General features: G+C 66.5%; 102 protein-coding genes and 1 tRNA gene (1 of these 103 running past the window's edge). 43 read left to right on the forward strand and 60 right to left on the reverse strand.

Translation table 11 applies throughout. The features are described 5' to 3' along the window. Window positions 1–454: 454 nt before the first annotated feature. From D3226_RS08840 to D3226_RS08850, 3 genes are all read right to left on the reverse strand, one after another. Entirely contained in the window at window positions 455–1447 is a 993-nt protein-coding gene (locus D3226_RS08840; RefSeq protein ID WP_202382190.1) for a C-terminal binding protein, read from the reverse strand. After that, complete coding sequence (locus D3226_RS08845) at window positions 1444–3147, reverse strand: thiamine pyrophosphate-binding protein (RefSeq protein ID WP_202382191.1); 1704 nt, start codon at window positions 3145–3147, stop codon at window positions 1444–1446. Before D3226_RS08845 ends, D3226_RS08840 begins: the two co-directional genes overlap by 4 nt. A 123-nt stretch (window positions 3148–3270) precedes the next feature. After that, window positions 3271–4776: a sodium:solute symporter family transporter gene (locus D3226_RS08850; RefSeq protein ID WP_202382192.1), complete on the reverse strand. Its 1506-nt coding sequence runs from the start codon at window positions 4774–4776 to the stop codon at window positions 3271–3273. Window positions 4777–4980: 204 nt separating this feature from the next. Here D3226_RS08850 and D3226_RS08855 point away from each other — a divergent pair, with 204 nt between their 5' ends. Beyond that, entirely contained in the window at window positions 4981–6684 is a 1704-nt protein-coding gene (locus D3226_RS08855) for a PucR family transcriptional regulator (protein ID WP_202382193.1), read from the forward strand. A 5-nt stretch (window positions 6685–6689) separates the two neighbouring features. Here D3226_RS08855 and D3226_RS08860 read toward each other — a convergent pair whose 3' ends face one another. Continuing rightward, a complete protein-coding gene (locus D3226_RS08860; protein ID WP_337248949.1) occupies window positions 6690–7319 on the reverse strand; it encodes a cyclase family protein in 630 nt (209 codons plus the stop codon). Window positions 7320–7367: 48 nt separating this feature from the next. Between D3226_RS08860 and D3226_RS08865 the strand changes: the two genes are divergently transcribed. Next, window positions 7368–8348 (forward strand): hypothetical protein, encoded by a 981-nt coding sequence (locus tag D3226_RS08865; RefSeq protein ID WP_202382194.1) that lies wholly within the window; start codon window positions 7368–7370, stop codon window positions 8346–8348. An 81-nt stretch (window positions 8349–8429) separates the two neighbouring features. Here D3226_RS08865 and speB read toward each other — a convergent pair whose 3' ends face one another. Continuing rightward, window positions 8430–9377: an agmatinase gene (speB, locus tag D3226_RS08870; protein ID WP_202382195.1), complete on the reverse strand. Its 948-nt coding sequence runs from the start codon at window positions 9375–9377 to the stop codon at window positions 8430–8432. Window positions 9378–9513: 136 nt separating this feature from the next. Here speB and D3226_RS08875 point away from each other — a divergent pair, with 136 nt between their 5' ends. Then, window positions 9514–10095: a helix-turn-helix domain-containing protein gene (locus D3226_RS08875; protein ID WP_202382196.1), complete on the forward strand. Its 582-nt coding sequence runs from the start codon at window positions 9514–9516 to the stop codon at window positions 10093–10095. A 6-nt stretch (window positions 10096–10101) separates the two neighbouring features. On the opposite strand, the gene D3226_RS08880 is transcribed toward D3226_RS08875, so the two are convergent. The 3 genes from D3226_RS08880 to D3226_RS08890 are packed head-to-tail and all read right to left on the reverse strand — an operon-like array spanning window position 10102 to window position 12878. Continuing rightward, window positions 10102–11217, reverse strand: a complete 1116-nt coding sequence (locus tag D3226_RS08880) for an alcohol dehydrogenase catalytic domain-containing protein (protein WP_202382197.1) — start codon at window positions 11215–11217, stop codon at window positions 10102–10104. Window positions 11218–11220: 3 nt separating this feature from the next. Further along, window positions 11221–12699 (reverse strand): cytosine permease, encoded by a 1479-nt coding sequence (locus D3226_RS08885; RefSeq protein WP_202382198.1) that lies wholly within the window; start codon window positions 12697–12699, stop codon window positions 11221–11223. Then, entirely contained in the window at window positions 12696–12878 is a 183-nt protein-coding gene (locus tag D3226_RS08890) for a hypothetical protein (RefSeq protein ID WP_202382199.1), read from the reverse strand. The genes D3226_RS08885 and D3226_RS08890 overlap by 4 nt, the downstream gene beginning before the upstream one ends. A gap of 215 nt (window positions 12879–13093) precedes the next feature. Here D3226_RS08890 and D3226_RS08895 point away from each other — a divergent pair, with 215 nt between their 5' ends. Continuing rightward, window positions 13094–14038, forward strand: coding sequence for an AsnC family transcriptional regulator (locus D3226_RS08895; protein ID WP_202382200.1), 945 nt, complete (start codon window positions 13094–13096; stop codon window positions 14036–14038). Here the strand turns inward: D3226_RS08895 and D3226_RS08900 are convergent. The 3 genes from D3226_RS08900 to tyrS form a co-directional block, all read right to left on the reverse strand. Next, entirely contained in the window at window positions 13998–14801 is an 804-nt protein-coding gene (locus D3226_RS08900; RefSeq protein ID WP_202382201.1) for a nitrilase-related carbon-nitrogen hydrolase, read from the reverse strand. The genes D3226_RS08895 and D3226_RS08900 overlap by 41 nt on opposite strands. Window positions 14802–14910: 109 nt before the next feature. Beyond that, window positions 14911–16104 carry a dipeptidase gene (locus tag D3226_RS08905; protein WP_202382202.1) on the reverse strand — a complete coding sequence of 398 codons (1194 nt, stop codon included), beginning with the start codon at window positions 16102–16104 and terminating at the stop codon, window positions 14911–14913. A 171-nt stretch (window positions 16105–16275) separates the two neighbouring features. After that, window positions 16276–17583 (reverse strand): tyrosine--tRNA ligase, encoded by a 1308-nt coding sequence (gene tyrS / locus D3226_RS08910; protein WP_202382583.1) that lies wholly within the window; start codon window positions 17581–17583, stop codon window positions 16276–16278. Window positions 17584–17695: 112 nt separating this feature from the next. On the opposite strand from tyrS, the gene D3226_RS08915 reads away from it, so the two are divergent. Next, window positions 17696–18397, forward strand: coding sequence for an ABC transporter ATP-binding protein (locus D3226_RS08915; protein ID WP_202382203.1), 702 nt, complete (start codon window positions 17696–17698; stop codon window positions 18395–18397). After that, window positions 18394–19740, forward strand: a complete 1347-nt coding sequence (locus D3226_RS08920) for an FtsX-like permease family protein (RefSeq protein WP_202382204.1) — start codon at window positions 18394–18396, stop codon at window positions 19738–19740. Before D3226_RS08915 ends, D3226_RS08920 begins: the two co-directional genes overlap by 4 nt. 78 nt (window positions 19741–19818) lie before the next feature. Here the strand turns inward: D3226_RS08920 and argH are convergent, their stop codons facing one another. Together argH and argF are read right to left on the reverse strand one after the other, a co-directional pair. After that, entirely contained in the window at window positions 19819–21264 is a 1446-nt protein-coding gene (argH, locus tag D3226_RS08925; RefSeq protein WP_202382205.1) for an argininosuccinate lyase, read from the reverse strand. Between the two features lie 8 nt (window positions 21265–21272). Further along, window positions 21273–22211: an ornithine carbamoyltransferase gene (gene argF / locus D3226_RS08930; protein ID WP_202382206.1), complete on the reverse strand. Its 939-nt coding sequence runs from the start codon at window positions 22209–22211 to the stop codon at window positions 21273–21275. A 55-nt stretch (window positions 22212–22266) separates the two neighbouring features. On the opposite strand from argF, the gene D3226_RS08935 reads away from it, so the two are divergent. After that, the gene (locus D3226_RS08935; protein ID WP_202382207.1) at window positions 22267–23031 is read left to right on the forward strand and encodes an HAD-IIB family hydrolase; all 765 of its coding nucleotides are present in this window, start codon (window positions 22267–22269) and stop codon (window positions 23029–23031) included. 217 nt (window positions 23032–23248) lie between these two features. Here the strand turns inward: D3226_RS08935 and mqo are convergent, their stop codons facing one another. Together mqo and radA are read right to left on the reverse strand one after the other, a co-directional pair. Beyond that, window positions 23249–24766: a malate dehydrogenase (quinone) gene (gene mqo, locus D3226_RS08940; RefSeq protein ID WP_337248950.1), complete on the reverse strand. Its 1518-nt coding sequence runs from the start codon at window positions 24764–24766 to the stop codon at window positions 23249–23251. Window positions 24767–24797: 31 nt separating this feature from the next. Continuing rightward, window positions 24798–26120 carry a DNA repair protein RadA gene (radA, locus tag D3226_RS08945; protein ID WP_202382209.1) on the reverse strand — a complete coding sequence of 441 codons (1323 nt, stop codon included), beginning with the start codon at window positions 26118–26120 and terminating at the stop codon, window positions 24798–24800. A gap of 163 nt (window positions 26121–26283) precedes the next feature. On the opposite strand from radA, the gene D3226_RS08950 reads away from it, so the two are divergent. The 4 genes from D3226_RS08950 to D3226_RS08965 all read left to right on the forward strand — a co-directional run bounded on the left by D3226_RS08950 (window position 26284) and on the right by D3226_RS08965 (window position 27682). Then, a tRNA-Ser gene (locus D3226_RS08950) sits at window positions 26284–26374 on the forward strand. Window positions 26375–26626: 252 nt separating this feature from the next. Continuing rightward, a complete protein-coding gene (locus D3226_RS08955; protein WP_237462671.1) occupies window positions 26627–26989 on the forward strand; it encodes a hypothetical protein in 363 nt (120 codons plus the stop codon). Next, a complete protein-coding gene (locus tag D3226_RS15160) occupies window positions 26905–27159 on the forward strand; it encodes a GNAT family N-acetyltransferase (protein ID WP_202382585.1) in 255 nt (84 codons plus the stop codon). The genes D3226_RS08955 and D3226_RS15160 overlap by 85 nt, the downstream gene beginning before the upstream one ends. A 115-nt stretch (window positions 27160–27274) precedes the next feature. Next, window positions 27275–27682 carry a RidA family protein gene (locus D3226_RS08965; protein ID WP_202382211.1) on the forward strand — a complete coding sequence of 136 codons (408 nt, stop codon included), beginning with the start codon at window positions 27275–27277 and terminating at the stop codon, window positions 27680–27682. A gap of 86 nt (window positions 27683–27768) precedes the next feature. Here the strand turns inward: D3226_RS08965 and D3226_RS08970 are convergent, their stop codons facing one another. Then, on the reverse strand, window positions 27769–29067 hold the full coding sequence (locus D3226_RS08970; RefSeq protein WP_202382212.1) for a hypothetical protein: 1299 nt from the start codon (window positions 29065–29067) through the stop codon (window positions 27769–27771). Window positions 29068–29294: 227 nt separating this feature from the next. Next, the gene (locus tag D3226_RS08975; protein ID WP_202382213.1) at window positions 29295–29852 is read right to left on the reverse strand and encodes a phosphorylase family protein; all 558 of its coding nucleotides are present in this window, start codon (window positions 29850–29852) and stop codon (window positions 29295–29297) included. Between the two features lie 336 nt (window positions 29853–30188). Between D3226_RS08975 and D3226_RS08980 the strand changes: the two genes are divergently transcribed. The 3 genes from D3226_RS08980 (at window position 30189) to D3226_RS08990 (ending at window position 31410) form a co-directional block, all read left to right on the forward strand. Further along, entirely contained in the window at window positions 30189–30506 is a 318-nt protein-coding gene (locus tag D3226_RS08980) for a hypothetical protein (protein ID WP_202382214.1), read from the forward strand. Between the two features lie 114 nt (window positions 30507–30620). Next, on the forward strand, window positions 30621–31112 hold the full coding sequence (locus D3226_RS08985) for an S-ribosylhomocysteine lyase (RefSeq protein ID WP_202382215.1): 492 nt from the start codon (window positions 30621–30623) through the stop codon (window positions 31110–31112). Between the two features lies 1 nt (window position 31113). Then, window positions 31114–31410 carry a DUF1905 domain-containing protein gene (locus D3226_RS08990; RefSeq protein WP_202382216.1) on the forward strand — a complete coding sequence of 99 codons (297 nt, stop codon included), beginning with the start codon at window positions 31114–31116 and terminating at the stop codon, window positions 31408–31410. Window positions 31411–31505: 95 nt separating this feature from the next. Here the strand turns inward: D3226_RS08990 and D3226_RS08995 are convergent, their stop codons facing one another. The 4 genes from D3226_RS08995 to D3226_RS09010 form a co-directional block, all read right to left on the reverse strand. Beyond that, window positions 31506–32261, reverse strand: a complete 756-nt coding sequence (locus tag D3226_RS08995; RefSeq protein WP_202382217.1) for a nucleoside phosphorylase — start codon at window positions 32259–32261, stop codon at window positions 31506–31508. A 54-nt stretch (window positions 32262–32315) separates the two neighbouring features. Beyond that, on the reverse strand, window positions 32316–33692 hold the full coding sequence (locus D3226_RS09000) for an amidohydrolase (protein ID WP_202382218.1): 1377 nt from the start codon (window positions 33690–33692) through the stop codon (window positions 32316–32318). Window positions 33693–33771: 79 nt separating this feature from the next. Beyond that, the gene (locus D3226_RS09005; RefSeq protein WP_202382219.1) at window positions 33772–34602 is read right to left on the reverse strand and encodes an SDR family NAD(P)-dependent oxidoreductase; all 831 of its coding nucleotides are present in this window, start codon (window positions 34600–34602) and stop codon (window positions 33772–33774) included. Window positions 34603–34604: 2 nt separating this feature from the next. After that, window positions 34605–35390 (reverse strand): isoprenyl transferase, encoded by a 786-nt coding sequence (locus tag D3226_RS09010; protein ID WP_337248951.1) that lies wholly within the window; start codon window positions 35388–35390, stop codon window positions 34605–34607. A 112-nt stretch (window positions 35391–35502) separates the two neighbouring features. Between D3226_RS09010 and trhA the strand changes: the two genes are divergently transcribed. Continuing rightward, window positions 35503–36357, forward strand: coding sequence for a PAQR family membrane homeostasis protein TrhA (trhA, locus tag D3226_RS09015; protein WP_237462672.1), 855 nt, complete (start codon window positions 35503–35505; stop codon window positions 36355–36357). A gap of 86 nt (window positions 36358–36443) precedes the next feature. On the opposite strand, the gene recQ is transcribed toward trhA, so the two are convergent. The 3 genes from recQ to mca are packed head-to-tail and all read right to left on the reverse strand — an operon-like array spanning window position 36444 to window position 39684. Continuing rightward, complete coding sequence (recQ, locus tag D3226_RS09020; RefSeq protein WP_202382221.1) at window positions 36444–38576, reverse strand: DNA helicase RecQ; 2133 nt, start codon at window positions 38574–38576, stop codon at window positions 36444–36446. Window positions 38577–38581: 5 nt separating this feature from the next. Next, window positions 38582–38818, reverse strand: a complete 237-nt coding sequence (locus tag D3226_RS09025) for a hypothetical protein (RefSeq protein WP_202382222.1) — start codon at window positions 38816–38818, stop codon at window positions 38582–38584. Continuing rightward, window positions 38815–39684: a mycothiol conjugate amidase Mca gene (mca, locus tag D3226_RS09030; protein WP_202382223.1), complete on the reverse strand. Its 870-nt coding sequence runs from the start codon at window positions 39682–39684 to the stop codon at window positions 38815–38817. The genes D3226_RS09025 and mca overlap by 4 nt, the downstream gene beginning before the upstream one ends. Before the next feature lie 85 nt (window positions 39685–39769). Between mca and D3226_RS09035 the strand changes: the two genes are divergently transcribed. From D3226_RS09035 to D3226_RS09055, 5 genes are all read left to right on the forward strand, one after another. Further along, window positions 39770–40222 (forward strand): DUF4307 domain-containing protein, encoded by a 453-nt coding sequence (locus D3226_RS09035; RefSeq protein WP_202382224.1) that lies wholly within the window; start codon window positions 39770–39772, stop codon window positions 40220–40222. A gap of 145 nt (window positions 40223–40367) precedes the next feature. Continuing rightward, window positions 40368–40853, forward strand: coding sequence for a transcription elongation factor GreA (gene greA, locus D3226_RS09040; protein WP_202382225.1), 486 nt, complete (start codon window positions 40368–40370; stop codon window positions 40851–40853). Between the two features lie 144 nt (window positions 40854–40997). Continuing rightward, window positions 40998–41597 (forward strand): TetR/AcrR family transcriptional regulator, encoded by a 600-nt coding sequence (locus tag D3226_RS09045; RefSeq protein WP_202382226.1) that lies wholly within the window; start codon window positions 40998–41000, stop codon window positions 41595–41597. Beyond that, window positions 41594–43405, forward strand: coding sequence for an alpha/beta fold hydrolase (locus tag D3226_RS09050; protein WP_202382227.1), 1812 nt, complete (start codon window positions 41594–41596; stop codon window positions 43403–43405). The genes D3226_RS09045 and D3226_RS09050 overlap by 4 nt, the downstream gene beginning before the upstream one ends. Window positions 43406–43511: 106 nt before the next feature. Further along, entirely contained in the window at window positions 43512–44126 is a 615-nt protein-coding gene (locus D3226_RS09055; RefSeq protein ID WP_202382228.1) for a GNAT family N-acetyltransferase, read from the forward strand. A gap of 13 nt (window positions 44127–44139) precedes the next feature. Here D3226_RS09055 and D3226_RS09060 read toward each other — a convergent pair whose 3' ends face one another. The 10 genes from D3226_RS09060 to D3226_RS09105 all read right to left on the reverse strand — a co-directional run bounded on the left by D3226_RS09060 (window position 44140) and on the right by D3226_RS09105 (window position 54865). After that, complete coding sequence (locus D3226_RS09060; protein WP_337248952.1) at window positions 44140–44937, reverse strand: TSUP family transporter; 798 nt, start codon at window positions 44935–44937, stop codon at window positions 44140–44142. A gap of 47 nt (window positions 44938–44984) precedes the next feature. Then, the gene (locus tag D3226_RS09065; protein ID WP_202382229.1) at window positions 44985–45908 is read right to left on the reverse strand and encodes an amino acid ABC transporter permease; all 924 of its coding nucleotides are present in this window, start codon (window positions 45906–45908) and stop codon (window positions 44985–44987) included. Next, window positions 45905–46561 carry an amino acid ABC transporter permease gene (locus D3226_RS09070; protein ID WP_202382230.1) on the reverse strand — a complete coding sequence of 219 codons (657 nt, stop codon included), beginning with the start codon at window positions 46559–46561 and terminating at the stop codon, window positions 45905–45907. The genes D3226_RS09065 and D3226_RS09070 overlap by 4 nt, the downstream gene beginning before the upstream one ends. A gap of 66 nt (window positions 46562–46627) precedes the next feature. Further along, window positions 46628–47527 (reverse strand): glutamate ABC transporter substrate-binding protein, encoded by a 900-nt coding sequence (locus D3226_RS09075; protein WP_202382231.1) that lies wholly within the window; start codon window positions 47525–47527, stop codon window positions 46628–46630. Between the two features lie 89 nt (window positions 47528–47616). Then, on the reverse strand, window positions 47617–48363 hold the full coding sequence (locus D3226_RS09080) for an amino acid ABC transporter ATP-binding protein (RefSeq protein WP_272928914.1): 747 nt from the start codon (window positions 48361–48363) through the stop codon (window positions 47617–47619). A gap of 224 nt (window positions 48364–48587) precedes the next feature. Next, window positions 48588–49562 (reverse strand): TAXI family TRAP transporter solute-binding subunit, encoded by a 975-nt coding sequence (locus tag D3226_RS09085; RefSeq protein ID WP_202382232.1) that lies wholly within the window; start codon window positions 49560–49562, stop codon window positions 48588–48590. Continuing rightward, on the reverse strand, window positions 49562–50935 hold the full coding sequence (locus D3226_RS09090) for an ATP-binding protein (RefSeq protein WP_202382233.1): 1374 nt from the start codon (window positions 50933–50935) through the stop codon (window positions 49562–49564). The genes D3226_RS09085 and D3226_RS09090 overlap by 1 nt, the downstream gene beginning before the upstream one ends. 3 nt (window positions 50936–50938) lie before the next feature. Continuing rightward, the gene (locus tag D3226_RS09095) at window positions 50939–51610 is read right to left on the reverse strand and encodes a response regulator transcription factor (RefSeq protein WP_202382234.1); all 672 of its coding nucleotides are present in this window, start codon (window positions 51608–51610) and stop codon (window positions 50939–50941) included. Window positions 51611–51692: 82 nt separating this feature from the next. Continuing rightward, on the reverse strand, window positions 51693–53132 hold the full coding sequence (locus tag D3226_RS09100) for an APC family permease (protein ID WP_202382235.1): 1440 nt from the start codon (window positions 53130–53132) through the stop codon (window positions 51693–51695). A 14-nt stretch (window positions 53133–53146) separates the two neighbouring features. Then, entirely contained in the window at window positions 53147–54865 is a 1719-nt protein-coding gene (locus tag D3226_RS09105; RefSeq protein ID WP_202382236.1) for an amidohydrolase, read from the reverse strand. A 139-nt stretch (window positions 54866–55004) separates the two neighbouring features. Between D3226_RS09105 and D3226_RS09110 the strand changes: the two genes are divergently transcribed. Further along, the gene (locus D3226_RS09110) at window positions 55005–55601 is read left to right on the forward strand and encodes a TetR family transcriptional regulator (protein ID WP_202382237.1); all 597 of its coding nucleotides are present in this window, start codon (window positions 55005–55007) and stop codon (window positions 55599–55601) included. Window positions 55602–55625: 24 nt separating this feature from the next. Here the strand turns inward: D3226_RS09110 and ilvA are convergent, their stop codons facing one another. From ilvA to D3226_RS09140, 6 genes are read right to left on the reverse strand one after another with little or no spacing between them, the layout of a single operon-like run. Continuing rightward, window positions 55626–56870, reverse strand: coding sequence for a threonine ammonia-lyase (gene ilvA, locus D3226_RS09115; RefSeq protein ID WP_202382238.1), 1245 nt, complete (start codon window positions 56868–56870; stop codon window positions 55626–55628). Next, window positions 56867–58066, reverse strand: coding sequence for an AI-2E family transporter (locus D3226_RS09120; protein WP_202382239.1), 1200 nt, complete (start codon window positions 58064–58066; stop codon window positions 56867–56869). The genes ilvA and D3226_RS09120 overlap by 4 nt, the downstream gene beginning before the upstream one ends. Window positions 58067–58124: 58 nt before the next feature. Next, entirely contained in the window at window positions 58125–59528 is a 1404-nt protein-coding gene (locus tag D3226_RS09125) for an aldehyde dehydrogenase family protein (protein ID WP_202382240.1), read from the reverse strand. 9 nt (window positions 59529–59537) lie between these two features. Then, complete coding sequence (locus D3226_RS09130; RefSeq protein ID WP_202382241.1) at window positions 59538–59966, reverse strand: hypothetical protein; 429 nt, start codon at window positions 59964–59966, stop codon at window positions 59538–59540. A gap of 35 nt (window positions 59967–60001) precedes the next feature. Further along, window positions 60002–60295, reverse strand: a complete 294-nt coding sequence (locus tag D3226_RS09135; RefSeq protein ID WP_202382242.1) for a hypothetical protein — start codon at window positions 60293–60295, stop codon at window positions 60002–60004. Next, window positions 60295–61653 (reverse strand): inorganic phosphate transporter, encoded by a 1359-nt coding sequence (locus D3226_RS09140; protein ID WP_202382243.1) that lies wholly within the window; start codon window positions 61651–61653, stop codon window positions 60295–60297. Before D3226_RS09140 ends, D3226_RS09135 begins: the two co-directional genes overlap by 1 nt. Before the next feature lie 280 nt (window positions 61654–61933). Here D3226_RS09140 and D3226_RS09145 point away from each other — a divergent pair, with 280 nt between their 5' ends. Continuing rightward, window positions 61934–62158, forward strand: coding sequence for a glutaredoxin domain-containing protein (locus tag D3226_RS09145; RefSeq protein WP_202382589.1), 225 nt, complete (start codon window positions 61934–61936; stop codon window positions 62156–62158). Here D3226_RS09145 and D3226_RS09150 read toward each other — a convergent pair. The 5 genes from D3226_RS09150 to manA form a co-directional block, all read right to left on the reverse strand. Beyond that, window positions 62155–63192 carry a 6-phosphofructokinase gene (locus tag D3226_RS09150; RefSeq protein ID WP_202382244.1) on the reverse strand — a complete coding sequence of 346 codons (1038 nt, stop codon included), beginning with the start codon at window positions 63190–63192 and terminating at the stop codon, window positions 62155–62157. The two genes, D3226_RS09145 and D3226_RS09150, sit on opposite strands and share 4 nt — an antisense overlap. Before the next feature lie 167 nt (window positions 63193–63359). Further along, window positions 63360–65519, reverse strand: coding sequence for a DEAD/DEAH box helicase (locus D3226_RS09155; protein ID WP_202382245.1), 2160 nt, complete (start codon window positions 65517–65519; stop codon window positions 63360–63362). Window positions 65520–65674: 155 nt separating this feature from the next. Then, a complete protein-coding gene (locus D3226_RS09160; RefSeq protein ID WP_202382246.1) occupies window positions 65675–66625 on the reverse strand; it encodes a bifunctional riboflavin kinase/FAD synthetase in 951 nt (316 codons plus the stop codon). Next, window positions 66625–67038 (reverse strand): hypothetical protein, encoded by a 414-nt coding sequence (locus D3226_RS09165; protein WP_237462707.1) that lies wholly within the window; start codon window positions 67036–67038, stop codon window positions 66625–66627. Before D3226_RS09165 ends, D3226_RS09160 begins: the two co-directional genes overlap by 1 nt. Before the next feature lie 135 nt (window positions 67039–67173). Further along, complete coding sequence (manA, locus tag D3226_RS09170; RefSeq protein WP_202382247.1) at window positions 67174–68436, reverse strand: mannose-6-phosphate isomerase, class I; 1263 nt, start codon at window positions 68434–68436, stop codon at window positions 67174–67176. A 136-nt stretch (window positions 68437–68572) separates the two neighbouring features. Here manA and D3226_RS09175 point away from each other — a divergent pair, with 136 nt between their 5' ends. The 3 genes from D3226_RS09175 (at window position 68573) to D3226_RS09185 (ending at window position 72312) form a co-directional block, all read left to right on the forward strand. After that, window positions 68573–69964 (forward strand): O-antigen ligase family protein, encoded by a 1392-nt coding sequence (locus tag D3226_RS09175; protein ID WP_202382248.1) that lies wholly within the window; start codon window positions 68573–68575, stop codon window positions 69962–69964. Between the two features lie 4 nt (window positions 69965–69968). Continuing rightward, window positions 69969–70328, forward strand: a complete 360-nt coding sequence (locus tag D3226_RS09180; protein WP_202382249.1) for a hypothetical protein — start codon at window positions 69969–69971, stop codon at window positions 70326–70328. Window positions 70329–70407: 79 nt separating this feature from the next. Further along, window positions 70408–72312 carry a glycosyltransferase gene (locus D3226_RS09185; RefSeq protein WP_202382250.1) on the forward strand — a complete coding sequence of 635 codons (1905 nt, stop codon included), beginning with the start codon at window positions 70408–70410 and terminating at the stop codon, window positions 72310–72312. 13 nt (window positions 72313–72325) lie between these two features. Here the strand turns inward: D3226_RS09185 and D3226_RS09190 are convergent, their stop codons facing one another. Next, entirely contained in the window at window positions 72326–74581 is a 2256-nt protein-coding gene (locus D3226_RS09190; protein ID WP_202382251.1) for an S-layer homology domain-containing protein, read from the reverse strand. A 401-nt stretch (window positions 74582–74982) separates the two neighbouring features. On the opposite strand from D3226_RS09190, the gene D3226_RS09195 reads away from it, so the two are divergent. Both D3226_RS09195 and D3226_RS09200 read left to right on the forward strand, forming a co-directional pair. Further along, entirely contained in the window at window positions 74983–76548 is a 1566-nt protein-coding gene (locus tag D3226_RS09195) for an amino acid carrier protein (RefSeq protein ID WP_202382252.1), read from the forward strand. A 154-nt stretch (window positions 76549–76702) separates the two neighbouring features. After that, window positions 76703–78931 carry an SGNH hydrolase domain-containing protein gene (locus tag D3226_RS09200; RefSeq protein ID WP_202382253.1) on the forward strand — a complete coding sequence of 743 codons (2229 nt, stop codon included), beginning with the start codon at window positions 76703–76705 and terminating at the stop codon, window positions 78929–78931. Window positions 78932–78989: 58 nt separating this feature from the next. Here D3226_RS09200 and glf read toward each other — a convergent pair whose 3' ends face one another. Continuing rightward, the gene (gene glf, locus D3226_RS09205; RefSeq protein ID WP_202382254.1) at window positions 78990–80129 is read right to left on the reverse strand and encodes a UDP-galactopyranose mutase; all 1140 of its coding nucleotides are present in this window, start codon (window positions 80127–80129) and stop codon (window positions 78990–78992) included. Between the two features lie 142 nt (window positions 80130–80271). On the opposite strand from glf, the gene D3226_RS09210 reads away from it, so the two are divergent. From D3226_RS09210 to D3226_RS15165, 4 genes are all read left to right on the forward strand, one after another. Then, the gene (locus D3226_RS09210; RefSeq protein WP_202382255.1) at window positions 80272–82047 is read left to right on the forward strand and encodes a methyltransferase domain-containing protein; all 1776 of its coding nucleotides are present in this window, start codon (window positions 80272–80274) and stop codon (window positions 82045–82047) included. A gap of 19 nt (window positions 82048–82066) precedes the next feature. Further along, window positions 82067–83017: a glycosyltransferase family 2 protein gene (locus tag D3226_RS09215; protein WP_202382256.1), complete on the forward strand. Its 951-nt coding sequence runs from the start codon at window positions 82067–82069 to the stop codon at window positions 83015–83017. Between the two features lie 118 nt (window positions 83018–83135). Beyond that, window positions 83136–83762: an acyltransferase family protein gene (locus D3226_RS09220; protein WP_202382257.1), complete on the forward strand. Its 627-nt coding sequence runs from the start codon at window positions 83136–83138 to the stop codon at window positions 83760–83762. After that, window positions 83719–84564, forward strand: a complete 846-nt coding sequence (locus D3226_RS15165; RefSeq protein WP_420029090.1) for an SGNH hydrolase domain-containing protein — start codon at window positions 83719–83721, stop codon at window positions 84562–84564. Before D3226_RS09220 ends, D3226_RS15165 begins: the two co-directional genes overlap by 44 nt. 57 nt (window positions 84565–84621) lie before the next feature. Here D3226_RS15165 and D3226_RS09225 read toward each other — a convergent pair whose 3' ends face one another. After that, window positions 84622–85917 carry a nucleotide sugar dehydrogenase gene (locus D3226_RS09225; protein ID WP_202382258.1) on the reverse strand — a complete coding sequence of 432 codons (1296 nt, stop codon included), beginning with the start codon at window positions 85915–85917 and terminating at the stop codon, window positions 84622–84624. Window positions 85918–86021: 104 nt separating this feature from the next. Here D3226_RS09225 and wecB point away from each other — a divergent pair, with 104 nt between their 5' ends. After that, window positions 86022–87089 carry a non-hydrolyzing UDP-N-acetylglucosamine 2-epimerase gene (gene wecB, locus D3226_RS09230; RefSeq protein ID WP_202382259.1) on the forward strand — a complete coding sequence of 356 codons (1068 nt, stop codon included), beginning with the start codon at window positions 86022–86024 and terminating at the stop codon, window positions 87087–87089. A gap of 12 nt (window positions 87090–87101) precedes the next feature. Here wecB and D3226_RS15060 read toward each other — a convergent pair whose 3' ends face one another. Continuing rightward, a complete protein-coding gene (locus tag D3226_RS15060; RefSeq protein WP_202382260.1) occupies window positions 87102–88445 on the reverse strand; it encodes a glycosyltransferase in 1344 nt (447 codons plus the stop codon). Window positions 88446–88584: 139 nt separating this feature from the next. On the opposite strand from D3226_RS15060, the gene D3226_RS09240 reads away from it, so the two are divergent. After that, the gene (locus D3226_RS09240; RefSeq protein ID WP_202382261.1) at window positions 88585–90354 is read left to right on the forward strand and encodes an ABC transporter ATP-binding protein; all 1770 of its coding nucleotides are present in this window, start codon (window positions 88585–88587) and stop codon (window positions 90352–90354) included. Window positions 90355–90432: 78 nt separating this feature from the next. Then, complete coding sequence (locus D3226_RS09245; protein ID WP_202382262.1) at window positions 90433–91671, forward strand: glycosyltransferase; 1239 nt, start codon at window positions 90433–90435, stop codon at window positions 91669–91671. On the opposite strand, the gene D3226_RS09250 is transcribed toward D3226_RS09245, so the two are convergent. Genes D3226_RS09250 through D3226_RS09260 form a run of 3 tightly spaced genes read right to left on the reverse strand, consistent with a single transcriptional unit; the run spans window position 91661 to window position 96500 of the window. After that, on the reverse strand, window positions 91661–92833 hold the full coding sequence (locus D3226_RS09250) for a glycosyltransferase (protein WP_202382263.1): 1173 nt from the start codon (window positions 92831–92833) through the stop codon (window positions 91661–91663). The two genes, D3226_RS09245 and D3226_RS09250, sit on opposite strands and share 11 nt — an antisense overlap. 14 nt (window positions 92834–92847) lie before the next feature. After that, entirely contained in the window at window positions 92848–93960 is a 1113-nt protein-coding gene (locus tag D3226_RS09255) for a DegT/DnrJ/EryC1/StrS family aminotransferase (protein WP_202382264.1), read from the reverse strand. Between the two features lie 11 nt (window positions 93961–93971). Beyond that, window positions 93972–96500: an LGFP repeat-containing protein gene (locus D3226_RS09260; RefSeq protein ID WP_202382265.1), complete on the reverse strand. Its 2529-nt coding sequence runs from the start codon at window positions 96498–96500 to the stop codon at window positions 93972–93974. Between the two features lie 100 nt (window positions 96501–96600). Here D3226_RS09260 and D3226_RS09265 point away from each other — a divergent pair, with 100 nt between their 5' ends. The 7 genes from D3226_RS09265 to D3226_RS15065 all read left to right on the forward strand — a co-directional run bounded on the left by D3226_RS09265 (window position 96601) and on the right by D3226_RS15065 (window position 103480). Continuing rightward, window positions 96601–97305 carry a glycosyltransferase family 2 protein gene (locus D3226_RS09265; RefSeq protein WP_202382266.1) on the forward strand — a complete coding sequence of 235 codons (705 nt, stop codon included), beginning with the start codon at window positions 96601–96603 and terminating at the stop codon, window positions 97303–97305. Window positions 97306–97312: 7 nt separating this feature from the next. Further along, window positions 97313–97681 carry a DUF2304 domain-containing protein gene (locus tag D3226_RS09270; RefSeq protein WP_202382267.1) on the forward strand — a complete coding sequence of 123 codons (369 nt, stop codon included), beginning with the start codon at window positions 97313–97315 and terminating at the stop codon, window positions 97679–97681. Beyond that, complete coding sequence (locus D3226_RS09275) at window positions 97678–99660, forward strand: DUF6541 family protein (RefSeq protein ID WP_337248953.1); 1983 nt, start codon at window positions 97678–97680, stop codon at window positions 99658–99660. Before D3226_RS09270 ends, D3226_RS09275 begins: the two co-directional genes overlap by 4 nt. A gap of 68 nt (window positions 99661–99728) precedes the next feature. Further along, window positions 99729–100712 (forward strand): Gfo/Idh/MocA family protein, encoded by a 984-nt coding sequence (locus D3226_RS09280; RefSeq protein ID WP_202382269.1) that lies wholly within the window; start codon window positions 99729–99731, stop codon window positions 100710–100712. A 155-nt stretch (window positions 100713–100867) separates the two neighbouring features. After that, window positions 100868–101458, forward strand: a complete 591-nt coding sequence (locus D3226_RS09285; protein ID WP_337248954.1) for an acyl-ACP--UDP-N- acetylglucosamine O-acyltransferase — start codon at window positions 100868–100870, stop codon at window positions 101456–101458. An 11-nt stretch (window positions 101459–101469) separates the two neighbouring features. After that, window positions 101470–102336, forward strand: a complete 867-nt coding sequence (locus tag D3226_RS09290) for an ABC transporter permease (protein WP_202382271.1) — start codon at window positions 101470–101472, stop codon at window positions 102334–102336. Then, window positions 102320–103480 carry an ATP-binding cassette domain-containing protein gene (locus D3226_RS15065; protein WP_202382272.1) on the forward strand — a complete coding sequence of 387 codons (1161 nt, stop codon included), beginning with the start codon at window positions 102320–102322 and terminating at the stop codon, window positions 103478–103480. Before D3226_RS09290 ends, D3226_RS15065 begins: the two co-directional genes overlap by 17 nt. 29 nt (window positions 103481–103509) lie before the next feature. On the opposite strand, the gene D3226_RS09300 is transcribed toward D3226_RS15065, so the two are convergent. The 5 genes from D3226_RS09300 to galE form a co-directional block, all read right to left on the reverse strand. Then, complete coding sequence (locus tag D3226_RS09300) at window positions 103510–104379, reverse strand: glycosyltransferase (RefSeq protein ID WP_202382273.1); 870 nt, start codon at window positions 104377–104379, stop codon at window positions 103510–103512. A 65-nt stretch (window positions 104380–104444) separates the two neighbouring features. Next, a complete protein-coding gene (locus tag D3226_RS09305) occupies window positions 104445–106205 on the reverse strand; it encodes a sunset domain-containing protein (protein ID WP_202382274.1) in 1761 nt (586 codons plus the stop codon). A 76-nt stretch (window positions 106206–106281) separates the two neighbouring features. Further along, the gene (locus tag D3226_RS09310) at window positions 106282–107259 is read right to left on the reverse strand and encodes a glycosyltransferase (protein WP_202382275.1); all 978 of its coding nucleotides are present in this window, start codon (window positions 107257–107259) and stop codon (window positions 106282–106284) included. Between the two features lie 105 nt (window positions 107260–107364). After that, entirely contained in the window at window positions 107365–108753 is a 1389-nt protein-coding gene (locus D3226_RS09315; RefSeq protein ID WP_202382276.1) for an LCP family protein, read from the reverse strand. Beyond that, a complete protein-coding gene (galE, locus tag D3226_RS09320) occupies window positions 108750–109763 on the reverse strand; it encodes a UDP-glucose 4-epimerase GalE (protein WP_202382277.1) in 1014 nt (337 codons plus the stop codon). Before galE ends, D3226_RS09315 begins: the two co-directional genes overlap by 4 nt. Window positions 109764–109999: 236 nt before the next feature. Here galE and D3226_RS09325 point away from each other — a divergent pair, with 236 nt between their 5' ends. Next, entirely contained in the window at window positions 110000–111118 is a 1119-nt protein-coding gene (locus D3226_RS09325; RefSeq protein WP_202382278.1) for a glycosyltransferase family protein, read from the forward strand. 21 nt (window positions 111119–111139) lie between these two features. Here D3226_RS09325 and purE read toward each other — a convergent pair whose 3' ends face one another. The 3 genes from purE to D3226_RS09340 form a co-directional block, all read right to left on the reverse strand. Then, on the reverse strand, window positions 111140–111673 hold the full coding sequence (gene purE / locus D3226_RS09330; protein ID WP_202382279.1) for a 5-(carboxyamino)imidazole ribonucleotide mutase: 534 nt from the start codon (window positions 111671–111673) through the stop codon (window positions 111140–111142). 38 nt (window positions 111674–111711) lie between these two features. Further along, the gene (locus D3226_RS09335; protein WP_202382280.1) at window positions 111712–112860 is read right to left on the reverse strand and encodes a 5-(carboxyamino)imidazole ribonucleotide synthase; all 1149 of its coding nucleotides are present in this window, start codon (window positions 112858–112860) and stop codon (window positions 111712–111714) included. Between the two features lie 188 nt (window positions 112861–113048). Continuing rightward, complete coding sequence (locus tag D3226_RS09340; protein WP_202382281.1) at window positions 113049–113966, reverse strand: endonuclease domain-containing protein; 918 nt, start codon at window positions 113964–113966, stop codon at window positions 113049–113051. 364 nt (window positions 113967–114330) lie between these two features. On the opposite strand from D3226_RS09340, the gene D3226_RS09345 reads away from it, so the two are divergent. Continuing rightward, a protein-coding gene (locus tag D3226_RS09345; RefSeq protein ID WP_202382282.1) for an MDR family MFS transporter crosses the window boundary here: on the forward strand, window positions 114331–115343 show its 5' portion. 691 nt of this gene lie beyond the right edge of the window; the window shows 1013 of its 1704 coding nt (coding positions 1–1013); it begins with the start codon at window positions 114331–114333; its stop codon lies off the right edge, out of view.

Below are 115343 nucleotides of genomic sequence, written 5' to 3' on the forward strand. Positions count from 1 at the left end.
GTGCACACTATTGAGTTCTCAAAGACCAGACACCACCCGTAGAATCCCCCGAAGGAACCCTTCCGAACAGCAACTGTGCCCCAGGCAAACACCCAACCGGGCATTCGCTGCGCATTCATATAGACCGGACCGCTTCGCTTCTGCTTAGCTGCCCGGCTGCGTTGCGCTGACAAAGGAATAGATTACGCAGAATCTCCCCCTCCCGCAAACCACCTCTCGTTCTCGGGCGTGTCTCCGCATGAATCCGCGGATCTTGTCATTTCATGCCCGCTCCCCCGCCTCTCCCACCTCCTGTCGAAGAGCGATGAAACCGACCCGAAACCCCTCGTTTGCTTCCCGTTTCCGCATTTCCCGGGCGCGGCGTGGACACGACATCGCGCTTCGACCGAGAAGCACGGAACGGGCCGGGGCTTCACACGTGTGAAGCCCCGGCCCGTTCCGTTGGTCACTGAGGTCACTCCGGGAGCACCGGGGCGCGTTCCGCACCCCGGACGACCGCTCGCTCGAGTCGGCCAGCACGCAGCCACTCGAGAACGTTGCGCGCGGGATCAAGCGTGTAGTGCTCGAGCGATCCCGCGGAGAGGAAGGCAACGTGCGGGGTAACCAGCACACGCGGGTCAGTTCGGTACGGATCGTCTTGAACGGGCGGCTCTCCAAGCAGCACGTCGAGACCAGCGCCACGGAGCGCACCGGAATCGAGCGCGTCCCGGAGGGCCATAGGGTCGACGAGCTCACCACGCGACACATTGATCAGCGTCGCCCCCGACCGCATCGAGGAGATGGCGGCGGCGTCAATCGTGCCCGCGGTCTCGGGCGTCAGCGGAAGATGCAGGGAGAGAACGTCGGACTCCGCGATCAGCGTCTCCCGGTCGACCAGTTCAACCCCGTGGGCTGCCGTGGTAACGAAGGGGTCGTGCGCGATAACGCGACCAAACACCGGCGACGCGATCTGCGCAAGCCGCTGTGCAATCCGGCCGAAGCCAAAGAGCCCGAGGGTCAGGGTGCTGAGTCGGCGCGGCACCGCGGTGACCTCCTCGGTCCAACCGCCCGCCGCGGTGACCGCGAGGCTGCCGCGGAGCTCGCGCTCACTCGCGAGCGCGAGGGTGAGCGCGTGGGCGGCAACCTCTTCGGTCGCGGCATCCGTGAGGTTGACGATCCAAATCCCGCGTGCCTCGGCGGCCGCGCGATCGATCATGTCGAAGCCCGCGCTCATCGTTGCGATGCATGCGACGTTCGGAAGGCGCTCGAGCAGCGCCTCATCGATGCGCGCGTAACCGACAACGAGCGCAACGGCGGCTTCCGCGCCGGCGGGCAGCTCTTGCGCTTCCCCCACACGGGACGGAAGCGATGCGAGCACGGTGTCGCAACCCGCGGCCTCAAGGAGCGCGCGGCCGGGCGCGGGATCAAGATCAGTCTGGTCAGTAAAGAGGACAAGCGGCCGGGTCATGCTACGTCTCCGTTCAGACGGTCGAGGTGGGTCGGCGCGAAGAGTTCGAGCAGCGCGGAGAGTACGATGACGCGAGGCTTGCCAGCCTCGAGCGCGCGGGCGACCACCGCGGGTGCGTCCTCGAGCGTGGTCTCCTCCGCCGCGATCCCGAACGACTCGGCGAGCGCAACATAGTTCGGCCGAGCGAGCTCGGTCGCGGTTGCCGCACCGAATGCGCCCTCCATGTACTCGCGAAGCACGCCGTAGCCCCCATCGTCGACGATGAGCCAGACAACAGGCAGGTCGTGCTGCGCCGCGACTGCGAGCTCAGCGATGCCGTAGAGCGCGCCACCGTCACCGGAGACCGCGAGCACCGCGCCGGTCTCGCCCTGCACGCGGCGACCGAACGCCGCACCGAGCGCTGCGGGGAAGCCGTAGCCCAGGCCACCGGCACCCTGCGCTGAGGCGAACTCCACGCCGCGCGCATCCCAAGCGGACCACGCCCAGTAGGCGAGGATCGTCATGTCCCAGTACACGCGGGTATCCGCAGGAACCGCCTCACGGAGGCCACGCACGAGTGCGAGCTCCGCCTCGCGGCCCTGTCCCTCCACGCGATCGCGCACGGTGGTGAGCAGCTGTGAGATCTGCGCGGCGGCGTCAGCGCGGCGTGCTTCCGTCGAGCTGCGCCCGAGCCCCGCGAGCGCGGTGTCGAGCCCGGCAAGCGCGAGCTTCGCATCGGCGTGAATACCGATCCCGATGTGATTCGAGCCGATCTTGCCGAGGTCTGCTTCGATCTGGATCACCTGGCCGTGCGGGCGGAAGGTGTGGTAGTTGCTCGAGAGCTCGCCCACGCCGCTGCCCACAATGAGCAGCACATCGGCGTCTTCAAGAAACTCGGTCGTGGCGATGTCTTCAATCCAGCCCTGCGCGGAGAGCGGGTGCGTCCACGGCAGCGCCGTCTTGCCGCTGAACGTGGTCACGACGGGGGCATCGAGTCGCTCGGCGAGCGCCGCGAGCTCGGCCTGCGCGCCCGCGCGCACCACGCCGCCGCCCGCGAAGATCACCGGCCGCACGGCACCCGCGAGTGCGGCCGCTGCGAAGTCGATCGTCTCAGCGATGGGAGCGAGCGGGGCCGGGGTGCCAGCGAGCGTGGCGCCCTCGAGTGCGGGCACGAGCGCATCGGCCGGGGCGAGCAGGATGTCCTGCGGCACCTCGACGAGCACGGGGCCCTGCGGCACGGCGGCAGCGATGCGCCACGCCTCGGCCATCGCGGTGGGGATCTGGGCCATCGTGCGCACGGTCACCACGTGCTTCACCACGCCGCGGAACGAGTCCGACTGCTGCGGCAGTTCGTGCAGGTAACCGTGGCGACCGCCCCCGAGCCCCGCGACGGGGATCTGCGCGCTGAGCGCGAGCACGGGGATCGAGGAGGCGGCAGCCTCCTGCAGCGCGGCGAGCGAGGTGAGCGCACCGGGGCCGGTCGAGAGCAGCAGGGGTGCCACCTCTCCGGTGACGCGAGCGAGGCCATCGGCCATGAAGCCCGCGTTGTTCTCGACGCGTGCGGACAGGTACGCAAGATCCGAGCGCCGCAGCGCGTCGAAGAGCCCGAGCGCGTGCTGGCCGGGCAGACCGACAACGCCGCGAGCGCCGAGCGCGACGAGCGTCTCAAGAACGACGTCGCCGCCGATCCGCTGTCCGGTATCTGTTGAGTGCGTGGTCATGATTCCTCCTGGAAAAGAAGTGGGACGTGACTGGCACTCGGTTCGGATGTGGATCCGGCACCGCGGGCGTGCCCTCCGCGGTGCCGGATTGCGCAGCCGAAGCTGCGCAGGCTGTCAGGCGTTCTAGCGCTGCACCTCGTCGTACACGACGTCGTTGACGGCGGTGCGGTCGTCGAGGCTGAGGCGGTGCGTCCACTCATCGATGATGGGTGCGGGCGTCGGCTTCGTGAGCAGGCTGACCACCACGTAGGTGACGAGGCTCGCGAGGAGGCTGAAGTAGATCGGCTCGTTCGCGAGGATGCCCCAGATCGACATCGACACGATCACTACCGCGGCGCCGACGAGCATGCTCGCAAGGGCTCCGGCGCGGGTGCCGCGCTTCCAGAACAGACCGCCGACGATCGCGACGAGCAGGCCGCCCACCAGGATGTCGTAGGCAATCGTGAGCGCGGCGACCACGTCAGTGACCAGTGTCGAAATAAACATGGTGATGCCGGCGAGCACAAAGATCGTCACGCGGTAGCCGGTGAGGCTCTCGCCGCCCACGTGGCCGTCATGCACCTCGACCTGCTGCGACTTCATTCCGAAGAGACGGCGGATCGCGGGGAACAGGTCGGTCGTGAAGACCGTCGCGGAGGCGATAAGCGCGCCGCTCGCGGTGGACATCATTGCGGAGAGTGCCGCGGCGAGCACGATGCCGCGCACACCCGGCGGCAGCATCTCCTGCGCCATGAACGCGAATGCGTCGTTGCGGTTGTCCATCTCGGGGAAGAGGACGCGCGCGGCCATACCGATGAGCGCACCAGCGAATGCGTAGAGGAGGCAGTACACACCGGAGGTGATGCCGCCCCACTTTGCGACGCGCGGGGTGCGTGCGGTGACCACGCGCTGCCAGATGTCCTGACCGATGAGCAGACCGAGCGTGTAAACGATGATGTACGTCACGATCGTCATGCCGCCGATCGACCACGGCGAGAAGAAGGAGTCGCCGAGGCGCTCGCGGATGCCGTCCCAGCCGCCGGCTTCCTCGGAGGCGGAGATGAGCGCGATGGGGAGCAGCAGCAGGAACATGCCGATCGTCTTGATGACGAACTGCACGACGTCGGTCATGGTGATCGACCACATGCCGCCCATGATCGAGTACACGGCGACGATGCTGCCGCCGATGATGACGCCCCACAGGTTCGAGATGCCGAAGAGCACGTGGAAGATCGTGGCGTAGGCGAGCGTCGAGGTAACCGTGAGCATCAGCGTGTAGAGGAACATCACGATGCCCGAGATGAGGCCGTTCGAGCCGCCGTAGCGGAGGTCGAGCATCTCGGTGACGGTGGTGACTTTGAGCTTCACGATGCGCTTCGCCAGGAAGGCGCTGAGCAGCAGGATCCCCAGCCCGATCGCGGTAACCAGCCAGGCGCCGGAGATGCCATACTCCCAGCCGAGTCCGATGCCGCCGACGGTGGATGCACCGCCGAGCACGATGGCAGACATCGCACCGGAGTACATGAAGCCGCCGAGGCGACGGCCGGCGACGAGGTAGTCGCTCTTCGACTTCGAGCGGCGCATGCCCCAGTAGCCGACACCGAGGATGCCGATGAGATACGCCGCGATGACGATGTAGTCCAGGACCACAGTGTCCTCCTAGTGGGGTGGATGGGATCTGCGCCGACGCCCACGTTCATCGACGCTGAGTGTGTGTTACCTCACGGAAAGGTACTCGCCTTCAGCGAGCATGTATTGCGAAGAATGTCCCACTTCGTTCACTGAATGGGATAATTCATCCTGGAGATTGGGATCACGCCCGATCTCACCCGCCCCAACCGCAAGGAGCACCCCATGCAGCCGGTCACTCAGGCCCGGGATCGCGCGACCGTGCCGCTCGCGACGCTGCTCGACGAGCCCGCGTTCGGGGCGGCGCTCCTCTCCCCCGCACCCGCCGACCTCGCGACGGATCCCGAACTCGAGGCGCGCGTCCGCAGCACACCGGTGGCCTCGTCGATCGTCATCGAGCTCGACGACCCCGGCGCGTACATGTTGCCCGGCGACCTCCTCCTCGTAACGGGGCTCGCGATCACGGGGGATCCGGAACGGGACGCCGCGTACGCCGCGCGCCTGCACGCGGCGGGGGTGTCCGCGCTCGTTTTCGGCCTCGAGCCCGTGCACGCAGAGGTGCCACAAGGGCTCGTTGCCGCGTGCCAGGCCCTCGACTTTCCGCTCGTCGCCCTGCCGCCGCACGTCTATTTTGCGGCGGTGACAAGCGTGCTGAACCGCGCACTCGAGACCGAGCGCACGCGCGCCCTCGAGTCGATGAACACGCTCGCACGTCGGCTGACCGAGGCCTCACTGCAGCACCGCCCCGCGCAGCGACTCGTGGAGGAACTCGCCCAGCAGGGCACGGGGTGGGCCGTGCTGCAGATCGAGGACGAGGTGTATCGGAGCGGCGAACTGCCGGTCGGCCTCCCTCTTGAAGCGACAATCGCCGAGTTGCGCGAGCGACTTGCCGCCCAACCCCGCGCGCGCGGCTCACAGCCGACGGTGTTCACCACGGTCACAGCTGGCGGGTGGGGGCCCGCGGCGGGCTCCGGTGCGCGCATGCGAGCGGGCGCCGACTCGGGCACTGAGTACGAGGTGGCCGCACACGAGGCCGGGCCCCGGCGGGCGCGATCCCGGGGGCCCGGCGCCGGCGCCATCCTGCTGCTGGGGCGCGCGCCCAGGCTCACTCGCACCGATCTCACGGCGCTGCAGCTCGCAGCAAACCTCGTTGGCCTCGTGCTGCAATTGCCCGCTGCGCAGTCGATGGCGGTCGATCAACTCCTCATGCATCTCATGACCGATTCGCCCGGCATCACGATCCCGGGAGCGGAGCGGGATCGCTTCGCGCGGCTGCTCACCAACTCGTTCGGCGGCAATGCGCGGCGAGCGCACGCGGTGATCGCCGTGCGGGATCCGGGTCGCGCGCTCGCCCACGATCCCGTGCCCGGCGATGGCACGGTTGCCTCCGACGCAGCCTGGCTGCGGCGGCTCCTCCACACGCCGTTCGTCGAGCACCGGGCGCGACGCCTGCGCGCGTTCGTCGGGGCGCCTCCCTCCCCCGGCGAACTGGATCGCGCGCGCGAGCTCGGCTGGCTGCTCGCGGTGAGCGCCGCGCACGACTTTGGTGATCTGCCTGCCGCGATGCGGGAAGCGGAGGAGCACGCGCGGGCCGCACTGCACCTGCGTCAGCACATCGACGGCGCTGCCGCCCCCGCGGCCGGCGTCTGGCCGCTCGGCGCGGCGGCCGATCCGGCGGTTGCGCGCGCCGCCGCCGCACAGTGGCTGGCGCCCATCCTGGGGCCGGAGCACGAGGAGCCGCGCCGCGTACTCGTCGCATGGCTGCACCATCACGGAGCGTGGGATCGCACGGCGCGCGAGCTCGAGCTGCACCGCAACACTGTGCGGCGGCTCGTCGCGGAAGCGCAGGCGCTTCTCGGGCGCGACCTGGAGGATCCGCTCGAGCGGGCGCGGGTGCTGCTCGCGCTCACGGCCCTCGACGCGGGCTGAGCTCGCTAGGGAAAGCGGGCGACCGCGCGCACCGGGGAGCCGTCGATGCCGAGCAGCCGGAGCGGCAGCACCGAGAGCTCGACAACATCGGGCACGTGGGCCAAGCCCGCGAGATTCTCAATGATCGCGCCGCCTCGCCCCAGCCACAGCTCGTGCACCGGCATACCGGCATCGCCGCCGGTGGGGTCCGGGCTCAGCGTGTCGACGCCGAGCACGCGAGCACCCCGATCCCACAGCGCTGCGGCCAGATCGCGCGACAGAGCAGGGTGCGCGAGCGCGGTCTCGGTGCCGAAGTGCTCGTCCCACCCGGTAGCGATGCAGACGATAAGGGGCAGAGCGCTGGGCAGGTCTAGATCCGCCGGGCCGACCAAGCGCTCCGGGCCGGGCGCCGCGACGCGCAGCACGCGAGCTTCGCCCCAGAGCCACTCGAGCGGGATCGCGTCGACCGGCCCGCCGTCGGCGCGCACGTGTGCGGGCGCATCGATGTGTGTGCCCGCGTGCGAACCGAGATCGAGTCGGGAAACAGCCACGCCGTCCGCGTCGACCGTGAGCGCGGGCGCAATCGTCACTTCGGGATCGCCCGGGTACACGGGCATGCCCGCGGCGATCGGCTGGCTGAGGTCGACGGTGTGCACACCGCCACGCTACCGCCCGTTCGGTGGCGCGCACCAGCAGCAGAGAGCATGAGCCAACTCCGTCGTTCCGCTGGACTGATCTGGGTCGATGACAGCCACCCGCTCCACGATTCCGGCGTGACCGCCTGGCGGCCAGCACGCGATGAGCTCACTCTGCTCGCCAGCGATCCCGCCCTCGCGCACTTCGCCGCCCACCGCTTGTACGGGGTAGCCGAGGATGGTGGCGTGCTCGCGCTCGGCACGGATACCGTGTTCCGCGGCGCGAACCGCACGGACCTCACCATTGGGCGCCGTGACGGCACGGTCCTGCTGCACACCCGCGACTTCTTGGTCTACGGCGTGGTGTTCGCGCACGATGCACGGGTGATCCTGCTCGAGTCGTTCAAGAACAAACCGCGCCGGTTCGTGTTCAACGACGCGACCGGCCACTACGAGGATGCGGGCGTGCTCGCGCGCGACTTCCGACAGCACGCGGGCGGGCTTGATCCGCGCAGCGAGCGATTCGTGGCCGCGGCGCAGAGCCGCACGGCCGGCCGGGTCGTGGTCACCGATCTCGCAACAGGCGAGGTCGCGGAGCGCAAACTGAAGCTCGGACTGGTGCACTCGGTGACCTTCGTGGCGGGCGGAGACGGACTGATCGTACGCTCGGGCGACGCTGTGGTGACCCGCTACTCCCGCGATTGGGAAGTGGAGTGGCACGTCGACGGCGCGAGCTGGCACGGCGCACCCCCGCGTGATCAGCCCGAGCTCGGCACCTTGAAGCTCGGGGCCGACGTATTCGAGACGGGTGACGGTTCCCTCCTCTGCGTTGCGGCGGCCAGCACCATGGCCAGCGCGTGGGGAACCGAGTACCTGCTTGACCCGGCGAGTGGCGAAGTGTTGCACCACATCGACGCCTCGCAGGGGCGCGGGCGGGTGGTGGGCCCCGTCGCCGAGCGCGAGCTGCTGCTCTTCACCGGGCACACGCTCAGCCTCCCCGACGGTACCGTCAGCGGGCTCCCCGCCGCGCCGTTCCGCGACGCGCACTAAATGCGACGAGGGCCCTGGCCCCGACATCCGTCGGGGCCAGGGCCCTCGTCGCAGCAAGACCGCTGCTGCCGGTCGCGGTGACTAGTCGCGTGCCGCCATCGCGCTGACGAGCTCGTACACCACGTGGCTCGCGGCGATCGCGGTGATCTGTGCGTGGTCGTAGGCCGGAGCGACCTCGACGACGTCTGCGCCCACGATGTGCAGGTCGGCGAGACCACGGATCAGGCGGAGCATCTCGCGGCTCGTGAGACCGCCGGCCTCGGGCGTGCCGGTGCCGGGGGCGTGCGAGGGATCCAGCACGTCGATGTCGATCGAAATGTAGAGCGGCTTATCGCCCACGCGCTTGCGGATCTTCTCGAGTGCAGCGGGGATGCCGTGCTCCTCGATGAACTCGCTCGTGACGATCTGGAAGCCGAGCATCGCGTCGTCCTCAAGATCCTGCTTGCCGTAGAGCGGGCCACGGGTACCACCGTGCATCGACGCGGTCATGTCGATGAGGCCCTCTTCCGACGCGCGGCGGAACGGGGTGCCGTGCGTGGTCGGGGCACCAAAGTAGGTGTCCCACGTATCGAGGTGCGCGTCGAAGTGCAGCACGGCGACCGGGCCGTGCTTCTTGTTGATGGCGCGCAGCAGCGGGAGCGCGATCGTGTGGTCGCCACCAACGGTGACAATCTTGTCGACCTTCTCGCCGAGATCGGTGGCGGCGGCCTCGACCTGCGCGACGGCCTCATCGAGGTTGAACGGGTTCGCCACGATGTCGCCGGCGTCAACAACCTGCTTGACAGAGAAGGGCGACACATCCTGCGCCGGGTTGTACGGACGCAGCAGACGCGAAGCCTCACGCACGTGCGCGGGGCCGAAGCGCGCGCCCGGGCGGAAGCTCACGCCCGTGTCGAAGGGCACTCCCACGACGGCGATGTCTGCCGAGGGCACATCTTCGATGCGCGGCAGCTTGGCAAATGTGGCAATTCCGGCGTAGCGCGGGGTCAGGCTGGCGTCGACCGGCCCCTGCGGGGTGTGATCAGTCACTGATGCACGTCCTTTCAGATTTGCTCCCGCAAAGTTTCGCGAGAGTAAACAAGTGAGTTCTAGCGGTGAACTTGCCTTCACTATAGGCTGGATCCCGCGGTCCGGTCAATGCGGGCCACAGGAAAGAGGCGAGAGCGTGCGAGCGATTCACCTGAGCGCCGGCGACGACCCGGTGCAGATCGGCGCGAAGCTCCGTTCCTCGCGGGTTGCGCAGGGCCTCACGCTCGAGCAGCTCGCGCAGGCCTCCGGCCTCACGAAGGGCTTCATCAGCCGCGTCGAGCGCGACGACACCATGCCCAGCGTGCCCACGCTCGTGCAGATCTGCCACGCGCTCTCCCTGCCCGTGGGCGCGCTGTTCGAGGAGCCCGACGTGCAGCACCTCGCACTCGAGGACGCGCCGCGCATCAACATGGGCGGGATCGGCGCTGACGAGCGCCTCGTCACCCCGCGCGCCGAGGAGCGAGTGCAGTTGCTCCGCTCCAGCGTCGAGCCACACGGCACCGGTGGCGACGAGCTCTACACTGTGAGCTGCGCGGTCGAATCCCTGCACATCATCTCGGGTTCGGTTGAGGTGCGCTTCTCCGACCGTGTCGCCGAGCTCTCACCCGGCGACACGCTCACCTTCCCCGGCCTCACCCCGCACACCTGGAGCGCGGGCGCAGCGGGCGCCGAGATGGTCTGGGTGCTCGTGCCCGCCGCATGGAGTGGTTCGAGCTAGCCGCGATCAGGCTTCGAACGTGATCACCGTGCGCGTGCGTTCGCCCCGCCGCATCGCGTCGAATGCCTCGTTGACGTCATCGAGCGTGCCACGCGCACTGATGAGTTCGTCGAGGGCGAGCTCGCCCGCAAGGTACGCGGCTGCGACGCGCGGAAAATCACGTGCGGGAACGAGCCCGCCGTAGTTTGAGCCAATGAGGGTCTTCCCGTCGTAGGCCAGTTGCAGCCCATCGATGCGAAGTTCTTGCCCCTCCGGCGGGAGGCCGACGAAGACGGCGCGACCGCCCGGACGGATGAGCCCCGGGAGCTGCTCCATGGTGGCAACGCGACCGATGGCCTCAAACGCAACATCAGCCCCACCATCGGTGAGCGCAACGACGGTCTCCGCCAGCTCAGCGCCTCCGAGCACACCGTGGCTGGCACCCGCGGCCTTGGCCTCGGCGAGCTTCTCCTCCGTGACATCGACCGCGATGATCGGGGAGGCACCTGCGAGGCGCAGCGCGGCGATGATCGACATTCCGACACCGCCTGCACCGATCACCACCGCCGACTCCCCCGCGACGACGCGCGCGTTGTTCACCACGGCCCCGTAGCCCGTGCCCACGGAGCACCCGATGAGGCTGGCCACGTCGAAGGGCACCCGCTCGTCCACTTTGATGGCGGCGAAATCCGGCACGACAATGCGCTCGCTCAACGCCCCCACCGCGAGGTAGGGCCACGCCTCCGCACCGTCAGCCGCGTGCCAGCGGGTCGTCCCGTCCGGCAGCTGCGAATCATTCGATCGCACACGCATGCACGCCCACGGCTTTCCGCCCGTGCACTCCGCACAGCGCTGGCACGCCTGGTGCCAGGCAATGATCACGTGATCCCCGACTGCGAGTTCGCGCACGCCGGTACCAATTGCCTCGACCACACCGGCGGCTTCGTGCCCCATGACAGCGGGCAGCGGCACCTGCCACTCCCCGTCGATCACGTGTCGATCGGAGCCGCACACCCCCGCAGCGCGCACCCGCACGCGCACCTCGCCATGGGCGGGCGGGTCCAACAGCAGTGATTCGACGGCCAGGCGGTCCCCGTTGTCACCACGATAGACGGCTGCGCGCACCTCAATCGGATTGGTCATGTTTTATTTCCTTCCAGCTGCCGCGAACAGGTCCGCGCCGCCGTACGCGCCGCGGCCGCGACGCACGTACAGCAGGGTGTTGAGAATCAGATAGCTGACCATCGCGATGCCCACCGCGGGCAACGTCGCGGTGGCAAACCGGAAGACGTCTTGCGTTTCGAGCGTGATGGGGTTGTACACCCAGAGGTAGAACGCTGACGCGATCGCAACGGACAGAAGCGCTGCGATGTTCACGCCCCCGGTGAAGCGGAGCGGATCATCGGCACCGCTCGCGTACAGCGCGCGGAGCGGAACGACCTGGCGCCGCAGGATGAAGTAGTCGGCGATAATCACACCGCACAGCGCGGCGATGAAGGCGCCACTCACCACCACAAAGGTCATGAACTGCTCGTACATGAAGCCCGGGAAGAAGCTCAGCACCGCGGGCAGTACGAGGAACGCACCGGCGAGCACCGGCCACCTGAGACGCGAGAGCGCGCGACCACTCGATTGCTTGAGCGCAAGCACCGTGGAGTAGGCGATCGAAGCCATACTCGTGACGTTTGCAAAGCCGACAAAGAGGAGGGTAAGCACTCCGAGGATCGGGCCGCCGAGCGGCACCATCCACGCGGTGGGGTCGGCCTGCCCGAAGAGGAGGCCGGCGGCCATGCCGACAATCTGTGCCACCACGGTGCCCACCAGGATGCCACCGTACGCGGGCCACAGCGCAGCGCGCGGGCCGCGGGTGAGCCGGGCGAGGGTCCCCATAACGGGCCACCACGACAGCCCTGCGCCCAGGTTGAACTCGACCGCCATCATGAAGTTCAACTGCTCATCAGCGAACGGAGCGATCGGTTCGGCTGCGAGGAGTTCGCCCCAGCTGTAGTTCGACATGAGCAGGATCATCATGAGTGCGACGATGACGAGCAAGCCGGGGGCCACGAAGCGGTTCAGCTTACTAATGGTGACGGGCCCGCGGGAAAGAATGATCCAGCCGACGAAGATCGCAACCAGAGCGAACACCGTGACCAGTGGCCCAAACTGATCGAACTCTGTTCCGAACGCCTGGTTGGAGATCTCGCTGAAGGCGCGCCCAAACATCACGCCGAGGAGCGAGGTCCACCCCATCTCGGTGAGAAGCACCACGACGAACACCACGATGCCCACGCCAACGATGCCGAAGACAGACTTGAGCGCCCGGTACTGCTCGACGCCGAGCCGTTGGCTGAGCATCACACTGCCGAGGGCCATGATTGCCAGGCCAATACTGTTGCCGATGAGCATCGCGGCGATCCCGTCGGTGAAACCAACGAGCAGCACGGTCGATCCGCCTGTCAAGAAGGCCCACGTTGCGATCGCGAGGCTGAGCGTCACCCAGCTGAAATCGCCGCCGCTCCAGGTGCGTTCGGCTTTCAAGAGCGGGAGCGAACCGTAGGTCGCTTCCTTCGCCACCTCGGCGTCCACGGCGCCGCCGCGCGCCTGGCCATTCACCGCGGCGCTCACAGCGCAACCCCGATGAGGGCGAGCACCACAATGCCCGCAGCGACGGCGAGAAACAACGCAAGGCTCTTCCCGCTCAGCGCCGCGTGCACCGAGTCTGAGGATTCCTCAGTCTCGATGGCGACGAGTCGCCGTTCCAGTTCTTGTTCAAGCTCACGGTCGAGCTGCGATGCTGACGACATGTGGGTCTGACCTCCTTGTAAGTCCCCTGATCACGGCCATGTAACGGGTCATCAGCCTAAGCAGCACTGCACAGAGAAGCAAACGCCTGAAGAGGCTAGACACGTGTATTCTGCGTGAACGTCATCTGAGAAGCCGAAAGTAGATCGATTACGATGGAAATGAGACACTCAGATGCAAATTTGCACACCATATTCTGAGTGGTTTTGGAGTACACGTGGATCTCACGACCGCACATGAAGAGCTGCGCGCCAAAGTGCTGCGCGAACTGCGCGACGACGGCAGGGCGAGCTATGCCCGCATTGCCGAACTGCATGGCACAACGCGCCGAGCCGTCACGCACATCGTGCAGCAGGCGATCGAACGTGGCCTACTTCGCATCACAGTGTCGCTCAGCCCCGACCTCCTGGGCCATGAACGCTTCGGATATCTCCAGATCGCCGTCGATGGTCCCATCGCGCCCATCCGGGAAGCGCTCGTCGCCATGCCGGAAACCACGTTTGTGGCGGAGATCAGCGGCGGCTACGCCATTGACGCCGAGATTCGAGTGGGTGCCGACCCGCACCTCCGCGACACGGTCGATCGGGTCCGGGCGCTCCCCCATGTGCGCGAGATCCGGTTGCACCACTACGAAAGCATTGAGATCAACTTGTACTCCCCGATCCGCACCGGCGGTGTCGGGATCAAGATCGACGAGACCGACCGCGCGATCATTCAGCACTTGCAGCGTGACGGGCGAGCCACGTTCAGGGAACTCGGCGAGACGGCAGCGATCTCACCGAGCGGTGCACGGCTGCGCCTCACCCGCCTGACCGAACGGGGCGCGGTCAAAGTTGTCGGCATCCCCGTGCGTGGTGAGCGCGCGGAGGCCCCCACCCTCGGCGTCGGGATCCAGTCGAGCGCGCCCGTCGCGCAGGCGCTCGCCAGGGTGCGCGAGCTCGACCCCGAGTTCCTCGCGGTGTCGGTTGGTGGCTACGACCTGATCGCCACACTCTCCGGGGAGAGCAACGACGAGGTTTTGGCGCTCGTCGATCGGCTCCGCTCATACCCCGAGATTGCCCGCATCGAGTCGTGGGCGAACCTCCGGATCGTCAAGGAGCAGTACGGCGAGGGGGATACCCTCAGCGCCAGTCCGCGTACAGCGTGGGGCGACGGTCGCTGAGGTAGTTTGCCTCGCCCGCCGCGACCGGCCGGACGTCCGGCAGATCCGCGAACAGCAGCTCCGCTTCGCGTCCCGCCGACGCAAGCACACGCCCTTCGCGGCCGGCCACCGTGCTGAGCCCGGTGAAGCCCGCAGCGGGATCGTCGCCCTGGTCTGCGCGCGCCGGGTGATCCGCGTACGCGACCACGAGCGCATTCTCAGCGGCGCGTGCACGGATGAGCACCTCGGATACATACTGCGAGAGGCCGTCGATCGCGGTCGGCACGAGCAGCAGGTCGACGCCTCGCGCCGCGAGATCCCGCGTGGGCTCCGGGAACTCGATGTCGTAGCAAATCTGGAAGCCGACGCGTCGCCCATTCCACTCGGCGACTCCCGGGCGCTCCGCCGCAGGGGTGAAGGCGAGCGGCTCAAGATCCGCCCACAGGTGCAGCTTCTCGTAGCGCAGCACCTCGGCGCCCGCCGCGTCCCACAGGCCGGCCGCGATCGCAAACGTGCCATCGGGACGCGCGTGCGGAAAGCTCGCCGCCACCGCGATCCCGCTCTCGCGTGCGATCTGCGACAGCGCATCGGGGATGCCGGCCACCCGCTCGACGCTCAGCCACTCGGCCAGCTCGCGCGGCGCGTAGCCGCTCACAAACAGCTCGGGGGTGAGAATCAGCTCGGCGCCCTTCGCGCGAGCGGCGTCAGCACCCGAGCGGAGTGTCTCCAGGTTGGCCGCGGTGTCGAGCGGCACGGCCTCAGCCTGCAGTAGTGCGATCCTCATCGGGGGCTCCTTCGTCCGTGTGAGCACGCGCGCGTGCGAGCCGCACCCATCCGGCGGCCAGCCCCGAGCCTAGCGGGAGTTCCCGATCACGTGATCAGATTGGGATCGCTCACACCGCAGGCAGCGTCTCCCCGAGCACGCGCAGCGTGTTGCCGCCCATGATCGCCCCGATCTCCTCGGGCGTGCGCCCGCGGTCGAGCAGTTCCTGCGTGATAATCGCGATGTCGCTCGTGTCCCACGCCACCTCGGTGGAGCCGTCGTAGTCGCTGCCGAGGGCCGCAGTCTCGATCCCGCCCACCGTGATCACGTGCTCGATCGCATCGACGACCGCTTGTGGCGTTAATTCGCACACCGCCGCATCCCAGTACCCGATGCCCACGACTCCGCCGGTCGCTGCGATCCCGCGGATCTCCTCGTCGGTCAGGTTCCGGTTCACATCGCACGTCGCCTGCACGCCGCCGTGGCTCGACACGACGGGCTTCGTCGCGAGCTCCAGGATCTCCCCGACCGTCTGGTGGCTGGCGTGCGCGAGATCCACCGCGATCCCGAGCTCCTCCATGCGCGCGATCGTCTCGCGCCCGAGCGGGGTGAGCCCGCCCTGCTCGACGCCATGCATCGAGCCCGCGAGATCGTTGTCGAAAAAGTGTGTGAGGCCGGCCATGCGCAAGCCGTCATCGAACAGCACATCGAGGTTGCCGAGATCGCCCTCGAGGTTCTGCAGTCCCTCCGCGGAGAACATCGCACCCACCACGGGGTCACCGTCCGCTCGATCGGCGAGCAGCTGCGCGAGGTCGGCCTGGGTTTCGATCGTGCGCAGCGCTCCCCCGGAGGCCTCGGCGTCGGCCCGCAGCTTCGCGGCGTGGAAGCGGGAGCGCTCGAGCAGCGAGAACCAGGTCTTGGGTGGCTGCAGCTGCGCGAAGGTGAGTAGCGTGATGTTGTCGGTTTCGTCGGTGTTCGAATCGTAGTTCTGCCCCTTCGGCGATTTCGATACCGAGGAAAACACTTGCAATGCCACGTTCCCGTCCTGCAGCCGCGGCAGGTCGACGTGTCCGCGGTCGGCCCGATCGTTCAGGGAGCGATCCCACATCAGCGTGTCCGAGTGCATGTCCGCGATCGCAAGCTCAGAGTGCAGGGCGCGCGCCTCCGCCGACACCTCGGGGATCGGATCGCCCGTCACCTCGTTCATGCTGCGCTCCACGATTCCGGGGGCGAACATGAAGAAGCCGATCGCGGCGAGAACGAGCAGTGCGGAGAGGCCGATGATGCTGCGGCGCAGCCAGCGACGTCCATGTCGTGTGGTCATGAGCCGAAGCTACCAGCCCGTGGGCGCGGGAAAGGACCGCGGATCGGGATCCTGGTGAGTCACCACAATCTTTGGCGCTACCGGGGAGTCTGCGCGCAGGGGAAACGACGAAGCGCCCGTCCGCCAAGGTGACGAACGGGCGCTTCGTACGGCCGTGGAGCGGGGTCTGCGTTACGCGACCGTCACACCCGCGAGGGTCTTCTTGCCGCGACGGAGCACCGCGAAGCGATCGTGCAGCAGGTCGCTCGCTGAAAGCGCCGCATCCTCCGCCTCGACGGCAACGTTGTTGACGTAGACGCCGCCCTGCGCGATCGCACGCCGGGCCTCGCCCAGGCTCTTCACGAGCTCGGCGTCGACCATCAGCTGCGCGATCGTCGTGCCGGCTGCGCCGGTGGCCTGCGGCAGCGCCTCGATCGCGCCAGCGAGCGTCACCGCGTCGAGCACCGTGAGGTCGCCGCGGCCGAACAGCGCCTCGGACGCGTCGATGGCGCCCTGCGTTGCCTCACTGCCGTGCACGAGCGTGGTCACCTCAAGTGCGAGTCTCTTCTGCGCGGCGCGCTTGAACGGCTCCTCCGCGACCTGACGAGCGTAGTCGTCGATCTCCGCACGCGACAAGAACGTGAACACCTTGAGGCGATCCACCACATCGGCGTCCGCCTGGTTCAGCCAGAACTGGTAGAAGGTGTACGGCGAGCACATCTCGGGGTTCAGCCAGATCGCGTTGCCCTCGCTCTTGCCGAATTTCGTTCCATCGGAGTTCGTGATGAGCGGCGTGCCGATGGCGTGCGCGGTGCCGCCCTCGGCCTTACGAATCAGTTCTGTACCGCTCGTCAGGTTGCCCCACTGATCGCTGCCGCCGGACTGCAGCTTGCAGTTGTACTGCCGGTAGAGCTCGAGGAAGTCGAGTCCCTGCAGAATCTGGTAGCTGAACTCGGTGTAGCTGATGCCCTCATCCGAGTTCAGGCGCTTCGCAACGATGTCTTTCTTGATCATCGTGCCGACGCGGAAGTGCTTGCCGATCTCGCGCAGGAAGTCGATCGCCGAAAGCGGCGCCGTCCAGTCGAGGTTGTTCACGAAGCGCGCGGCGTTCTCACCGTCGAAGCTCAGGTAGCGCGAGATCTGCTCGCGAAGCGAGTTCACCCACGCGGCCACGGTCTCCGGCGAGTTCAGCGTGCGCTCCGAGGTGGGGCGCGGGTCGCCGATGAGGCCGGTGGAACCGCCCACGAGCCCGAGGGGCAGGTGGCCCTTCAGCTGCAGGCGGCGCATGAGCAGCAGCTGCACGAGGTGGCCGAGGTGGAGGCTCGCCGCCGTGGGGTCGAAGCCGCAGTAATACGCGAACGGCTCGCCCTCGATCAGTTCAGACAGCGCCGCAGCGTCCGTCGAAACGTGGATCAGCCCACGCCACTCCAGCTCGTCCCACAGGGTGGCGAAGCTGTCGTCGTTGCGCTGGGTTGCCAGGATCTCGGTGCGATCATTCATTTCAGACACGCCCACCATCGTACCGCGGTCTGGTGCGGACACGAGACCTGAGTGCCGCGGCCTGGCACCGCGGGCCGATCCCGCGCACGCAGCAGCGCAGAAGACTGGGATCATGTCCGAAATTCTGCTTCGCGCCTCAGCCCTCAGCCAGCACTACGGCCCCACCCGGGCGCTCGACGGGGTGTCGCTCGACCTCTACGCCGGCACCTCCACCGCCATCATGGGCGCATCGGGCTCCGGGAAGACGACGCTGCTCCACGCTCTCGCCGGCATCACAGTTCCGCAGTCCGGCGTGGTGCAGTACGGCGGAGCCACCATCTCGCAGCTCTCCGATGCCGAGCGCAGCCGCCTGCGCCGCGAGCAGTTCGGTTTCGTGTTTCAACAGGGTCTCCTGATCCCGGAACTCACCGCGGTCGAGAACGTGGCACTCGCGCTCATGCTCACCGGCGTCGCCAAGCGCGACGCGCTCCAGCCTGCAGCGCAATGGCTCGCCGCCCTCGGGCTCGCGGGCCTTGAAGAGCGTCGGATCGGCCAGCTCTCCGGCGGTCAGGCGCAGCGCGTCGCGATCGCCCGCTCGCAGATCACCGGAGCGCGCCTCACCTTTGCCGACGAGCCCACGGGCGCGCTTGACTCCACGACCTCGCGTGAGGTGATGGACGCGCTCTTGCACTCCACGGTGGGACAGGGGCGCACCCTGGTCGTCGTGACGCACGATCCGCAGGTCGCAGCCCGGTGCGCCCGCGTCATCACCATGAGCGATGGCCGCGCGATCTCCGACGCGTGGGCGCAGCCTTCCGCTGGAGGCGCACAGTGATCGCCCGCGTGCTGCCGCTCCTCTCTCGCCCGAGTCGGCAGGGCTCCTCCGCGCTCGTGCTGCCCGCCGTCGCCTTCGCGAGCGTCACCGCACTCCTCGCGATCGTGCTGGGCGGCGCGCAAACGTTCTGGGGCTACACCGACGAGCTCGCGCCGCTGTACTGGATGTGCGCCGTGACCGCACTCGTGCTGCTCGTCGTGCCGCTCATCTCGCTCGGCCACGCCGCCGCCAGGCTCTCCGCCCGGCGTCGCGACGACCGGCTCGCCGTGCTCCGCCTCCTCGGCATGCCCGGCCGCAGCACGGCGCTCCTCGCCGTCGTCGAGGCATCGGCCGTGGCATTCGTCGGTGCCGTCGCCGGGGTGCTCGTCTCCTACCTCGCATCGCCCCTCGTTGGGCTCATCTCGTTCCGCGGCGCACCGCTGGGAGCGGCAGGCGTCGCGCTGCCCCCGCTTCACGCCGTGCTCGTGGTGCTCGGCATCACCACCGTCGCGGCGCTCAGCGCGGTGGTCAGCCTCCGCCGCGTGGTGATCTCCCCACTCGGAGTTGCACTGAAGCAGCACGCGCCGAAGCTGCCCTGGGTGCAGGCGCTCTTCGCAGTGGCGGGCATTGTGCTCGCCTCCGCAATCATCAGCGCGGTGAATGGGCTCGGCGCGGCGGGCGGCTTCACCGCGATCATCGCCGGCCTCGGCATCGCCTTCGGGGTCGCGCTGCTCGCCCTCGATCTCATCGGTTCCTGGCTGATCGGCGTCTTCGGGCGCGGCAAAGCGAAGCGTGCGCAGACCCCCGCCGACCTCCTCGCGGCCCGGCAGATTCTCGAGTCGCCGCGCGGCGCCTGGCGCCAGGTCTCAGGCGTCGCGATGGCCAGCTTCGTCGCGGTGTTTGCGGGTTCGGGCGTCGCGCTCCTCTCCGCGGTCGAAGAGCCGGGCTCAGGCGCAGACGCGTTCCCGGTCGCCGACATCCGCACGGGCATCATCATCACCGTAATCGGCTCGTTCATCATGGTGGCGTGCTCCGTCGGGGTAACGCAGGCCGCACAGATCCTCGACCGGCGCGACGTCTCGCGCTCGCTCGCCATCATGGGCACTCCGCTCGAAGTGCAGGATGCGGCACGGCGGAAGGCGACGCTCCTGCCGCTGCTCCTCGCGTCGGTTGGCTCGGCAATCCTTGCCGGCACGCTGATGTTCCCGCTGCTGGGCATGGCCATCGTGGTGGCCCCGATCTCGCTCGCGGTCATCCTCAGCTCCGTGGCTGCAGGAATCCTGCTGGTGCTCGCGGCACTGCTCGCAACCCGTCCGCTGCTGCGTGCGGCAGCGGCCCCGGCGAGCTCAGCGATCCCGAGCTGATATTCCTGGCGCAGACGGCTGTGGCCCCCGACACTTCTCGTGTCGGGGGCCACAGCCGTCAGTGCGGGGCACCGCGAGTTAGGCGCTGCGGAACTCCGCGATGCGAGTCTGCAGCTTGGCGAGCTGCTCGTCGACGCGTACGCGGGCCGTGCCGCCCGCACCCACGCGCGAGTTCACGGAGCCCTCGATCGTCAGCACCTCGCGCACCGCGGGAGTGAGGTGCTCAGAGACGCTCGCGAGCGCGGCGTCGTCCGGCTCGTGCAGTTCGAGGCCGCGCTCCTCGCAATAGCGCACGAGCTCGCCCGAGATCTCGTGGGCGTCACGGAAGATCACGCCCTGCTTCACGAGCCACTCGGCAACATCGGTTGCCAGCGAGAAGCCCTGCGGGGCGAGCTCTGCCATGCGCTCCGTGTTCAGCGTCATCGTGGCGATCATGCCGGCGAAGGCGGGCAGCAGCACCTCGAGCTGAGCGATCGAATCGAACACCGGTTCCTTGTCCTCCTGCAGATCGCGGTTGTACGCGAGCGGCATGGCCTTGAGCGTGGCGAGGAGGCCCGTCAGGTTGCCGATCAGGCGGCCCGACTTGCCGCGCGCCAGCTCGGCGATGTCCGGGTTCTTCTTCTGCGGCATGATGCTCGAACCGGTGGAGTAGCCGTCGTGCAGGCGCACGAAGCCGAACTCCTTCGTGTTCCAGAGAATGATCTCTTCGCTCAGTCGGGAGAGGTCGATCCCAATCTGCGCACAGATAAACGCGAACTCGGCGACAACGTCGCGAGCTGCGGTGCCATCAATCGAGTTCTCGAGCGGATCGCCGAGGCCGAGCTCCGCCGCAACCAGACGGGGATCAAGGCCGAGCGATGAGCCGGCGAGGGCGCCACCACCATAGGGCGAGGCGCTCGCGCGCACCGACCAGTCGCGCAGGCGCTCGAGGTCGCGCACGATGGGCCACGCGTGAGCCGCGAGCTGGTGGGCGAGGAGCACGGGCTGCGCGTGCTGTAGGTGCGTGCGGCCGGGCAGAATCGCGTCCGGGTGCTTCGCCGCCTGCTCGGCGATCGCGTCGAGCAGGTCGAGCAGCATGCCACGGATCACTGCGGTGTGATCGAGTAGGTACAGGCGCACGAGCGTGGCGATCTGGTCGTTGCGGCTACGGCCCGCGCGAAGCTTGCCGCCCAGCTGCACGCCAACAATGTCAATCAGCAGGCGCTCAAGTGCCGAGTGCACGTCCTCGTCGTCTTCGCCGGGTACGGCGCGGCCGTCAGCCACGCGCGCAGCGAGTTCGTCGAGACCGGCCCGCATGTCGACGAGCTCCTGCTCCGTGAGGTAGCCGGCTGCGGCGAGCGCCGTGGCGTGCGCCTTCGAACCGCGGATGTCATACTCCGCAAGCACCCAATCGAACTGGGTGGACTTCGAGAGGGCAGCCAGCGAGGGCGACGGGCCGCTCGCGAATCGGCCGCCCCAGAGCGCCCCGGCCTCGGCGGCGCGGTTGCCGGCGTCTCCTGCTGCGGTGGTGTTCTCGGTGCTCATGTCGTCCTTTACTTCGTCTCGTCTTCGGTGCGGGCCAGCAGCCAGGCCATGAGGGCCTTCTGCGCATGTACGCGGTTCTCGGCTTCGTCCCACACCACGCTCTGCGGGCCGTCGATCACCTCGGGGGCGACCTCGAATTCGCGGTATGCGGGGAGGCAGTGGAGGAAGATCGCGTCGTTCTTCGCGTGCGCCATCAGCTCGGGCGTCACCCGGTAGGCGCCGAAGGTCTGCACGCGCTCGGCCTTCTCGGCCTCCTGCCCCATCGATACCCAGGTGTCGGTGATGATGGCGTCGGCGCCCGCGACTGCCGCAGCGGGGTCGGTCATCACCGTGACGCTGCCACCGGTCTGTGCGGCGATGCGCTCCGCGTCAGCCACGATGTCGGCGCGCGGGTGGAAGCCCTCGGGGCCTGCGACGCGGATGTGCATTCCCGCGGTCGCGAAGCCGAGCAGGTACGAGTGCCCCATGTTGTTTGCGGCGTCACCAACATAGGTGGCCGTCAGCCCGGCGAGCTCGCCCTTCTGCTCGCGGATGGTCTGCAGGTCCGCAAGGATCTGGCACGGGTGGAAGTCGTCGGAGAGTGAGTTGATCACGGGCACGGTCGCGTGCTCCGCCATCTCCGAGATGCCAGCGTGGTCAAAGGTGCGCCACACGATCAGCGACACCATGCGCGACAGTACTCGGGCGGTGTCGGCAATCGACTCCTTCGCACCGAGCTGTGCCTCCCCCGGGTTCACGATGATGGGTGAACCGCCCAGCTCGGAGATGCCCGCGGCGAAGCTGAATCGGGTGCGCGTCGACGTCTTGTCGAAGAACACCGCGGCCGAGCGGGGGCCCGCGAGGGGTCGCTCCGCGAACGGCTCGCGCTTGAGACGCGCGGCGAGGTCGAGGACCTCGCGCTGCTCGGCCGGGCTCAGATCGTCATCTCGGAGAAAGTGTCGGGTCACCCACTCAGCTTACCCGGGCCCCGACGCGCCCGATTCCCTGTGGGACAATCAGAGGATGTCTGCCCTGCCTCGCCTGGTCGCGTTCGACCTCGATGACACGCTCGCCCCCTCCAAGTCGCCCGTCGAGGAGCGCATGCTCGACGTCTTTGCACGACTCCTCTCTCGGACCACGGTTGCAGTGATCTCAGGGGGCAACTTCGAGCAATTCGAGGCACAGCTGCTCGCGCGGCTGGACGAGTACGCGGGAGCTGACGAGGAAGCGCTCAGACGACTCCACCTCCTCCCCACCTGTGGCACTCGCTACGAACGCCGCGAGGCCGGCGCCTGGCACACGGTGTACCGCGAGCATCTCACCCCGGAGGAGCGCGACGGGGCGCTCACCGCACTCCGGGAGGAAGCCCAGCGCCTGAGGCTCTGGGAAGCTGAGCCCTGGGGCGAGATTCTCGAGGACCGCGGATCTCAGGTCACCTTCTCCGCGCTCGGACAGCAGGCACCCGTCGCGGCAAAGCACGCGTGGGATCCCGATGGAACAAAGAAGAACACCCTCCGCGCTGCGGTTGCAACCCGCCTGCCAGATCTTGAAGTGCGCAGTGGCGGCTCAACCTCGGTAGACATCACGCGGCGCGGTATCGACAAGGCGTACGGGATGCGGAAGCTGGAGGAGCACACCGGGATCCCGCTCGACGACATGCTCTTCGTTGGCGACCGACTGGATCCGGATGGAAACGACTACCCGGTGCTCGCGCTCGGTGTGCGGTGCCAGGCAGTGACCGGGTGGGAAGACACTGCGGCATTCCTGGAGCGGTTGCTCGCCGAGTAGCGCTCCCCACCGCCCGCCACTCCTCTTCCCCAGGGATCGGGGTCACTTGGGCACGGTGTCGCCGCACTGTTCTCCGCGACACCGTGCCCAAGTGACCCCGATCCGGGGGGGGGTGAGGGCAGCAGGTATGTTTCGGCGCTCAAACGAACGATCCCGCCCTCGCACGGAGCGAGAACGGGATCGTTTCAGAGCACGCGAGGCCCGCGCGGCGTGAGACCTAGGCGGTCTCCTCCGCCGCAGCGACCTCGTCGCCCGCGGGGATCAAGCCAAGCACTCGGCCGGTCTCGGCGAGCGAGGCTGCTGCGGCTGCGGCGTCCTGGTTCAGGCCGCCCGTCGCGAGCACCGGAATCTGCTCGGTGAATGTCTTCTCCCACGAGTTTGCGTACTGCTCGGGGAAGCACTTGCGCAGCACACCAAGCATCGCGTGCACAGCGGTCGATGCGCCGGGCGATGCGCCGAGCAGGCCCGCGATGGAGCCCTCAGCGCCCGTGATGACCTCGGTGCCGAACTGAAGAATGCCACCCTTCTCGGGGTCCTTCTTCATGACCTGCACGCGCTGGCCGGCGGTGATCATTTCCCAGTCCTCGGTACGCGCTGCAGGCATGTACTCGCGGAGCGTGTTCATCTGCTTCTCGCGGCTGGCGAGGAGCTCACCGAGGAGGTACTTCTCAAGCGACCACTGGGTCAGGCCGACCTTGATCATGGGGCCCAGGTTGTGGAGACGGATCGAGCCAGGCAGATCCCACCACGAGCCCTTCTTCAGGAAGTTGGGGCTGAAGCCTGCGTACGGCCCGAAGAGAATGCTCTCTTCACCGTCGACAATGCGGGTGTCCAGGTGCGGCACCGACATGGGCGGTGCGCCCACAGCGGCCTTTCCGTACACCTTTGCGCGGTGGTGTGCGACGATCTCGGGGTTCGAGGTCTTGAGGAACTTGCCGCTGATCGGGAAGCCACCGAAACCACGGATCTCGGGAATCTTCGACGACTGGAGCAGCTGCAGCGCGCCGCCGCCCGCACCAACGAAAACGAACTTCGCGTTGACGACCGAGCGACCGTAGCCCGCACGGTTGCGCACGTGCACGTCCCAGGTGCCGTCTGCGCGGCGCTTGACCTTCTTCACCTGCGTTCCCAAGTGCATGTTCGCACCCTCTGCAACGAGGTAGTCGAAGAGCTGGTGCGAGACCGCACCAAAATCAACGTCGGTGCCGCTCGTGGAGCGAGTGGCCGCGAAGACCTCGTCCTTGGCGCGGCGATCGACGAGCAGCGGAGCCCACTCAGCAATCTTCTCGGGATCCTCGCTGAACTCCATGTCGGAGAACAGGGGCTCCTGCTTCAGGATCTCGAAGCGGCGACGCAGGTAGTCCACATTCTCCGCGCCGCGCACGAAGGTCATGTGCGGGGTGGGGTTGATGAACGAGGAGGGGGTACCGAGGATGCCCTTGCCAACGAGGGTGGACCACCACTGACGAGACAGCTGGAACTGTTCGTTGATGTCGATCGCCTTCGCAGCGGAGAGGCTACCGTCGGCGCCCTCCGGCATGTAGTTCAGCTCGCAGAGGGCTGCGTGACCGGTGCCCGCGTTGTTCCACGCGTTGGTGCTCTCGGTCGCTACCTCGGACTGGGACTCGAAGATCTCGATCGACCAGTCGGGCTGCACCTGCTTGATCAGGGTGCCAAGGGTGGCGCTCATGATGCCACCGCCGATGAGGACGACGTCTACCGTGTTTTTACTCACGGTGGGCAAGTCTACTCCGCCTCGGGCCGAACTACAGACCGGCCCCCAATCTTGCTTGCTGCAGGGTCTCCTGGTCGGCATCGATGAGCCGCACATATCCGAGGCGTGTTGCCTCCTGCGCGCGCTGCGCCCCGGACGCAACGGGGCGCACTTCACCGGCGAGGCTGATCTCCCCGAATGCCGCAAGATCGTGGGGCAGCGGTCGGTCGGTCACCGCCGACAGCACAGCGAGCGCGATCGCCAGGTCTGCCGCGGGCTCCGTGAGCTTTACGCCCCCCACGGTCGAGACGTAGACATCTTGATCGTGCAGGCGAGCGCCCATTCGCCGCTCAAGTACGGCGAGAATCATTGCGACTCGCGAGGGATCCACCCCACTCGTCACCCGGCGCGGATTGGGCGTCGCACTCTTCGCGACGAGCGCCTGGATTTCGACCGGCAGCGCACGGCGTCCCTCCATCGCCACCGTTGCGCAGGTGCCGCTGACGGGCACCCCGGTCCTGCTGAGAAAAAGCCCACTGGGATCGGGGACTTCCTGAATACCGTCGCCCGTCATCTCGAAGCAGCCGACCTCATCGGTCGGCCCGAAGCGGTTCTTCAGTGTGCGGAGGAAACGCAGCGCCGTCTGCCGGTCCCCTTCAAAATGGCACACCACATCCACGAGGTGCTCGAGGAGGCGCGGCCCGGCCACTGAGCCGTCCTTCGTGACGTGCCCGACGAGAATGACAGGAGTGCCGCGCCCCTTTGCGACGCGGATCAGCGCAGCGGCGACTTCGCGCACCTGCGCCGGGCCACCGGCTGCGCCCTCGATCTGATCGCTCGCCAGCGTTTGCACCGAGTCGATAATGACGAGGGCGGGGTTGACCGTCTCGATGTGCCCGAGCACGGTTGCGAGGTCAGTCTCGCTCGCCAGGTACAGCGTGTCGTGCATCGCTCCCGTGCGCTCGGCGCGCATGCGGATTTGGCCGGTCGACTCCTCGCCGCTCACGTAGAGGATGCGTGCTCCAGTCGCCGCGGTGCGCGCGGCGGTATCGAGCAGCAGCGTGGACTTGCCGACCCCTGGTTCCCCGGAGAACAGGATCGCCGCACCGGGCACGACACCTCCCCCGAGCACGCGATCGAGCTCGCCGATGCCGGTGGCCTGGTGTCGCACCGAGTCCCCGGTGAGCTCCGTGATCGGGCGTGCTTCCCTCCCGGCCGCGGGCTGCACGGCGCGCGTGGTGCGCGCGATCGTCGCTCCCTCGCGCGCACGCTCGACGACCGTGCCCCACTGCTGGCATTCACCGCAGCGGCCTACCCACTTGGAGGCCTGCCAGCCACACTCGGTGCAGGAGAACGCGCTACTTGTCTTCGCCATGGTTGCGACACTACCGGCGACCACCGACACTCGCGCGCAGGCAACCTCGCAGAGGCGTGCGGTGCCCGCACCAACCCACGCATCATGCCCGCGACACGCCGTTTCGGCGCGCCAGGGGCACCCGATTTCACTTTCGGCACTGTTATCCCGTAGTCTTTTTCGCGGTGACGTGTCCGAGCGGCCGAAGGTGCAACACTCGAAATGTTGTGTAGGGTAACCCCCTACCGTGGGTTCAAATCCCACCGTCACCGCCACCGAAACCCCCGCAGATCCAGCGCAAGCTGAGAACTGCGGGGGTTTCTTCATTTCTCGAACCCTGCCCTCGAGGCGTACACACTCTCGCGTGGAGCACTGTTTCGCGCCGCGCTGCGGCCTAGTCTGGGCATGCACCCCCGCCAGCCGAAAGCACGGGCTATCAAAGGGCGACTCCTGTGGCATCATCGTCGGAATACTTGACCCATGTCCTCGACCTTCTCACGGAGGCGGAAGCCATAACATCGCGCGCCATGATGGGCGAATACGTGCTGTATAGCCACGGCAAGGTGTTCGACCGAGTCTCCGACGACCGCTTCCTCTTCAAGGACACCGAAGCCGCACGCGCGCTCCTCCCCTCCGCAACACGCGCCACCCCGTACCCGGGCGCGAAGCAGATGCCGCTCGTGGAGAGCGAGGATCGAGAACTGCTCGCCCAAACAATCCGCGCGATGTTTCCTGTGTTCCCGAACCCCGACCTCGAGCGAAGAAATAGTCGGCGCCGGAAACCCCCGCGCGCCGAGGTGCCGGCATCGCCTCCGGGCTCTACGCAAGATTCTTCGACGCGGCGCTCGCCGACGGCCGCACCGAGGTCCGCTGCATCACCTCGCCGGTGAACGCTGCATCCATTGCCTTTCACACTCGGCTCGGGTTTGACATCGTGCCCGGCGACAGGCTCGCGACGGGCATCCCTGTGCACTCCGATTACGACGGGCCGGGGAAAGACCGCGTGTGCTTCCGCAAGCGGCTCACGCTCACTGGCGAGCGCCAGGGTCCGCCCCGATAGGAATAGATACCTCTGAGCGGCACGGTTTTCACAGCTGATCAGGCATGCCGGCCGCTACGCTGAGTGTCGTTCGGCCACCCGGCCGAACACAATATGGACTCACCCTAGGAGATGTATGTCCTCACCCGTTCAGCTGATTCGTTCCAACGCCCTGAGTGACGTTGCGGAGTACGCGTACGCCGCAACCGCCCCCGCCGGCACGCGATTCGTGTTCATGGCAGGGGCCTGCCCACTCGCAGACGATGGCTCAACCGTTGGCCCTGGCGACTTCCGCGCGCAGGCGGCTCGCTGCGTCGAGACACTCACCACCGCGCTTGAAGCCGCGGGCGCGTCACTTACGCACGTCATCCAGACCCGCGTCCTCGTCGCATCAACGCGACAGGAAAACCTCGTAGCGGCGTGGGAAGTGGTGCGCGACGCTTTCGGCGAGCACGACGTTCCCAGCACCCTCATGGGCGTTGCAGCGCTCGGCTACGACGACCAGGTGGTCGAAATCGAGGCGATCGCCGCGGTTGCCGACTAGCCCGGCTGGTTCGGGCGTCAGCTGACGCCCGAACGGCGGTGCACGGGGTATGGCACGACTTCAGCACCACCCGTGCACCGCGCGCGCTACTCGGCAATGAGCCGATCGACCACCCGGAGGTGCTGCACATCTGCGCCGCCCCGGCGCGTGAGCGGCACGAGCAGCGCGAGCGCCACGAACCCGGTGAGCAACTTGTCCGTGATCGAGGACAGCACGTTCGAGGCGAACACCCCAGGCATCACTGAACTCGCCCCCTCGGACAGCAACCGCACGACATTCTCGGAGCCGTGCCCGGTGATTCCCGCGTAGCCGAAGGTGAGAATCGGCGTGGCCACAAGCGAGCACGCCACGGCAACGATGATGGTCAGCGAGAAGAAACGCAGGAACGTGTCGCCCCCGCGGAAGCGTCGCACACCGTACGCCCACACGAGCGCTCCAGCAACGTTGACGAGCGCGAACGGCAGCGACATCGGGCCGTTCACCGCGACCCCCACCCCGTTGCTTGCGAGCCCGACGAGCATACCCGCACACGGTCCGAACGCGAGTGCGGCGACCGCAGTGCCGATCATGTCGAGGTACACCGGCAGGTGCAACAGCGTGACGAGCAGCTGCCCACAAAGGTTCAGCGCGAGGCACGCGAGCAGCACCAATGCGACGAATCGTGCACGCTGTGCGCGCGTGCGTCGGCGAGGGCTGGGGCACGCGACAACTTCAGCAGCGGGCTCCCCTCCGGGATCTCCCAGCTGCTCGGTGGCTGCCGGAAGTTCAGTGAGCGGTGCGATCGTTGCCACAGCCTCCGGCGCCGCAGCGAGCGCCTCGGGAGCGGCCGCTAATTGCGCCTGACCACGCGGCGATGCCCACACCGCGAGCGCGCTGTGCGAGGCAGCGGAGAGCGCGACGGCCGGCACCGAACCGGTGCGCGGCTCGATGCGCCCAACGACCGGAGCGAGCCCCGCAGAGAGAGTGGGATCAGAGAGCTTAGCGTCTATCTCGCGCTCCCCCGCGGCCGCCTCCGAGCGGACCGCTGCGAGCGACGTGGACGCATCGCCCGATGCGCGTTCGGGAACGCGCGCCGGCACGTGCTTTCGCGCTGAACCACACCGGCGCACCCAGTCCTCGGCGCTCGCAGCGCTCTCCCCCAGCGCAAGCGCGATGTCACGTACGAGTTCGGCGTCAATCCGTGAGCGCCCCTTACTAAAGGCGTGATAGACGGTGGAGCGTGGGATCATCGCGCCGTCCGGCAAATCCCCGAGCGCTACCCGTCGCACCGTGATCCGCCGCGCGATCTCCGCGTAACTCGTCGCCCCGGTACGCTCGCGCAGGCGCGTGAGATCCGCCGCGAGCTCGTCCAGTGTCTCGACCGCGGTCTGAGAGCCGACCCCCATCTGCGCCCCAATCCATCGACAACCTACGTATTTCAGCTCACACGCTACACGGCGCGAACTGCCGGCGGATCCCTCGAACGAGCGGTATTTGGAGCGATTTTTGGACAAAAACCCCCGCTCCGCGAGAGTATTCACAGCAATTCATAGGAAGCCAAAGGCTAGTCGCAGGGCAAGAACATACTGAGCCCAGAGATGCAGTCGCGCGCCCCCTGGACCCCTGGACTGAGCTATGCCAGCTGTGCGTCCCAGAATGCGCGCAGTTGCTCGCTCTTGCGGAACACGATGGTGTCCCAGTCCTCATCGGTGGTCGAAGAGTCCGCAAAATCCGAAGGGATCTTAAAGAGCTGCAGCGGGACGTCGAACTTCGCGCAGACGCTCGCGTAGGCGTACGACTCCATGTCCACGAGCGCCGCACCGAGCCCTGAGATGTGGGCGCGCTGCGCGTCATCCTTCACGAACACATCACCCGTCGCGATGGTGGCCGTGCGCTCCGGCAGGATGACCGTTCCGGCCGGCTCGAGCGTCGGCGAAGGCAGCGAGAAGTCGTGCTGCACCACACCCGTGATCTGCACGACCTCCTCGAGGCTCAGCCGATCCTCGCCGTCACCCACCACACCAGCCGTGCCCAGCACGACAACACGCTTGACATCCCCGTCAGCCAGCGCCGCAGCGAGCGACACCGCTCCCTGCACCTTGCCGACTCCGGTCACGAGGTGCGGCACATCCGCGAAGGCCGAAGCCTCGTCACGGTGAGCAAAAACGAGCAGGGTGCTGGCGTCCGACATGTCAGTCTCTCCCTCGCGCTCACGCGCGGTTTCGAATCAATTTCGAATCAACACTAGCGTTTTTCGAAGACCTGTTCTAAACTAAGGTTTCGAGCTTGCATCGGCACGCGTGATCTTCCTCGTTCAAGTAGGAATGCCTCCCACTCCGCGGCCGCAGCGTACAGCTCCTCGGCGCACTCCATCAACGTGATGCAGTGGTGCGTCTCGCCACGACGGCAGTCCGCACCGCGCTCACGCGCACAGGATTCGTCGCGGCTGGCTCGATCCCGAGCCCCGCACCCGCGAGAAGTACTTGGCGGGTATCGCACCACGATGGTGCGGCAAGAAAGGAACACCATGAACCAGCTGAAGCATCGCACCCAGCGCACCGCAGCGCAGCAGCGACCCGCTCTGCGCACCCCCTACCACTCGCTCGGATCGGGCTCGGAAATGCGCGTGCCCGAGTGGGCGCAGCACCGCTCCGTATACCGCACCTCCGGGCGCACGCTCTACCTCGTCGAGACTGACCAGCCGGGCGCTGCCCGCGGCGATCTCGAGCGCCTCACCCGTTCGGGGTGGGACGTGCGGGTCGAGCAGGCTCCACAGGGCGAACTGACGCGCATCGCGCTCACCCGTGGCGATCTCTCGCTCAGCGACCTTGCCCGCGCGGCGTAGGTTCGCGGCACGGTTCGGGATCCCAATGGATCCCGAACCGCCCACCACCGCCCTCGGTGTCGTCGTGTGACGCACGCCGGGGGCGTTGTCGTGTGTCGTCGTTACACTGGCCGCATGAGCGACGTCGAACTTGCCGAGGTGGAGAGCTTCTCCCTCGACCACACGAAAGTCCTGGCACCCTACGTCCGACTGATCGGGGTGGAACACGGGCCCAAAGGCGACGCGATCTCGAACTACGACATTCGGCTCGTGCAGCCGAACGAGCAGGAGATCCCCACTGCGGGCCTGCACACCATCGAACACACGCTCGCGGCACTCTTGCGGACCCGCTTCGAGGGCCTCATCGACATCTCGCCATTCGGCTGCCGCACGGGCTTCCACCTGATTGCCTGGGGCGAGCCCACCCCGGAGGAGGTGGCGGCGGCCATCAAGTCGGCGCTCGACGACCTCGCGCACCGCGTCACTTGGGCTGACGTGCCGGGCACCCAGGCGGTGAGCTGCGGCAACTACCGCGACCATAGTCTCCACTCCGCACAGGAGTGGGCGAAGGTGGTGCTCGAGCGCGGCATCAGCCTCGACCCCTTCGATCGCTCGCGCATCGCCTAACGTGTTCGTCGAGTTCACCGCGGTCCCCTACCTCTGGGAGGCTCGCACCGAGAAGTGGGTCTTCATCGAACTACCGGGACCGCTCTCCGAGGACATCGCCGAGATCCCCCGCCCGCGTGCGGGCTTCGGTGCGGTGAAGGTCGAAGCCCGGGTGGGCGCGACCGTGTGGCGCACCTCCATCTTCCCTGCGGGCACGGACGGCGCCTACGTGCTGCCCATTAAGCGTGCGGTGCGCGAAGCAGCGGGCATCGAGGTGGGCGAGGAAGTCTCGATCCTGCTCTCGGTGCTCGATCTGTAATTCACGCTGCACTCCAGGCCACGCCAGGCGGCCCCACACGTACGGGGGCCCGGCCGCGCAGCGCGCGATCGGACCCCCGTACGTGTTCGTGCAGTCTAGGAGACGAGCACGTCGAGCGCACTCGTGAGCGCTCCATCGACCGCCTGTGTGACGACTTCACGGTACGGATCGTAGCCATCCATCGAGTCGTTCTTCGCCGCAAGCGGGTTGCCATCGATGGCGAAGACGGCGCCCGCCTCAATGCCGTGGAGCGACGCGATCACGAAGAGTGCCGAGGCCTCCATCTCGACCGCGACGACCCCTGCGCGCTGCCACATCTGGTGGTCAATGCCCACGATCACGTCGCTCGGGTAGAACATGTCGCCGGTCAGCACGATGCCGCTGTGGGTGCGCAGGCCCGTCTTCGCTGCGGCTTCGCGGAGCGCAATCGTGAGCTCCGGGGTGGCGATCGCGGGGAACTCGCTCGGCACGAGCTGGTGGCTGATGCCGTCCGCGCGCACGGCGCCCGTCGCGACGACGATCGCGCCGTCGACCACCTCGGGCTGGATGCCGCCAGCGGTGCCCGAGCGGATGATGCGGGTCACGCCACCGCGTGCGAGCTCCTCAAAGCAGACCGCAGCGCCGGCCGCGCCGACACCGTGCGAGGCAACCGTGACGGGAACACCGCGGTAGGTGCCCGCGTAGACGTGGTACTCACGGTTGGCCGAGAGCTGACGCACATCGTCGAGCTGCTCGGCGACGCGGGCCGCACGCCCCGGATCGCCGACGACGAGCGCACGGTCGGCGAGGTCGGAAACGCGAGTGCGCAGCAGAGGCAGTTCGGAGTCGGCGGGAAGACGGACGGGTGCCATGGTGGGCCTTTCGTGTGTGGGTGAGCCGGCGCGCAGCCGGCAAGCGGGAAGCGGTTAGGCGCGAGCGCCCTCTGCGAGATCGGCCAGGCGGGCGCGCGCTTGGGCGGCGCGAGCGCGGACGGCAGTCGCGTCGAGGGTCTGGTGCTCGCCATCGGCATACACGTGGCGGCCGCCGATGAAGACGTGGCGCACGTCTGCGCCGGTCGCGGCGAATCCGAGGTGCGACACGAGCGCGGCGGGATCAAACGGGGTCGCGGCCGATCCCGTGACATCGAGCGCGATCACGTCGGCCAGGCGACCCGCCTCAAGCGCGCCCGTCTCCGGAAAGCCAATCGCCTCAGCGCCGCGGTGCGTGGCAATCGCCAGCACGTCGGAGGCCTTCACGATCGCCGCATCCTGGCGGGCGCCGCGGTGCAGGATCGTGGCCGTCTTGATCTCCTCGAACAGGTCGAGCGTGTTGTTACTCGCCACCGAGTCGGTGCCGAGGGTCAGCCGAATTCCGGCCGCCTGCCACTCCGGCAGCGGCGCAATGCCATTGCCGAGCTTCAGGTTAGAGACCGGGTTGTGGCTGATCGCAGCGCCCGTGCGGGCGAACAGTTCGATTTCTTCCGGGGTGAGGTGCACACAGTGCGCGGCGAGCACCGCGGCCTGGAAAAGCCCCACCCGCTCGAGGTGATCCGCGGGCGTCGCGCCGTACTGCTCGGTGATCTGTGCCACCTCGGCTGCTGACTCGGAAACGTGCGTGTGGATCGGGATCCCCCGCGCGGCTGCACGCGCGGCGATGTCGCTGAGAAACTCGGGCGGCGACGTGTACGGCGCGTGCGGCCCGTACGCGAGGCGGATCTGCGGGTCGGCGGCGTAGCGCTCGGCGAGCTCTTCCGTGAGCGCGGTCACCTCGGCCCCGTTCGCCGCGGAGACACCGGGGAACCCCACCGTCTCAGGGGCGAACGATGCGGGAGCGATGAGCGCACGCATCCCGGCGGAGCGCACAAGTTCGATGAGCTCGGCGTCCCAGTGGTACATATCGGCGAAAGCCGTTGTGCCCGTCTCGATCATCTCGACGAGTGCCAGCTCGAGCCCCGCAGCGACGTCCGCCGCGGTGAGGTGCTGCTCGAGCGCCTGCACTGCCGCAAGCCAGGGCATGAAGCCCTCGTCGTCGGAGACCGCGCGCAGCAGCGTCATCGCAGAGTGCGTGTGACCGTTCACGAGGCCCGGCATGAGCACGTGCCCCGCGAGCTCATGCAGCACGGCGTCCTCGGGCAACTCGGCGGCATCGCGCGGGGCTCCCGCGTAGGTGATCCGGCCGTCCGCGTCGAATGCCAGCTCGGCCGGGGCGACCGCGCCCGCCGGGGTCAGCATCGCGTCGGCACGCAACACCGTCGCCTGCGCTTGTGCGGCTGCGCCAGTGTGCGCGTTCTCGGTCTCACTCATCGCGAATCCTCCATCGTTGTACCCTGCCCAACTGTACCGGGCCGGGCTGCGCGGGGCGGTGCCGCGCTCGAGGCTTGCGTTACCAGCCCGGGGTGGCAAGCATGCCGCCATCGACGGCGAGATCCTGCCCCGTAATGAAGCTCGCACCGGCCGAGGCGAGCAGCACGCACGCATTACCGATGTCTTCCGCGGTGGCAAGCCGACCGAGCGGCGCACGCTCCGTGTAGCTTGCCACGCCCTCAGGCCACGCCTCGGCAAGCCCGGGGCGTGACACCAACCCGGGCGACACCGTGTTCACGCGCACCCCGGCCGGTCCCAGCTCGAGCGCGGCGGCGCGCGCGTGCATCACGAGCCCCGCCTTGGCCACCGCGTAGTGCGCGTGCGCGGGCGCGGGCCGGCTCGCCTCGATCGACGCGATGTGGGTGATCCAGCGGCTCACGGGAGCTTCTTGATCCCGATCGAAACTCGCGACCGCTTCACTCTCCGCGGTGCGCTGCATGGCCGCGGCCGCCTCGCGCGACAGCTCGAACACAGCGCCGAGATTCGTCCCGAGCACCTCATCCCACTCCTCGCGCGACGTGTCAGCGAGGGGCGTGAGCGGTTGGATGCCCGCGTTGTTCACGAGGCCATCGAGCCCGCCAAGTGCATCGACGGCGTCGGCAACGAGGCCGGCCGCGGCTCCCGGCAGTGCGAGGTCGGCGCGCACGGCAACCGCCTCAACGCCGCGATCGCGCAGCTCCTCAATCAGGGCAAACACGGGTGCGGCCGAGCCGCGATAGTGCAGCGCGAGGCGCGCCCCCGCCGCACCGAAGCGCCGGGCAATGCCGCCGCCGATGCCACCCGATGCGCCCGTGACGAGCACGCGCTGGCCGCCCAGGTCGGGAAGAGTCTGATCCTGACGCGTCACCATGGTTAGCCTCCGAGTCGTCGCTGGCGGGATGAGTAGTCGCGAAGCGCGCGGAGAAAGTCCACCTCGCGCAGATCCGGGTAGAGCGCCTCAACGAAGTAAAACTCGGAGTGCGCGGACTGCCAGATCATGAAGTCAGAGAGGCGTTGCTCGCCCGAGGTGCGAATCACCAGATCGGGATCAGCCTGCCCGCGCGTCCACAGGTGCTCGCCGATCGTTTCCGGGGTGAGGTGCTCGTCGAGTGTGTCGATCGTGCCGCCCGCGGCCTGGTGCTCCGCGATCACGCTGCGCACCGCTGCCGTGATCTCACTGCGGCCGCCGTAGCCAACCGCGAGGTTGATGTGGAGCCCCTCGTGGTCCGACGTCGTCTCCTCGGCTGCGGCGAGCGCGGCGGTGAGCTCGGGCGACAGGCCGTCGCACGAGCCAACGTGCTTCACGCGCCAGCGGGGATTCTCGGCGAGCTGCGCCGCGAGTTCCCCGATGATGCCGAGCAGGTCGTCGAGCTCTTGGCGATCCCGCGCTTTCAGGTTGTCCGCTGAGAGCAGGTAGAGGGTTACCGTGCGAATGCCGGCTTCCTCGCACCAGCCGAGAAACTCGGGCACCTTTTGCGCGCCCGCCCGGTGGCCGAACGCTGCCCGCTCCTGCAGGCGCTGCTTCGCCCAGCGGCGATTGCCATCGACAATCACGGCGATGTGCTGCGGCACGCGCGCCGGGTCGATTTCCTTGCGCAGGCGACGCGAGTACATCCGGTACAGGAGACCGGTGCGTGGCGTCGGTGGCTGGGGCTTCACCCTCAGAGTGTACCGGGTTGCGGCTGGGCGGGGCCCGGCGGCGAGCGCGGCGCGGCTGGGGATCCTCCACATATATGCCCCACCAGATCTGTGCGGAACATACACTCGGGACATGACCTCCTCCGGCGGCAGCGACTCCTTCTCCGGCGAGCGCGCGGGGCAGCAGCCCGCGGGTGAACCGCCTCACGTCGAGCGCCCGTTCCCCGAGCCCGATCGACTCTCACTGCCGCTGCTCGCGGACGCGCTTGAGCACACGGAGCCGCAGGGCCCGGATGCAGACGCGGGCGCGGGATCGGGCACGGTGGCCGACACCGCCCCGCCCGCCGAGGTGAAGCCGCGCTGGCGGGGGTGGATCCACGCCGGCACGTTCCCGGTGGCGGTTGCCGCGGGCATCGTGCTGATCTGTCTCGCGCACGGCGCCCTCGCGAAGTGGGCGTCGGCGGTGTTCATGCTGACCAGCATGCTGCTGTTTGGCATCTCGGCCCTCTATCACCGCATCAATTGGAGCCCGAAGACGAAGCAGCTGTTCCGGCGGCTCGACCACGCGAACATCTTCCTGCTCATTGCGGGCACCTACACGCCGCTTGCGCTGCTCGCGCTGCCGCTGAACAAGGGCGTCTTGTTGCTCGTGCTGGTGTGGGCGTTCGCACTCCTCGGCATCGGCTTCCGAGTGTTTTGGCTGAGAGCTCCGCGCTGGCTGTACGTCCCCCTGTATGTGCTGCTGGGTTGGGCGGCGATGATGTACATCGTTGACATCGCGAACGCGAACATGGCCGCAATGGTGCTCGTGGTGGTCGGCGGGCTGCTCTACACCGCCGGCTCCATCGTCTACGGCTTCAAGCGCCCGAATCCCGTGCCCGGGGTGTTCGGGTTCCACGAGATCTTCCACTCGCTCACGGTGATCGCGTTCCTCTGTCACTGGACGGCGGCACTGCTCGTGGCGCTCGACCCGGTCTACCTTCGCTAGCCCGCCGCGACCCCAGGCGCCCACCTGCCCGGCTCCAACGCACGGCAAGCTGCCCTGCGCGGAGAATGAGAGGGACGCCGGGGCGGCTATTCCGAAAGGAGCGCCAGCACCGCCGCGCCGTAGCGCTCGAGCTTCACCTCACCGATGCCGGAAATCGCGAGCAGCTCGGGATCCGTGCCGGGCCGGTGCACGGCAAGCGCGGCGAGCGTCGCGTCACCAAACACCACATACCCGGGCACTCCCTGCCGCTTCGCTTCCTCCGCACGCCAGGCGCGCAGGCGCTCAAACACTTCGCCCTGCTCGGGGGTGAGCTCCGCCGCAGCAGCCGACTGCTTCGCCCCGGTGAGGCCCGAGCGGGTGCCACGGGAGCCCCGGCCAGAGCGAGCGGCGCGCGCCACCACTTCCTCACGCATCATCACCTGCTCTTCACCGCGCAGCACGGGCTTCGCGGCCTCGGTGGGGGCGAGCACACCCCACTCCCCCTGCGCCGCGAGCACACCCGTGGCGAGCAGGTGGCGCACCACACCCCGCCACTGGGCCACGGACCACTCCGCGCCGATGCCCCACGTCGAGAGCTCGTCGAGGCGCAGCTGCGTGACGCGCTCCGAACCGGTGCCGCGCAAGACATCAATGTGCTGGCCCGCTGCAAAGGTGCGACGCCGCTCTCGCTCCGTGCGGAGGATGGTCGACAGCAGCATCTGGGCGGGGATCGTTGCGTCCCACAGCTTGGGCGGGTTCAGGCAGACGTCGCAGTTGCCGCACGGCTCGCTGCGATCCTCCCCGAAGTAGCGAAGCAGGAACACGCGCCGGCACGACACTCCCTCGCAGAGGGCAAGCATCTGATCGAGGTGCCGCGTCTGGTTCGCGCGGGTGGCCTGATCCCCATCACCCGACTCGATGAGCTGGCGCTGTTGCACGACGTCGGCGAGGCCGTACGCCAGCCACGCCTCGGAAGGCAGGCCATCGCGCCCGGCCCGGCCCGTCTCCTGGTAGTACCCCTCAATCGACTTCGGCAGGTCGATGTGGGCGACAAACCGCACGTCTGGCTTATCAATGCCCATGCCGAAGGCGACCGTTGCCACGACGACCACGCCGTCCTCGCGGAGGAAGCGCGTCTGCGCGTCGAGCCGGGTCTCCGCGGGCAACCCCGCGTGGTACGCGACCGCATCGATGCCCGCGTCGCGCAGCGCGGCGGCCGTCTGCTCCACGCGCTTCCGGCTGAGTGCGTACACAATGCCAGCCTCTCCCGCGTGCTCGCCCTGGATAAACGCGATGAGCTGGCCACGCGCATTCTGCTTCGGCTCGATGCGGTAGCGGATGTTCGGCCGATCAAAGCTCGACACGAAGTGCCGCGCCTCGCCGAGGTGCAGTCGCTCGGTGATCTCACGGTGCGTCTCGGGCGTCGCGGTCGCGGTGAGTGCGATGCGCGGCACGTTCGGCCAGAGCTCAGCGAGCTGCCCCAGTCGCAGATAGTCGGGCCGGAAGTCATGCCCCCACTGCGACACACAGTGCGCCTCGTCGATCGCGAAGAGCGCGATGTGCCCTTGGCCGAGCAGTTCGACCGTGCCCGGCGCGGAGAGCCGCTCGGGCGCGAGGTACAGCACATCGAGCTGACCGGTGCGGTACGCCTGTTCGACCTCCCGCCGCTCGTCGATCGACATCGACGAGTTCAGCGCCGCCGCCCGCACCCCAGCGAGCTGCAGCGCGGCGACCTGATCGTGCATGAGTGCCACGAGCGGCGAGAGCACGATCCCGGTCCCGTCGCGCACGAGTGCGGGGATCTGGTAGCAGATCGACTTGCCGCCGCCGGTGGGCATGAGCACCACGGCGTCACCACCGCCGATGACGTGGCGGATGATCTCCTCTTGCTCGCCACGGAACGCGTCGTAGCCGAAGACCCCAGAGAGCACGGTGAGCGGATCGTGGCCCACCGCCTGCACCGTGCCAAACGTCACGGGAACGGCCTCGGACCCAGAAGCGGCTGCGAACTCAGCGGCGCCCGAGACGGGGGCACTCACCCCGGCGGGCGCGGTTCCTGGCACTGTTCCTGCCGCAGTTCCCGGCGCCGTTCCTCGAGTGGGATCAGGTGCCCCGGGCGCCGGAGCGCCCCAGGCCTCGCCGGGCCAGCGTTCTTCGTCGCCGAACGCGCCGGACTCGCCATCCCAGGGTCCCCCGAACTCATCGGGGTCGCCCCAGTTCGGTGCGCCCGGCCCGCTCACGACGGTCAGCTCCGCGGCTCGGCGTCTGCGCCGGTCTCGCCGAGCTCTTCCGCGATCTGCGCGCGCACCTCGTGCCGGTACGCGTTGCGACGCAGCCGGCTGACGAGCAGGAAGCCGAGGCCGATAATGCCCGCCGCCATCAGTCCGGTGAAGATGAATCCTTCAACGCCGGGGCTCACCGTGTTCGGGTCGAACTCGGTGCTCTCCTCTGCGATACGCAGTGCGATACTCATCAGGCTCATGCCATCTCCTCTGTAATCCCCTGGAACAAATCTGCTTCGAACTCGCTCGTGGCCACCCGCGACGCCGCGAGCCGGTAGTCCTCGAAGGGCCACGCCTGGCGCTGCACTTCGTTTGGCCAGAAGAAGAATGGGCTGTCCGGCGGCACCTGGCTCGCGTGCGCGCGCAGCGCCTCGTCGCGGCGCTCGAAGAAGCGACCCACCTCGATCTTCGCGGTGCTGCGGTTCAGCCGCTTCGACATCCGCTCACGCATCTCGCCGAACTGTGCAACGAGCGGCGACGTCGGCTCGTTGTCCACGAGCCACTGGTAGACCGTCTCGATGCGCTCCACGTTGAAGATCTCTTCGTAGTAGAGCTTGCCGATCTGCCACGGCTCCCCCGCTTCCGGGTACGCGTCGGCATCGCCCGAGCGATCCCAAGCAATCTTGCTGATCTCGTGGCAGCGGATGTGATCCGGGTGCGGGTAGCCGCCCTGCTCGTTGTACGTGATCATCACGTGCGGCTTGAACTCGCGCACGAGTCGCACGAGCGCCTCAGCCGACACCTCGGCCGGGATATCAGCGAAAGATCCGAGCGGGATCGGCTCGCCCTCGTCCGGCAGACCCGAGTCCTCATAGCCGAGCCAGCGGTGCTCGAAGCCAATGATCTCTTGGGCGCGCGCCATCTCGTCGCGGCGCAGGCCAGCGAGGTCGCGTCGACTCTTGGGATCCCGTGCGACCAGCTCGTTGAGCACGTCGCCGCGCTCGCCGCCCGTGCAGCTCACAATGAGCACCTCGACACCCTGGTCGAGGTAGTGGGCGTAGGTGGCAGCACCCTTGCTGGATTCGTCGTCGGGATGCGCGTGCACCGCGATGAGCCTGAGCGTCATGCGCTTCCTCTCACGTGCTTCCCGGGCGGATCCCGGTACTCTGGCAACAGGGACATAGTTTACCCAGTCTGGATCGGAGGTTCCCGTGCCGAATGCGGCCGCAGCCGTCGACGCGGAATCCGCGACGACACAGCGCTTGGAAGACCGCTACGGGACCGGGAAGCGACGGAGCTTTGACCGCCGCTTTGCGTGGGGCGCCGCGGGCCTCCTCGTCGCAGCTGGCCTCGGTTTCCTCCTCTTCTCGGGGTGGCAGAACTCGAACCAGGTGTCGGCGCAGGACATTGGCTACACGCACGAGAGCGAGCTCGTCGTCAACGCGAAGTTCGAGGTCAGCGCACCGCCGCAGACGCCCGTCGCGTGCGCGGTTGAGGCGCTCAACACGTCGAAGGCGACCGTGGGCTGGAAGATCGTTGAGCTGCCCCTCACGGACCAGCGCACGCACACCGTTACGACGCGACTCGTCACGACGAACCCGGCGACGGCCGTGACGACGCGCGCCTGCTGGGTGGTTGAGGATCCCGCGGAAGGCGCGCAGTAGGCGCGTCTTCCATCGCCTCAATCCGGCGCCCCTGACGGTCGCGCTGCTACGCTGGATGCCACGCCCTGATCCGTCAGGGCGTTGTGTGTATCTCCGCGTGCGCCTCAGAAAGGCCCGCACGCACTCACCGAAACGAGGATCGACTATGGCCGAGCCCACCCAGACCTGGCTGACACAGGACGCCTACGATCGGCTCACTGGCGAGCTGGATCAGCTGACCGGTGCAGGCCGCAAGGACATTGCCGCCCGTATTGAGGCCGCTCGCGAAGAGGGCGACCTCAAGGAGAACGGCGGCTACCACGCGGCCAAGGACGAGCAGGGCAAGATGGAGGCGCGCATTCGCGATCTCGAGGAGCTCCTGAAGCACGCTGTGGTGGGCGAGGCCCCCGAGGCGAGCGGCGTCGTTGAGGTCGGCACGGTAATCACCGCCACGATCTTCGGCGACGAGGAGCGCTTCCTCCTCGGCAACCGCGAGCTGGCCGATGGCTCGGACCTCGACGTGTACAGCGCGGAGAGCCCCCTCGGCGCCGCAATTCTTGGCCGCAAGATCGGCGAAGAGGTCAGCTACGCTGCGCCGAACGGCAACCAGATTTCGGTGAAGATCCTCGGAGTCGACACCTACGCGGGCTAAGCTCCCGTACACACCGGAGGCGGGGTGCGACCAGCTGGTTGCACCCCGCCTCCGTCGTATTCCAGCAGCGCTCTCCGCTCGAGCCGTGCGCACAGCGCTGACATCAAGTTGCAAAAATATATAGACCAGTCTATTTTTAACTTCATGACATCCAAGGGAGACAAGACGCGGGCACGGCTCGCTGAGTCGATGCTCGAACTCATCCAGACTGGCGGCTACAGCGGCACTGGAATCAACGCGGTGATTGACCACGCCGGAGCCCCCAAGGGATCGGTCTATTTCCACTTCCCTGCGGGGAAGGAAAGCCTGGGGGTCGCCGCGGTTGAACTCGCGACTCAGCAGTTCGAGGCGCTGATCGCCAAGGCGGTCTCCGTGACGAGCGACGCCGCCAGCGCGGCACGCACCGTCATCGAAACGCTGGCGACGCTTGTCGGTGAGAGCGACTTCCGCATCGGCTGCCCGGTATCCGTCGTCACCCTCGAAATGGGTGCAGAGAGCGACACACTCCGCCAGGCGTGCTCAACTGCCTTTGAGTCGTGGATCACCCCAACCGCAGGGCTTTTCGAAGCGAACGGGCTCGAACCCGCGGACGCGCACAGCCTGGCGACCGTCGTCGTCTCGACGATTGAGGGAGCCGTCATCGTCTCTCGTGCGATGCGGAGCACTCAGCCGCTCTACGCGGCGGCCGACGTCGTGTCGGAGCTCATCGCGGTTCGGATCAACGCTGCAGCATCGGCCCGATGAGCGACCAGACCATGCCCCGCCACGCGCTCGTGTTCGGGGCATCCGGGCTCGTGGGCCGGCACCTCATCCTTGCCTTGACTCAAGCTGGTGCGCGCGTGACGGCCGCGGTCAGAACACCCGAATCCGGAACACGCGTCAAGCAGTGGCTCCGTGCGCACGGACCGAGTCGGCCCGTTGCCATCGCGCTCGTTGACTTCAAGTCGTCTGAACTTCTGCGGGGCGGCCCGGCGGCCTACGCTGACGTGACCGAGATCCACAACTGCGCGGGCTCCTTCCGGTTCGGGATGCCCGCCGAGGAGGCGCGCAGCGCAAACGTCGGCATTGTTGAAAGCGTCCTCAACTTTGCCGCCGACCTCCCCTCGCTGCACCGTGTGGTGCATATCTCGGGGTATCGCGTGGGCGGGCAGAATCCGGACTCCGTGCCGTGGTCGAGCGCGCACCGTTCACGCGTGTACACGAAGCTCGGAGGCTACGAGGCGTCCAAGGTCGAATCCGACGCCGTTTTCCAAGCCAAGGCTCGGGATCTCGAACTCCCCTGGACCATCGTGAACCCAGCGACTGTGATCGGCGATAGCGAGACCGGGGAGTCGGAGCAGTACATTGGGATCGCCAGCACGATCAAGCAACTGTGGCGTGGCACTGCGACGGCCCTGCCCGCAGGAAAAGACGTCTTCGTTCCCGTCCTCACGGTCGACTATCTGGCGACGTTCATGGCAGCCGCGGCCGTCGACCCGGACACCGTCGGCAAGTCCTACTGGGTCTTGGACGACGCGACCCCGCCCCTGGGCGAGCTGTTGAGCGCTGTGGGCCACCACCTCGGAGCGAAGGTCCCGAAGCTGAGGATTCCCATCCGCGTGATCAGGCGCCTCCCCGCGGCGCTCACCCAGGCCGACCCGGAGACCCTCGGATTCCTCTCAACCGACCGGTACCCGACGGGCCCCGCTGCGGAGCTCGCATCGCGGCACCGCCTCCCCATGCCCGACGTGCACCGCTCGCTCAACCGTTGGGCTGACTACCTGGCCGCACACCGATTCGGAGCAGCCATGGATAGGGATCGGCGATATATCCAGGCCGGCGCCGTTCGATTGTTCGAGCTGGGCACGCCCGACGCCAATCGGCTGATTCTGCCGGGCCTACCCGTGAACGCCGACGCCTGGTCTGACGTTGCTCAAGGAATCGGTGCGCGGGCCGTCGATCTCCCTGGACTCGGGCTGAGCGGCGGAGCGGGCACCACGGACTGGGAGCACTGGTTACCGGTTGCGCTCGGGGACGAGCCCGCCGAGCTCATCGGGCACTCGATCGGCGCGGCCGCAGCCGTGCTGACCGCGGACCGTTTCCCTGACCGGGTGACCGCCCTGACGTTGGTCTCGCCGTTCTTCCTGCAGCCACGCGCCCGCGCAGGTATCTTCACGCGCCCCGTAATTCGCAGGTACCTGAGGCACGCAAGCGCGGCGGCGCTTTCGCGTCGCCTCACGGGCACGGAGAAGAGCGCCGAGGCGCTCACGTCAACCGTCGAGGATCTCAAGCGCGGTCGCGCGAAGAGCGTGGTCCAGCATCTGGGCCACGCGAGCTCGAAACACTGGCGTGACGAGATTACCGAGGCGCTCAAGCGGTTCTCGGGCCCTGTCCGCATTATCACGGGGAGCGAGGACCCGCTCACGCAGAACGCAGCACGCGAGTTCGGGGCGCTCTCGAACGTCAGACTCCTCTCCCTGCCGGGCGCCGGGCACCACCCCCAGTTGACCCATGGCACGGAACTCATCGAGCTCCTGCACGATGCGACACTTGCTTCACTCCCCCGCACGTGAGAACGAGATGCGCACGAATGCCAGCACAGATACGAAACGAGACACAGTGAAGAACGGCTCACCCAATTTGGCGGTTCGCCAGGCAGTCCCCGAGGATCTGGACGAGATGGCACGAATCCTCACCTCAGCGTTCCTTGAGGACCCGGTGTGGGGACCCGCGTTTCCTGACCGAGCCTCTCGCCCGCAGGTGGCCCGGCGGTACTGGCGGTTCATGGTCGGCGAGGCGCTGCGCTTCTCCACGTCGCGAGTGCTCAGCGGGGCGTCCGGAGAAGAGAACGAGTCCGCAGAACGTGGAGCGCAAGCACCGCTCCGGGCAGTCTCAGTGTGGTATCCGCCCGGCGAGGACGAGATCTCTGCTGAGGCGCACCCTGCGTACGATGCCCTAGTCGCAGACTTGCTTGGCGCTGAAGCGGCGGCCGCATTGGACGAGGCCGGAACGCGTTTTGCCGCCGCGCGACCTGAACGCCCGCACGCGTATCTGACTCTGCTCGGGGTGGCCCCCGAGGCCCGCGGCGGCGGACACGGGATGGCGTTACTGCGGGCGGCGCTCGCTGAGTACGACCTGGCCGGCATTCCCACATACTTGGAGTCATCGAACCCGGTCAACGACGCGCGCTATGAGAAGCTCGGTTACCGTGTCCACGCCAGGGTCGAACTCGCCGACGGCACGCGCGTGCGGACGTACTGGAGGGAACCACACCCTCCCACAGCGACGTCTTGATTTCCGCCTGAGATCAGCGGACGGCCTCGGCCCAAACATCGAGCCCAAGTTTCACGGTCAGCACACCGACCACTGCGAGGAACAGCACCCGCACGAAACGCGAGCCGCGCGCGATCGCCATGCGGGATCCGAGGAGGCTCCCAACGATACTTGCGGCCCCCATCGCGAGCCCGAGCGGCCAGAGCACCGCACCGAGCGGAATAAAGAAGAGCAGCGCTCCGAGGTTCGTCGCGAAGTTCACCAGTTTCGCGGTAGCGGTGGCGCGCAGGAAGTCGTAGCCGAGCAAGCCGACAAGGGAGATCACGAGAAACGTGCCAGTGCCAGGACCGAGCAGGCCGTCGTAGAAGCCGATGAAGGCGCCGATCGCGCCCGAGACCGCGAGCTGCGCGAGCCCGCGATGCCGCGGGCGTGTCGCTTCGCCGAGCGTGGGCTTGAGGAGTGTGATGAGACCCACGACAAGGAGGGCGACGAGGATGATCGGTGTGAATACCTGCGCAGGCAGGAATGCGGCGAGCGAGGCGCCGCCGAACGCCCCGAGAAGAGCGATCCCCGCCATCGGCAGGACCGTTCGTGGGCTGGGCCGCACCCGACGCGCGTAGGCGACGCTGCTCGTCGCTGTGCCGAACACTGAGGCGAGTTTGTTCGTGGCGAGCGCCTGGACGGGCGTGATCCCCGGCACGAGGAGCAGCGCGGGCAGTTGCAGCAGGCCACCCCCGCCCACAACAGCGTCGATCCACCCCGCGGCGAAGGCCGCGACGAGAAGCAGAGCGAGCGCTCCCGCATCGGTGTCTACCGGAAGCAGTCCTTCCACGGGTGCTCACCCGTGCGGGCGGCGCCCCGCGCCGCCCGCACCCCGGGTCACGGCCGCTCGCCCTGCACGGAGATCACCTCGGTGACCGTGCCGTCGCGGTGGAGGCGTGGGTCATCCGGCTGTACCGGGATCGTCGCCGTCGTCGCGTCGGGCCCGCCCGGACGCTTCTGCGTGCGGCGGCTCCACCCCTCCAGCCACTTGGCCACGGCCGACAAGAGGAGGCACATCAGGATATAGATGCCGCCGATCACGAATGCTGACTGGAGCAGCGGGCGCCCGAACTGCACGTTGCTGCTGAGCTGCTTCGCCAGGTAGAGCAGTTCAGGGTAGGTGATAATGAAGCCGAGCGCGGTGTCCTTCATGGTGACCACGAGCTGGGAGACGATGACGGGCAGCATGGCCCGCACGGCCTGCGGCAGCAGGATCAGCCGCATCACGCCGCTCTTGCGCAGGCCGATCGAGTACCCGGCCTCCTTCTGGCCGCGCGGCAGCGACTCGATCCCCGCCCGGAGCGCCTCGGCGAGCACCGAGCCGTTGTAGACGACGAGCGCAATCACGACGGCCGCGTAGGGCTCCATGCTGACGCCGACCGAGGGCAGGCCGTAGTAGAGCAGCATCATCATGACGAGCACGGGCACCGCGCGGAAGAGTTCCGTGATCGCGGTGATGGGAACGCGCACCCAGCGGTGGTCGGAGAGTCGGCCGATCGCAAGCAGGAAGCCGAGCACCACGCTCAACACCGCCGCGAGGCCGAACGCCGCGAGCGTCTTGCCGAGCGCCGCGAGGATCTGCTCCCAGATCGTCGCGTACGTGAACAGTCCCCACTTCGTCGCCGAGAACTGCCCTGAAAGGGCCAGGCGATAGACGATGAAGGCGATGATCGCCCCGACGACCAGCACGGTCACGACGGCGAGCACGCGGTTGCGCGCGATCGCCCGGGGGCCGGGAACGTCGTACAGCACAGAAGTCATCGCACGATCCTCCACTTCTTCTCGAGACGGTGTTGCACGAGACTCAGGAACATCACGAGCACGACGAACACGAGGGCGACCCAGAGTAGTACCTCCATCGGGCTGCCCGGGCGGCCCGCCGCGTCGTTGATCGTGGCGCGCAGCGCGGCGAGCTCGGCGACCGAGAAGCCTGCCGCGACGGTGGTGTTCTTCAGCAGCGCAATAAAGACGCTCATCATTGGCGGGACCACGGAGCGGAACGCCTGCGGGAGCACGACGAGGCTCATGACCTGGCCAAACGGCAGCCCGATGGCGCGGGCAGCCTCCGCTTGCCCCACCGGAACGGTGTTGATCCCAGCGCGGAGCACCTCAGCAACGTACGTCGCAGTGTAGATACCGATCGCGAGGATGCCGAGCAGGAGCGTGCTCAGCTTTGGCAGCCCGAGCGCGGGGTAGCCGAGCACGAAGAAGAAGAACACAAGCGTGAGTGGCGTATTGCGAATGAGGGTCACATAGAGGGTGCCCACACCTCGTGCGATCGGCACAGGGGACACCCGCATCGCGCCGACGATTACGCCAAGCACGAGGGCGAGCACCCCTCCCCCGAAGAACACCAGGAGGGTGTTCTTGATTGCGGTTCCCCAGAGATCGAGGTTCCCGAAGATGACGTCCATCCGTCAGTCCTCTCGGTCTAGCGTTCGGGGCGGGCGCGCGCAGGCTCGCCCCGAACGCGTGAGCGGTTAGTAGGCGTCAACCTGGGGCTGGTCCACGGTGATCCCTGAGCTGCCGAGATTCTTCTCGAAGATCTTCGTCCAAGTGGTGCCGCCGTCGGTGAAAAGCGTGTTGATGTGGGCGCGCAGCGCGTCGTCGCCCTTCGCGAGGCCGACACCGTACTTCTCCTCCGTGAACACCGGACCCGTTGTGACCATCAGGTTCTCGGGATCCTGCGCGGCGTAACCGATCAGGATGGCCTGGTCGGTAGTCACGGCGTCGACCTGACCGTTGACGAGATTCTCAACGCACGCCGAGTACAGGTCGAACTCCTGCGTCTTGATCTTCGGGTAGTTCTCCTTGATGTTCTGAATCGGCGTCGAGCCGGTCGCCGAACACACGGTCTTGCCGTCAAGTTCTTCGAGCGTCTGAACATCGGCGCTGCCCTGCTGTATGAGGAGGCCCTGTCCGGTGATGAAGTAGGGGCCGGCGAAGTCGATGTCTTGCTTGCGCTTGTCGTTGATTGAGTATGTGCCGACGTAGTAGTCGATGTCGCCGTTCACGATCGCTTGCTCGCGGTTGGCCGAGGCGATCGCCTTGTATTCGATCTTGTCCTCGCCGTAGCCGAGAGAGGAAGCGATCCAGCGCGCGATATCGACGTCGAAGCCGCTGCGCTCCTTCGTCACGTTGTCGAGATACCCAAGCCCCGGCTGGTCCTCTTTGACCCCGATGACAACCTTGCCGCGTTCTTGGATCTCGTCAAACGTCGGGCTCCCCTCGATTTGCACGTTCTCAGCAGGCTGCGGGATCACAGACTCGGTTGCGTCACCGCCCGAAGCGTCGGGAGTGCTGCCCCCGTTGCAGGCGGTGAGCGTCAGCGCAGCGGCGGCAACGAGGGCGCCGACGGCGAGAAACTTTTTGGTACGCATGGTGGTTTCCTTTCGGTGGATCGGATTTCGGGTGCGCGCGAACATCGCTCCGCCGGCTGACGGAGTCGCTCCCACGCGGGCCGCGCGGGTCAGTTGGTGATGAGCTTCGAGAGGAAGTCCCGCGCGCGCGTGCTCTGCGGGTTCGTGAAGAACTCCTCGGGCGTCGCTTGCTCGACGATCTGCCCGTCGGCCATGAACACCACGCGATCCGCCGCGCGGCGGGCGAAGCCCATCTCGTGGGTCACCACGATCATGGTCATACCCTCCTTCGCCAGGCCGACCATCACGTCGAGCACCTCGGTGATCATCTCGGGATCGAGGGCGCTCGTCGGCTCGTCGAACAGCATCACCTTGGGGTGCATGGCGAGCGAGCGGGCGATCGCGACGCGCTGCTGCTGGCCGCCGGAGAGCTGGGCCGGCAGCTTCGCGGCCTGCTTCTCCACACCCACCCGGGCGAGGAACTCCATCGCTTCGCGCTCGGCCTCCGCGCGGCTCACGCCGTGCACCTTGATCGGACCGAGCGTGACGTTCTCGAGAATGGTGAGGTGGGCGAACAGGTTGAACGACTGGAAGACCATGCCGACCTCGGCCCGCAGCTTCGCGAGCGCCTTGCCCTCGGCCGGCAGCTCCCTTCCGTCGACGCGGATCGAGCCGCTCGTGATGGTCTCGAGGCGGTTGATCGAGCGGCACAGCGTCGACTTCCCCGAGCCCGACGGGCCGATAATCACGACGACCTCGCCAGCGTCGATCGCGAGATCGATGTCGGTCAGGGCTTGGAACTCGCCATAGTGCTTCTGCACGTTCTCAACGACCACCAGCGGTTCGCGCGCGCTCATCTCGTCTCCGTCTTCTGGATCTCGGCCCGATCCACTTCTCGCGTCCCGGGCCTGCTGCCTGTCTGAACGATCCGGGGTGCGTTGCCGCCCCGAGACGGAGTGCGACAAGCGCGTTCACCTTCGAACCGCTTGCCCCAAAGCTAGGCCCGCCCGCCGAGCGGGGTCAGCCCTCTTGAGCGCTTCTTGAGCATTCGCTTGAGCACTTCTTGAGATTCAGGGCCGGATCAGCGCCGGGCGTCGATGTAGAACTCCGCTGCGCCGGGATGGAGCTCGAGCGGATCGGTGAAGATCGCCTGCCGCCGGTCGAGCAGCTCAGCCGCAGGGACCTTCCGCGCGATCGCGGGTCGCGCGGCGAAGAGCACCCGAGTCGCATCGAAGATCATCGCGTCGTCGGCATCGGCCGCGGCAACGATGTAGTTCGGCACCGTCATCGTGCTCGTCTGAGGCTCGGCTCCAGAGATCCCGACCGGGAACTCGGTGAGCCGATACACCGCCGCGTGCCGAGCGTTGACTCGCGACACTGTGCCCGCGTCGATGGGGAGGAGGCGGATCGGCTGGTCTCGAGCCAGCCGCTCGATCGACGGGGTCGGCAGCCCGCCGACCCAGAAGAAGCCGTCGATCTCGCCGCGGCGGAACGCCGCGATCGAGGACTCGAGGCCGAGCCCCGGGTTGTCCACCTGATCGAGTGCGACACCCGAAGCTTCGAGAACGCGGCTGGCGATCACCTGGACACCCGACGTCGCCGAGCCGAGTGAGACGGTGCGCCCCGCGAGGTCAGAGATACTGCGCACCTCAGAGCCGGCGGGCACGACCACTTGCACTGACTCGTCGTAGACTCGCGCGACGGCGCGGAGCGGGAGCGGTTCCGGGAAGGTGCCGGTGCCTGCGATCGCGTCAGCGGCGGTGTCGGCTTGAGAGAAGCCGATGAGCGCTTCACCCGCGGCTACGCGCTGCAGGTTGTCGACCGACCCGTCGGTCTCGGCGACCGCGACGTCGACGCCCAGCTCGTGGCGCAGTGCCTCCGCGTACTGCTTGCCATAGGTGTAGTAAATACCGGCGACCCCGCCTCCCGCGATGACGTACTGCGGCGCTCGTGCGGATTCGGGGGGCGATCCCACACAGCCGCTCAGGCAAAGCATCGCGGCGAGCACCGCGAGCGCGCCCCGCCGTGCCCGGAAGCGTCGCGTCCGATCGCGCATCACTCTTCCACCCCTGGCAGCCGCAGCACGACCCGCAGCCCGCCACCCTCGGGTGCCTGCACCTCGACACCACCGCGGAGATCCCCCAGTAGGTCGGAGGCGATGGCGAGCCCCAGGCCGGATCCCGGCACGTTCTGGTCCCGCGGGCTCCGCCAGAACCGACTCGTCACGAGTTCGAGCTCTTCCTGCTCGAGACCAGGCCCGCGGTCCCGAATCGCGATGCGGCACCCGTCCACTTCACAGACCACCGTCACGTCGACCTTTGATCCCGCCGGGGCGAACTTCAGCGCGTTGTCGAGCACCGCGTCGAACGCGCTCTCGACTGAGGTCCGGTCGGTGAGGCTGAACGCTGAGTGCTCCCCTCGGAGCTCGACCACAACGCCGCGATCCGATGACACCGGCTCCCACGCAGCGATGCGGTCCGCCAAAAGCTCCACGAGATCGACCGCGACGAAGGCGGAGTCCTGACGCCCGGATCTCGCCATGCCGAGCAGAGCGTCGAGAATCTCGGTGAGCCGGCGCCCCTCGGCACGGGTCTTCTCTACATCGGGTTCCCACGAGTCGTCGAGCCCAGTCGCGAGGTACTCAACACGCATGAGCAGCGCACCGAGCGGGTTCCGCAGCTCGTGCGAAGCGTTCATCGCGAACGCTTCTTGGCGCCGCATGACCCGTTCGATCTCTTCCGCCATCTGGTTGAACATGCGGATCATCCGCCGCATCTCCGGCGGACCGGTGTCATCAGCGATACGCGCGTCGCGTTCTCCCCGCTCCACCGCGGCCATCGCCCGATCGACGCGCAGCATGGGACGCAGCACCCAGTTCGCGAGACGGATGACGGCGAACAGCAGGAGGAGCACCGTGAGCAAGCAGGCCGACGCGAGTACTCCCCAGTGTGTGAGGATCTGGGTGCGCACCCGCTCGGCGTTCTCAGCGATGAAGATCGCGCCGATCACGTTCCCGTCGTCGAACACAGGCTCGACCGCGACCAGTTCGCCGAGCGACCAGGGAAGCACGGGCGGCGCCGGGTCGCTCCGCCGCCCGGAGAGTGCCAGCGCGACCTGGTTTTGCGCCGAGCTATCGAGCGCGTCGAAGCTGCCCCCGCCGGAGGCCCACAGTATCCCGCTGCGGTCAAACACCGCGATGCGCGTGCCGTAGAGCTCGCTGAAGCGCGTCATCTCCCCCACCACGGTACTGGCGTTCCCGGCACGCAGTGCTTGCCGCACCCCACTCTGGAAATAGCTCAGGTCACCAAGCTGCTGGCTCGATACTTCCTCCTGCACGGTGCGCGCAACGCTCCAGGCGTACGCGCCGCCAAGCGTGAGCAAGATCACGGTCATCGGGATCAGGAGGACGAGGACGAGACGCTGCCGCACGGCTCACACACCCGTCAGCCGGTATCCGACGCCCCGAACCGTCGCGATGAGCGACGGCCGGTCGAGCTTCCGCCGTACGGATCCAACGTGCACCTCGAGCGAACGACTAAAGCCGTTCCAGTCGCTCCCCCACACCTCGCGGATAATGCGGTCGCGCGGCACCACTACCCCGGGGTACCGCACGAGCACTGCGATGATGTCGAACTCCTTTGGGGTCAGCTCGACTGGACCCCCGTCGACCAGCACGAGCCGGTTCGCGAGATCAATGTACACGCCATCGACGGAGACCCCGGAGCTGTGCTCCGCGTCGCTCGGCAGGGCACGCGACCGCCGGGTCACCGCCTCGATGCGAGCAACGAGTTCTCGCACATCGTACGGCTTCACCACGAAGTCATCGGCCCCCGCATGGAAGCCCTTGATCCGTTCCTCGACATGACTCCGGGCGGTGGCCACGATGATCGGCACGCCGGAGAGTCCGCGGATCCGTCGGCAGACGTCGAGGCCGTCCATGTCCGGCAGTCCGAGATCGAGCAGCACGGCGTCGGTGTCAGCTCCGAGTGCCTCGAGCGCGGCTGCGCCGCTGCCCACCCACTCCGTGGTGTATCCAGCCTGTCGGAGGAACGCGCCCAGCGCGTCGGCAACGCGCTCGTCGTCTTCAACGATCAGGATCTTCATGTCGGCCTTCCCCGCCCGCTCGGGAACATCCCCATCCGTTCATTCTAGGGAGGCCCGAGCGGTGGGCCGCACGGGGCGCCCGCTACTCGTACATGCCGATGTTGATCGGCCCCGTGAGGTCAGGCGCGGGGGCGCGGAAGCCGCGCGTGGTGATGAGCAAGTAGGCCGCGCCGAGCGCGAGCCAGATCCCACCGATCACCATGGACACGGTGTCGAGACTCAGCCAGAGCCACACATTGATGACCACGCCGATGCCCGGCACGATCACGAAGCCCAACCACGCGCCCGGCCCGCGCCGCTTCAGGAAGCGGAAGAACACGAAGATCACCGAGAGGTTGACGAAGGTGAACGCGATGAATGCGCCGAAGTTGATCATCGATGCTGCCCGATCCAAATCGACGAACAGCGCGGTGAGCGCAATCGCCGCCACGATGAGCACGTTGACCACGGGCACGCCGGTGCGCGGGTTGATTCGCCCGAAGAGGCGCTTCGGCAGTGCGCCGTCGCGGCCCATCGCGTAGAGCAGCCGCGCCGCACTCATCTGCTGCGTGATGCCACAGCCCAGCACGGCCATCATGTAGCCACCCACAAAAATGGCCTGGAACGCCGCGCCGCCGATGTACTTCGCGATCTCGGGCGATGCACCGACGATGTCGCCGAGCTCGCTCACGTCCGGGAAGAGCACCTGCATCACGTAGGTGACGGTCACAAAGAACGCCCCGGCCACGCCAATGATGATGAAGATGGCGCGCGGGATATCACGCTCGGGCCGCTCAGCTTCCTCCGCGAGCGTCGAGACCGCGTCGAAGCCGAGGAAGGAGAGCGCCAGCACGGCGGCGCCCGCCGAGATCGCCGCGAGCTGAAGGTCGCTCGAGATGAAGGGCTGCACGCTGAGACCAGAGCCGTTCGCGCCGTTCGTGATGTTGACGATCGTGAGCACGACGAAGAGGATCGCGACCACCAGTTGGATGCCGACCAGGATGATGTTCATGCTCGCGGCGAGCTTCACGCCAATGAGGTTCATCACCGTGCAGATGCCGACGGTGAGAAGCACCCAGACCCAGAACGGCACATCAGGGAACACCGCCCCCATGTAGATTGCCGAGAGGATCGCGTTGATCATGGGTAGGAGCAGGTAGTCGAGGGTCGCCGCCCACCCGACGAGGAAGCCGATGTGCGGGTTGATCGCCTCTTTCGCGTACGTGTAGGCGGACCCCGCGATCGGGAAGAAGCGGACCATGCGCGAGTAGCTGAACGCTGTGAACAGCACCGCGACGATGACCACGAGGTACGCGAGGGGGACGTGGCCGTCGGTGACGTCTGACACGATGCCGAACATGTCGAACACGGCGAGTGGCGCCATGTACGCGAGACCGATGAATACGAGGTGCCGCAGCTTCAGCGTGCGCCGCAGCTGGGCCGGGCCCGCGGCGGAGCCAGGCTCCGCCGCGGGGGTGGCGGCCGCCTGCGATGCAGGTGCGGCCGAGGTGGTGATTTCAGTGGGTGATGACGCCGTTGACATCGTGGGTGTCCTGTCTAGTGTGCGTGTCCGTGGTGGTGGTCGCCCGCGGGTTCGCCGCAGGACTGGCCCGCACCACCGGGATCCTGGCTGCGATCGGCCGCGGCCGCGCCGCCCTGTTCCCCGAGCACGTCATGGATGGCGGTGCCGCCCACAACGGTGAGATCAGCGCGCTGCGCAAGCAGCTCGGCGGGATCCATCGCGTACAGGTCGCCAGACCAGACGACGAGATCAGCGAGCATGCCAACGCGGAGCGTGCCGACCGTGTCCTCGCGGTGGAATGCTTCGGCGCCGCCCGTGGTGTACGCGCGCAGCGCACGATCCAAATCGAGGCGCTCCGTCGAGGTCCAGGCGTCCGAGCCGTCGAGGCGCGCGCGGGTCATCGCGCTGTAGAGGCCAACGAGCGGATCCATCTCGCCCACCTGCCAGTCGCTCGAGAACGTGACGCGCGCGCCAGAGTCGATCATCGACTTGAAGCGCCATGCGCGATCCCACCGCGCCTCGCCGACGTTCTCCATCCAGGTGCCGGCAACGAGGTCGGGTGACGCGTGACGCGGCTGCATGGCGGCGACAACGCCGAGCTCCTGGAAACGCGGGAGATCCTCGGGGGCGAGGCACTCGACGTGCACGATGCCGTGCCGGGTGTCGCGCACTCCGTTTGCACGCTGGGCCGCCTCGATCGAGTCGAGGGTGAGCTGGATGCCCCAGTCGCCCGTTGCGTGGGTGTGCACCTGGTAGCCGAGGCGGTCGAGTTCAACGAAGAGCTTGGTGAACTCGGTGGGCTCGAGGCTCGGGTGCCCGCGGTGGCCGGGGCGGTTCGCGTAGTCCTGGAGCATCGCGGCGGTGTGCGGCTCGATCACGTCATCGGCATAGAGCTTCACGGGCCCGAGCGAGAAGCGCTCGTGCTGCGGGGTCTCGCGGATGGCCTCGGTGATGCGTGCACGGAAATCGCCGTCGGCGCCCACCGGGTGGTAGATCGCGGCGATCGTGCGCGAGGTGAGCTTGCCCTCGCGCTCAGCGCGCGCGAACAGGTCGAGCTCGGCGAGCGGCACTTGGGGCTCGACCACGGAGGTGATGCCGACCGAGGCGGCCATCTCGAGGCTGTTCGTGATCTTGCGGTAGCGACGGTCGGGCGAGTACATGGGGATGTCCCGCTGCAGTTCGGCGAGGCCAGCGATCGTCATGGCGCTCGTGTAGAAGTCGGTGACCCAGCCGGTCGGCTCGCCCGTGGTCGCGTCGATCTCGGGGTTGCCCCACGCGATCTCGCCGCCGTTCAGGATGCCGAGCTTCGCGAGCGCCGGCCGGTTGAGCCAGACGGAGTGCTGGTCGTACGTCGTGATGAAGACGGGCTTGTCCGTGACGCCCACGAGATCGTGGGCGTTCGGGCGACGGCCCTCGACGACCGAGTAGAGCGCGTTCTCGGCGCAGATCCAGTCGAGTTCGGGGTGCGTCTCGGCGAACTCGGCAATGCGCGATCGCACGACATCGAGACTCTGCACCTGGTCGAGGCTGACAGCAAGATCGTCGAAGCCAAGCAGCAGGTGGTTGTGCGTGTCGGCCACGCCGGGCGTGAGGAGACGGCCCTCGAGCTGCACGGTCGTGCGCGCTGCGGGGGCATCAGCGGCGGATCCCACGTAGCTGATGCGGTCGCCGATCACGCCGAGCGCTTCGGCCCAGGGCTGCTGCGGGTCGAAGGTACGGATGCGCCCGCCCGTGTAGAGAGTGTCGACGGCCATGTCTGCTCCTGAAGTTCTGGGCGGCCGGGAACCGGCACGCCACGAAGTTATTTAACACCAGAGTAAATTAATTCACCCAGATGTCAAATAACCGCGGGGCGGCGCGCTGCGGCGCGCACGCTCTGGCATACTGACAGGCGTGGCACGCCCCAGTACGCAGAAGCAGCGCCGCATCGAGGTCATCGACGCGGCGCTCACCGCTGCCGCCGAGCACGGACTCCGCAATCTCTCACTCACTGACGTGGCGAATCAGGCCGGCGTGACCCGCGGCGCGCTGCTCTACTACTACGACGACCTCGAGGCAATCCTCGTCGAGGCGCACGCCGCCGGTATGGCCCGCGTCGGCACGGAGCGCGCCGAGCTGGTTGCGCAGCACAGCTCCCCGGCGGGGAAGCTCGCCGCGGCGATCGACGCCGGGCTGCCGAGCGGCCCCGACGATGCGCTCATGCGGCTGCTCTACGAGTTCGACGTGCTGGCGGGCAAGTCGCCGCTACACGATGCGCTCGTGCAGCAGCTCTACGGCGAGCAGCTGCAGCTCTACACCGGGATTCTTGAGGAGGGTGCGGCGTCCGGCGATTTCGCACTGACTGGCGCGCTCGCGGACACTGCCATGAATTTCGTTGCGCTTGAGGACGCATATGGGCTGCACATCGTCGCGGGCGGCAGCATCACGGTTGCCGACGCGCAGCGCGCCATCCGCGCATTCGCTGCGCAGGCGGGCGCCCCACTCTCCTAGTTCGCCCGCCGGCTCAGCCTGCGGCTAGTAGCGCTCGCCCACGCGCACCTGGTAGCCCGCGTCGCGCAGCGCCTGCGCGACCTGCTCGCCGTGCTCGGCGCCGCGCGTCTCGATGTGCAGCTCGAGCTCCACCTCACTGACAGGCAGCTCGGTCGCGTGGCGCGTGTGGATCACCTCGATGACGTTTGCGTTCTGCTCAGCGACAATCGTTGCCGTGCGCACGAGCTGGCCGGGCACGTCGGGCAGCAGGATGCGCAGCTTCGTGTAGCGCGCCGCAGCGGCAAGGCCGTGACCGATGACGCGCTGCAGCAGCAGCGGATCGATGTTGCCCCCCGACAAGATGGTTGCCGTGGGGCCGGAGAGCTGCAGCTTGCCCGTGAGCATTGCCGCGACACCGGCGGCCCCCGCGGGCTCGACGACGAGCTTGGCGCGCTCGAGCAGCATGACGATCGCGCGGGCGATGTCGTCATCGCTGACCGTCACAACCTCGTCCACGTAGTCGCGCACGAGGTCGAAGTTGCGCACGCCCGGACGAGCCACCGCGATGCCGTCGGCGATCGTCGACTTGGTCTTGATCGTGACGGGCTCCCCCGCTGCGAGCGACACCGGGTACGGTGCGGCGTTCTCGGCCTGCACGCCGATGATGCGGATATCGCGGCCTTCTTCGGCCGCCCACTGCTTCGCCGCAGCCGCGACACCGGCGATGAGGCCGCCGCCGCCGATCGGGACCACGATGTTCTCGATTTCGGGCGCAACGTCGAGCATCTCGAGCGCGATGGTGCCCTGTCCCTCGATCACGGCGGCGTCGTCGAACGGCGGGATGAAGGTCGCACCGCTCTCGCGCACGAAGTCCTGCGCGGCCTGGTTCGTCTCATCAAACGTCGCACCAACGAGCTGCACGTTCGCCCCGTAGTTGCGCGTGGCCTGCAGCTTAGGCAGTGCGACGCCGAGGGGCATGAAGATCGTTGCAGTGATCCCGAGCTCACGTGCCGCGAACGCAACGCCCTGCGCGTGGTTTCCCGCGGATGCCGCGACCACGCCGCGGGCGCGTTCGTCCGCCGTGAGCTGCGTCAGGCGGTTGTACGCGCCGCGAAGCTTGTATGCGCCCGTGCGCTGCAGGTTCTCACACTTCAGGTAGACGCGCGGCACACCCAGAATCTCGGCAAGGAAACGCGACGACTCGAGCGGCGTGCGCCGCGTCACCCGGTGCACCACGTCGAGCGCTGCACTGAAATCGTCCAGGGTGGGTGCCGTGGTGGTCTGCGTCATGAGAGGCCTTCCTTGCGATTCAGTTTGGCGACGCTTCGCGCGCGATGCTTCGCCTGCTGGTGTGTTCGTTCACGTTTGTGGTATTCGGCCACCGGGTCGGTGCCGCGCGTCCACTCCCGCTTCACGAGTGTGTTGACGATGGAGTTCGCGGCGGCTGCGAGCGGCACAGCGAAGAGGGCGCCCGGAATACCGGCGATGAGCGCACCGGTCGAGACCGCAAGCACCACGCCGAGGGGATGGACCTTCACCGCGTTGCCCATGACGAGCGGCTGCAGCACGTGGCCCTCAATCTGGTTGACGAGGATCACCACGCCGAGCATCAGGAGCGCATTCACGGGGCCGTTGTAGACGAGCGCGATGAACGCCGCGAGCAGGCCGGTGGTGATCGCACCGAGGAACGGGATGAACGAGCCAAGGAACACGAGCACCGCGATCGGGATCGGCAGCGGCACGCCAAGCAGCGCGGCGCCCACGCCGATGCCCACCGCGTCGACGAACGCGACGAAGATTTGCACACGCACATACTGTCCGACCGACACCCAGCCGGTGCGGCCGGCCGCGTCGACGGGAGCGTGCGCGCGGGCGGGCAGGAAGCCGAGCACCCAGAACCAAATTCGCTTGCCGTCGATGAGCAGGAAGATGAGCGAGAAGACGGTGAGCAGCGCGCCGGTGACGAACTGCCCCGCCGAGGTCGCCACACCGAGTGCACCATTCAGGATCTCAGTCTGGTGCTCTTGCACGGTCTTGAAGATCTGCTCGGTGAAGCCCTGCAGCTGGTCCGCGGTGATGCCGAGCTTGTTGTCCTCGATCCAGTGCAGCACGTCCCACCACACCTCTTCAGAGCGGGAGGCGAGGTCGCCGAGGCCGTTCCGCAGCTGCGTGACGATGAGATTGATCAGGATCCACACCGAGGCAACGAACAGCGTGAGCGCGGCGACGACCCCCATCCAGTGCGGTGCACCGCGGCGCACAAACCACTGGACGACGGGAGCAAGCAGCGCGGTGAGCAGGATCGCGACGAGGAGCGGGATCACGATGATCCGCACCTGCACGATCAGCCACAGGAACCCGGCGAGCGCGAGGGCGACGATGATGAGGCGCCACGACCACGCGGCCGCCACCCGGATGCCGAGCGGCAGCTCGGTGGCGGCGTTGCCGTCCTCGGCCGCACCCACGTCGTCTTTACGCTCTTCCACGGCACAATCCTAGCGATCGGTGTATGCGTACCCGGTGCATGCGCGCGGCCGGTTCGCCCTACAGCAGCTTCTGGAGGGGCCCGCGCGCGAGCGCCTCCTTGGTGCGCGTGAACGGCGGCATGATCGTGGCGGCAAGCGTCTCGGGGCGCAGCGGCTTTGACAGCACCGCTTTCTCGTGGCTGAACACGAGGAAGGAACGCTCGCCGTGATACGCGCCCATACCGCTCTCGCCAACCCCGCCGAACGGCAGCTCGGGGGTGACGAGGTGGAGCGCGGGCGTGCCGAAGTTCAAGGCACCAGAGCTCGTCTCGTTCTCCCACCGCGAGCGGACCACGCGGTCGTCGCTGAACACGTACGCGGCGAGGGGCTTGTCTCGCGCTGTCACGAACTCGAGGGCGTCATCGAGTCCAGCCACCTCAACGAGCGGCAGGATCGGCCCGAATATCTCATCCTGCATGACCTGGGCCTCACGCGATACGCCGCCGAGCACCGTCGGCGCGATCCACCGCGTTTCCGCATCGTGCTCGCCGCCGGTGAGGATCTCGCCGTCCTCGAGGTAGCCGATGAGTCGCGCAAACTGCGCGTCGGTGATGATCCTGCCGTAGTCGGGGTTCCCCGCCGTGGCGGTGCCGTACAGATCGTGGATTGCGGCGACGAGTGCGGGGCCCAGCTTGCGCAGCACCTCCGCGGTGCCGAGCACGTAGTCGGGCGCAATGCAGGTTTGCCCGGCGTTCATGAACTTGCCCCACACGATGCGGCGCGCGGCGTCTGCGAGTGGCACCGTGTCGTCGACGAAGACGGGTGACTTCCCGCCGAGTTCCAGCGTAATCGGGGTGAGATGTTCGGCAGCCGCGCGCGCGACGATGCGACCGACACGACCATTCCCCGTGTAGAAGATGTGGTCGAAGCGTTCCGCGAGCAGTGCGGTGGTCTCGGGCACCCCGCCAGTGACGACTGCGACGGCACGGCGGTCAAGAACGTCGGGCAGCAAGCGCGCAATGAGCTCGGAGGTGGCCGGCGCGAGTTCGCTCGGCTTCACGATCGCCGCGTTGCCCGCAGCGATCGCACCAATGAGCGGGGAGAGCGCGAGCATCAGTGGGTAGTTCCATGGCGCGATGATGAGCACCACGCCGAGCGGCTCCGCGACCACCCGAGCTGCCGCAGGCTGCACCGCAAGCGGCACCGGCACCCGACGAGGGCGCATCCACCCCTTCAGTTCGTCGAGCGTGTGCTCGATCTCGGTGAGGAGGAAGCCGATCTCGGTCAGCTGCGCCTCTGCGGGCGACTTGCCGAGGTCGGCGTGCAGCGCGCGCTCAAAATCCGGCCCACGCTCGATGAGCAACGCGCGCAGCCGCTGAAGCTGATCGCGTCGCCACGCCTCTGGCCGGGTGTGCCCGGTGCCGAAGCTGTGACGCAGACCGGAGACGATTCCGGGGATCCGTTCGACTGAGGTGTAGACCATGGCCCCACACTACTCCGCGACTCTGCGCCCCGCCCCAGCCCCAGCACCAGCGGCCGAGGGCCCCGCGTAAAGAACCGGGTCCAGCCCGGCATAGTCTTCGATGGCATCGCACCAGCGCACGTCACCTGGCGCTCGGCCCAAGCTCCGCGTCCAGTCATACAGAATCTGCTGCCCCTGCCCGGGAGGCGAGTCAAAGTCGTGGATGATCACCTCACTCGCGTACTCCTCTGGTGCGCACGCCTCGTCATCGAAAATGGCGACGAGGTCCGGCCAACGGTAGATGCGTCCGTACACCCGTTTGCTCTTGTGCCAGGTGTACAGCACGATCGCGGTATCGTCGCCGCTCGTTGCAGCGCAGACCACCTCGTAGTTACCGAACTCGATGCCGGATCGCACGATTTCGTCAAGAAACCGGTGGAGCCTGTCGAGGTTGCTCATGCGCCCACACTAGTTTGCGCGACTGCGCCCCGGGTTTACCAGAAGTGCAGGCCCGGGATGATCAGGAAGACGCCGACGAGCACCGCGAGACCCGAGAGGCCGAAGCACACGTTCGCCGCGATCGTCGCCCACCGCGGGCGGCCCAGATCGATGTCGTCGTCCTCGTCGTCGCGCGACGGACCGTTCGGCTCGAAGCTGCCGTCGGGGCGCGGCGCGGGCGGCGCGGGCGTTGCGAGGAAGCGGATACCGAGCGAGTAGAGCGCCACGACGAACACCGCGGACACCAGTGCGGCGCCGAAAACAACGAGGAATGCCATCCAGTCGATCATTATCGCTTCTCCCCGGTGTTCACATCGCTGCTCGCGTCGCGGTCGCTGGCTGCCTTCTCCGCCGCCTCAGCAGCGTCTGCCTTCTCCGCATCACGGAGCGCCTTCTCGGCTTCCTTTGCGGCGACGTCGTCGCGCACGGCCGACTGAGCGACGGGCGTGAGCTGAGTCATCGAGCCGGTCTTCGTCTTCACGGGCTTGACCTTGCTCTTCCGGATGCGCACCGCGTAGCCGGACTCGGCAACATCGGGGACCGGGATCGCGTTCGAGTGGTCCACCTTGTTGCGGCTGGAGCGCCAGAAGATGAAGAGGATGAAGCCGAGGCCGAGCACGGCATCGATGATGATGCCGACCATGCCGAGGTGCGCGATGAGCGCGGCGATCGCACCAACGGCGCCTGCGGCGGGAAGCGTGAAGAGCCAGCCGGAGGCGATGCGGCCGACGGTGCGCCAGCGCACACTCGACCCGCGGCGACCGAGGCCCGAGCCGATCACGGAGCCGGAGGCCACCTGCGTGGTCGAGAGCGCGAAGCCGAGGTGCGTCGAGGCGAGAATCGTTGCGGCGGTGCTTGTCTCGGCCGCGAAGCCCTGCGCCGGCTTCACCTGCGTGAGCCCCGCACCGAGCGTGCGGATGATGCGCCAGCCGCCGGAGTACGTACCGATTGCAATCGCGAGGGCACACGAGATGATCACCCAGAGGTGGGGGCCCGTATCCGGATCCTGCATGTTCGCGGCGACAAGCGTCAGCGTGATGACACCCATCGTCTTCTGCGCATCGTTCGTGCCGTGCGCGAGGGCGATGAGCGAGGAGGAGGCAATCTGCGCGTAGCGGAAGCGGCCCCGGCCGTCCTTCTTGCCGTCATGGCGGCGCGTGATGGCGTACGCCACCTTCGTCGCGGTGAACGCCACGATGCCGGCGGTGAGCGGCGCGGCGAGCGCCGGGATGATCACCTTCGAGAGCAGCACGCCACCGTTGATCGCGGAGAAGCCGGCGCCCACAATTGCGGCACCGATCAGGCCGCCGAAGAGCGCGTGCGAGGAACTGGACGGGAGCCCGTAGAGCCACGTCAGCAGGTTCCACACGATCGCGCCGATGAGGCCCGCGAAAATCATGGCGGGCGAGATGAGCACACCGCCGTCGCCCTCGTTGATGAGGCCGCCGGAGATCGTCTTCGCCACCTCAGTGGAGAGGAACGCGCCAACCAGGTTCAGCACCGCAGCAAGGAGCACGGCGGTCTTCGGCTTCAGCGCTCCCGTGGCAATCGGCGTCGCCATCGCGTTCGCCGTGTCATGGAAGCCATTGGTGAAGTCGAAGAAGAGGGCCAGTACGATGACCAGCAGCACGACGAGAGTGAGTTCCACCGGCGTCTTTCGTTCGGGAGCAGGGGCCGTGGACCACCCGCGTGTCACTAGAACTTCACCGAACGTTCAGCAGAGATGCCTTGACACGCGAGCGCCACGTTCATGCTTCCACCTTGAACGGGGCAGGTCAAGCTGGGAAAGGGTCGTTTACCTGTCGTTCACCCGGGCCCAGCGAGCACTCGATCTCCGGCGCTAAACTGGCGTCCCGCAGATCCATAGGAGGTTCCCCGTGAGCACGGCACAGCTGAGCGATTTCGTCCCCGAGTCTGGCGCGATCACCATGTTCTCGACGGAGTGGTGCGGCTACTGCAAGCGCCTCAAGTTGATGCTCGACAAGACCGGCATCGCGTACACCGAGGTGGACATCGAGAGCACGCCGGGCACCCCGGAACTCGTCATGGCCGCGAACGGCGGCAACCAGACCGTCCCTACCGTCGTGTACCCCGACGGCACGACGGCGACCAACCCCTCGCTCAACGATGTGAAGGCGCAGCTCGGCCTCTAGCCGAAGCTGAGGCGCGCCTCCTCGTAGCGCGCGGCGGGCACAGTTTTCAGCGCGCCGACCGCCTCTTCGAGAGGTACGAGTTCGACACGGTCGCCGTGCAGCCCGGCCATGGTTCCCCAGGCACCGTCGTTCGCGGCGTCGGCTGCGGCGATGCCCGTGCGCGTGGCGAGCACGCGGTCGAACGCGGTCGGTGAGCCGCCCCGCTGCACGTGCCCGAGAACGGTGGCGCGGGTCTCGATACCCGTGCGCTCCTCAATGCGCGGGGCGAGCACCTCGGCGACGCCCCCGAGGCGTGGCCGCCCGAAGCCGTCGAGCCCTGCGCGCGTCACCACGTCGGCCTCGCCCGCCGGACGGAAGCCCTCGGCAACAACGACGAGCGACGAGCGTCCGCGGTCGCGCACGCTGAGCACCCACTCACAAATCTGCTCGACCGATTCGGGGAACTCCGGCAGCAGGATCAGCTGCGCGCCGCCCGCCATCCCGGCGTGAAGCGCGATCCAGCCGGCGTCGCGACCCATCACCTCAAGCACCATGCAGCGGCGGTGCGACTCCCCCGTGGTGCGCAACCGGTCGATGGCCTCGGCCGCGACCGACACGGCCGTGTCGAAGCCAAAGGTGTAGTCCGTGCCGCCAAGATCGTTGTCGATTGTCTTTGGGACCCCCACGACGGGGATCCCTGCGTCGTCGAGCATCTGCGCAACCGTCTGCGTGCCGTTGCCGCCGATGAGCAGGAAGGCATCGATCCCGAGCTCTGTCATGCGCGCACGCACGGCCGCAAGTGCTTCGGGGGTGGCGACGCCGTCAGGGAACGGGGGGACCCGGCTGGTGCCGAGCATCACGCCGCCGAGCGGGGAGATGCCGCGCACAGCGAGGCGGTCGAGCGGCACGGTGTCGCCGTCGTGGAAGCCGCGCCAGCCGTCCATGAAGCCGACCATCTCGAAGCCGTGCACCTCGACCCCGCGGAGCACCGCGCCGCGAATGGCCGCGTTCATCCCTGGGCTGTCGCCGCCTGAACAGAGCACACCAATCCGCATGAGTCCCCTTCGCATCCGGGTGCCGCGCCGGTCACTCCGGCGAGACTTGTCCCATGCTAGCGGTGGCGAGAATCACGCGAACAGTCGTGTTTCTGCCACTTGCGTGTCCAAAACGGCCAGCGGCCCCCGCTCCCCTTCGGGAGCGAGGGCCGCTGCGAGCGGTGCGGTTAGGCCGCGGCGATCGCGCGCTGCAGCACGCCCATGAGCGCGAGCAGCTGCACCGAATCCTCGGTCTCGTCCTTCGCCTCGGCACCATCGAGCGCGCGCGCGGCGAGGCCCGCCTTGCCGTCGATGAGCTCCGCGATCTTGGCGTCGATCGTCTGCGCGGCGACGATGCGCCACGCGGTGACCGGCTCTGCCTGACCGATGCGGTGCACACGGTCGATCGCCTGCGTCTGCTCGGCGTCTGTCCAGCTGAGCTCGGCGAGCACCACGTTGGACGCGGCCTGCAGGTTCACGCCCACGCCCGCTGCGGTGAGCGAGCAGACGGCCACGGCGACCTCGGGGTCCTTGTTGAACGCGTCGATCTGTTCCTGGCGGAAGGTAGTGCTCTGGTCACCGCGAATCGACACGGTCTTGAGCCCTGCCTCGGCGAGCTGCGCCTCGGCCCGGTCCATCACGTCGATGTGCTTCGCGAAGAACACGACCTTGCCCACCGAGCGCGCGAGCTGCGCGGCGTAGTCTGCCGCGAGACCAGCCTTCGCCTGGCCGATCTGACGCACCATCGTGAAGACGTTCATGCCGTCGGCCGACGCGTTCGACTCCTCGAGCTCCTGCGCGCACACCATGCGGATGATCGCGTCGTCGCTGAGCTTCTCTCCGAGCTTGCCGTTCTTCACCGCGGTGAAGCGGTCGAGCAGCTTGCGGGCCAGCTGTGCCTCCGCCTCGCGGATGCCGCGACCGTACTCGTCGTCCAGCTCGACGGGCAGATCGACCACGCGCTTCGCGGGCAGGTCTGCGGCAACGTCGATCTTGCGGCGACGCACGATCCCCATGTCGACCACGCTCTGGCGTGCCTCCGGGTAGAACGCAGAGTCCGCGGGGGTCCAGCCGTTGCTCTCGAGACGTGCCATGAGCTCGGGGCCCGGCTTCTCGGCGTCGGTCCACCCCAGGAAGCGCCAGATCGCGCGGAAATCATCGATGTCGTTGATGAGTGGCGTGCCCGTCAGCGCGATCAGCAGCGGCGAGCCGCCGGGCGTGCGCTCACGCACGCTCTCGGCGATCGCGAGCACGTTGCGCGAGCGCTGCGACTGCACGTTCTTGATCATGTGCGCCTCGTCGACGACCATGCCCTTGAAGCCGAATCGCGAGATCCAGCTCAGGTGGCGGTCGAGGATTTCGTAGTTCACCACGAACACGTCGGCGAACGCGTCGATATCTTGACCGTCACCGTGAATCACGGTGACGCGGCGCTGCGGCGTCCACCGCTCCACCTCGCGCGCCCAGTTCATCTTCACGACGTTCGGCACAACAACGAGCAGCGGGTACGCGTCGGCGACCGATGCGGCAATCACCGACTGCGCGGTCTTGCCCAGGCCTGGCTCGTCGGCGAGGAGGAAGCTGCGGTGCCCCTCACGCACGCTTGCGAGGAAGCGAGCCTGGTGATCCATGAGCTCTCGCCCGGCGGGGGCGAGGCGATCCGGCACGGGCGGCTCGGGCAGGGGCATGCATGCGGAGCCGCCGCCGCCCTGCTCGAACGACTTCAGCAGCGGCCCGAGCAGCTCCCAGTTCGCGAGGCGCACCACGGGGGTGGGCTGCTTCGGCGGCGTGAGATCGGGCGCAAGGAACGGGTTCGCGAGCATGCGCGACTCGACGCCGGCGGGCTCGACCTGGCGCTCAGCGAGCTCCGGCGGCACATATGCCTTCACCGGCTCGGGCGCAACCTTCTCCTCCTCGGGCAGCTCGAAGCCGGCCTGCGTGAGCATCTTCCGCTTCAGCTGGCGGGTGGCCTCGGTGATGGGCGCCGTCGGCTCGAGCAGCGTGATGAGGCTCGTGTCGCGCGCGGCGGTCTTCGCGAGGATCGCCGCAACACCATCAAGGCGCTTCAGCGTCTCGGCGCGCTCTGCGTCGCTGACGCCCTCCTCGGTCTTGATGCGAGCGCGCTCCTCACGCATGAGCAGCGCGATGACGTGAAACTTGGTGCGGTTCGCGGGGGTCGCCTTGCCGCGCTGGGCTGAAGCCTCAACTTCACGCACCGCCCGAGCGAGCAGCGGGATGATTCCCTCGTTGTGCGTGTGCTTGCGGCGCCCGTTCGAGCGCGATGACCCGTTCGAACCTCGCGAAGCGTTCTTCGCGGTGGACTGACGCGTGGCAGTGTTGGATGCCAATGGATCTCCTGATCGGCGTGGGACGAACTCGGAACGCGTACCGAGCCGCGGGCCGGACGCGAGTCTCCGAGCCTGACCTCATGCGCGGCATGGGGCTCTGGGCGCACTCGCGGAAGCGACCGTAGGTCGATCGTACCACTATGTGTGGCGGCGACTCACCGAGAAGGTGTGGCCTCGAGCAGGCGTCGAGTTTCGGCAACGTCGGCGTGCATTTGCTCGAGCAAAGGCTCGAGCCCGTCGAAGCGAACCATGCCACGCAGCCGGTGCGCGAACTGCACCTCGATGCGCTGCCCGTAGAGGTCACCCTCGAAGTCGAGCACGAAGGCCTCGACCCGCGATTGTTCGTTCGGGGTGAACGTGGGGTTGTTCCCGACCGAGATGGCGGCGACCCTGCGCTCGCCTGCGAGCAGCACCCACCCCGCGTACACGCCGTCGGCGGGCACGAGGCCCTCGATCGCGCCGCCCAAGTTTGCAGTGGGAAAGCCGATCTCGCGGCCACGCGCGTCACCGTGCACCACGTCGCCGCGCACCGCCGGCGGGCGGCCGAGCATGCGTGAGGCCGCGGCAACGTCACCCGCCACCACTGCCGCACGCGCGGCAGAGGAGGAGACCGGTTCGGCCTCGGCATCTTCGACCCACTCGACGACCTCGGCGGTGAAGCCGTGCGTCGCGCCGAGTTCGCGCAGCAGCGCGCCGTCACCCGCGCCGCGGTGACCGAAGCGGAAGTCTGCGCCCATGATCACGTGCCGCGCCTGGAGCTTCCCGACCAGCACGTCGGTCACGAAGTCCGCCGCGGGAATCGCCGCGAACTCCGCGTCAAACTCCACCATCACGCACACGTCAATCCCCGCGGCCGCAAACGCTTCGAGCCGCTGCTCGCGGCTCATGAGCGGCTGTGGGCAGCGCTCAGGGTTCAAGTAACTGAGCGGATTGTTCGCAAACGTGAACACCACCGTCAGCTGATCGGCCGCCGCGGCCTCGCTCCGCAGACGTCGCAGAATCGACTGGTGCCCAAGGTGCAGACCGTCGAACTTGCCGATCGCTACACAGCTGCCCACCGAGAATTCCTCGGGGCGCAGCGCTGCGAGCGATTCAACAACGCGCATCAGTAGATGTCCTGGCTGACGGGCTCAGCGGTCACGGCCGGAGCCGCAGCGGCGCGGCCGGAGCGGCGCAGCCACACGAGGCCGAGCACGGGAAGCACGAGCGGAATGAAGACGTACCCGCTGCCGTAGAACGACCACACCGAGGGGTGGCCGAACAGTTCGGGGGTGGTGAGGCTCAGCGTGCCTACGATCAGGACGCCGCACAGCTCGAACACGAGCGCCGCCCAGGCAATGCCGCGCCAGACCCGTGCGGCCGCCGGCTTCCGCCCGCGCACGCCCATGATGAGCGCGACGGTCGCGACGATGTACACGACCCCGGAGAGCGCCGACAGGGTGTATGCGAGCGGGGCCTCGTCAAACTTCGACAGGATCTGGTAGACGGAGCGGAACGTCGCCGCGATCGCGAGGATCATGTAGACGGCGATGAGTACGCGCCCCAGGCCACCCAGCCGTTCGCCGCGCTCGGCGGGGGCTGTGGGGCCGGATGCTTCAGGATTCGACACGGGCTTCAGTGTACTCGCCCGAGCTGCCAGCTCTCTGCCGAGGGGCTACCCGACCGTAGCGAGGAACAATTCGCCCGCGCCCGTGAGGCGGATGGGCTCGCCCGCGGAGACGTAGAGCGACTGGCCGCGGCGTGCAGTGGCCACCTCAGCGAGCTCAGTGGCGGTCCGCTCCACGCGCACTCGGCCTGCCGTGACCACGATGACGAGCGGGTGCGGCGCCGCGACCTCGACCTCGGCGGCCGCCCCGCTGGCGTCGCCGACCGAGTCCGCCGAGTCGAGATCGCACAGCCGCGCGCGCAGCAGTTGGAAGTCAGGCACCCCGGGCTGCCAGGCGATGAGGCCCGGCTGCAGTTGGGTCGCGGGATAGCGCGGCTCAGGAATCTCCTCGGCGTCGAGGATGCGGCACAGCTCAGCAACGTCCACGTGCTTCTCAGTGAGGCCTGCGCGCAGCACATTGTCGGAGGCAGCCATCACCTCAACCGCGATCCCCCCGAGGTATGCGTGCAGTTGACGTGCGGGGAGGAACAGCGCCTCCCCCGGAGCGAGCCGCACGATGTGCAGCAGGAGCGAGACGAGCACGCCCGGGTCGCCGGGGTGCGTTGCGACGAGCGCGTCGAGCGCGGCGCGCCGATCGGCGGCGATGTCGTCGCCGACACCGGACATCGCGACGGGCAGGGCCGTCAGTGCGCGGGACACCTCGGGGTCTCCGGCAAACGCCCACTCGAGAAACTCGCGCCGCACGTCAGCCTCGCTCTGCGCGCCGCTCGGGGCGAGCCGCTGCGCGACCGTTTCGAGCGCGGCGTTGCCCGCTGCATCGCCAGCGGTCTGCGCCGCTGCGGCGAGCGCGCGGAGGTCGTGCCGCACGGCACTGAGCGCACGGAAGCCACTCAGCGCGGTCACCTCGCTCAGCGCGACGAGCAACTCGGGCTTGTGGTTTGCGTCGCCGTAGTTGCGCTCGCGCGCATCCCGCGCAATCCCCGCGGCTTCCTCCGCGGCGAAGCCAGCGGCGGCCTGATCCCGGTCTGGGTGAACCTGGAGCGAGAGCGGCGCACCGATCGCGAGCACCTTGAGGAGAAACGGCAGCGGCCCCCCGGAAACGCCGTAGCGTTCCGGATCGCCTTCAACGAGATCGATGAGGGTCTGCCCCACGGGGGTGGCCTTCGCGACATGCGCGGGGCTCCCGGGGTGTGTGCCCAACCAGAGTTCCGCCTGCGGCTGCCCCGTCGGCATGGTGCCGAGCAGTTCGGCGAGTGCGTCGAGCGAGCCCCACGCGTACGCACGCGGGGTGTTCTCAATAAAGATCAGCACGGCTCTCCTCGGGGTGTCATGCCGCGCGGCGACGGGTCAGCAGGCGGCGGCGTCCGCCCTCTCCCGAGCGGTCGCGCAGCCGCGCTCCCAGCCCGCCCCACCGGTGAGGATCACGCCATGCTCTACCATACCGACTATGGCGGAGAGCAGGACCAGACTCGGCGTGAGCGCGTACGCAATCTGTGTATTCGTGCTCGCGCTCGGCAGCACGGGCGTGCGCAACCTCGTGGGCTGGTGGGGGTTCCTCGGCATCGCCGCGGTGCTCACCGCGATCGGCGTGGTCATCTTCATTCGCGAGAAGCCCGCGCGCTTCCGCTGGTATCGGCTCCCCGCGCCGCTCTACTGGTTCCTCTTGCTCGCGATCGCGTCGATCGCGTGGTCGCAATACCGGTTCGAGTCGCTGCTCGGCGTTGTCGCGCAGCTCGCCACCACACTGCTCGCCGTGGTGCTCGCATTCGTGCTCACCTGGCACGAGGTGCTGCGCACGCTCGGCACCGCGCTGCGCTGGATCATCGGCGTCTCGTTCCTCTTCGAGCTCTGGGTGTCGATCTTCGTTCGCGAGCCCGTGTTCCAGAACTTCATTGAGCGCCCCGCGGAGGGCGAGAAGATCTCGAAGCTGCTCTACTGGAGCCGCGATCTCCTCTTCGCCGGCGGCCCGATTCAGGGAATCGTCGCTAGCTCCGTGCTCTTCGGGTTCATCGGCCTGCTCGGCCTCATCGTGTTCGGAATCCAGCTTCGGGCCGGCCTTGTCGGGCGGTTTACCGGATGGTTCTGGGTGTTCCTTGCAACCGCCACGATTCTGCTGACCCGTGGTGCGACCGTATGGGTGGCGCTCGCAGCGGTGCTCGTCGCGCTCGCGCTCGCGCTCTGGGCACGCAGGCTCGGGCCCGAGCGGCGAGTGCCGCTCTACGCGGTGGGCGTCACGCTCCTCGCTGCTGCCATTGGCCTGGTGCTCTTCGCCCGCGACTTCGTGTTCGGTCTGCTGGGCAAGAGCGGTGACATGACCGGACGGCTCGAGACCTGGCACAAGGTGATCGAGCTTGCCGAACAGCGCCCCTGGTTCGGCTGGGGCTGGGTGAGCTACTGGGCGCCGTGGGCCGAACCGTTCGCCTCGCTCGACACGAAGGCCGGAATCCCTGTCATGAGCGCGCACAACGCATGGCTCGATGTGTGGTTCCAGCTCGGCATTGTCGGCGTGCTCGCCTTCGCCCCGCTCGTGCTGCTCACAACCTGGCGCGTGTGGTTCCGCGCGGTCGACCCGCCCCGGCGCGGCTTCGGCCCAGCGCTGCCGTACGCGACGAGCGCACTCTGGCCGCTGCTGGTTGTCGTGGCGCTCGTCATTCAATCGCTCACCGAGAGCCGGCTGCTCATCGAGGGCAACTGGCTCCTCCTCGTGCTCATCGCGGTGAAGTCGCGCTACGACTTCCAGCTGCCCTCGCTCGACGCCGAGCCGACCAAGCTTCCGTGGCGCCAGATCCCAATCCCGCAGAGCCACTCCGCTCGCACAACGCCAACGAAGACGCGGTAGCGCGATGCAACCCATCACCCCCGAGCGCCTCGCCGAGCTGCGCGCCGACGCTCGGCTCGAGCGCGACACGATCCTGGAGCGGCGCGTACGCGGCGGTCAGGATCCCGCGATCGCCGTGGAGGAAGTACCCGAGGTCGACGACTTCGTGGTGCTCACCCTCCGGGACGAGCTGCTCGAGGCCGAAGGGCGGCTGGCTGAGTTCGGGCTCGCCCGTCTCGCGGCACGCGCCGGTGGACCCGACGCCGAGGAGCACCGACGCAACGCCGACCGGGCGGAGTTCGAACTGCTGCGCACCATCGCAGCGGCGGCTCCCGATCTCACGGTCGCCGTGTGGCGCGCTGGCGAACACCTGAACGCCGAGTAAACCCGACGGTTCTGCAGTTTCTCCGCGGGTACACTGGGGAGGCTCCGTCCGTCAGACCGAAAAGAGAGGCACGCTTTCGATGCCGACCACGCTGCAGTCGATCGTTTTCCCGCTCACTCAGGATCCCGATGTCCTACCGCTCTACGCGGACTCTGAGACCTGGTCGAAGATCGGCGGGCGCCACGTTCGGCTGAGCGAGAACGCACACATCGACAACGTGCTCTCCCGCTCGAGCGCCCGCGTGCGCTCCGGCAAGCGCGTCTCGTTTGCGAGCTATTTCAACGCCTTCCCGGCGGCGTACTGGCAGCGGTGGACCGTGGTCACCGAGGTGTTACTCACCCTGCGCACCGCGGGCAGCGGCACCATCATCGTGTACCGCTCGAACGCGGGTGGCGTGCAGCAGCGCGTCGATTCGCGCACGGTCACCGGCTCCGAGGAGAGCGTGTTCACGCTGCCCCTCACCTCCTTCAGTGATGGCGGCTGGTACTGGTTCGACCTCATCGCGAGCACTGAGGACCTCGTGCTCGAAGAGGGCAGCTGGTCGACCGCGGCGGAGCCCGTCACGAACGGCAAGCTCAGCCTCGGCATGACGACGTACAACAAGCCCGACTACTGCGTGGCTACGCTCGCGAACATCGCCGAGAACCCCGCGCTCACCGAGGGCATCGACCGGATCTTCCTCGTCGACCAGGGCACGCAGAAGGTGCGCGACGAGGCAGGCTTCGACGAGGTCGCCGCGCGACTGGGTGAGAAGCTGCGCGTCATCGAGCAGGGCAACCTTGGCGGCTCGGGCGGCTTCTCCCGCTCGATGGCCGAAACGCTGGAGCGCGAAGACACCGACTTCCTGCTACTGCTCGACGACGACGTGGAGTTCGAGACGGAGAGCGCACTCCGCGCCCTCCAGTTCGGCCGCTTCAGCCGCGAGCCGGTGATCGTGGGCGGTCACATGTTCGACCTCCTTGACAAGCCCGTGCTGCACGCGTGGGCCGAGGTCGTGCGGCCTGATCCATTCATGTGGGGGCCGTCGTTCGAGGAGCAGCACCGCCACGACTTCCGCAAGCGTAACTTGCGCCAGACCAAGTGGATGCACGCCCGCCTCGATGCCGACTACAACGGCTGGTGGATGTGCATGATCCCCAAGAAGGTCATCGCAGACATTGGGCTCTCGCTGCCCGTCTTCATCAAGTGGGATGACGCCGAGTACGGCCTGCGCGCAAAGGCCGCCGGCTATCGCACGGTGTCGCTGCCGGGCGTCGCGCTGTGGCACGTGTCCTGGCTCGACAAGGACGATTCGCAGGACTGGCAGGCCTTCTTCCACACCCGCAACCGCATCATCGCGGGCCTGTTGCACTCCGACCGCCCGAAGAGTGGCAAGCTGCTGCAGAACAGCGGTCGACAGGACATCAAGAAGCTACTCAACATGCAGTACTACGCGACCCAGCTCGCCGTCGATGGAATGCGTTCCGTCCTCCGCGGCCCGCAGGGCCTGCACGATGACATCTCGAAGGACATGCCAGCTGCGCGCGCTCGCGCGAAGGACTTCCCCGAGACCCGCGTGTACCGCCCCGGCGACCCCGAGACCCCGGTCGCGCCCGCGGGCCGCGCCCTGCCGCTCCTCGAGGAACCCACTGACTACCCCAAGGGGATCAGCCTGGGCATCTTTACCGCACGCATGCTGCCGCGGCACTGGCGACGTGCGAGCAGCGAGGCCGAGCAGCGCGTTCCCGAGCTCGAGTACTCGAAGCGTGACGCGCTCTGGTGGCGCATCCCGAATCACACGAGCGTCATCGTGGGCGCCGCCGACGGCAGTGGCAAGATGTGGTACCGCCACGATCGCGCGAAGTTCCGCCGCCTGCTGCGCGAGTCGCGCGAGCTGAGCAAGCAGATCGAGAAGAACTGGGATCGCCTGTCGGCCGAGTACCGCGCGGCGCTTCCCCAGATGGTGTCGCCGGAGGAGTGGCGCAAGACTTTCGAGGGCCGCTAGTCCGCACCCGCGGCTAGTGCGTGAGCTTGTAGAGCGCGACCGCTGCGGCCTCACGTGTCACCGCGTCGCGCGGGGCGAAGGTGCGCTTGCCGCTCTTCACCGTGCCAGGCGCGAGCCCTGAGGCATACATCCACGTGATCTGCTTGTAGTTCGCCGCCCCCTTCTTCACGTCCGCGAACGGAGTCTTCGCTGCACCCCCGTACTTGCTCTTGCGCACCTTGTAGAGCTGCACCGCAAACGATTCCCGCGTGACCGAGGCGGTCGGCGCGAAGGATCGGCCGCCCTTCACCGCGGTGCCGGGCGTGAGGCCCGCGCTGTATGACCATGCGATCTGGCGGTAGTACGGGTGCTGTATCGAGACATCCGTGAACGGTGACTTCTTGGGCGGCGTGTATGCCTTGGGTGCGGCGAGCTTGTAAAGCATTCCGGCCACCTCTGCTCGCGTGAGCTTGGCTGTCGGGCGAAACTCGCGCCTCCCGCCGGCCACGCTCGTACCTGAGAAGTACCCGCTCGTGTGCATCCACGAGATCTGCGTCGCGTTCGCGCGCGAGAACTGGATGTCCGTGAACGGCATGAACTCGATCTTCACCTTCGCGCTCGTGGCCGCCGTCGACACCACCTGCACCCGCACCATACTGTTCCAGGTGCTCGCTTGCTTGCCCGAGCGTGCCGTTTGGAAGAGCCCGTTCTTTCCCAGCTGTGCGTCGCGCACCGACACAACCGTGCTGCCGTAGCGGTGCGTGCCATCGGCGTTCTGTCCTCCGCCGCCGTCGCTCTTCACGATGCGCACGCCCGCCGCCGTGTAGTGCTCCCCCTTCGTGAGCCCGGTCTCGTACGCACGGCCGGCCTTCAACCCCATGCTCGCGTCCTGGCCGGTCATCGCGCGGTACTCGACATAGAACGTACCGCCGCGATCGCCCTCGACACGGATCGCACGCACGCCCGAGTTCGTTCCCGCAGCCGAGAGCGTGACGGTCTGCGTCGCCCCGCCCGATGCCTTCACGACCTTCACCGTCCCCGCGGGGGCCACACCGAGCGCATCGCGCTGGGCCGCGGGCAGCGCCGGGGGTGTACGCCCGCCAGCCCACGCCCCGATTCCCATCACATTGAACGGGTCACCGTACTCAACGTCACTGCAGGGCGACACGGGCTTTCCTCCGCTGACCGCGGCGTCCGTCGCGCTGCCCGTGCACACACGAGATTTGCCGTGCCCGAGGCCGAGGTTGTGGCCAAGCTCGTGGGCGATCGCGCCGGTCGCGGAGCTGAGCGGCAGCTTTGCCTTGTGCCGTGAGCCGAGGTCCACCCAGGTCATGCCGCCACTGTGGAGGGTGCCGTAGCTCCCCCAGCCGCTGGAGTTCTGTGCGAGCGCGCCGCACCCGTCGTCGACGAGCACCACAAGATGCCGTGCCGAGCCGATGTAGCTGCTCGTGCTGCGCCCGAACTGCTTCGCCGCGTCGCTCCACAGCTTCTGGAGGTTCTTGGGCTCGCAACGCATGCCCCGATCACGCGCGTAGCTCGTGATCCGCTTCACCGAGTTCACCGTGAGACTCTTTACCGCGCCGTTCGTCTGCCCCGCCCAGTACGCACCGGCGTCGTTGACGAGCTGCGTGAGTTCCGCGGTAGTGGGGTTCCCGCCGCCCGTGTAGAACGCTACGTCCGCCGTGTGCGCGCGTGGTGCGGTCCCGCTGCCCGACCCCGTTCCCGGAATGATCAACCCGCCGATAGTCAACTCCTTACCAAGATTCAACGCCGCCACGGTGACGGATGCGGTCGCTTCCTCGCTCAGCTCTCCTGGCGTGGGAGCATCGGGCAGCACTTCAGGCGCCAGCTCGGGCGCCAACTCTTCGGCCACCGCGCGCTGCTCCTCGGGGACCAACTCGAGATCCCCGACCAGGCGCTCCCCCGCGGCGGCGTCAGCAAGCACCTCAACTGGCACCTCGACGACCGGCCCGGCATCGGTTGCGAGCAATCGCTGCTCCGCCACCTGCTCACTCGCTGGCAGCGGGGTGCCCTCGATGCGCGGCGCGGGCCCGCCCTCTGCTGCCACCACCACCACGGTCCCCTCGACCGGAAGCGAGCTTGGGATCGCCTCCGCCAGACGCTCCACGAGGTCCGCGGGCTCCACGGTGTCTGCGGGATCCGCGGCGGAACCCGACTCAGCTTCTGGAGAGGGGTCACCCTCGACCCCAGCACCTTTTCCGTCATCGGACAGCTCACCCTCCTCCGACTGCCCAACTCCCCCATCGACTGGCGCTTCCTCCCCGACCAAGGGCCCCGGTTCCTCGGGCGGCGCCTGCGGCTGTTCAAGCTCCGTGCGTACGGTGGGCCGCGCGGGTGGAGGCGAAGAGCTCGCCTGCGCTGGCGGGATTCCGAACGCACTGAGCGCGAGAACGAGCGCCAGCACTTCCCCTGCTGTTGACCTGAAGATGACTCGCATGAACACACCTCCGAACCGACCCGGCTGGGTATGCGGCCCAGCATAAGTCCCGATGAGAGCGCGGTGAAGTCTCGATTTTTTGAATATGTGCAGGCATGCTAAGACTCAAGCTCTGCCCAGCGCCCCACCTGCACGAGGGCTGCGCCACTCACTGAGTTCCTGCTAAAGTCGCCCGCAACCTCGATCGGACACAAATCCGACTCCGCAACGACGCGAAGGACTCAGGTACCACAGTGACTGACAAATTGCAGAGCATCCTCGACTCCATCGGCGGCGTAATCTGGGGGCCCTTCGTCCTCATTCCGCTGCTCTTTCTCACCGGCCTCTATCTCACCTTCCGCCTCGGCGGCATCCAGTTCCTCCGCCTCGGCGCAGCCCTCAACCTCGGCATCATTCGCCGACGCGACCCGGGCTCGAGCGGGGATATCTCCCAGTTCCAGGCGCTCACCACCGCACTCGCGGCCACCGTCGGCACGGGCAACATCGTTGGCGTCGCGACCGCGATCGGCATCGGCGGCCCCGGCGCGCTCTTCTGGATGTGGGTGACCGGCCTCCTCGGCATGGCATCCAAGTACACGGAGGCGTTCCTCGGGGTCCGCTTCCGCCAGGCAGACAGCAAGGGCGAGCGCAACGGCGGCCCGCAGTACTACCTCGAGAAGGGTATCCGCGGCCCGCTCGGCAAGATCCTCGGGTGGTCGTTCACCATCTTCGCCGTGTTCGCGTGCTTCGGGATCGGCAACCTCACCCAGTCGAACTCGATCTCCGCGAACGTGGAGCACAGCTTCGGCGTTCCCACCTGGGTGACGGGCGTCGTGCTCACTATCTTCGTGCTCGTCGTGCTCGTTGGCGGCATCAAGTCCATCGGCAAGGTCACCGCCGGTTTCGTGCCGATCATGATCGTGTTCTACGTGGTTGCCGCGCTCTACATCCTGTTCGTCAACCTCGGCGACGTTCCCGCAGCGATCGGCCTCGTCTTCGCCGATGCGTTCACCGGGACGGCAGCGGCCGGCGGCTTCGCCGGCTCGGTCTTCATCATCGCGATTCAGTACGGCTTCGCTCGCGGCATCTTCTCGAACGAGTCTGGCATGGGCTCGGCCGCAATCGCCGCAGCCGCAGCACAGACCAGCCACCCCGTGCGTCAGGGCCTCGTCTCGATGACGCAGACCTTCATCGACACGATCATCGTGGTCACGATGACTGGCCTCGTGATCATCACCACGGGCACCTACACCTCGATCGACCCGGAAACCGGAGAGCAACTCTCGCCCGCGCTCATGACCGGGCAAGCGTTCTCGAACGGTTTGCCCGGTGAATGGGGGCACTGGATCGTCACCATAGGCCTCGTCATGTTCGCCGCGTCGACGATTCTCGGCTGGGCGTACTACGGCGAGCGCAACATCGTGCGCATCTTCGGTCGCGGCGTCGTGATGCCCTTCCGCGTGGTGTTCTCCCTCATCGTGTTTGTGGGGGCGACGACCCAGCTCGCGATCGCCTGGTCGTTCTCCGACATGATGAACGGGCTCATGGCGATCCCGAACCTCATCGGGCTCATCATCCTCTCGGGCCTCGTCGCACGCGAGACGCGCGCCTACCTCAAGTTCGATCCCAAGCTGCGGGCCTCGTCCGCGGAGATCGAACGCGCACTCGCGGACGAACCTGGCTACCAGGCCTGGCGGAAGCGTGAGGCCGAGCTCGACCGTGAGGGTGGTCTCACCCCGCAGCGACCGGACACGCACCAAATTGAGGCGGTCGGCCTCGAATTCGACGAAGCCGACGAACCGCAGGGCCCGCGCGGGTAGCCGCGCGCTCGCCACAGAGTGTGCCCCCGATCGCCTCCGGCGGCCGGGGGCACACTGCGTCCTCCGCGAGGTCAGCGCACAGGCTCGGTAGACTCGAGGCGCTTGGCGTTTCTCGCCGAGGCGCACGAGAGGACGATCGCTGAGCAGCACATCCGTGGCGAGCAGCGCGCTGCAGCGCGATCCTCAGCCTGCACGCACCAAGCGGCCGAAGCGCCCCATTCGCACCGATATCCAAGCGCTTCGCGCAATCGCGGTGGGCCTCGTGATCCTCAACCACCTGTGGCCGGAGCGCCTTCCCGGCGGCTACGTCGGCGTCGACGTGTTCTTTGTTATTTCGGGCTTCCTGATCTCCTCACACCTCATCTCGCAGCTCATGCGCACGGGCAGGATCGCGTTCGCCGACTTCTATGCGCGCCGCGCACGCAGGCTGCTCCCCGCCGCGCTGCTCGTCAGCCTCGCCGCGCTCGCGGGTGCGCTGCTGTGGCTCCCGGCGGAGCGATGGCCGCGCATTGCGAGCGAGACGTTCGCTGCGACCGCGTACGTGGAGAACTGGTTCCTTGCGGCGAGCGCGGTCGACTACTCAGCCCAGAGCAACGCCGCCACGACGGTGCAGCACTACTGGTCACTGTCCGTCGAAGAGCAGTTCTACCTGCTCTGGCCGCTCCTGCTACTCGGACTCGTGTACCTGCTGCTGCGACGACGGAGTCAGCTCACTGCTCCCCCGGCCGCGCCAGCGTTTCCTCGCTGGGGGCTCCTCGCCGCAGTGTCCCTCATCGGCGCGGTCTCCTTCGCGTTCGCCGTATGGCTGACGGAGGCCGAGCGCAGCCTCGCCTACTTCCACACGGGCACTCGGGTGTGGGAATTCATGGCGGGCGCAGCGGTAGCGCTCGCAGCACCCGCGCTTTCCCGGTGGCTGAGCAGCGGGGGCACCGGAGTGACCCTCTTCCGCGGTGCCGCGCACTGGCTCGGCATCGGCATGATCGGGATCTCGGCGCTCGCGTTCACCGCGACCACCCCGTTCCCGGGCCCGTGGGCGGCTCTGCCGGTCACGGGCACCTTGCTCATCATCGCCACCGGGGATGCGGCACCACGGTGGTCGCCGCTCTTCCTGTTGCGATGGCGACCGGTGCAGTGGACGGGCGATCTCTCATACTCGCTGTACCTCTGGCACTGGCCGCTCATTGTGCTCGCCCCCGCTGTACTCTCCCGGGACCTCCGTCTGCGCGACCGCCTCATCATCCTCGCGCTCACGGTTGTGCTCGCTGCGCTCACCAAGTACTTCGTTGAGGATCCGGGCCGCACACGGCTGTTCCGCGGCGCACGCCCCCGGCGCACGCTCTGGGCCACCGCGGCGAGCATCGTTGCCATCGCGCTCCTGGCCGGCGGAGTGCACGTGGCGGCCCAGCAGATTGCTGCTCAGACCGCGCGTGAGGCAGCGCAGTTTGAGAGCGGCGGGTGCTTCGGCGCTGCTGCCCTCACACCTGGCGCAGACTGCGGCGACCCGTTTGGTGTCGCGCAGGTGCCGCCACGGGGCGACGACAACACTCCGTGGTTCTCACCCGCCGAGTGCGTCCTCGCGGAACAGCAGATCCTGGCGGACGGGAAGCCGTCGCTCGTGGAGTGCGACTTTGCCGCACCCGGCGCGAGCGCTGACGCTCCGCTCGTGTGGCTCGTGGGTGACTCGCACGCGGAACACTGGAAGGCCGCCGTGTACGACGTGGCGCGCGGCAATGGGTGGCGGGTCAACGCCTCGATGCAGGGTGGCTGCCCCATCGTCGATGTGCCACGCGTCGCGTTCAAGGGAACGCCCGACTCGAACGGCGCGAAGGCCGAGGCATGCCGCAGCTGGAGCGCAGAACTCACCGAACGGATCCGCGCGAGCGATCCCGATCTGATTCTGGTCTCCACATTCACCGCCCAGGAGACCATCGATGACGGGAGCGGCCGCCCGCAGGACGCGCAGTATGCTGCTGCAGCCGAGCGCTTGTTCTCGGAGTGGCGTGCCGCCGGCGCATCAGTCGTGGCGATCCGGGATGTCCCGTACGCGGAGACGCGCCTCGGCCCCGACTGCGTGGAGCGCGCGCTCGACACCCCCGCGGCGTGCACTGCCCCGAGCGCCGAAGTGTTGCCGCCCGACGCGTTCGCGGCAGCCGCGGCCGCGAGCCCGGACGCCGGAGTGACGGCGATCGACCTCACCGACCGGTTCTGCCGCGAGGGCACGTGCCACGGGGTCATCGGAGGCGTTCCCGTGTTCTACGACAGCGACCACATCTCCCGCAGCTACGCGCGCAGCCTCGCCCCGGCGCTCGCTGCCGCGCTCGAGGGCCAGGTCGGCTGGGCGCTACGGCCGCCGCTCGCGGAGGCCCCAGCAACAGAACGCTAAACGCAGAGAGGCCCGGTCCCCTTCCGGGAATCGAGCCTCTCGCAGCGGCGCGGCTGGGTTACAGCAGCTCGCTCAGCTTGTTGTTCCACATCGACAGCGCCGAACCGATGGCCATGTGCATGTCGAGGTACTGGTAGGTCCCGAGGCGGCCGCCGAAGAGGACGCGGTCCTCGCTGTCGGTGAGCTCGCGGTACTTGAGCAGGCGCTCGCGGTCCTCCGGGGTGTTCACCGGGTAGTACGGCTCGTCCTCGCGCTTCGCGAAGCGGGAGAACTCGCGCATGATGACCGTCTTGTCGCTCGGGTAGTCGCGCTCGGGGTGGAAGTGGCGGAACTCGTGGATGCGCGTGTACGGCACGTCGGATCCCGCGTAGTTCATCACGCTGGTGCCCTGGAAGTCGCCCGTGGGGAGCACCTCCTGCTCGAAGTCGAGCGTGCGCCAGCCGAGCTCGCCCTCCGCATAGTCGAAGTAACGATCAACGGGCCCCGTGTACACGACGGGCACGGTGCCGACGATGGCGTTCTTGTTGAGCGGCTGCGACTCGTCGAAGAAGTCGGTGTCGAGCTTCACCTCGATGTTCGGGTGGTCGGCCATCTTCTCGAGCCACGCGGTGTAGCCCTCGGTGGGCAGACCCTCGTGGGTGTCGTTGAAGTAGCGGTTGTCGTAGGTGTAGCGCACGGGGAGGCGGCTGATCACCTCGGCGGGCAGCTCCGTCGTCGGCGTCTGCCACTGCTTCGAGGTGTAGTCGCGGATGAACGCTTCGTAGAGCGGGCGACCGATGAGAGAGATGCCCTTCTCCTCGAGGTTCTGCGCACTCTTCGTGTCGAACTCGCCCGCCTGCTCGGCGATGAGGGCGCGCGCCTCGTCCGGGCCATAGGCGGCGCGGAAGAACTGGTTGATGGTGCCAAGGTTGATCGGCAGCGGGAAGACCTCGCCCTGGAAGTTCGAGTACACCTTGTGCTCGTAGTTCGTGAACGTGGTGAAGCGGTTCACGTACTCCCACACGGTCTCGTTCGAGGTGTGGAAGAGGTGGGCGCCGTAGCGGTGCACCTCGATGCCCGTCTCGGGCTCCGCCTCCGAGTAGGCGTTGCCGCCGATATGCGAGCGACGGTCGATCACGACGACCTTCTTGCCGGCGCTTGCGGCGCGCTCCGCAATCGTGAGCCCGAAGAAACCTGATCCAACTACAAGGAGATCCATACCCGAAAGTCTATCCCGAGCTTCACTTTGTATGCGCCGCGCTCCGAGGGCATGCGAGCCAGCATCGCCCCCTATCGGAACGATCAAGGTAGGCTATTCCGAGTCCAGACCCCTTTCGCTCACCCAGAATTCACCTTTGCGCATGAACGCCCAAGCAACCAAAGAGTCGCTGACCCTACCGTCCCTTCCGGAGCGTGTGGCCTCCGTCGATGTCTTCTTCGACAGAGCACGGGTCTGGTCTATTCATGTCCACGCGTTGGCAGAGGAAGGCGGCCTGACAGTCCCTTGGCCCGATTCGCTGCGCCCTTACCTCGTGGGTTCCACAGAACTCAGCATCCGCGATTCCTCCTCAAAGGAAGAATTCACGAGACTCGCCGTGACGTTTACAGGAGACCCTGGGCGCGTGCGCGTTGTAGACGCGCATGGAATCCAACTGGCGGTGAATAAGTGGGGTCGCCTTGGCAAGACGCTCGAAGCAAACAATTCTGGAGTGCAAGAACGGATTCTTACGAGCACCATCGAAGTTGTGGAGGCACTGAAAAGCCTGGATCTAGAGCCTTTCATCGTCGGCGGCACACTTCTTGGCGCCGTACGCGACGGCGCTCTCCTCCCGCATGATGACGATGCAGACGTCGCATATCTTTCGCGTCACACGAATCCAGTAGACGTCGCGATTGAAGGTTTCGCGGTCGGGCATAAGCTTCAAGCCCTGGGCTACGAGCTTGTTCGGCACAGCGCGACACACATGCAACTGTACTTCCGTGACATCAACGGCGAGCCAGACTACTACGTTGACGTCTTCACAGCTTTCTTCACGGCGGACGGACTTATCAACCAGCCGTTCCACGTTCGCGGAGAACTCGCACGGCGGGAGATGTTGCCGCTTTCTACTGTTCACATTGGCGACCTGGAATTCCCTGCCCCTGCGAAACCGGAAGCATGGCTCGTTGTGAACTATGACGAGAACTGGCGGACCCCAATTCCGGGTTTCAGACTAAACACGCCAAGAAGCACATCGCGGCGATTCCAGTCGTGGTTTGGTTCGTTCCACTTCCGGCGCGATTTTTGGAACGACTGGTATTCCGAGTTCGGCAGCAACGACGCCAACGATTGGCAGCTCGGACAAGACTGGGTGCTGAGTTTTGAGAACGAGTTTCGTTCCGGCACGCTCCTAGACCTCGGCGCGGGTTCAGGCCTCCTTGCTTCGCAGCTCGCAGCCACTACGCAGGAACGTCGCGTCGTCGCTACCGATTTCGCCCAACAGCCGCTTGATCTTGCAAAAGAACGAGCCCGCCATGCTGGGTTTGAGGTCGCTCATGTCAACCTCTACAGGTCTCTGTCGCTTGCCACTCCGGCATCGCTGGGGATTACCGGCCCTTTTGATGTAGTAGCAACGCATCTTTTTGAGCAGATCGGCCATCTGGGGCGCGCAAATGCGCTGCGCCTCATTCGCATGGCTCTCCGTTCTGGCGGAACCGCGGCCGCTACCCTGTTTGGGGAACCGGCCCCAGATGTGAGTTTCACCAAGCCCACAACTTGGCATATGACGCCTGAGGAGCTCGCACAAGAAGCTCGAAAACTTGGCCTGGCGGTTCAGGTCACTCACCTCACGGCTTCAGGTTCGCCACTGATCCGAAAGCCGTACGGAGTCAAGTTCAGGCTCGCCGATCAGCAGTTCCCACCTCAGGAGGTCTCATTGCGTCAACGTCTGAAGCGTCTGTTCCTGCGTGCTCGCCCAGCCACCACGCGCGAAGAGCTTGAAACGCTCACCAAACGAGTACGGGAGTTGGAAGTAGAACTCGACGAGTATCGTCGCGACAGTCTGCGAGTCGCGGAGCTTGTTGACCTCGCTGAGCAGCATTTTACGCCACTCTCGCAAGCGACACCCCCGTCGAAAAACACAACAGACCATTCTTGAAAGTGGGACGACCTTCATCATGAACGCACACACCCCTCCCGCAGAACTTTGGAGAGCGGAATCGCGCGTAGCCGCAGTGGTTGTCACCTACAACCGTCTTGGCAAACTTCCCCGAACCCTCGAGGCTGTGTACGCGCAAGACCATCGCCCCGAGTGGGTCGTGGTTGTGAATAACAACTCGAGCGACGGTACTCGCGAGTTTCTCGATGGGCTTTCCCCCGACGAGTACCCCGGCCTCGTTGTGATGCATCTCAATGAGAACCTCGGCGGAGCTGGGGGTTTTGAGGTCGGCATGGAGCGCGGCTACCAGTTGGGCTCAGACTACGTCTGGATCATGGACGACGACTGCTACCCGGACTCTGACGCGCTCAGCATTCTCCTCGAGCAACGTTTCGCGGCTTCAGAGAAACTTGGACGCCCTGTCCCCTTTGCATGCTCACTGGTCAGATTTATCGACGGCTCACTCTGTGAGATGAACAACCCTATTACGACGTGGGACTGGCCACGAGCTTACCTCCTCGGCCTGGATTCGCTTCTCATCGTTGAGTGCACGTTCGTCTCGGTACTCGTTCCTCGGTTTGCTCTGGAGGAGCAGGGACTACCCCTCCGGGATTACTTCATTTGGTTCGACGACAAGGAGTATACAAAGCGTCTTACTCGGGCATTCGGTCCTGGCATCATCGCTTTGAAATCCGAGGTAGTGCACGATATGGGCGTAAATGCTGGCGTAAACTACCGTCAGGTAACGAAGGAAAACCTCTGGAAGTTTGAGAAAGGGGCGCGCAACCAAGCATCGTACCGTTTCCACTTCGAGGGGAAGTTTTCGTACATCAGCTACATACGACGCGTACTGGTCGAAATGCGACAAGGCGGGGTCGAGAAGCCGGTTAAGAGGCGGATGCGCCAGGCTTTGTGGTCGGGCCGCAAGTTCAACCCGCAGCCCAGGTTCCCGTCTCCGTCTTCTGACTAATAGATCCAAGGTGAGAACCGGAAAGCTCCGTAGAAGTTCCTCGGAAGCAGTTCTATCGCTAGATCTGAAGGAATTTGAACTGAATTCGCTTAGAAGGTCCGCCTCCACCCGAGTCTTCATGACCCGCAACCTCTCGTACGGAATCGAGTATCGACGTGGCATACAGGGTCTGCGTGCCTTTGTTGCTCTGGTAGTGGTTCTCTACCACTCAAGCGTGCCGCTCTCCTCCGGCGGAATTGTCGGGGTCGACGTGTTGTTTGTCCTCTCAGGGTTCCTCATCACAGGGATCATGCTCGCAGAGATACAGGACACTGGAACCTTCAGTATCTCGCGGTTTTACGCGAAGCGAATTCTCCGTACCATCCCAGCAGCGACTGTCGTATTGTTCGCAACTGCGATCGCGGCCGCCATCTGGATCCCGCTCACTGAGTGGCGCGAGATCGCCTCAGAAATCGCAGCATCTGCGGTGTACCTCGTCAATTGGCAGCACGCGGGGACGACTGCTTACCTCAACGCGGGAGCGCTTCCAAGCCCGCTGCAACACTTCTGGTCGTTAGCCTTAGAAGAGCAGTACTACATTGTTTGGCCAGCACTAGTTATCGCCGTGCTGTTCTTCCTCAGATTGCGCGCAAGGAAGCGCGAGGACCTCGTCTCTCCGGCGGCAGGAATCAAAGTGTTGGCTGCCGCAATGCTCGCAATTGTTGTCGCCTCATTTCTCTTCTCTGTGTTCGCCTTGTCCCACTGACGAGGCTGCGCCGCCGATATCCAAGGCCCCAGAGAGCCTCACGCCGAGTCTCGTCGAAGCGGAGAACGACAATCCACAGGTCTACGCGGACGGATGCCACCTTGAGCCGAGCGACTCCACACCAAAGCCATGTAGCTATGGAGAACCTGCAGGCGCTCTCATCGTTCTTGCCGGAGACTCGCACGCAGCTCAGTGGTTCACACCGCTCCAGAGGATCGCAGAAGAGCGCGGCTTCCACCTGGTCTCATTGACGAAGTCGAGCTGCCCAATCACACAGTCCGAGATTAATTTGAGCGGCACCGACCGAAGCTATAGCGAATGCGCGGAGTGGAACCGAGGCGTCCAGGATTACGTTGAGAAGAATCGTCCCGAGTTGGTGATTACGTCTGCTCTCGAAGACTACGTACCGCATACGACTCAGTCACTCAGTTCAGGCTTCGCTAGCTCATGGAAACGTTTCGAGAAGTCTGGCACTCGAGTAGCGGTGCTGGTTGATACCCCGTATATGAACAGTCGTGTCCCAGATTGTCTCGCCCAGAACCAGAGCAACCCGAGCGTGTGCTCAACCCCACGTGATGTGGCTCTCCCTACGACTCGCACGCAGCTAGCTGAGGCCGCAGCAAGCGTGCCCGGTGTATCCCTCATTGACCTCACGGATCTCATCTGCCCCGGAGAAGCATGTGCTCCCATCATCGGGGATGTTCTTGTCTATCGGGATCAGCATCATCTTTCCGCGAGCTACTCCCGTTCCCTTGCACCGTTCCTCGGGGAACGCCGGGGCACGCTTCTTCCACAGGAGTAGCAATACGAAACGTCGCCTTGGTCGAGAGCGACCAAGGCGACGTTTCGCACGAGTGATTTAAGCGCCGGCGCCAATCACAATGCGCGGCACTCCACGCCACAGCGCAGGATCGGTTGAATTGCGGCCGTCCGCAAAGAGCTTGATCCCCGGGAAGTCGGCGGGGCCCAGGTCACGATACTCTGCGTGATCAGCCTGCAGAATCGCGACGTCTGCTTCGTCCCCAATCGTGTGCGCCGTGAAACCGAAGCCCGCGAGCTCCTCGTCTGTAAACAGCGGATCGTGCACGGTCACCTGCGCCCCGCGGGCGGTGAGCTCCTCAACGGTTGGGAACACACCGGAGACTGCAGTTTCCTTCACGCCGCCGCGGTACGCCGCCCCAAGCACGACCACGCGTGTACCGGTGAGGTCACCGATCGTCTGCTCGACCCGGTCGACGACGTACTTCGGCATGGTCGCGTTGTAATTGCGCGCCGTACGCACGATGTCTGCGTCAGGGTCGGTGGATAGGTACAGTCGCGGGTAGACCGGAATGCAGTGTCCGCCCACGGCGATGCCGGGGCGATGGATGTGGCTGAACGGCTGCGAATTGCAGGCCTCGATCACTTTGTAGACGTCGATGCCGGTGGTATCCGCGAAGCGCGCAAACTGGTTAGCGAGCCCGATGTTCACATCACGGTAGGTCGTCTCGGCGAGCTTCGCCATCTCCGCAGCCTCTGCGGTGCCCATATCCCAGACGCCGTTCGGGCGCTTCAGGTCGGGACGCTCGTCAAACGTCAGCACCGACTCGTAGAACTCAATCGCCCTTTTTGTGCCGGCATCGTTCAGGCCGCCCACAAGCTTCGGGTACTTCTTCAGGTCTTCGAAGACGCGACCGGTGAGCACGCGCTCGGGCGAGAATACGACGTGGAAGCCCTCTCCCTCCGTGAGACCCGAGACTTCCTCGATCAGCGGCTTCCAGCGGGTGCGCACCGTGCCGACGGGCAGCGTCGTCTCATAGGAGACGAGAGTGCCGGGAGTCAGGTGCTCGGCGAGCGAGCGAGTTGCCGCGTCCATCCAACGGAAGTCAGGCTCCCATGTCTCTTCGTCGACGAGCAGCGGCACGACGATCACGATCGCGTCGGCACCGGGGATGGCCTCTGCGTAGTTCGTGGTCGCGCGCAGCTTGCCCGCGGGAACGAGCTTGGCGAGCCGCTCAGCGAGGTGCGCTTCGCCAGGGAACGGCTCCTCGCCGCGGTTAATAGCGTCAACGAGCGCTTCGTTCACGTCTACGCCAATCACATCGTGCCCCATGTGGGCATACTGTGTGGCGAGAGGAAGGCCGATTTTGCCGGTGGCAACAACTGCGATTTTCACGCTTCTTAGTCTACATCCGTCTGTTGTGAGTGCGGCGGCTTTGGCATCTCGCAGATGATGCTGCTTCGACGCGCGTCTTCGCTGCATTCCGTAAGATTGGCTCCATGAAGATCATGAGTGTTGTTGGGGCGCGGCCCCAGTTCGTCAAACTCGCCCCGATTGCTCACGCAATGCAGGAGCTCGGCCACGAGCACATCATCGTGCACACAGGGCAGCACTATGACCCGATGCTCTCGGATGTCTTCTTCCGCGACCTAGGCATTCCCGCTCCCGACGCACACCTCGGTGTCGGATCAGGATCTCACGGCGTCCAGACCGGCGCGATCCTGACACAAATGGACGAGATCCTCGAGCGTTTCACGCCCGACACTGTGCTTGTCTACGGCGACACTAACTCGACCCTCGCGGCGGCGGTCAGCGCGGTCAAGCTGCACTACCCCGTGGCCCACCTCGAAGCGGGCCTGCGCTCGTTCAACCGGGCAATGCCCGAAGAACACAACCGCGTGCTGACCGACCACGCAGCCGACCTCTGCCTGGCACCGACCGAGGTGGCCATGCAGCACCTCGCGAGCGAGGGCCTCGCCGAGCAGTCCGTGCTCGTCGGCGACGTGATGACCGATGTGCTGTTCAAGGTGCGCGACGAGGTGGCGGCCGGCGGCACCGAGAACCCGCTCGCGAAGCTCTTCACGCCGAGCGAGTACTACGTCGCGACGATTCACCGGGCTGAGAACACCGACGACCCCGAGCGCCTGCGAGAGGTGGTCGCTGCCCTCGCTGGCGCAGACCGCCCCGTCGTGCTGCTCGCGCACCCGCGGGTCCTCGCAAAGGCCGAGGCCGCCGGGATCTCGCTCGAGGTCGGCTCGCTGCGCGTGCACGATCCGCTCGCCTACCCCGAGCTCATCGCCGCGGTGCTCGGCAGCGCCGGCGTGGTCACCGACTCCGGCGGCCTGCAGAAGGAAGCCTTCCTGCTGCGCGTGCCGTGCACGACGGTGCGCCGCGAGACCGAGTGGGTCGAGACGGTCGCACTCGGCTGGAACGTGCTCGCGAACTCGGCCGAAGAGATCAGCGCGGCGCTCACGCGGCCCGCGCCGGCGCCCACGGACGCCGCGCCCTACGGCGACGGCACCGCTGCCGCGCAGGCCGTGCGCGCGATCGTCGAGCGGCTCGGCTAGCGCTTCACCGCACTACTGCGCGGCGGCCGCACCCCGGCCGTCGCGCAGCTCGGCGCTGAAGCGTCGATAGTTCGTCTCGCTCGACCAGCGCTCTCGCCAGGTCGCGAGGCTCGCGTCCGCGTATGCGCGGTAGTCAGCACTCGGCGCCGCAAACAGCTCCAGAATGCGCTCGGCAATCTCTTCCTGGGTCGGGTCGCTCGTGAGCAACCCGGGGAACATCCCCAGCTCGGTGGCGATGAGTTCCCGGTTCCCCCCGACATCGGTGGCGATGACGGGGAAGCCCTGGGCAAGCGCTTCCATCACTGAGACGGGCACGCCCTCGGACGATGAGGTATTGATGAAGACCGAGCCAGGTCGCGCCGCATACGTTTCCTTGACAGCCTCGTTCGAGAGGTTGCCGAGGAATTCGTAGCTGCCGGGCAGCAGCTTCTCAGCCGCCAGCCGCTCCATGTTGGCGATGACGCCCGCTTCCGCGCTTGAACCGATGTGCGCCCAGCGGATCTCTGGGTCGCGCGCCTGCGCGACCGCGAGCGCGTCGATGAGCAGGGGAATCCGCTTCACCGGGTGAAGATATGCGCAGGAATAGACGAGCTTTGCCGCCTGATCCGCGTTTCCGGGGGTCAGCGCCGCCGCAACACCGAGTCGTCGCGTCGAGACTTTCTCGGCAAAGCTTGGGAACTTCGCACGCAGGTACGCGGCGCCGTTGTCCGAGACCGGGTGCACCGCGTCCATGCCACGGAAGAGCAGTTCGCGCTGCGGCAGGTAGTTCGAGGCCCGGCGCTCGGGAAACACGTCGTAGCCGTGGGCGCGCGTGACGATCGCGGCGTCATTTGCGCCGAGGCGCCCACGCGTGTGCAGCGCGACGCGAGCTGGGGCGTACATCCAATAGCTATAGAACACTGCCTCGTCGGCGGCTGCATACGCACGCTGCAGCTCCGGGAAAATGCTGTTCGTAATCATGCGCGCGAACAGGTCGAGCTTGAAGTCCTCGATCACCTGGCCGACCCGCGGCGCAGAGCTGAGCGCGTTCTTCAGCGCGCCGAATGCGTCCCAGGGGCGGCGCAGCGCAAACGACAGCACGTCCAGGTAATTCTTCCGCGAGCCGTCGAGCCCGACGGGCACGTGCAGCGTGAAGTTATCGGGAAGCTCACGCTTCGAGCCCTGCCGGAGGTACGGGAAGGACGGCACGACGACGACCTCGTCGAAGGCGTCGGCGAGGTACGGAATCTCGGCCTCGATGAACTCTTCCCCCGGCGAGAACGGGAAGGTATTGGTGAAAAAGAAGAGCGTGCGACGCCCGTTCTGGCCGAGCTGCTGCGATTCCTGCACGAACGGTTCCGCCTTTCCCTGCGCCACGGCGAGGTTTGAATCTGTATTTCCAGGGTCCGAGCGGCGCGCGCTCAGCCCGCCCCATCTTACTTCCGATGCGGGGGCGGTAGGCTAACGCGGGGCTTCTGTCGAGCGACAGAACCAGCAGCCCCGAGGAGGCACCACGATGAAGAGTATCTGGCGGACACTAAACAGGCTCTTCAGCGTGCTCCCGCGCGGCGCCCGCGCATACTATCTCGGCTACTCGATCGCGACCGGCCTGCTGGCCTTCCTCGACACCGCTGCGCTTGCGCTCATCGTGATGACGATCACGCCGCTCGTATCGGGGACCGCGATCACGATTCCGATCATTGGCGAGCTCCCGCAGGAGGCGACCTCCTGGGTCATTCTGATCATCGCCGCGCTGTTCATCGTGAAGGGGGTGCTCGCGCTCGTGTTGCACTGGCGCGCGACCCGCAAGTTCGCCGGTTACGAACTTGAGCTCGGCGACCGCATCTTCGCGAACTTCATCCACTCAAGCTGGGAGAAGCGCTCCACCATCAGCACGCCCGAGCTCACGCGCATGGTCGACAGCTCTGTGGGCAACGCGAGCCGCGGCTTCCTGCTGCCGCTCTCCCAGATTCCCGGGAACGCGCTCACCTTCGTCTCAGCGCTGCTCATCCTGGTGGTTGCCGAGCCGCTCACCGCGCTGATCGCGCTCGTGTATCTTTCGCTGATTTCTGGGGCGCTGAGCTTCGTCGTCGCACGCCGTTCCCGGACCGCAGGCACCGTGGCGAGGAACTATTCCTTCCGCGTCGCGACGATCATGACGGAGATGATCGACGCGCTCAAGGAGGTCACGCTGCGCGGAAAGCTCAATGAGGCGGGCCGCATGATCTCCAAGAACCGCGCGGTCGCGACCCGCGCCCGAGCGAGCCTCGCCTTCATCGGCGTGGTGCCCCGCTACACGCTTGAGGCAGCACTCATCGGCGGCTTCGTGATCGTCGGCGGCGCCTCGATGCTGTTCTCGGGGCCCGAGGCCGCAGTCGTCTCAATCTCGCTCTTCGCGGCTTCCGGGTTCAAGATGATTCCCTCGATGAACGCGGTGCAGTCGAGCCTCACCGCCGCCTCATCGAACGAGGTCTACGCGCTCGACGTGATTCGCGAGCTGGAGGCACAGGACGAGTTCGTCTCGGTGCCCGATGACACTTCGGACCTTGTTGCGACGCCCAAGGAGCTCATGCTCAACGACGTCAGTTTCACATACGCGGGCGCCGAGCGTCCCGTGCTCAACGGTCTCTCGCTTCGCGTGCCCTTTGGCTCGAGCCTCGCGATCGTTGGCCCGTCGGGCGCCGGCAAGTCGACGCTCATCGACATTCTGCTCGGCCTCAGCACGCCAACCTCGGGCAGCCTCACGATCGACGGCACCCCGCTGACCGATGTGCTGCAGCAGTGGCGAGACCGCGTCGGCTATGTGCCCCAGCGCGTCGCGCTCTTCGACGGCAGCATCGCCCAGAACGTGGCGCTGACGTGGGAGGACGAGTTCGACGCCGAACGGGTCAGCGAGGTGCTGAAGCTCGCCCATGTGCATGAGATCGCCGAGCGCGGCAACGGCATCACCGAGCGGATCGGTGAGCGCGGCGCCTCGATCTCGGGCGGCCAGCAACAGCGGCTCGGCATCGCCCGCGCGCTCTACACCGACCCGCTGGTCATGGTGATGGACGAGGCGACCAGCTCGCTCGACACCGCGACCGAGAACCGCATCGTCGAGTCGCTCGATTCGTTCGCCGGCGAGGTGACCTTCATCACGGTTGCACACCGACTCGCGACGATTCGCAACTACGACCAGGTCTGCTATCTCGACGAGGGACGCGTGCTGGGCCAGGGCACCTTCGATGAGGTCGTCGCTGCGGTGCCCGCCTTCCGCGTGCAGGCCGAGCTTGCCGGGCTCGTCTGACCCGGCCTACTAGACTCTTTCGAGTATCCGTCAGCGTGGCGCCGCAGGCCGGCACCCACCGAACACCCCGAGGACACCTTGCGAATCCTACTGATCTGCCCGTTCTTCCCGCCCGAGAACAAGATCGCTTCGGTCCGCATCGCGAAGTTCGCCGAGTACTGGTCCGCCGCGGGCCACGAGGTACGCGTACTCACCCGCACCGCCGACGGCACTGATCTGGCGGTGCCCGAGCACCCGAACCTCAGCGTGCACCGCGTCGCCGACCCGTTCGCGAAGTCGGCCTCGGGCATCCAGAAACTGAAGCCCGCCAAGCCGAATCGGTTCCAGCAGCTCCTCGGCGTGGCCTACGGCAAGGCGCTCTCGTTCGTGTGGCCCGACATCTATGCACGCTGGAGCCGCGCTGCACGAAAGGAAGCGCAGAGCTGGGTGTGGCAGCCGGATGCGGTCGTCGCGAGCGTCGGCCCATTCAGCACGCTCATGCTTGGCAGCCAGCTCGCGAAGCACTTCTCGGCGAAGCTCCTCGTCGACTACCGCGACCTGCTCACGCTCAGCACGTACTACCCGCACGGCGCGATCCGCCGTCGCATCGACGGCTCGGTCGAGCGCCGCGTCGCCGCACAGGCCGCAGCCCTCGCGACGGTGAGCGCGCCGCTCGCCGACGAACTCGCGGAGACGTACAACCGACCGTCGGTGGTCGTCACGAACGGCTACGACCCCGCCGACTTCACCGAGAACCACTACGCACCCGATTCCCCGACGCTGCGCATCACGTACTGCGGCTGGGTCATCCCGAACCGCCGCGACCCGCGGCCCTTCCTCAGCGGGGTCGCCCAGCTGCTGCGCGAGCGCGACGACGTCTCGATCGCGGTCGATTTCTATGGCCCGCCCTCGGGCGAGGTGAGTCGCATCACCGAAGAGCTCGGGCTCGACGCGGTCGTCACCCAGCACGGCCGCGTGAACCACGCCGAGTCGCTGCGGCTGCAGTCGGCCTCAGACGTGCTGTTGCTGCTGCTGTGGAACGACCCGGGCGAGCTCGGCGTGCTCAGCGGCAAGATCTTCGAGTACATCGGCGCCGGCCGCCCGATTCTCATGACCGGCCTCGAGGATGGCGCCGCCGGCAAACTCATCTCCGAGAATGAGCTCGGCCTCGTGAGCAACGACAGCGCGGCAATCGCACGGTACCTAGGGACGCTCGCGGACGAGAAGCGTGAGACCGGTCGTGTTGCGGGGCCGGCGCTGAAGGATCCGAGCGAGTTCTCGCGCGATACGCAGAGCCAGCGCCTCCTCGACGCGATCGAAACTGCCGTCAGCGAGTAGTCGTCCCCCGGGTCGCGACCTCTTCCGAGAAGGCAACGGCCCGGGCGGCGACGCCCTGCAGCGACACGTGCTGCTGCGCCCAGGCGCCGATCGTCTCACGCATCGCGGTGGTGTCGCGCGCGAGCAGCGCGACCATGGCGGCGGCAACCTGCGGGGCGTCGTGTTCGCTGCCGATGCCAAGCAGGGGCTCTGCAGCGAGCTGCTCGCGTGCGGGCCCCGGGCCCGCGTAGAGCACAGGGGTGCCGCATGCCCACGCCGCGAAAATCTTCGTCGGGTACGCGAAGTCGTAGCCCGCGCCGGGCTTGATGCTCGCGAGGCTCATCCGAGCACCGCGGATCCACGCCGCGGCCTCCGCTGGCGGCACTGAGTCCACAAAACGCACCGGCGCGTCGAGCTCGTCGGCGAGGGCGCGCAGCTCGGGGAGCGCTGAGCCCTGGCCGAGGAACACGACCTCGACCGCGTGCCCTTCCTGCTGCAGCTGCGCCGCGGCGCGAACGAACACCTCGGCGCCCTGCCACTCCGAGGCAGTGCCCGAGTAGATGGCGTAGTTCGACGATTCAGCAACGGGGCCGTGGGTCGTGAACACGTCGGTGTCGATGCCGTTGCCCACCGTGGCAATGTTCGCGCGCGGGGCGATCTCGCGCACGCGCGCCTCGACGCCGTCGTTCACCGCGAGCACCCCGGCGCCGCGGTTCATCACGCGCCGCTCCATCCACCGCACGAAGCGCACCACGAAGCCCGGCGCCCCGGTGCTCTCGCTCGCGTCCGACCAGACGTCTGCGGCGTATGGAACCACCCGAATTCCACGAAGCGCCGCCGCGGCGTGCGCGAACAACCAGGTCGTTGGGGGCGGCTCAACGACCATGAGATCGTGACGCTTCCCGAACAGAATGCGGAAAAACAGCGGGATGTCGAAGGACATGTACTGGACGTAGCCGCGCACGTAGCCATCGCCATCACGCAGCACCGGCGCGCGTCGCACGGTGTAGCCGCACGCGGCATCCTGTGCGCGGGCCTCCCCCGCAAGCGAGCTCACCGGTGTGGTCGTCAGCACCGTCACCGAATGACCGGCACGGGCAAAACCCTCGGCGAGCGCCGCGAGCCGGAACGACGCCGCCGCAGCCTCTGGCTGGAAAATTCGCGAAGCGAGGAGAACCCGCATGTCCTGCGCGCCGGTCAGGCGCCCGCGCGGGTGACCGCGGTGACGGCCGTGACGATCCGCTCGAGGTCTGCGTCGCTGAGCGAGGGGTGCACGGGCAGCGAAAGCACCTCGCTCGCAGCCTTCTCGGTCTGCGGAAGTTCCAGATCCGGCGCGAAATGCTTGAGGGAAGGGAGGCGGTGATTCGGGATCGGGTAGTAGACCCCGCTGCCGACCTGGTGCTCGTCCTTCAGCGCCTCGCGAATGCGGTCGCGCTCGCCCGCGTCGAGGCGAATCGTGTACTGGTGGTAGACGTGCACGGCCCCCTCGGCGACCGCCGGGGTCGTGACGCCCGCGAGGCCCGCGAGGCCCGCGTTCAGCGTCGCGGCGTTCGCCTGGCGCTGCGCGGTCCAGGCGTCGACCTTGGTGAGCTGCACGCGACCGATCGCGGCGTGTACGTCGGTCATGCGCGCGTTGAAGCCGATGACCTCGTTCGCGTACTGGGTCTCCATCCCCTGGTTGCGCAGCAGCTGGACGCCGCGGGCGAGCTCAGGGGTGGCGCAGGTGACCATGCCGCCCTCCCCGGAAGTCATGTTCTTCGTCGGGTAGAGGCTGAACATCGCGAAGTCGCCGAGGGTGCCGACGGGGCGTCCCTGCCAGTTCGCGCCGTGCGCCTGCGCCGCGTCTTCGTAGATCGCGAGGCCGTGCTCGGCGGCGATCGCCTCGAGCTGGTCGACGAGGAAGGGGTGACCGTAGAGGTGCACCGGCATGATTCCCTTCGTACGCGGCGTGATCGCCTGGCGCACTGCCTCGGGGTCGAGAGAGAAGTAGTTGGGCTCGATGTCGACGAACACGGGGGTCGCGCCGGTCAGCGCGACCGAGTTGCCCGTCGCAGCGAAGGTGAAGGAGGGGACGATGACCTCGTCGCCGGGGCCGACGCCCGCAGCGAGCAGGCCGAGGTGCTGGCCGCTCGTGCCCGAGTTCACCGCGACCGTGGGGCGGCCCGACACGAAGTGCACCGAAAATTCATCTTCGAATGCTTTGACCTCTGGCCCCTGGGCGATCATGCCCGAGCGCAGCACACGGTCAACCGCCGCGCGCTCTTCGTCACCGATGATCGGCTTGGCCGGGGGAATAAAGTCAAGTTCCATAGTCGGGTACCCTATCGCGTTTCGTGCCCCGAAAGATTCGAGACATCCTCCCTAGAAGTCTCCGGGGCGTGCTCCTCCAGATTACCTCCTTGCTGGCCCGAAACCGTGTCTTCGCCAGCGCGGGTGTCCTCGCCGCCTGCCGACTCATCGGGTGCGGCGTCGCCATCGGGCGCGGGAGCTTCAGCGGCGGGCAGGCTCAATGCGGCCTTCCCGGCGACGAATTTCACGCCCGTCGCGGGCGTGTAGACCGCCTGCCCGCGCTCAAAGTTCATCGTGCACGCACCCGCGGGAGTACACACTGCCTCCGCGATTGGCCACCCCCAGGACCCGTTCGGCCCCCCAGCGGCGGTATAGGTGTTCATGAATGCGCCGTTCCCGAACCGCACCGAGGCCTTCGGGCCCAGGAACAGCGAGCCCCGCTGGAACTTCATCACGGTTCCGCCCGTGAACTTGGCCTCTTCGCCCAGTGGATACCCGAGCGGTCCGCCGTGACCGCCGTGCACGAACCACAGCGCCTTCGTCGCATGCGTCACAAAACCGACACCAGTCCCCGGGCTATATACGGCCTGGCCGTTGTCAAAGTTCATGGTGCAGGCGCCAGTCGCGTTGCAGCCCGCCTCAGCGAGGGGCCAGCCCCACGAGCCGGTCGGCCCGCCCCCCGCGGTGAAGCTGTTCATGAACGCGCCGTTACCGAACCGCACTGACGCCTTCGGGCTGATCAGTAGGGTCCCTCGCTGGAACCGCATCGTGGCGCCACCCGAGACCGTAGTTTCCTCCCCGATCGGGTAGCCGAGACTGCCGGCGTGACCACCGTGCGCGAACCAGAGGTCTTTGAACTTCGAAGTGACGAAGCCAACGCCGGTCCCGGGCGTGTAGACCGCCTGCCCGGCGTCGAAGTTCATCGTGCACGTGCTTGCCGCGTTGCAGACCGCGTCCTGCAGCGGCCAGCCCCAGGGCGACCGGGCGGCGCCGCCCGCACGATCATAGGTATTGAGGAATTCGCCCTTGCCGAGCCGCACCGGGTCACTTCCCACCCGCATGAACATGCGTGCGCGTTCAAAGTTCGTGTAGGAACGCTGGGCATCGAGCGCGACGGTCGGCTCAACGATGATCCCGTACTTGGCCATCCCGCCGCCGTTGAGCCAGGCGTTTGATGTCGCCACGTCAAAACTGTACCCAGCGGTGCGGTTGGCCATCGACAGCCCGCCTTGGAAACGCTGCGCCGTACCGCCAGCGGAGGTCTCGGCTTCAGCAGTGGGATACTTCAACCGCCCGGTCACGGTCGACAGCCGCTGCCACTCGGGCAGAATCGCCGTCGGGACAAGATGCGAACCCGTCGCCCCGGAGTACGCGACCACACCGGTTTGGAACGGCATCGTGCAGCCGCCAGCCGCAAGCCCGCAGGTCGCGTCGGCTGTCGGCCAGCCCCAGGGGCCCTGCACAAAGCCTGCCGCACGGTAGTTGGTGAGAAACGGCCCTGCACCCATCGCAGTCGACTTGCCAGTGCGGTTCTCGTAAAAGATCGTGCCCCTTTGGAACTCTTGGTAGCTACCGCCGCCGTTCGCTGCAACGCTCGTTGCGTTCGCGACCGGGCGGCCCAGCGTGCCGTTCTCTCCGCCGAAGCGCTGCCACGTCGTCGCGATCGCGCCAGTGACCTGATAGCCGACAGGGTCGCCAAACCAGGTCTTATAGAAGAGGTAGAAGTTGCGGTTACCGTAAGAGGAGCAACTGTCGCCGGTGCCCCAGCCCGCGTTCAGTGCGGCCTGGTTCGGGCGGTACGGCGTGTAAATGTAGAGCGCAGCGGTTGCGTAGTTCGTAATCGTGAAGGTCGAGGTGCCGCAGCCCGCGTTCGGGTGCCACTGCACGCGGTTTGCCTGGAATGGCTTGTAGTTGTAGTTGTAGGGCTGCGCCTTGTAGACCTGCAACTGCCACGCTGCTTTGTAGACCTGGTTCTGGAAGCCGCGCATCGACGGGTCACAGTTCGGACTATTGCCCGGCCCACTATCGGGGCAGGCGTACCCCATTGCGACGTCAAACTGGCGCACGGTCGGCCAGGTGTCAGAAACGAGGTTCTGCTCTTTTTCAAGCATGATGAGCAGAACGCGTTGGCTGATTCCGCAGGCCTGGCCGACCTTCGTGATAATCTGCGCGGCGGATTCGTTCGCAACGCCGGCATACCCCGCGCAGAACTCGTTCGCGGGCTTACTGACGGTGTTGAACGTGGCATTCCGGAGGCATTTGCTCGCAACCTGGGTTCCATAGATGGGGCTTCCAGCCTTCTTCCCGGGGTCGCCGATCTCACAGCGGGGCACTCGGGCGTTCAGGAAGCTCTGCACCTGCGCGGGTGTCATTGCCCGCCCCTCGTAGAACAGGTCGTCACTGATGATAGTTCCCGGGTTGAATCCCGACGCGATGCTTGCTTCGGCATTGCTGGCGTTCCCAGGAGCCGCGACAAACATGGTGGTGGCCACCGCGGTGAGCAGGAGCGCAGCAACCGGGCGCAGCCAGCGTCGCGCGGGCTTCCGCCTTCGAACATTCATCGGAACTTCCTCACCATCTCCGGCTTGTGCACGATAAATCAGCGCCGGCGTTCCCGGCCACCCTACCTTTCGTGGGGCGCGAGTCTGCAAGAATAGGTGTATGTCGTCACTATCTGAAGGTGCCCGAATTGAGCCGGGCGGGGCACCCGACACGTGGGTAATCATTCCCCTCTACAATGAGGCGACGGTAATCGGAGACGTGATCAGCGGCCTCCGTGCTGAATTCGAGAATATTGTGTGCATCGATGATGGCTCTCGAGACGGGTCCGGCGCCGTCGCAGCAGCAGCCGGATCACAGATCGTTCGCCACCCGATCAATCTCGGGCAGGGGGCCGCGCTCCAAACAGGTTTTGAGTACGCACTCGAAAGAGGCGCAGAGTTTGTTGTCACCTTCGATGCGGATGGTCAGCATCGTGTGGTCGATGCTGTAGACATGCTTTCCAGGGCTCGCGCAGAGAACCTAGCGATAGTCTTCGGCTCCCGATTCCTCGATGACCGAACGAAGCCCGGCATCCTAAAGAAAATCGTACTGAAAACAGCGGTTTGGGTAACTAATCTTACAACGCACACCCGCCTCACGGATGCTCACAATGGCCTGCGTGTGATTCGCGCCGACGCGCTACGGCGTGTGAAACTTCGCCAGGACCGCATGGCACACGGAACTGAAATCGTAGTTCAATTGGGCAAAACGGGCCTGCCCTATGCCGAACAACCGGTCGAAGTTATTTACACTGACTATTCCAAGGCGAAGGGGCAGTCACTACTCAACTCGGTAAACATCCTTATCGATCTCTTTATCCGGTAGGAACCTCATGCAGCTGATACAAGTTCTCCTAATTCTCGGAGTAGTCATCGTCGCGGTCCTAGCGATTCGTGCACTTCCTGGCGATCGGTCCCTAGCTCTCAAGCGGATCATTGCCCTGCTTTTTGTTGCTGCGGCTGTCTTCGCAATCATTTTCCCCAACGCACTCACCCAGGTTGCGCACTTCTTCGGTGTAGGCCGAGGAACTGACCTCCTGCTCTATTTGCTGGTCATCATGACGCTATTTTTCGCGGTCTCGACTATTAGAGCGAAGGCGCGGAGCGACGCTCGAGTAACCGATCTCGCGAGAGCTGTCGCCCTATTTGAGGCGCGAGTGGTCGAAGCCGAAGCAAAGCGAAGCGCGGACAGTTCCGAATGATCGCCTGGTTGCCGCTCGTCGTACCCGCCACGGCAGCACTACTCCTAGTCGTCGCGCTTGGACTACCAATTTCTCTGGCTTTACGGCTCCGCGGTTTTTTTGCGTTTGCCGTCGCTATCCCGGCAAGCCTGGCTGTGGTCGCTATCGCGTCTCTACTTGCGCCGCTTGTCAGGGTCCATTGGTCTCCACTTCCCCCGCTCGCGCTCGGGATAGTAGTCGCTGCACTGTCCTTTGTTTGCGCCCGCCGGGTGGGGCCAGCTCACAGGAACCGTGCAGGCCTACACCGAACACTAGTGCCAATCGGCGCAGCAGCACTTGGTGGCCTCGCGATAGCTGTCTCGCTCACTTTGAGTATGAAGTCAGCAGATGCGATTTCTCAAACCTTCGACGCAAATTTTCACCTCAATGCTGTCCGTCAGATACTGGAGACTGGCAGCGCGTCGCCACTCGACATGGATCTCGCGGCCCCAGGCTCGAAGACCTACTATCCAACGCTATGGCACGGATTTGTCGCTCTCGTGGCGCAACTCTCGGGGGCTTCAGTCCCGATCGCCACGAACGCTACAGTTTTCGTCGTGTGCGCCGTGGTGTGGCCAATCGGTGTGGTCCTTTTGGGGCGAGCTCTTGCGGGGCCAAGCACCCGTGTAACGCTGGTTTCCGGGATCGCATCAGCAGCGTTCCCCAACTTTCCGCTCGCCCTTGCAGGCTATGGAGTCCTCTATCCCAATCTGCTTGCGATCGCTCTAGCTCCGTATATCTTTACCGGAGTACTCCAGCTCTGCGCGCTCTCGAATGCTCGACGTTCAGAGGGTTCCTTCTTCGTTGCTGCGGGGCTTCTCACCTTTGGTTCGCTCGGAGCGGCGATTTTCGCGCACCCAAATGCTATTCACATCGCTCTTCTCTGGATGGTCGTGCCGGCTATCACTGTGGTGTACCGCGCGTTTCGAGGACAGCGAGTGCCTGGCTGGTCAGGCGCACTCGTCGAGCCCCTACTGCCGCGCAAGATACGGCTCACCGCCGCGCTCTCCGGCTTGCCGCTACTTGGGTTGGCGATAGTCATTGCGTGGGCTGTCGGTCGAACCACGGACAATCCTTGGAAAGGAAAACACGAGGTTTCCGGCGCGCTGCTTGATGCATTCGGCATGACCCCCAGACTGGAGGGGCATGCATGGCCGGTCACGTTGCTGTTTCTCTTAGGATTAGTTGTGATCGCACGGTCCCAACGCCGTCGCTGGATCGGCTTCGGTGCATTGATCCCATTGGCCTTCTATGTCATAGCGGACGGCTTCCCCTCTTCCGAATGGCGCACGTTCTTCCTCTCTCCGTGGTACAGCGATCCTTGGCGACTCGCTGCGCTTATTTGGGTTGGCGCGCTCCCTCTCGTTGTCATCGGCGCAAGCGCGGCTGCAGCGTGGTTCGACGTTGGCTTGCGCTCATCCGCGCGCCTGGTGGCTCATCCTCAGGCCTCGCGCATTGTAGGAGTCACTTTTGGTGCATTGTTCTTACTCGCGGCTACTCAGGGGGCCGGGGCATTCGCTGGCGTCCAGTACGTCAGCACCAAGTACGAGACCGATGCAGCCGCTCCACTACTTGACAACGACGAACGAGCGCTGCTCGAACGTCTCGAGAAGCACGTCCCGGAGGGACAGGTAATTGCGAACAACCCTTGGAACGGGGGCGCACTTGCATACGCTATAGCCGACAGGGAAGTCTTAGTTCCTCACACCGGTGGAAAGTATGACCCTCGTATCAACGAGATGCTTGAGGGAATTGCTGTTGGGACTCCGCAAGCATGTTCCTTGAGTCGGGAATTCAACACGCGGTTCGTACTGGACCTCGGGACCCAATATGTCTTCCCAGAGACACCTCGGGCAGCACCATATCACCCCATCAGCGACATCGATCCGGCGAATGCGTCGGCTCTTACGGAGGTCGATCGCGAGGGCGATGCCGTTCTCTACGAAATCACCGGGTGCTAGGTGCATATGCACCATCTTCTAAACTAGGTACATCGCCGTTCTTCGGCGTAGATTCGCAAGGAGTACACATGACCCTCAAGTTTGGTCTCATCGGGCTCGGCATGATGGGGCGTCACCACGCGCGCGTGTTGCGTGAGATTGAAGGCGTCGAACTCGTAGGCCTCTGCGATGCGATGGGCGACCCTCATGGAGTAGCGGGGGACACTCCCCTCTATTCCCAGGTTGAGGAGCTTATCGCTGCGGGCATAGATGCGGCAGTTGTGGCAGTTCCCACGATCTACCACGAGCCAGTTGGACTTACGCTTGCAGCTGCTGGGGTTCATACGCTTATCGAGAAACCCGTTGCCCATAACCTCAATGCCGCCACGAGTCTTGTCGAGCTCTTCGAGGATCGTGGCCTTGTAGCAGCGGTCGGACATGTCGAGCGGTTTAACCCTGCTCTCATGAGCTTGCGTAGTCGGATTGAACGTGGTGACCTTGGCGCGGTATACCAGATCCAGACACGGCGCCAAGGCCCTTTCCCTGCCCGAATCGCCGACGTAGGGGTGGTTAAGGATCTCGGAAGCCATGACATCGATCTCACTTCCTGGTTGGCGCAGTCGCCGTATCAGTCTGTTTCTGCGCAGACCACGTACCGCAGCGGTCGCGAGCACGAAGACATGCTCGCGATGACCGGAAAGCTTGAGAACGGGATAATTGTTAATCACCTCGTCAATTGGCTGAGCCCGTTCAAAGAACGGCTCACAATTGTCACAGGAGAGCGCGGCGCCTTCGTGGCAGACACTCTGACTGCTGATCTCACGTTTTATGAGAACGGAACTTTCCGGGGGGAATGGGATGCCATCACGGCGTTCCGGGGGGTCAGCGAAGGGGAAGTCACCAGGTTCGCCTTGGAGAAACGGGAACCCTTGAAGTCGGAACATGAAGCCTTCCGCGATGCGATTCTTGGTCTCCGGGCCGATACCGTTACTTTGCGAGAGGGTCTCGAGACACTTCGAGTTGCAGAAGCTGCGATTCTCTCGGGCAAGACCGGCGAGACATTGAGTCTGTAATGGGTACACGTATTAGCCCCGCTGCCTTTGTCGGCGAAGGGGTCGAGCTGGGCACCGACGTTTGCGTTGGCCCAGGGGCTGTACTTCTCGGACCCCTGACTATCGGGGATCGGGCATGGATCGGAGCTGGAGCGCAGATCGGGGCTCCGCCCGAGATGAGCTCACTCGCTCAGAACCTGGCGTGGGCGGGGGAACTCGATCACGCCGGTGTGAGCATAGGTGCAGACGTCGTCATTCGTGAGTCCGCAGTGATCCATCAGGGCAGTTACCGCGCGACACATGTTGGCGCCCGCAGTTGGGTACTCAACCGTGCCTACCTTGCACACGATGTGTTGCTTGGCGAAGATGCGACCATTTCAGCTGGTGTGAGCGTTGGAGGACATTGTGTCATTGGCGATCGCGTGAACATTGGAATGAATGCCGTAGTCCATCAACGTCGCGTGATTGCGGGTGGGGCCATGATCGGCATGGGCACGCCCGTCACGCGAGATGTGCCCCCGTTCGCAAAGGTCTACGGCACGCCACCTCGAATCACAGGGGTGAACTCTGTCGGAATTGAGCGGGCAGGCCATGATTCTTCTCTCGCAGATCATCTTCTCGGGCACTATGTAGCAGGAGAGCTGTTTACAGGGTCCGGTTGGGTACCGGAAGATTTGGGGTCCTTGACTGGTGCTTTCGCCTGGTGGCGCAGCCAGGGAGCCCTCAATCCGGTTGCCGTCTCGCGATCGCTCAGAAAAGAACAGTAGGCTCATCCGACGTGACGTACACAGCTGCTCTCTCTGATCCGGAATTCCAGACTCCCGGCAAGAGCAAGGGGCTTTGGGGGGTATTCCAGTACCGGTATCTCCTGACGCTTCTCCTGAGGAAGGGCATCGCAACCCGCTACCATGGCTCAGTCCTTGGCTGGGTATGGTCATATGTGAGGCCTGGCGCACAGTTCCTGATGTACTATCTCGTGGTCGGCCTGATCATGGGACAGAGCCGGGGAATTGACTACTTCCCTGTGTACCTATTTGCAGGAATTGTTGCAGTTAATCTTTTCTCTGAGGCGCTGCGCAATACCACGAGTGCGATAACCGACAATGCTTCCCTTATCAAGAAGATCTACATACCTCGGGCGCTGTTTCCGGTTTCAGCAATTGGTGTCGCACTTGTTCATTTCCTTCCGCAGGCAGTTCTTCTGCTCGTCGTAGCGTTGGCGTGCGGCTGGACAATCGGCTGGCTTCAAGTAGTCGGTTTTGTCATTGGCGTTGCCCTTATTCTTTGTTTTGCGTTGGGACTCGGGCTTTTCTTCGGCTCAGTGAATGTCGCCTACCGGGATGCACGCAACTTTGTCGATCTCATTCTGATGTTCGCAACATGGGCGTCTCCAGTCCTCTACGCATGGACAATGGTTCGCGATCGGGCTCCAGAGTGGCTCTACAACGTCTACATGATGAACCCGATGACCGTCGCGGTTGAGATGTTTCACGACGCTTTCTGGCTTCCGTTGGCGCCAGATTCCGCACGCCCCGAAGGACTACTTGTTTTTGCCTTGGTCGGCGCAACCATCGCTGTCGGTACGTTGATTGTGGGGCAGCTCGTCTTTCGCAAGTTGGAGGGTTCTTTTGCCCAAAATCTCTGAACGCGGGAAACCCGCCATCGTCTTCTCTGACGCCAAGAAGACATTCAAGATCAAACACACCAATTCCTTCAAGGAAACATTTATTGCGGCGCTCCAACGCAAGGAGCTCACGACAGACTTTAACGCTGTCGACGGAGTGAGCTTCGATGTTCCAGAGGGTCAGTCGGTTGCGCTCATGGGAAGCAACGGCTCAGGAAAATCGACGACTCTGAAGCTCCTGTCCGGTGTACTCGCGCCAGACGGAGGCTGGGTACGGACCCGCGGACGAATTGCCGGACTCATTGAGGTTGGCGCCGGGTTTCATCCTGACCTCACCGGGCGTCAAAATGTTTACCTCAACGCCGCCATCCTGGGGATGTCAAAAGAGGAGACTGACGCAAAATTCGACGACATTCTCGAGTTTTCTGAAATTGGGGAGTTCATAGATACAGAGGTGAAACGCTACTCCTCCGGCATGTACGCGCGCCTCGGATTCGCGGTGGCAGTACACACAGAGTTTGATGTGCTCTTGGTGGACGAAGTTCTTTCTGTCGGGGATGCTGCATTCCGTGAGAAGTGCAACGAACGGATGCTTCAGTTGCGTGAACGCGGAAAGACTATGTTCATTGTGAGCCACAACGCTGGCCAGGTTCTTCGGCTCTGCGAACGTGGAATTGTGCTTGAGCATGGTCGTGTCATCTTTGACGGCCCCATAGAGGAAGCCGTCGATGCCCTCGAGCGCTCCCAGCGAGGACAGGGGCTTGTGAACGATTTTCCCGTCCTACACCCGCTCAGCTCAGTCTATGATCGAAATCCATCGGCGTACGGTGCTCCCCTCGCTCCTCAGCAGCAACTTGATTCAGGGGTGTACCAGGAGTTTGAGCGTGGGATTATCTCAGCGTTCACTGGCCCAGGTGCCACAAACGAAGCAGTGGGCTTGCCACGCGGTGTTTTCCTTTCTGCGTACGAACGTGCGGGTGGGCCGCGAGGTCCATGGGGGCTACTCGCTGGTCGACCTCGAGGCCGCTTCGAAGATTTTGAGACCCGTGCGATGCCGTTCGAAAACGGAATCGCCTGGTACTCGCTGGATTCGGGCTTCAGTTTCGCCCGAGCGGGAACAGAAGAGTTCAATTCAGTACGCGAGATTTACGAACGCGAGGACTGAATCCTCGCAATTCTCGATATTGTGTGCGATCAGGCAGAACGGTCGCCGGGGAGGCCGCCGCTCACCAGGCCGCGGAACAGCAGACGCTTGAGGCCCGCCGGGAGCAGCCGGTAGGCGCCCTTCATGACGACGTTGCGCAGGTATTCTCCGCGCGAAATGAAGCCCATCTTGCGCAGTTCACCTTGCAGGCGCCACTCCGTGCGCGCTTCGGTCCATCCGCCGCGGCGCGCGAACGCGCCCGCTCCCACGCGGTAGCGAAGCAGCGGCTCGGGGATGTTCTCGACCTGCGCGCCAGAATCGATGAGCCGGATCCCAAGCCAGTAGTCCTCCATCTTGCCGAACGACTGGTAGCGGCCGATCCGATCGAGAGCTGCCACCCGATACATCATGGTCGGATGATTGAAGGGGTTGTGCGTGCGCGCGTGCGCTCGAATCCGCTCCGCACCCACGGGCGGCGTGCGCACTGAAGAAATCTGCTCGGGATCGTGCTCAAACTCCGCCATCCCTGTGCCGACCAAGTCAAGCCCGGTTTCCATCAGCGCCCACTGTCGCGCAAACCGCTCGGGCATTGACACGTCGTCGGCGTCCATGCGGGCGACGACCGGGTATGAGCATGCGTCGAGGCCACGGTTCAACGCCTCGGTAAGGCCCCGGTTCTCGGGCAGCGTGACCCGCACCACGCGAACCGGGCTCGCTTTCTCGATCCGCGCGAGCTCGCCCGCAAGCGCCTGCGGGACCGGGCCGTCTTGCACGATGACAGCTTCCGCGGGCCGCAGCGTCTGGTGGTCGACCGAACTCTCAAACGCGAGGCGCAGAAACTCTGCGCTATCTCCCGCGTAGACGGGCAAGAGCAGCGAGAACTCAGCTGTCGGAGCAGCGGGCGCGGAGGGATTCGACATGATCCCCCAAGCCTATCCCGGTGCCGCGGGGCAGCCCAGGACGGTCCCGCGGCACCGGGGGCGACCTACCGGAGCGGGGCGCGGTACCCGGCGGCACGAGCTGCGGCCACCGTAGAGAAGCACTCCTCGGGGACGGTGCGGCTGTAATACGTGCTTCCCGCAACGTGGTAGATCCAGTCACTACGTCCGTGGTTTCCCTTGATGGGCGCCCACGCCGGGCAGGTGCCCGAGTACCCGGGGTTGTAGCGACTCGGGGTCTTCACCGCGCCGGTGGCGTTCGACACCTGCGCAGCGGTCGAGTACCCGCTCTGCGAGCCCGTGACGCGCACCGAGATCCGCTTCCCGATATCGCCGCTGCCCACGGTGTAGCTCGACCCAGTCGCGCCACGAATCGCGGCCCCGTTGCGCAACCACTGCGTACTGAGCTTCGTGCCCTTGGTCCAGGTGCCACGCTTGACGGTGAGCTTCGACCCCACCACAGCCGAACCCGAGATGGTGGGCTTCGGGCTGCTCAGCACCTTCGGGATGCTGCGCGTACCGGAGGTCTTCGCCACGGTGACGTAGCCCGACTTCTTTCCGGTGATGCGCACGGACACCTTCGCGCCGCCATCGGACTTCGTGAGCGTGTAGCTCGCCTTCGTCGCGCCGCTGATCGCCTTCCCGTTGCGCAGCCACTGGTACGACAGGGAGACGGGTCCCGGTTTCCACGCGCCCGATGAGGCCGTCAGCTTCGCCCCAACCTTCGAGGTGCCGGAGATCTTCGGCGTCGGTGCCGCGGTGAGCGTCCGGAGCACGGTGCCGGTGGCGGCGGAGGTCACTGTGCGGGTGCCGTACCCGGCAAGCGTGCCCGTGACGCTCAGGGTAATTTTCTTCCCCGCATCGGCGGAGGTGAGCTTGTAGCTCGACCCCGTTGCCTTCGGAATCGCGGCACCGCCGCGCTTCCACTGGTATTTGAGCGCCACGCCGCCGGGCTTCCAACTGCCCACCGAACTCTTGAGGGTGGTGCCCACCACAGCGGCGCCCGAGATCTTTGGCGTCGCGGTGGTGAGGGTGCCAGCGGCCACGGCCTTGCCCACCCCAACGGAGGCTGAGGCCGGCGTGAAACCAACGAGCTGCGAGGTGACCGTGACCGTGATCTGCTTGCCGAGGTCTGCGGCGACAAGGGTGTAGCTCGCCGCGGTTGCCCCCGCGATCGCCGCACCCGCGCGCTTCCACTGGTAGCTCAGCGCCGCACCGCTCGGCACAGATGCCTGCGCGCTCACGCTGAGCTTCTGCCCCACGGTCGCGGTGCCCGAGAGCTTCAACGCGCCGGCGCGGAGCGTGCCGGGCTTCACCAGCACTGCCTCGGAGGCGACCGTGAGCGGATCGGATCCCGCACGAGATGCGGTGACGGTCAGCCGGACGCTCTTGCCTGCGTAGTCGCGAAGCAGAGGGAACGTGTCGCCGGTGGCCCCGGGGACGTCACTGCCGTCAACCTGCCATTGGAGGGCGAAGTCAAGATCCGGCGCCAGCCAGAGCCCCGGCGTGCCGCGGAGCGTCTGCTCGACCTGCGCGACGCCGGTGACGCTGGGCAGCTGCTCGGGAGCGGGGATGGGCCCGACCTCGCCGGGGTCGGTGACGCCAAGATCGGGATCGGTGTTCTCGCCGCCGGGCCCGGGCTCGACAGGAGTATCGGGACCGGGGACGAGCGTCTCCAGCGATTCGTCGAGCAGCGTGACAGTGGGGGTCGTGTCTGCACTGCGTTCATCGTCGACGGCGAACGCCGGTCCGGCGGGAACGCTGAGCACGAGGCCCGCGGTGAGCAGCACGCCGAGCAGCTTGCGCATGAAATCCCCCTAAATTTTTACAGAGACTTCACATTGTAATCGCAAAGTTCATGCGCGGGTGAGACGGGAACCCCGCTTAGCGCTCCTCGAGCTTCGACAGCTGGTCCACCGCAACCATCACGTCGACGGGCACGCCGGTGTCGCGCAGCACCTCACGCGTCGAGCGCGGCGCCGTGCGCCAGCCATCGCGCCACCCGCGACGCAGGCAATCGCGCAGCTGCGCGCGATCCCCCGACGCACGGAACGTGCGGAACCAGCGGCGGGCCGTCGCCGCCGAGTAGAGCAGCTTCTCCCACCCCGCAAGCGCGCGGCTCGTGCGGAACACCCAGAGCTTGTTGCGCACCTCGAAGTAAAAACGCGCGCCCGGATCCTGATCACTCGAGCCTCGCTTCACCGTCTTGTGCGTGACCACCGAGCCCGGCACGTAGAGCCCGCGAGCGCCGCGCAGTAGCCGCGCGGAGTACTCAAAGTCGTCGTTCCACAGGAAGTAGTCGGCGATCGGCAGCCCGAGGTCGCGCACGCGGTCAGCACGAAGGAACGCGGACACGAACGAGATGGAGCGGATCTCCATGGCCCCGGCAGCGGCAGCGCGGGATCGCTCAGTCTGGTCAGCCCGAATCTTTGCCTTCGGCGTGTTCATGGGGTGGTCTTCCCCGTCGGTCCAGACCACGCGCGACCCCATTACAGCGAGGTCGTCTTGCCCGGAGGCGAGGTACCGCTGATGCGCATCGAGCGCGCCGGCGAGCGCATCGGGACCAGGCACGGTGTCGTCGTCCATCACCCACACCCAGTCGATGCACTCCTCGGCGACAGCGGCAGCGATGCCGGTCGCGAAACCGCCGGCCCCACCCGTGTTCTCCGTGAGGCGGATCAGGCGCCCGCGCTCGCCCCAGTGCTCAAGCATCTCGGCGGCAACGGCGGCGGAGTCGTCATCAGACGCGTTGTCCACCACGACCAGGCGGTCGACGGGTCGGCTCTGCGCGGCGAGGGCGGCAAGGGATTCCCGCAGCAGCTCGCGCCGGTTGTAGGCCACCAGAACGGCGGTCACGCGCATGCGCTCACACCCCTTTCGACTCGTGTTGGGCCTCGGACAGTCTAGACGGCACCACCGACACCCCGGCCGCGCACGCTCAGCGGCGCAGCCGGGGCATCGCTCGCGCTACTCCTCGGGAGCTGGTGAGGCCTCGGCAATGCCCTGCGCCACCAGTTGCCGGATCACGTCGAAGTCCGGGTAGTCCGGATCCACCTCCGGCGGCACCAGCTCAACGTTCAGCGGCTTGTGCGCGCTCGCCTTCGTTGCGAGATCGAGGAAACGACCGAGCATCGACTCGGGCAGATCCGTCTCCACGAGCTGCGTGCCCGCGGCGGCGATCTTCTGGAAGTTGAGCAGCACATTGCTCGGGTTCATCTGGTCGAGGATGGCGGCCTGCAGCTCGCGCTGGCGCTCCATGCGGTCGTAGTCGCCACGATCCGAGCCATAGCGGGATCGCGCGTACCACTGCGCGGTGTAGCCGTTCATCTTCTGCAGACCGGGCTCGATGTAGCCGTCAACATTGTTGCCGTACTGGTCGCCACCGATGGGCAGTCGCTCCTCGACGTTGATCGTCACGCCGCCGAGCGCATCGATGATGCTCTCGAACGCATCCATGTTGAGGAGCACGTAGAACTGCACCTCGAGCCCCGTTGTCGCGGTGACCGCGTCCTTTGTCGCCTCGATGCCGGGCGACGACCCCTTCGCCTTCGCGTTCGGGTACAGCTCGGGCTGGAACAGCTCAACCTCGGCGTAGAGCCCGTTGAGGATGCATCGGCCCACCTCGCAGCCACCCCAGTCGCCGTACGCATTCGGTGCGACACCGAAGCCGTTCGGGTGGATGTCGTACATGGGCGAGTCCTCGGGGAACGGCACCCCAGACAGCTCGCGCGGGATCCCGATAATCGCCGATTGCCCGGTCTTCGCGTCGATACTCACGAGCGAGATGCTGTCGGGGCGCAATCCCTCACGATCGGCGCCCGCGTCGGTGCCGAGCAGCAGGATGTTGTAGCGACCATCGACCGGCTCCACCGCCGGGGCACCGCTGAACAGCCCGGAGAGCAGCTCGCGGCCCGCGTTGATCGTCGTCGCGGTCCACGCCGCCCCCGCGGAGGGCACCACGGTGAGCAGCACGGAGAGGATCGCGATCGGCACGCGCCACCCCCGATGCGTCTTCACGAGGCGCGTGAGGCGCAGCGTGTCGAAGCCGAGTACCAGCCAGAGCACCGCGTAGAACACCAGCAGGATCTGCAGCACGAGCAGCACCATGCTGTTCGCAAAGAACGACAGGGTGGCCACCCGCGCGAAGAGCAGGCCGCCGAGCGCCGCAAGCACACCGACGATGAGCAGCGAGGTCGCCACCGCCCCGAAACGGCCAAGCTTCCGGTTGCCGGCGAGCAACTGGGCGCTCCCCGGGAACAGGAACCCGATCAGCACGAGCCACCGCGCCCGCTTCGTCATGAGCGGTGCGGACTCGGTATCCGGGTAGCGCAGCGGCCGCTCGAGATCGAGCGTCATGCGGTGTAACCGCCCGGGTTTGCAGACTGCCACGCCCACGAGTCGCGGCACGCCTCAGCGAGCGTGCGGGTGGTGCGCCAGTCGAGCTCCTCGTTCGCTCGCGCGGGATCGGCCACGACCTCTGCCACATCGCCCGCGCGCGGCGGCGCGACCACGTAGGGAACGGGGCGGTTCGACGCCTCCTCGAAGGCGCGCACCACCTCCAGCACGCTTGAGCCGGTGCCCGAGCCCAGGTTGTAGGTGCGTACACCGGCCGCGCCCTGCTCGAGCGCGGCGACGTGCCCCTCGGCGAGATCCATCACATGGATGTAGTCGCGCACGCCGGTGCCGTCTGGGGTGTTGTAGGTGTCACCAAAGACGCTGAGCTGCGCGCGCTTGCCGACAGCCACCTGTGCGATGAACGGCATCAGGTTGTTCGGGATCCCGGCCGGGTCCTCGCCGATCCGCCCCGAGGGGTGCGCGCCCACCGGATTGAAGTAGCGCAGCAGCACCGCGCTCAGCTCGGGCCAGGCGTGCTGCGCGTCGCGGATGATCTGCTCGTTCATGAACTTCGACCAGCCGTACGGGTTCGTGAGCCCCACGCCGGCGCGCTGCGCCTCGTCGATCGGCGACACCTCGGGGTCCCCGTAGACGGTCGCGGACGAGCTGAACACGAGGTTCGCGACCCCGCGCTCGCGCATGAGGTCGAGGAGCGTCAGCGTCGAATCAATGTTCACCCGGTAGTAGCGCGTCGGCTCGGCAACCGACTCACCCACGGCTTTCAGGCCCGCGAAGTGAATTACCGCGTCGAACTCCACCCCGTCGAGCGCGGCGGCGGTGGCGACGCGGTCGGCGAGGTCAGCCTCAATGACGGGAATGGTCGCTCCGGTGAGCTGCTCCACACGCCGCACCGCCTCGGGGCTGCTGTTCGAGAAGTCATCGAGCACGATCGCGTCGTGGCCGCGCTCAGTGAGAACCAGGGCAGTGTGCGAGCCGATGTACCCGGCGCCACCTGTCAGCAATACACGCATGCGAACTAGCGTACTTTGCCTGGCCGTGTGCTTCCCGGCAGCACGCGCCGAAGCGGGAAAACGCCCAATCCTGAACAGATTCGCACACTGACCGAATGGTCGCTTGGCGAAAGTGTTGCGATTCGGTCTCGCTCGCGCGCGGCGGGGCCTGCTCGGAGCGGTTTCACGAGGCCGCACTCCGTAGAATGTGAACATCAGATTTATGCGACCTGACTTGGGTAGAAAGGGGATCGGGCGTGGCAACACTGACCCTCATCGCGGATCCGTTCCCCGATTGGGAGGCCGAGGCTCAGGCCGCCGCCGCTCGCGACCTCGCCGTAGCGATCGCCGAGACCGCACCCCGCAGCTGCAGCGCGCGCTACCTCGTCTCGCGCGGCGCAGCGAACCCGCAGTTCACCTCTCCGCTCATCCGCACGGAGCAGCTGCCCATGCGCGCGGGCATGCTCCCCTTCGCTTGGCAGAACGGTGCCACGGCGCGCCCCCTCGACGGCGAGTTCGTGCACGCGCTCACCCCGCTTGTGCCGCTCCGCTCACGCGGCGATGACGATGGCTCGCAGACCTCGGTGACTATCTCGCACGCGCTCGCGTGGGAGGCGCCCGCCCTGCTCGGCAACACGCAGGCACGCCTCTACCGCGCCTTTGCGCGACGCGCAGTGCGGCACGCTGACGTGATCCTCACGCCCACGCACGCAACCGCCCGAGTCCTACAGGAGAACTACGGCACCGATCTTCCCATCCAGGTGCTGCAGCCGGCGCCGCCGCGCGAGTACCTCGCGGGAACGGATGCTGCAGAGCGTCGCGCAGCACTTGAGCTGCCGCCCCGTTACGCGCTCACGACCGCAGCCCCCGGCGAGTATGGCCGCCTCGAGTGGCTGCTCGACGCGATGCGCGCCGACCCCGCGCTTGGCTCGCTCGTGGTGATCGCCAGCCTCGATCCCACTCCCCCGAGCCGCGACAAGAGCGGCGCGGATCCGGTCGCGGCAGCGATCCCGAGCGAACTGCAGCATCGCGTGCACATCGTGCAGCCGCGCGAACTCGCCGACATCGGTGCGGTGATCGCTGGCACCGACGCGCTGCTCATGCCGCAGGCCTTCGCGGGCACGGGGTATCTCACCATCGCCGCGCTGAGCGCTTCGGTGCCGGTATTGCACGCGGGTCACGCGGCCACGGCGGAGCTGGTACTCGACGCCGGGGTTGCCGCCGAAACGGCGAAGGAGTTCGCCGCAGAGTGCAGTCGCCTCATTCGGGATCCCGAGGCGATCGCGAAGCTTGCCGTGCTCGCGGGCGATCGCGGCCGCGGCTTCAGCTGGAACGGCGCAGCCTGGCAGCTGTGGGAGACGCACGCGAACCTGTAGTTCGCGCCGCCTCCCGCGGGCTTAGCGGCCGCCGTCCGCCTCGGCGTCAGCGTCCACACGCGCCTGCAGCGCAGCATTCTTGAGCTCCACCATGTCGGTGAGGCTCTGTGCGTACTCGGCAAGCTGCTCCGACAGATCGGGATCGCTCGCGCCGAGGATACGCGCCGCGAGGATGCCCGCGTTCTTCGCGCCACCGATCGACACGGTGGCCACGGGGATGCCGCCCGGCATCTGCACAATGGAGAGCAGCGAGTCCATGCCGTCGAGCATGGCGAGCGGCACCGGCACGCCGATCACGGGGAGCGTGGTCATCGAGGCGACCATGCCGGGCAGGTGGGCCGCGCCGCCCGCACCCGCGATGATCACGCGGATGCCGCGCTCTGCCGCGCCGCGCGCGTAGTCGACCATCTTGTCAGGCGTGCGGTGTGCGCTCACCACCTCGACCTCGTGCGGAATGCCGAAGTCGCGCAGCACCTGCACGGCGTCGCCCATCACGGAGAAGTCGGAATCGGAACCCATGATGACGCCGACGAGGGGCGTTGCGCTACGTGCCATGCCCCAATCGTACCGCGCGGGGTGTGGCGGTCGCGGGCCTAGTCGAACGCTGCGGCGGCGGCCTTCGCGGCGGCGCGCACCTCGGTCATGTCGTCGCCGACCACGGTGACGTGACCCACCTTGCGGCCGGGTCGCGGCTGCTTATCGTAGCTGTGGATCTTGGCGCCTGGGTGGGCAGCAAGCGCGGCCGCGTACCGCACGGGCATCGGCCCTTCAGCGGGGCCGCCGAGCACGTTCACCATCACCGCGGCGGGCGCGGTCATGCGGGTGTCGCCGAGCGGCAGGTCTGCGACCGCGCGCAGGTGCTGCTCGAACTGGCTCGTCACCGAGCCCTCGATTGAGAAGTGGCCTGAGTTGTGCGGGCGCATCGCGAGCTCGTTGACCAGCACGCGGCCGTCGCGGGTCTCAAACATTTCGACAGCGAGGACACCGGTCACCGCAACGCCCTCGGCAACAACCGCACCGATGCGCGCGGCTTCGTCGAGCGTTGCCGGGTTTGCCACGGGAGCCGGGGCGAGCACCTCTGCGCAGACGCCATCGCGCTGAATGGTCTCGACCACGGGCCAGGTGCGAGTCTCGCCGCTGGGGCGCCGGGCGACGAGCTGCGAGAGCTCACGTGTGAAGTCGACGAGCTCTTCGACGAGCAGGTGGCCGCCATGGCCGTCCTCGTCAAGTGCGGTGAACCAGTCGCGCACCTCGGCGGCGTCAGCGACGACGCGCACGCCCTTGCCGTCGTAGCCGCCGCGGGCGGTCTTCACCACGGCACGGCCACCGTTCGCCGCAATGAATTCCTGCAGCTCGGCCTCGTTCGACACGGCAGCCCAGGCCGGGATCGGCACGCCGAGCTCGGCGAGCTTCTCCCGCATCACGATCTTGTCCTGCGCGAACTGCAGCGATGCGGGGCGCGGGTGCACGGCCACGCCGCGGCGTTCAAGCTCCTCGAGAATCTCCTGCGGCACGTGCTCGTGATCAAAGGTGATCACGTCGACGGTGTCGGCGAACGCGTACACCGTCTCGGGGTCGCGGTAGTCGCCCACCATGTCGGCGGCGCGCTCGGCGCTCGAGCCCTCGTTCTCGGCGAGCACGCTGATGCGCAGCCCGAGGTGAATCGCCGGTGGCACCATCATGCGGGCGAGCTGCCCGCCGCCGATGACGCCGATGCGGATGCTGCCGGTCTCAAGTCCCATGCCTCTATTCTGCCGTACCCGCGCGCTGCCTGCCGCCACCCGCCCCGCCCCCACTTCTCTCCCTCCCTTCTCCCCGGATCGGGGTCACTTGGGCAGGGTGTTGCGACCGTCGCCTGCGCGACACCCTGCCGAAGTGACCCCGATTCTGGGGGCAACGGGAGGCTCGGCGGGTTCAGGGTTGCGAGGCGTCACCGGGCGGCGCGCTCGAGGGCACCCGTGAGGCGCTGAAGAAAGGCGCGGGGCGACCGCAGCGTCTCGGCGGTCACCCTGAGCACCTGCCACCCGGCACCCTGGATGCGTTCAATTCGATCCAAATCTCGCCGCATCTGCGCCGCACTTTGAAAGTGGTACGCGCCCTCGTACTCGATTGCCACCCGCCGCCGGGGATACCCAAGGTCCGAGTGGAAGACGGTCGACCCAGCCTGGATGCGGCAGTTCACGCGTGGCTCTGGAAACCCCGCCGCCACGATGAGAAGCCGCAGTTCAGTCTCGGGTGGCGAGTCCACGGGCGCCCGCAAGAGTGGAAGCGCTGCTCGTCTGAGCGGGGCACCGGTGCTCCCACGGTGTCGCCGCATTGCCGCTGCCAGCGCTGTGGGCGTTGAGAGCGGGCGCGTTCGGCCGCCCGCCGTGCGCGATCCCGAAATGAGAAAGTCGCCCGCCGCGACCAAACCAGTCAAGGGCACGACTGCGGCGAGCTGGCACCACACGTCTTCGGCCGACGGAACCGTGAGTCCCGCGACACTCGCCCAGCGCAGCGCACCACTCCGCACGCGATGCCCCTGAATGTTCGGCCTTCTGGGGGCCCGCAACGGCGAGAACGAGCCAACCTCCACGCGGCCGTGCGGTAGTGCGGGCGCCGGGATGCCCCAGAGGAGCGCGGCAGACCGCCGCGAGATGAAGAACTCCTTCGAGAGCGCCTGCCCCACCGCGACTGCCTGGTCTCGCGGGCTATCGGAATCGTACGCCGCGTCTGGGTGGAGCACCACCCCGCGCCCGACCCGCCTCATGTCCGCTGACCTGAAGCGCCCGCGGGACACCCCGCCCGCGCGTAGCTCTGCCACCTGATACGCCTCATGCGGGGCAACGATAGGGGTGCGCGCGGTCATGCGGCCGAGCGTCTCATTACACCGCGGCACTGGGCGGACGAAGCTTCTTCGCCCCCACAAATCCGCAGGCCAGGGCGCTTCAGCCCCGCTGTGAGCGACTCCCTTCACGCCGCCTTCCCCCATCAGCCCGCCCTCCCGCTGAATCGGGGTCACTTGGGCAGGGTGTTGCGCACGGCACACATGCGACACCCTGCCCAAGTGACCTCGATTCGGCCGAGCGCGGGAGGGCCGGCGGATGTAGTTGACGAGGGTCAACTAATCCCCTATAGTTGACCCTCGTCAACAATTTGCGCCGTCGGCGGTCCCCTCGAGGTTCGACCGCCCCGCTGCGCCCATCACCCGTCGCGAAGGATCCCGCACCCGAATGACCTCAGCCGCTCCAACCGCTCCCGCTGCCGCGCTGCTCTCCGGCCGCGCGAAGCGCCTTGCCCTCACCGGGCTCTTCCTCAGCATGTTCGTCTCAATGCTTGCGATGAACGTGGTCGGCACGTCGATGCCGATCATCATCGCCGACATCGGCGGCACGCAGGCCGCCTTCACCTGGGTGGTCACCGCGACCATGCTCGCGAGCGCGATCTCAACACCCATCTGGGGCAAGCTCGCCGACCTCACGAGCAAGAAGGTGCTGCTGCAGCTCGCGCTGATCGTCTTCACGCTCGGTTCGGCGCTCGCCGGCACCGCGCAGGAGCCGTCCTGGCTGATCGCGTTCCGTGTGCTGCAGGGCATCGGCGCGGGCGGCCTCGGCGTGCTCGGCCAGATTGTGCTCGCCGAGATCGTCAGCCCACTGGAGCGCGGCAAGTACATGGGCATCATGGGCGCCGTCATGGCAGTCGCCACCGTGGGCGGCCCACTGCTCGGTGGCCTGATCACCGACACGATCGGCTGGCGCTGGAACTTCTACGTCGCCGCCCCGATCGCGATCATCGCAATCGTCATGCTGCAGCGCACCCTCCACTTGCAGACCATTAAACGCAAGATCAAGATCGACTACCTTGGGGCGATCCTCATCTCGACAGGCTTCTCGGCGTTGCTTATTTGGGTGACGCTCGGCGGTTCGAGCTTTGACTGGTGGTCGTGGCAGACCGCAGCGATGGTGGGCGGCGGCCTCATTCTGCTCGTCCTCGCTGTGATCGTCGAGATCCGCGCGGAAGAGCCCCTCATCCCGCTCACCCTCTTCGCTAACCGCACCTTCACGCTGTCCGTCATCGCGAGCGTCGCCGTCGGTCTCGCCATGTTCGGCACCGCGGTGTTCCTTGGCCAGTACATGCAGCTCGCACGCGGCCGCTCCGTGATCGAGGCAAGTCTCCTCACGCTCCCCATGATGGGCGGCGTGCTGATTTCCTCCACGATCGTCGGCCAGATCATCACGCGGACGGG

Origin of the sequence: Leucobacter chromiireducens subsp. chromiireducens, assembly GCF_016758255.1 — a bacterium.
GTDB lineage: Bacteria > Actinomycetota > Actinomycetes > Actinomycetales > Microbacteriaceae > Leucobacter > Leucobacter chromiireducens.

Excerpts from the sequence above, each read along its gene's own strand:
- D3226_RS08840 (WP_202382190.1), bottom strand. The coding sequence starts at position 1,447 with ATGACCCGGCCGCTTGTCCTCTTTACTGACCAGACTGATCTTGATCCC.
- D3226_RS08845 (WP_202382191.1), bottom strand. The coding sequence starts at position 3,147 with ATGACCACGCACTCAACAGATACCGGACAGCGGATCGGCGGCGACGTC.
- D3226_RS08855 (WP_202382193.1), top strand. The coding sequence starts at position 4,981 with ATGCAGCCGGTCACTCAGGCCCGGGATCGCGCGACCGTGCCGCTCGCG.
- D3226_RS08865 (WP_202382194.1), top strand. The coding sequence starts at position 7,368 with ATGAGCCAACTCCGTCGTTCCGCTGGACTGATCTGGGTCGATGACAGC.
- D3226_RS08880 (WP_202382197.1), bottom strand. The coding sequence starts at position 11,217 with ATGACCAATCCGATTGAGGTGCGCGCAGCCGTCTATCGTGGTGACAAC.
- D3226_RS08890 (WP_202382199.1), bottom strand. The coding sequence starts at position 12,878 with ATGTCGTCAGCATCGCAGCTCGACCGTGAGCTTGAACAAGAACTGGAA.
- D3226_RS08900 (WP_202382201.1), bottom strand. The coding sequence starts at position 14,801 with ATGAGGATCGCACTACTGCAGGCTGAGGCCGTGCCGCTCGACACCGCG.
- D3226_RS08905 (WP_202382202.1), bottom strand. The coding sequence starts at position 16,104 with ATGACCACACGACATGGACGTCGCTGGCTGCGCCGCAGCATCATCGGC.
- tyrS (WP_202382583.1), bottom strand. The coding sequence starts at position 17,583 with ATGAATGATCGCACCGAGATCCTGGCAACCCAGCGCAACGACGACAGC.
- D3226_RS08915 (WP_202382203.1), top strand. The coding sequence starts at position 17,696 with ATGTCCGAAATTCTGCTTCGCGCCTCAGCCCTCAGCCAGCACTACGGC.
- argH (WP_202382205.1), bottom strand. The coding sequence starts at position 21,264 with ATGAGCACCGAGAACACCACCGCAGCAGGAGACGCCGGCAACCGCGCC.
- D3226_RS08935 (WP_202382207.1), top strand. The coding sequence starts at position 22,267 with ATGTCTGCCCTGCCTCGCCTGGTCGCGTTCGACCTCGATGACACGCTC.
- radA (WP_202382209.1), bottom strand. The coding sequence starts at position 26,120 with ATGGCGAAGACAAGTAGCGCGTTCTCCTGCACCGAGTGTGGCTGGCAG.
- D3226_RS08955 (WP_237462671.1), top strand. The coding sequence starts at position 26,627 with ATGATGGGCGAATACGTGCTGTATAGCCACGGCAAGGTGTTCGACCGA.
- D3226_RS08965 (WP_202382211.1), top strand. The coding sequence starts at position 27,275 with ATGTCCTCACCCGTTCAGCTGATTCGTTCCAACGCCCTGAGTGACGTT.
- D3226_RS08970 (WP_202382212.1), bottom strand. The coding sequence starts at position 29,067 with ATGGGGGTCGGCTCTCAGACCGCGGTCGAGACACTGGACGAGCTCGCG.
- D3226_RS08975 (WP_202382213.1), bottom strand. The coding sequence starts at position 29,852 with ATGTCGGACGCCAGCACCCTGCTCGTTTTTGCTCACCGTGACGAGGCT.
- D3226_RS08980 (WP_202382214.1), top strand. The coding sequence starts at position 30,189 with ATGAACCAGCTGAAGCATCGCACCCAGCGCACCGCAGCGCAGCAGCGA.
- D3226_RS08985 (WP_202382215.1), top strand. The coding sequence starts at position 30,621 with ATGAGCGACGTCGAACTTGCCGAGGTGGAGAGCTTCTCCCTCGACCAC.
- D3226_RS08995 (WP_202382217.1), bottom strand. The coding sequence starts at position 32,261 with ATGGCACCCGTCCGTCTTCCCGCCGACTCCGAACTGCCTCTGCTGCGC.
- D3226_RS09000 (WP_202382218.1), bottom strand. The coding sequence starts at position 33,692 with ATGAGTGAGACCGAGAACGCGCACACTGGCGCAGCCGCACAAGCGCAG.
- D3226_RS09005 (WP_202382219.1), bottom strand. The coding sequence starts at position 34,602 with ATGGTGACGCGTCAGGATCAGACTCTTCCCGACCTGGGCGGCCAGCGC.
- trhA (WP_237462672.1), top strand. The coding sequence starts at position 35,503 with ATGACCTCCTCCGGCGGCAGCGACTCCTTCTCCGGCGAGCGCGCGGGG.
- D3226_RS09025 (WP_202382222.1), bottom strand. The coding sequence starts at position 38,818 with ATGAGCCTGATGAGTATCGCACTGCGTATCGCAGAGGAGAGCACCGAG.
- mca (WP_202382223.1), bottom strand. The coding sequence starts at position 39,684 with ATGACGCTCAGGCTCATCGCGGTGCACGCGCATCCCGACGACGAATCC.
- greA (WP_202382225.1), top strand. The coding sequence starts at position 40,368 with ATGGCCGAGCCCACCCAGACCTGGCTGACACAGGACGCCTACGATCGG.
- D3226_RS09045 (WP_202382226.1), top strand. The coding sequence starts at position 40,998 with ATGACATCCAAGGGAGACAAGACGCGGGCACGGCTCGCTGAGTCGATG.
- D3226_RS09050 (WP_202382227.1), top strand. The coding sequence starts at position 41,594 with ATGAGCGACCAGACCATGCCCCGCCACGCGCTCGTGTTCGGGGCATCC.
- D3226_RS09055 (WP_202382228.1), top strand. The coding sequence starts at position 43,512 with ATGGCACGAATCCTCACCTCAGCGTTCCTTGAGGACCCGGTGTGGGGA.
- D3226_RS09065 (WP_202382229.1), bottom strand. The coding sequence starts at position 45,908 with ATGACTTCTGTGCTGTACGACGTTCCCGGCCCCCGGGCGATCGCGCGC.
- D3226_RS09070 (WP_202382230.1), bottom strand. The coding sequence starts at position 46,561 with ATGGACGTCATCTTCGGGAACCTCGATCTCTGGGGAACCGCAATCAAG.
- D3226_RS09075 (WP_202382231.1), bottom strand. The coding sequence starts at position 47,527 with ATGCGTACCAAAAAGTTTCTCGCCGTCGGCGCCCTCGTTGCCGCCGCT.
- D3226_RS09080 (WP_272928914.1), bottom strand. The coding sequence starts at position 48,363 with ATGAGCGCGCGCGAACCGCTGGTGGTCGTTGAGAACGTGCAGAAGCAC.
- D3226_RS09085 (WP_202382232.1), bottom strand. The coding sequence starts at position 49,562 with ATGCGCGATCGGACGCGACGCTTCCGGGCACGGCGGGGCGCGCTCGCG.
- D3226_RS09095 (WP_202382234.1), bottom strand. The coding sequence starts at position 51,610 with ATGAAGATCCTGATCGTTGAAGACGACGAGCGCGTTGCCGACGCGCTG.
- D3226_RS09100 (WP_202382235.1), bottom strand. The coding sequence starts at position 53,132 with ATGTCAACGGCGTCATCACCCACTGAAATCACCACCTCGGCCGCACCT.
- D3226_RS09105 (WP_202382236.1), bottom strand. The coding sequence starts at position 54,865 with ATGGCCGTCGACACTCTCTACACGGGCGGGCGCATCCGTACCTTCGAC.
- ilvA (WP_202382238.1), bottom strand. The coding sequence starts at position 56,870 with ATGACGCAGACCACCACGGCACCCACCCTGGACGATTTCAGTGCAGCG.
- D3226_RS09125 (WP_202382240.1), bottom strand. The coding sequence starts at position 59,528 with ATGGTCTACACCTCAGTCGAACGGATCCCCGGAATCGTCTCCGGTCTG.
- D3226_RS09130 (WP_202382241.1), bottom strand. The coding sequence starts at position 59,966 with ATGAGCAACCTCGACAGGCTCCACCGGTTTCTTGACGAAATCGTGCGA.
- D3226_RS09135 (WP_202382242.1), bottom strand. The coding sequence starts at position 60,295 with ATGATCGACTGGATGGCATTCCTCGTTGTTTTCGGCGCCGCACTGGTG.
- D3226_RS09145 (WP_202382589.1), top strand. The coding sequence starts at position 61,934 with ATGTTCTCGACGGAGTGGTGCGGCTACTGCAAGCGCCTCAAGTTGATG.
- D3226_RS09150 (WP_202382244.1), bottom strand. The coding sequence starts at position 63,192 with ATGCGGATTGGTGTGCTCTGTTCAGGCGGCGACAGCCCAGGGATGAAC.
- D3226_RS09160 (WP_202382246.1), bottom strand. The coding sequence starts at position 66,625 with ATGCGCGTTGTTGAATCGCTCGCAGCGCTGCGCCCCGAGGAATTCTCG.
- D3226_RS09165 (WP_237462707.1), bottom strand. The coding sequence starts at position 67,038 with ATGATCCTCGCGATCGCGGCGACGTTCCGCTCCGTCTACCAGATCCTG.
- D3226_RS09175 (WP_202382248.1), top strand. The coding sequence starts at position 68,573 with ATGGCGGAGAGCAGGACCAGACTCGGCGTGAGCGCGTACGCAATCTGT.
- D3226_RS09180 (WP_202382249.1), top strand. The coding sequence starts at position 69,969 with ATGCAACCCATCACCCCCGAGCGCCTCGCCGAGCTGCGCGCCGACGCT.
- D3226_RS09185 (WP_202382250.1), top strand. The coding sequence starts at position 70,408 with ATGCCGACCACGCTGCAGTCGATCGTTTTCCCGCTCACTCAGGATCCC.
- glf (WP_202382254.1), bottom strand. The coding sequence starts at position 80,129 with ATGGATCTCCTTGTAGTTGGATCAGGTTTCTTCGGGCTCACGATTGCG.
- D3226_RS09210 (WP_202382255.1), top strand. The coding sequence starts at position 80,272 with ATGAACGCCCAAGCAACCAAAGAGTCGCTGACCCTACCGTCCCTTCCG.
- D3226_RS09215 (WP_202382256.1), top strand. The coding sequence starts at position 82,067 with ATGAACGCACACACCCCTCCCGCAGAACTTTGGAGAGCGGAATCGCGC.
- D3226_RS09220 (WP_202382257.1), top strand. The coding sequence starts at position 83,136 with ATGACCCGCAACCTCTCGTACGGAATCGAGTATCGACGTGGCATACAG.
- wecB (WP_202382259.1), top strand. The coding sequence starts at position 86,022 with ATGAAGATCATGAGTGTTGTTGGGGCGCGGCCCCAGTTCGTCAAACTC.
- D3226_RS09240 (WP_202382261.1), top strand. The coding sequence starts at position 88,585 with ATGAAGAGTATCTGGCGGACACTAAACAGGCTCTTCAGCGTGCTCCCG.
- D3226_RS09250 (WP_202382263.1), bottom strand. The coding sequence starts at position 92,833 with ATGCGGGTTCTCCTCGCTTCGCGAATTTTCCAGCCAGAGGCTGCGGCG.
- D3226_RS09255 (WP_202382264.1), bottom strand. The coding sequence starts at position 93,960 with ATGGAACTTGACTTTATTCCCCCGGCCAAGCCGATCATCGGTGACGAA.
- D3226_RS09260 (WP_202382265.1), bottom strand. The coding sequence starts at position 96,500 with ATGAATGTTCGAAGGCGGAAGCCCGCGCGACGCTGGCTGCGCCCGGTT.
- D3226_RS09265 (WP_202382266.1), top strand. The coding sequence starts at position 96,601 with ATGTCGTCACTATCTGAAGGTGCCCGAATTGAGCCGGGCGGGGCACCC.
- D3226_RS09270 (WP_202382267.1), top strand. The coding sequence starts at position 97,313 with ATGCAGCTGATACAAGTTCTCCTAATTCTCGGAGTAGTCATCGTCGCG.
- D3226_RS09275 (WP_337248953.1), top strand. The coding sequence starts at position 97,678 with ATGATCGCCTGGTTGCCGCTCGTCGTACCCGCCACGGCAGCACTACTC.
- D3226_RS09280 (WP_202382269.1), top strand. The coding sequence starts at position 99,729 with ATGACCCTCAAGTTTGGTCTCATCGGGCTCGGCATGATGGGGCGTCAC.
- D3226_RS09285 (WP_337248954.1), top strand. The coding sequence starts at position 100,868 with ATGAGCTCACTCGCTCAGAACCTGGCGTGGGCGGGGGAACTCGATCAC.
- D3226_RS09300 (WP_202382273.1), bottom strand. The coding sequence starts at position 104,379 with ATGTCGAATCCCTCCGCGCCCGCTGCTCCGACAGCTGAGTTCTCGCTG.
- D3226_RS09305 (WP_202382274.1), bottom strand. The coding sequence starts at position 106,205 with ATGCGCAAGCTGCTCGGCGTGCTGCTCACCGCGGGCCTCGTGCTCAGC.
- D3226_RS09310 (WP_202382275.1), bottom strand. The coding sequence starts at position 107,259 with ATGCGCGTGACCGCCGTTCTGGTGGCCTACAACCGGCGCGAGCTGCTG.
- D3226_RS09315 (WP_202382276.1), bottom strand. The coding sequence starts at position 108,753 with ATGACGCTCGATCTCGAGCGGCCGCTGCGCTACCCGGATACCGAGTCC.
- galE (WP_202382277.1), bottom strand. The coding sequence starts at position 109,763 with ATGCGTGTATTGCTGACAGGTGGCGCCGGGTACATCGGCTCGCACACT.
- purE (WP_202382279.1), bottom strand. The coding sequence starts at position 111,673 with ATGGCACGTAGCGCAACGCCCCTCGTCGGCGTCATCATGGGTTCCGAT.
- D3226_RS09335 (WP_202382280.1), bottom strand. The coding sequence starts at position 112,860 with ATGGGACTTGAGACCGGCAGCATCCGCATCGGCGTCATCGGCGGCGGG.
- D3226_RS09340 (WP_202382281.1), bottom strand. The coding sequence starts at position 113,966 with ATGACCGCGCGCACCCCTATCGTTGCCCCGCATGAGGCGTATCAGGTG.